Raw genomic sequence first — 115,343 nt, forward strand, 5'->3', positions numbered from 1 at the left:
CATAAATAACCTGGATTTTAACTTGTGCATAGCAAGTCGAGAAATAAAAAGAATCATCTGAAAATTAGTTGGGTATTTATCTGGACGCTCGTTAACCAATAAAGGTTGATTATATGTATCTAAGTTTGTAATATACGACCATCCTTTTTTGTATAAATCAAAGAGCCTTCTCAAAACAATATCTTTAACTTTCCAATACAAAAGATTGCGATTAAAAAATAAAGACTCAACATTCAGTGGAGACATCGTTCTATAAATAATCTTGTGATTTTCAGGCTTACTCGCTAAAATTTGCAGCCTAGTTTCTAGCGGTATCTTCCTGCTAGCCATCTCCCAAAAGGCTTCTACTCCTTTTCCATTAAAGCAGTACGACCATATTCCATATCTTGCAATATTTATAATCTCACCATGAAATGTACCAAATCCTAACTTTATAATAACATCTAACTGCTCACCTCTAATTACATCTAAATCTGAATCAGAAAACTCATTATGTAACCCTTGTTTTTTAGGATATATGGTTAAAATTCTGCAGCCATATTCAGATAACAAAGATTCCATCTGAACCGGTTTCAATGCATTATGTTTAACGTATTTACTATAATAATTATAGTCCCACTTTAAATAGTTAGAATACAATGACGTCTTCTTTACGCTCTGCTGAAAAACATTTTGCTTCTCTGCCCTTTCATTGCCGTTGATAAGCACTATAGAGAGCTCTAAAAATTCAGTATGAACAATATCATAAATCATTTTCTCAATCCAACTACTAACAACAAGTGAATCTAACATGATACCAATTTTTAAACGATGCTGTCTGTTTACATTTAACATATCATATTCCCCTACCTCTCAGTAGTTAATTTTTAAGTATAATCCACCGCACTAGTTCGTTTGTAATCATAAAAGTTACAAATCCCACTCTAGCAACTGACATACTAGACAGTCTTATTTTTGATATACTGTTTGCCTAAAACTTCATAGATTTTTATGTTTGAAAACAAAAAAACAGCTCAATTTGTTTATTGAACTGTTTCCGTTCAAGAATTTTATATATTTAGTCGATTCATTAAAAAACAATATTTTGTCAAACAAATTATTTCAAGTAAATAGATTTATGTTAATACCACATTATCTATCAACATCGTACTTTTCGTTATATCAGTCGAAACATTATTGAATATACATTTTGCTATTACCATTGTTTTTTCTTTAGTTAACCAATGTAAAGCAATTGAGGTGTTTTCAAGATATGAAAGGGTAATGAACGAAGTATTTTCATTATCTACTTTTCTAATAATAGAGTTCAAAAATGTACTTCGAGTGTTTAGCACATTTCCATCAAAATTCAAGACAACATTTTGAAATATACAATTATCTATATTTACCTTTCTCTTATAATTTACATCATTAGAACCTAGAGCTATATCTCCACCTATTCTTGAAGTTTTTATTTTCATAAATTTACCATTACTTATATTACAGCACTCTAGTTGTGCAGGACCTTCTATTACAGTTATCCCTTCCACTACATTAGGTCTACCTACATAGTTTTCAGGTACTCCAATTGTCAAACCATAATTTTTGACTGTAAGGTTTTTAATAACTCCTCCTGTTAATGTAATATCGACACCACCATATACTGTACTATCACTCCATTCTTTTTCAATCGTAATATCAGAAATATAACATCTACCATAATCATATCTACTAATATTAAATCCTGATATACCCACATCAGTTATAGCTACTGGAGTTCCATTCAATATTTCAGACACTTGAAAACTTGTTGCTGTTACATTTATCGTGTAATAAAGCTTATCCACACTAATTCCGGTAGGAACTTTACCAACCCACTGCTCAAAACAAATTTTAGCACCATTCCCCATTCCGTGCGGCTTACTAAAAGTAAATGTACTAGTTGTAACATCTATTGCAGGTGTTCCAAAATAGCCTAAAGAACTATAACCATAAAATACGCCATTCTTTATTTGACAATTTTGAATCACTGCACCTTGAACATCCGTTAATTTTATACTACCGTTATTACAGACAACTCCGTTAACAAAATTATCTCCTTTAACAACAAATTCACACCCGATGAATGTATTATTCAGGTATTTTACATACCAGTTATTTTGATACGAACTAACACCTCCAACATTCGGACCTTCAAACGTGTTATTTTCTACAATCACATTTATACCATCAACATTTACAAAATGCCCTCTAGTGTTATCATATATATAATTGTTAAAAATATATATTCTAGTATTCAATTCTAATCCTGACTTATTTAACTCCGGCCGCCACGTTGGTATATTAGTTTCCGACCACATAGATTCAATATCAATACCGAACATCGGAGCAGTACCATCTACTGTAACGTCATCATCAGCTTTTCCAATATGGTGTATTTTATTATTTGAAATATAAATATCATTTGAGCCAGTGAGAGAAATTCCTTGTCTCCTACAATGGTGAAGATTGCAACTATGAATATAAATATACGATCCCATATCTTCTTGGATATAATCAGACGAACTAAGCTTATATTCTAGCCAAGCTGTAGCAATGGCATCACCAGTACAATCCCTTATTTCTACATTATTTATTACAATGTTATGTGAGCCGTTTATTTGTATGCCTTGTCCCCACTCATGAGTCCAATTCTGATTATCAACTTTCGCATTAATTTGTGCAATTTGAGTATCACTTAATGGTGAGGACGTTATATCAATTACAAAAATCATTTTATTAGCATCTTTTATAGGCGCGAACCAACCTCGACCAGTTGGACTCGTTGGAGCAAATCCACCATTATTCCTAACCCCAACTAACGTACTATTAGAAATAATATCTTTATACTGGTAAAAGCTATACGCTGTAGCAACTACACCAAGGATAGACCACAAACGAAAATTTTGTAAAAGGCCAGGATTTTCATATCTATCCACTATTTCACTACGAATAAAATTAGGATTACTATTTAATGAACCATCGCCGTTTATCCCTCCCCTTACAAACTTCACTCCTAATTCATACTTATGTGTCTTTTTATCTCCAACTATTTTCCCACCAGAAATCTTAGCATTTTTAACACCTTTCACTCCAAATATACTATACCAAGGAGATGAATTAGCCTCTAATTCTAATATGCATCCATCCATCATTTCAAAATGCATATCACTTTGCAGAACAATACACGTGAATGTTATCGGATCAATCTTCAGCTTATATGTGCCACTTGACAATACTACGTGATTATACCCTTGAGATTTAGCCCAAACTAACGCATCATTTATCCCTTTTGTAGTTTCATATGAATCAGTTCCATTACTTTTAATATTCCATCTATCTAATTCCAATACGTAGGAGCTTGAAACACTTTCTGTCATTGGAAATGAGAGCGCTTTGGGAATCCATTTCGATTTTGTACTATCATAAACTAACACATCATTATGAGTAGGGAACTTAGTTGTCAAATCTAAATCATCAAGATCATCAAGATTAACTCTTATAGACATTTTCAATTTACACCCCTTTATTACTTTTATATATATTATGTAATAAGGGATGAAATAGATTTGATTTCTTTATAGATAAATTCTTCATTTTTTATCTCTCTTATTAAGTTTGAATAGTACATATACTAAATTATAGAAATTTTAGACATAAAATTTATAAAAGATTTTTTTATCCTCTTCTTTCTATACATTTGCTCACCTAATTCATATAAATATTTTATATTTTTATTTTTTATAGCATTTAAATATTCTTCTGAGAAATATTTTAAAGAACCTTCGTTATTTAGACATTCTATGACGTTATCATTAGAAACATATAATTGTATTTGTTGCATAATCTCAGATGCATTCAAATTACTACTAAACAAATTGTATAAACAAGTTTTAAAAGTATTTAGTAGCATAATACTAATACCGTTATATTCTATTTGCTTCGTATCTACATAAAATTCATCAATAACTTCCTTTTGAATTTGATAGCCATTGACCATATCATTAAATAAATGAGGCATATATTTACTAGTAAATCCACCGTGTCTATAATAATATAAGGGTTTATCAATAATTTTTACCCTGTTCGCTTTTATGAACATTTCTAAATTATAAAAGAGGTCCTCACCTAAAAAACAAATTCTATCTAGATACTTTCCACTATTTTCAATTAACTCTTTTTTATATAACTTTGCACATAATGATGGCGGAAAAGGATGTCCCCAAAAGTATGCCACTACTATGTCTCTTTTTATTTCGCTCTTATCATAAATCTTATTCCCACTGAAATATCTACTTTTATTTTTCTTCTTAATTAACATGCTATTCCCTAAGACTTTATACATGTTACATACAGTGACATCTGCGTTACTCTCCACAGATTGATGATATAGCTCTTCAACCATCTTCTTATCAATCCAGTCGTCTGCATCAACAAACATTATATAGTTAGAATTCGACGCTTCTATTCCTTTTCTTCTAGTCGCGATACTCCCCTCATTTTTCTTGTCTATTACAACTATTCTATTATCTTGTTTTTCATATTTCCTACATATATTTAAACTATTATCTGAAGAACCATCATTTACTAAAATCAATTCATAATCTTTAAATGTCTGCTTAATAATAGATTTTATACATTTATCAAGTTTTTTCTCAGCATTATAAATAGGTACTATTATACTCAGCTGACTCATAAACTTCTCCTTTCTCTTTACTTAAAACATTTCTTATTTGCGTCTCCCCCATAATTAAACTTAAAAGAACTAATTTAGGTTTTATAGTGTATTATTAAAATCTGTTATATTATAAATGTGATTTTTTACAATAATTTCAAAAGCCGTTATGCTATTTTTTATACATAACAGCTTTTCTCTTTTATATAATAATTATTTTTAACATATTTACTCATAATACACCTTCTCCTTATTCTAGATGGAGCTCAAAATCTATATCTCCTATATTTAAGCGCAACTTTTATTGATTAAATTTACTCAATATATATCTAACCTTTTTCAAATTTTATAAATTACTGTCCACTGATAAACTTTTCGAATAATCTAATATTTTCTTCGTAAATAAAGAACTCTCTTCGTTCCTTACTTTTCATTTTATAATATTCCATCAATTCCGGATCTGATAACATATTTTTTAGTCCCTCGTAAATCCCATTCTCGCTATTTTCGACTAACAATCCATATTTCCCATTATCCACCATTTCAGCGGGTCCATTACAATATGTGCTTAGAATTGGTAGTTCTAAAATAATCGCCTCAGCAACAGATAAAGGAAACCCCTCGGTTAACGAGGAGGAGACATACAGGCTACACCTATTCATGTATTTATATGGATTGTCTTTAAATCCTAAAATAGCTATTTTTTCACTTAGCATAGGGGTTTTCAAAATCATTTTATTTAATTCTACCTTTTCGGGACCGTCTCCTAGGATTATTAAATTAAAGTCATAGCCTTCGCTTAATAACCTCTTACAAGAATGTATTAATCTATCGACACCTTTTTCAACACTTAATCTACAAGAACAAACAATGTTTATATTATTCTTAAAATCATAATCGAATACTGCTTCATTAGATAATTTAGTTATTTCATTAGTATTAATAGGATTAAATAATACATAGCATCTTTCTTTCAGATCATATTTGTTACCAAACCTTTTTCTGGCACCATTCGTTAACATAATTATTTTATCAAATTTGCTGTAAGTACGTTTTTGAATCCATCTTTTAAATTTAATAAATATGGTCGATTTTTCAGTTTCAAGATGCTCCAATCCTCCATGAATCCACATAACCTTATGACATTTGTTAACTCTAATTGGATAAGTAAAAATATCTTTTGTAGTAACAACGATGTCATAATTTTCTTTCACGATGAGCTTATTCATGAGTGTAGAAGGGAAAAACATAAATAAGTAGTACAATATTCTTTGATAAATACCTTTAACAGATTTATGAAATAAATATCGTATTCTAACTTTCTCGGGAATTTTATTTACATTATTCTTTTCTCCCTCTGTTTTATACATGATAAAAAGAGTTACATCAAATTTAGAGTAGTCCAAACCATTTAAAGTATTTACAATAACTTTTTCAACTCCACCTATTGCCATTACATCAGTAACTATTAAAAGCTTCTTTTTCATAAACAACCTCCTTTCAGAAAAATGGTCTAGATAGGACTTCTTCACAATAAGAAGTTGTCCTATTAATCTAAAAGTTTTAGCTTTCTATCTTATAAGTATTTTTTTTCTTCAATTTTACTTTTATTAACAATGTCCTAGTTAGATTGTTAATAATTCCTGATAAATATTTAAATTCATCTGTTTTGCAAAAAACAAATACATAAATTAAATTTGGAATTACCAAACAAATAATACCTCTTAATAGCAATGTTAAGAAATTATCTGACGATATAAAGTTACATATAAAACTAGTTAGTAGATAGGATCCTATACCTACAGCTATATAATAAATATATTTTAAAAAGTAACCCCTAACAGGTTTATGAAATACATTTTTATATACTAGATAAGGCGTAATCCAAAACGGAACAGCTAGTGCACTTACAAAAGTCCCAATGAACACACCTGCTATACCAATATATTGAACCAAAACAATAGAAATAATAAGATTCATGGCAGCTTGACATAAAGGAGCATATCTATCTTCATGAAAGATTCCGGATGTTGTTTTCACTGTCGTTATCGAATTTCTCATACCTCTTTCATAAAAAATAATCATCAATATCAGTAGTACACCTTTACTCATTAAAAACTCTGAACCTAACCATAAAGTAATAAAAGGTTCTATCATAATATATAGGGCTATGGTAAAAAATGAGTATAGCCAAAAATTTAGAAGCATGTAAACTTTATATACGCTGTAAACTTTATCTATACTTTCGTTCGCTACTAAATTTCCTACACTATGATAGATATTATTAAAAATTTGATTAATAAAAGTCCTACAAATTTCAATTAACATAGTGTAATTAGAATACAAGCCAACTGCTGCAACACTTATAAATGAAGATATCATAATATTATCCGTCCCAAATATTAGATAATTACCTATATTTTGTAATACAATAGCTTTTACATTTTGAACAATTTTTCTTTTTGTTTCACTATCTAATCTACTTGATGCTTTATTCTTCAAAAATGGATACATTTTGTTCACTAAAGTAACTAAGAAAATAGAGGTGATAATCGTTATGATACTGTCCATTACCAAATATAAAATATAATTTTTTGTGAAATGCAGTATTCCTATTTTAAAACAAGTAGATGCAATTGATGATATCGAATAGATTCCTATCACAATGTATCCCTTCTGACAAACATTTAAAAAAGTGCTTTTATGAACATACAAATATGGCAAAACTGTATTAAGCAAAAAAATCCCATAAATCAAATAAATATCTTTCACGTTCGAATCTTTAATAAAATATTGAAGAAACGGCATAATAGATAATCCCAATAACAATACAACTAAAGCTATTATCATATAGGCTTTTCGATAAAAATTCATCAGCACATTAATTTTTGTTTGATCGTTATCCGCTATTGGTTTATAAAGGCTATACATGATACTAGCCCCTATTCCTGCCTCCGCCAATGTTAGCATGGACAATATATTAGTGAGCAGTCCATTGATTCCTAAATACGTAATACCTAGACTATTAATGAATACGGTTCTTGAAATAAAACCTAACATTGTAATAATAATTTGGTTTCCTAGGCCAGCCACTATATTAAAAATAGAATTTTGTACTCTCATATTTTCTCCAGGTTTTTTCATATTTTTTACCTTAGTCTAGAAAAATACAGTTCGGGGCAATTAAGGAACCTTTAATGATGTTACAATTCTTTTTATCCTGTATAATCACCTATTTTATATTTATATGAATTTATCATTCTAATACAAAAACCTTGGGTGAAAGGCAGAATATTAAATAACAAAGAATACACACCTATATCCTTTGTATCCCCTTGAGAAAAATCAACTACTCCGTTTCTTCTTGTTACCTTCATTAAATAACTTATCGCTTTACCTGCGCTTTCTAAACATTCGTTCGAAATCCCCTCTATTTTTGATGCACTTAACATAAACCACCCTAAAGTAGCTGTAGCGGAAGAGTCTGACCTGCATTCGCTCCTAGTTACAGTCCAATTCCAACTTCCATTCTCTTGTTGGAAATTTACAATAGATTTTACGAACATTTTGATATATCCTTCTAATACAACCTTATACTTGTTATCCTCTGGTAACTCAATCCAAGCATCTATGAGGCCAAGTGCAAACCACCCCAGCCCCCTTCCCCATCCATATAAGCCAACAGGTATTTTATTATCTAACTTATAGGCATGACTTGGAATATGGTGTATATCTAATATTCCATATTGTTTATACTCCGTAATTTGCTTTACAGCTAGGTCTATACATTCATTTTTATTATACCTAGTACCATAAGCAACCAAAAAAGGACATATGAAACCTATAGTATCTACATATCTGTAGCTTGGCATAGACTTCCTGTATTCGACTGTACCATCTTCACCTATATGATCTTTTATCATTTCCCATGTATCATCAAATGCATTTCTATATTTATCTGTATCTATAAATTCTAATTTCATAACAGCATAAGCAAGTATTGCTCCATCTACATGCTGAGGCTTAGTTTTCCATTGGCCATTGTGATTAAATTTCGAATTCAAAAGTTTTATAGCTTCATTTTCAACTCTTTTATCATCATTATAGTTCAAATATTCAGATAAACCTAAGACTAGTGCCGCTTCTTGCCAATGCTGTATAACGTTTTTCGTATAATTCCCCCTTAACATATCTATTACAACTAACCTTGTATTATCAGTTACTTTGATCTTGGGCGTTTTATTGAGCCACTGCACACCTTTACTGGTTATTGCTGTATTCCATTTATTCTTATCTGTAAATCTTCCTATTTTTATCCGGTCCAACCAATCCTTCCATATAGGAATTAAATCAATCAATATAATCACTGTTATAATGCCAAGTAATACAAAGCTTACTATCTGCATAACCATAGTATTACCCCTCTCTATACTATTCAAATAGTGTATATAATTTCTCTATCTCCGACTCGGTTCCTAGATTTTCTTTCGATAAATTACTGGTTAATTTAATTCTTAATTCCTCATTGTCTATTAATTTCTTAATTCCTTCTGATATTGCATGAGGATCCATTTCTACAATAATTCCGTTTTCTTTATTTTTGATTTGATCTTTTGCTGTGCTGAAATTTGTTATTACTATCGGTTTATGTAAAATTTTCGCTTCGTCTATTGCGATAGATTTCCCTTCAAATCTCGATGGTTGGACATAGATGTTAGCTTCCCTTATATACGGATATGGGTTCTCTTTAATCCCTAGTAGAATAAATTTCCCTTTAAGGTCATTTTCTTCTATCATTTTTTCTAAATTAACTCTTTCTTCTCCTTCTCCAACGACATACCATGTTATTTTATACCCATCCCCCTCCAATTCTTTACATGCCGCTATCGCCATTTCAAACCCTTTTTGATAGTTCAATCTTCCTACTGAAACTATCTTTATTCCTTTATCCTTCATATCTATCTTCTCTAATGACATTTTATTTATCATATTCGAGGATACTATATTATGCATAACTTTGACTTTTTTCTTATACATGGGAAATCTTTCTTTTAGGACATTTGCACATTCTCTTGATACAGTTACTATGTTATCTAATTTAGCAAAATACCCACTATCAATCTTTGGGTCCATGCCTAACTCATCGTAATCATTGTGTATAAATCCAATTTTCTTTTTTGCTTTTACCTTGTCTACGCAAAAATACACAGGATTCTTTTCAAGATACCCTATCGCTACATCATAGTTTTTATCTATTCCTCTCAAAGATTTTGATATACATTTCCAAATCATCTGCTCACATCTCACTCTATCCTGTTCACTTTTAAATATATACCCTGCACATAGTCTTGCTAAAGCTATATCTATTCTTCCTTTTTTGATGCAGTCTATAATAGCTTTTTTTATGGGCATATCAAAATATTGATACTCATAAGGCTCTTCTAACAAATTCACTTGTCGAGGTATTTTCCTAAAAAATAATCCTTCATGTTTAAATAAAAACAAATCTACATTATACATTGAGTAATTTATCGTTTCTAATAAAGAAATTAGTGCCTTTTCTGCTCCCCCACAGTTTAAATTATTTATTACAAATAATATATTTTTTTTCATACGCCTCACCAGTTATAAAATTTTATATAGCTTATATATTTCTTCTTCAGTTCCTAAGTTCTCTTTAGATAAGTTACTTACTAAACTACGTTTCAGTTTTGTATTCTTTATAAGCTTTTCAATTCCATTTACAATAGCTTCTGGTTTCATATCTACAATTAGACCATTTACTTCATTTTCAATTTGATCTTTTGCAGTACTAAAATTGGTAACAACTATAGACTTATTCAATATTTTAGCTTCATCAATTGCTATGGATTTCCCTTCATACCTAGATGGTTGAACATATATATCAGCTTTTTTTATAAACGGATATGGATTTTCTTTAAGTCCCAATAATTTAAAATTTTCTTTCAACCCATTACTCTCTATTAAGCTTTCTAATGTTTTCTTTTCTGTTCCCTCGCCCAAAACATACCACCTTACTTTATAACCCTTGTTCACTAATAGTCTACAAGACTTTATTGCAATATCTATACCTTTTTCATGACTTAACCTAGCCAAAGTAATAATATTTGTGTAATGGTTATCACATATAAAACCTTCTAATTTTCCGCTATTGGATAACTTATTAATAATCTTAGGAGACACGATATTATATATGACTTTAACTTTTTGTTTTAAATGCACAAAATTATTTTCTAAAGATTTTGCACATTCTTCCGAAACAGTAATTATATTATCTAATCGTTCAAAATATGAATAATCAAAATGACCATCCATACCTGAGTTCGCGTAGTTTGTGTGTATCCATCCAATCCTCTTTTTCGCTTTTACTTTATCAACTACAAAATATATAGGAGATTTCTCAAGATATCCTATCGCTACATCATACTCTTTCTCCAAAACCTCAAATGACTTACTTACGTATTTCCACGTATACTGTTCTGAAATCGTAGAATTATTTATAATTCTATTCTTAATAAAGAACATAAATCTAGAATATGCTAAGCTGACTTGTCCAGTTTTAAGAAAGCTTACTATCGAGCTAGTTAATCTACTTGTAAATACTTCATAATTTTTTGGGAAATGTAGTATATTTACTTCTTTCGGTATTGAGTTTAAAAATACTCCCGTTTTACTAAATAAAAATAAATCCACATTGTATAATTTATAGTCTATTTGTGATAATAAATTCACTAAGCTTTTTTGTCCACCACCGGCAGATAAGCTCGGCATAACAAATAACAAGTTTTTCTTCATAATATACCTCAGATTACTTAACTAGGTCATATAAATATTCAACTGCTTTATATGACCTTTTTTTTATAGTCGGTATCGATTGCTGTAGTTTTTGCTTTATTTCTGCTTCTTCCTCTACCATTTCATTAAATACAGCTTTTAGCGTTTCACTATTAGAAATTTCTTCTATACCCAACACTAATTTTTCTTCTCCAAAAAGATCTTTTGCTATTCCTTTAGACTTCACGCTATATCCTAATACTATGGTTGGGATATAATTTGAATAAGCAGCTATCGTCGCATGAGTTCTCGCTCCTATAAAGAATCTCATTCTTGCTATATACCCCTTATATTGTATGGCATTTAAGTTATCTGGTAATATAATCACTCTACCCGTATTTTTAAATTCCTCATAATATTTATAGAGTACCTCATAATCATTGTTTCCATCATCTATAACATGCGGTGTAAAAGCAATTGTCATGTTAGTAGAGTTTAATATATGATTTATAAGATCGCTTACTGCTACCTGAGATTTCTTATTTCTATTCCACACAATTGGGCTAAAGTTAAGACCTACTGTATTTCCCTCTTGCCACCCTTCGGGTAACTCCAATTCTTCTTTTTCCATAGTAAATGCGGGATCTGCACATAGCTCAACATTATTTAACCCCTTATTTTTCAACATATTATAAGTAAGAGTTTCACGAGCTAATATTAAATCGAATAATTCCAAATCTTCAAACTTTCTTTCGGACATATCTTCTTCTCCTATAGAACACCCCCATAACACTAACTTCTTTCCTTGCGCTTTCACCCTTCTATCTATCTCATACCATCCAGGCTGCTCTCCATAACAATAATTGTCTCCTCCTATAGATAAGCATATATCTACGTTCTTTATATGCTTTATAATATTGTTATAAATCTTTCCCAAGGCATAAGACTCATCATTAAAAAATTTCACCTGAAGGGAGGAAAGAAACCAATCGTATGAATACTTCTTTATATTGCAGCTAGAGCCATCGTATATGTCATCTAACTTAGTTATTATTTGATCTGTTTCAGGCCTTCCCGATACCAAATAAACCTTTGTTTCCTTCAATCTTTCTTTTATTATATTAGTAGATGAACGGACTATAGCCTCACATCCTCTATTTAGGCTGCCATCATGAGCAAACATCAAAATCTTCATACTGAACTCCCCCACTATTATTGATTTCTGAATCTACTGTAAGCAGTAACACAATAAAGTCCAATAATTGATTTTATTTTCACCAAATCTACAACAAACTTCTCATACTTCCCTAATGTGCCATACGTTTCCCTACAATATATAGGTAATGCCTCCCTCACATATTTATTTCGCACCATATTTCTTACGTATTCATACCTCTTATTGAAACTTACATTTTCACATGGTGTAAAATAAATATGTATATAGGACATTACACTATTTATAAATTTTATTGATTTTAGTTGGTTCATCCTTACATTGTCAATTTTATCAGTATATATATTGGGTAGTTCCATTGTATACACTTCCACTGCTCTCTTAAAATAGTCTTTTTCTGATATGTTTTTAGTTGCACTGCCCACTACTTCCCTATAATGATATCCTGTGTAATCTATATATTTCGCGCTTGTTGCATTGCTAAAAAATTGAATATTAAACATTCCATCTTCTCCTAATACAACCTTCTCTGGAAACTTCACACTTTCTTCTTTTATTAGGTCATTCCTATATATTTTATTACAAACAGTATTTAAATTATCTTCCTTAAGGAAGTACGGTAGTAAGTCTTGCTCTATATAATCTGTTTGTAAAACAATATCTACTGGAAATGAATATTTTGTAATTATTTTATGCCCTTCTATCTCCCACTTAAAATTTGATATAACTACATCACAATTACTTTGTTTTGCTGAATTATATAATATTTCATACATATCTGGTTCTATATAATCATCAGCATCAACAAATCCAATATATTCTCCGATAGCAATCTGTAAACCTTTATTTCTTGCAATACTCACTCCTTGATTTTTTTGATTTACAAGTTTTATTCTATTATCTAATTTTTGATACCTCTCAAGAATTTGCCGACTAGTATCCTTTGAACCATCATTTACAAAGATAAACTCACATTCTTGAAGTGTCTGACTTAAAAGTGATTCTATACATTGAGTAATATATTTTTCTGCATTGTAAACAGGGATTATAACGCTTACTTTTTTAATCATATCTATATTACTCCTTTACTAACGAATTCCTAAATTTTAGTTATAATTTTTGTCTCTTTCATGAACACCTAGATTAATTCTTTTTTTAGTGTTCTATCACCTCATACAACTTATCCAATTCATAACTGTTGGAATAATCTGTTTCACTACAATTATTAGTTAATTCTTTTCTCATAAAAGAATCCTTATACAGTTTTTCAATTCCATTTGCTATTCCGTCAATAGACAATTCTATAATATATCCATCAAACCCATTTCTCACCTGACTTTTTGCTGTTGTATAATTCGTTATCATAACTGGCTTTGAGAGTATCTGAGCTTCTCCTACTGTAACAGCTTTCCCTTCGTACCTAGACGGTTGTACATATAAATCAGCTTCTTTCATATATGGATATGGATTCGTTTGTTTTCCTAATAATATAAAATCAGCTTCCAGTTTCAAATTTTTTATTAAGTCTTTGATCATCACTTCATCTCCACCATATCCAACTACATACCAAGCAATATCATCATATCCTTTATCTTTTAACATTTTTAAAGCACTGACAGCATTGTCAATTCCTTTTGCATGAGACAATCTGGCTACTGTGATAATTTTAAATCTGTTATCCTTAGTCATTGGATTTTCTATATCTTCATTAGCCATTTTTCTAATAAACTCTGGGGAAGTAATATTTTCTATTACAACAACCTTATTTTCTAATTCACTATATTTTTTTAAAAATGAATTTTTGCATGCTTCTGATACAGCAACAATATGATCAAATTTTTTCCACATTTTAAAATCCATATGTAAATCTGGCTCTATTGTGGAATAATCTGTATGAATCCATGCTATTTTCTTTTTAGCCCTAATTTTATCGGCTATAAAATAATGCGGCCACAAATAACTAATGGCCACGTCATATTCCTTATCTACTTTCGGAAGAAATGGTAAAGCATACTGCCACATTAATTGCATCTGATAATACCCTGGTTCTGTTATTCTTTTTGTTCTTCCTGTAAAATCAGCATTTATTTTAGATACAATTCTTGTTAATCCGATACTGTATTGTTTATCTTTAAAGATTTCACCTATTGATTTTCTAAAAGTTGTATACTGCGAAATTTCGTCTAATAAGTTTACTTTATTAGTAACTAAATCCATAAAATCACCTTTGTGCCTATATAACATCAAATCAACACCATAGTTTTTGTAATCAAAGTTATCAAGCATACTTATTAAGCTTCTTTCTACTCCTCCAACTTCCATGTCAAAAGAGGCTATTAATACATTTTTCATTTTCGCCTCCTAAATTCTTGAAACTATTTTTCTAATTCTAGCTATATTTTCTCCACCTATAACTTTAGATACTATTATCTTTATGTTACTTTTAAATCTCGCTTTAGGTGGTAACCAACTCTTATAAAAATGATGTATAGCATATGTGTTTTTAGTTATAAATTTTCTACAATTGATATAATCATATGGTGAAAAATATGTTTGCGGATAAAAGGCACCTATACCTTCTATTTCCTGATATTCTCCATTTATTTTTAAACCTATGTCTTTTAATATCTCTGTTATCATAGCTACATTGGTCAAATCATCATAGCTTCCATCTTCATTTATAAAATTTTTCTCTTTATATAAATCTAAAAACATTTTTATAAGTTGATTTTCTTTAGCGGCCCCTATTGTACTCGTAGCTATATAATTTTCTTGTTCAAACCCCCAAAAAGAATCATGATACAATAAAACATCGAAAGATTTGAATACTTCAACATCTGTGTCTAAGTAAATTCCACCGAAGTTATATAATGCATGTACTCGCACATAATCACTAACAAACGCAAACTTTCCTGATTTATAAGCCTCTTGCACATATGGATTATTATTTATATCAAAATTTTTTTCATTCCATTCTATTAGTTCATATTCCGATAAATTCTTTTTCCAGCTATCTATACACTTTTTGACTATGTCAGGTTTTTCTTTTCCACCGAACCAACAGTAATGTATTATACGTGGTATTTTCATAACATTTGTCAACATTATTCACCTTCATTAATTATTTATAGGTTAAAAAAATTACTCTTATAAATAATTCCAAGAGTAATTACATGTTCATAAATAAAATAAATAAAATAAAACACCAATATCAAATAATAGATAATTTTCCGATCTTTTTCAGTAAAAAGCTTTACAACCCACGAAATTAATATTAGTTGATAGAGTCCAAAATAAATCGAAAACCTTGCGAAAATCCAATTCTGCGTTGAAATGAGCATAAAAACAGAACCTAACAAGGCCATATTTACAATATAATCACTCTTCGGAAAAATCTCTCTTAATTTTTCTCTACCACGGTAAGCAAGTATAAGTGGGATAGAGTCCACTACAACCCTAAGTATATTAGCACCCCCTTCATGAAAATTCTTATATTCACCATATTGTGTATCTTCTATAGCCGCAAAGAATAACGTTGAAAATTGATTAAATCCAATTACAATTATTACAGCAAAAACAAGAAGGATACATGTCATTGCTGACCAAGATTTCCTTCGAACTAAAAAATATATTGGAATTAGAACAAGCGCACTTTGATGAAATGCTGATGCAAAAAGTATTATTAAAACGTATTTTTTCCAACTACCATCAAAAATATATTTTATAGCAGCAAAGCTAATAGCTGCAGCTAAATACTGCCTTATTCCATTCATGGAGACTAAATACATGCCAGATGTTATATATACATAAAGACTTATCTCAATTAATCTTGAATATTTATATAAGGTGAATACAATTAATAAATTTGTTATTAGGGCTGTAATAAAAACCATAGCCTGAGGATCATCCGTGTATCCCTTTAAAATCATTTGAAAAATATTGAATCCCATGTCTTTATTATTTTGGATGTATTCCCAATTAAATTCAGTAACATTATATGCATGCATATAAAAATAAGTATCCCCAATATTATTTCGAAGCCCCGCCACCAACACAAGAGATAAAGCCGCCATTAAAACCAACATCCTATTTGGCTTTATCAATATAAGACTATTAGTCACTGGTATAGCAAAATACCTTGCAAAAAATGCGAGTATGAATACGATAAAAAGATTCATCCAAAGTATAGTCATTATTATGTCCTCTCATTTACTTACTAAGTAAATCCCTATATATTTACTTCCATTCTTGTTTTCATTGTAATGTAACTATAAAGAATAATCCCCAATGGTAATGCGCAAATCGTCAGACCTTTGCATGGCGACTCTTGTATAAATCTTTTATTTCTCGCTATGAAGCTGCTGGATACATAATGTACAGCTTGCCTATACTTGAATACTCGATTAGTAAATGGTAATTTCATAAGTTCCTTACGATAAAAAGCAAAACCTCTTGGGTTTTTACGATATTGATTTAGCATATTCATTGATGAACCGTCAGGCATGTATTCAACATAGCAAAGTGCTTCGTTCATTAGTAACATCTCATATTGTTGATCTAACATATAGTATTTATATGCTAATCCTACATATTTTTCATTTTTAAAAATTGGGTATGGATATTTCTTAGTCAATTCTGTGCGATAGACCAATTTTTTATCACCTGTAACACCATGTTTGTTGTAAAGATCAAAAAGCGTGGAGTATTTAAGGTCCTCTGGTAACTTTGAGCCAATTATTTGCCCATTTATATACAAGTCCAGTCCAATTATTCCACTAACTTCATCATTCCCATAACTATTCCAAAAAGAAAGGATTTTTTCTACAGCATCATCTGGCATGTAATCATCAGAATCAATACAAACGTTTAACTCCGTATCAATCATTTCATAGGCTGTATTATGAGCACCATGCATCCCTTGATTTTGTTGCCAATGATACATAATTTTGATATGTTTTTCAGCAATCCAGCTATCCACCAATTCTTTTGTGTTATCACTAGATCCATCATCTATTATTAACCATACAAAACCCTTACATGTTTGACGTTTTAAACTCTCATAACAATTTTGAAGACAATACGCTCTATTATAAGTAGGGGTGAAAATCGTTAAATTCTCCAAATTACTCACCTCGAAAGTACGGAATAAAAATCTTGGGTTAATTCTGCCGTATGCTTAATATCGTATCCTTTTTCTAATAATAATTGAGCTGATATATTCCTCGAGAAATTACTAGTTTCTAATTTTTTCATTTTTTCTATCCAAGCCACTTTATCCGTTAGAGGCAAATGTTCAATTAAATTCATTCCCAAATCCACTTCTTTCGTAATAGTATCCGATATGATACAAGGTAAACCAACCCCTTGCGCTTCTACAAGTGTGACTGGTAATCCCTCATGAATAGATGGAAAAACAAATGCATCAAATGCTTGAAGTATACGTTCTATATCACCTCGTACCCCAAGAAATCTTATATTCTTCTCTATATTCAAATCTTTTACTTTTTTTTCAATTTCCATGCGAAGCGGCCCTTCACCAGCTAATAACAGTATTGAATTTGGCCGAAATTGAGTTAACTGAGCAAATAAATCTATAAGATAGGTATGATTTTTTTGATAAGCGAATCTTCCGACATGACCTATAACAAAAGCTTCCTGTTCAATTTGTAATTCCTTTCTTACTTGTTTTCTTATTTCAGGACGGAACAAAAATCTATCACAATCAATTCCATTTTTTAAGATTTTGGCTGTATCAGCTTTATCTGCAAATAACCATCTCGCAGCAGCATTTGAACATGCTAACAAATGTGTTGCACATGTAGATATAGATTTTCCTGCATGCCATTTATAGATTTTTGCCGCAATTCCTCCCTCACTACTAGTATTATGACTGTGAGCAATCCTAACCGATATTCCCGCCTTCTTAGCAGAACGAAGTACAAATCCGCTCATTTTATCCATGTGTGAATGTACAATTCTATATTCTTGATGAGAGGTAAAGAAAGTATCCAGTGCTTTTATATATCCTCTATGTCCAACGTTTGTGATATATGGAATTCTATGAATTGCCCCGCCTAACTTTACTATTTCTTCATCAAACACTCCTTCTTTACATGTTAAAAAATCAAATTGAACTTTGGAACGATCTATATTGCGATATAAATTCATAATTAGCGTTTCGGCGCCGCCTCTATTCATATTTACGACTACGTGTAATACTCTTAATGGAGTACCCACCTTAACTCCTCCATTTCACCCATGAATGTTGTATAAATTTCTTGTTTCTCTTTTAACACTTCATTGACTGAATATTGATTTTTAATACTAGTACATCCATACTGCCCCATCTGAGCTAATACTTTAGGATTTATAGAAATACCCTTTATCCTGTCAGCCATGGCTTTTATATCATCACGATCTACAATCCAACCATTTTTATTATTAATAATCAATTCCCTATGTCCCCGGTTATCAGTAGCTACAACCGGAAGTCCACAAGCCATGGCCTCCATAATATTAACTGGCAAACCCTCCCTGTAACTGGATGCAACCGCAAGATCACACATCTGTAGTAAGGAAGCTATATCATTTCTGTAACCGAGAAAATGAACCATGTTAGTCACTCCTAGTTGAGTAGCTATTTTTTTACACTCTTCTATTAACGGACCTTCTCCAGCCAGCAAAAGCTTCGCATGTGGCATTTCATTTTTCAATTGTGCTAATACACGGATTAAAAAGCTTTGATTTTTATTCTTATTAAATTCAGCAGCATAAAACATTAAAAAATCTTGTGATTTATAGCCACATTGTAGCTTTAATTCTCGTTTCTCAATTTCAGTTACAGAAGTAAACCGTTGTACATCTATTCCTACACCGTGAACTAGCTTAATATCTTTCACTGGAAAGCGATGTTTAACTGCTAAATCATAATCTTCTTGGTTAATTGTTATTAAGCAATCCGTATGAGAAGCTAGAATTCTTTCAATCGGATAATAGAGTAACCAATTCATATACGGTGACCCTTTACAAAAGTGAAATCCATGTGCTGTATATACGACTTTCGTTCCTTGCTTCCTTGATTTCCGAGCAGCTAAACGCGCAATTACTCCTCCCATGGGCGTATGACAATGAATAATGTTATATTTATTTTTATCAATAATCGACATTAACTTTTTGTATGCATGAAAATTTTGTAATCTAATAGGTGATCTTTGAAAAGGGATATTGTATTTTTGATTGACATATGGAAGTTCCATGTTGCCATTCGCTGCAACATGCACTTCCCATCCCTGCTCTGCGAACCATTTCATATACGGTAAATGAAACGCCTTAAAATGATAATCCACAGTTGCACAAAACAGAACTTTTTTAGACATCATTCCCACGCACCCGTCTTATTTTATTCTTATTAAACTCACACACTATTATCCTGATACTGGAATTAACATTTTCAAAGGTTTGCGATGATTAACTAAATATAATAATCTATCTCGTAATTCTGTTTCATTCAAATTTATATATATAGAAACAAATTCTTCTATCTCTTCTATACGAACATTCATTTCTTGTCCTACGTAAATCCTCGGATGAATTTGCTTTTCATTCATTTCATCTTCTTTTAGTAATTCTTCAAAAAGTTTCTCCCCTGGACGTATACCAGTAAATTCTATTCCTATTTCATCTACAGAATTTCCTGATAATCGAATAAGATTTTTGGCAAGGTCGACAATTTTCACTGGTTCTCCCATGTCTAAAACAAAAATCTCTCCACCTTTAGCTAAAGCACCAGCTTGCACTACGAGTCTTGATGCTTCCGGGATTGTCATAAAATACCGAACCATATCAGGATGAGTAACTGTAACTGGTCCACCATTTTGAATTTGCTTCTTAAATAAAGGTATAACACTCCCTCTACTTCCTAAGACATTCCCAAAGCGTACAGTAACAAATTTTGTATGACTTAATTTATCTTTATTTTGAATAACCATCTCCGCCAATTTTTTCGTTGCTCCCATAACACTCGTCGGATTCACTGCTTTATCCGAAGAAATCATGACAAATGTTCCCACTCCATGCGCTCTCGCTGCCTCTGCTATATTCATAGTCCCAATCAAATTATTTTTAACAGCCTCTTCAGGATTATTCTCCATTAGTGGTACATGTTTATGTGCAGCTGCATGATATACAACATTCGGAAGATGTTTGCTCATAATTAATTGCATCTTCTTTTCATCTTGTATATCTGCGATTTCAGGAATAAACGTGCCTTTCATATCTCCATATTTTCTGTTTAATTCCATTTCTATAGAATAAATACTGTTCTCCCCATGCCCTAGTAAAATCAACTTTTTTGGCCTGAATTTTGCAATTTGTCTACAAATTTCCGAACCAATCGAACCTCCTGCACCAGTAACTAAAATGACTTTGTCAGTTATATAATCTGAAATAACATCCACATCAAGTTCTACAGGATCGCGCCCTAATAAATCTTCTACTTGAACATCCCTGAATTCATTCACCGAAACTTTACCCGTTACTAAGTCTTCTAACATCGGAAGAATTTGAGTTTTCACTTCTGTTTTTAAACATCTTTTCAAAATAACATTTTGCTCTCTTTTGTTTAATGAAGGAATTGCTAAAATTATTATTTCAATATTCAGTTTTTTAACAACGTACTCAATTTGATTAATACCACCAATTACTGGAATACCCCAAATATCAAGGTTATGTTTTTTTACATTATCATCCATAAATGCGACTGGTATTAATTCGGCAGCACTATTCTTTAACAACTGTCTTGCAACCATTGTCCCAGCTGAACCAGCACCAACAATTAAAGTTCTTTTTTTGTCACCATTTTTCACATAATAAGTATCTCTATACATTCTCCATATAAAACGCGAACCACCAATTAATAAAATATGAATCATCCAAGTTACAACTAACAATCGAAAATACATTTTTTGCATGATTAGTTGTTGCACAACCGCTGTAGTGATAATAGAAAATGTAACAACTTTGCATATAATGAGTAGTTCACCTATACTTGCGTATTCCCAAGCTTTTTTGTATAACTTATAAACAAAAGCAAACAAATGATGACTTAATAATAAAGTGATAGAACTAATAACTGATGATAAAGTGATAACACTGAAGCTAGCATTTACAAAGAAATAACTAAAAAAAATTGCACCTAATACAATCAGTGAATCCATTAAAAGCAATAGCGATATCCTCCGTCGATACGTCATATTACTTCCCCCTTTAATCAATTCCTTACATAACTCTTCCCAATTTATTTCAAAAATAAAGTTTGTAGCTATATTCTCTTTACTAAAAACACATAGCTACAAACTTTAATAAAAATGGGCATCTAACCCTCCCTCACATTACGCTCTTGATGACTCGCATCTAAGGTTGTTTTCACACCCCACAGCATAATCGAGTGCCTCCATTGATAGCGGTAAGGAGACATCACCACATCGTAGTCCTTTTTTAAAAAAATTCTTTATAAAGAACATCTTTATATACAAATTTTGAATTTTTTCCCTAAAGTACATTTATATTATTCATACTTTTCCATTCAAAATCGCACCTAACATCCTACTTTTCGTAAAACTTAACGCCCTTTTCGTTTCAAGCGCATCTTCGTTCACAGTATGATTATAACGTATCACCAATAATACACCTTCACATTTATCAGCCAATACACTTGTATCCGTTACCTCTAATACAGGAGAAGAATCAAATAATATGATATCATACCGTTCCATTGCCTTTTGAACTAACATATCCATTGCACTCGAACTAAGCACTTCAGATGGATTAAATGGTACTGGTCCGCTAGTTAATACATCCAGCCTTCCCAGCTCTGTTTTTTTCACTGCCCCCTCTAAAGTTATTTTTCCGTTCAGTATATCAGTTAATCCAATTGTATTTTCCACTCCAAACATTTCATGAATAATCGGCGTTCGTAAATTTGCATCGACCACCAATACTTTCTCACCTTTTTGTGCCATCGAAGCTGCTAAATTAACTGTAATAGTTGATTTCCCTTCACCATACCTTGGAGAAGTAATAACTATAGTTCTATTTTTATGAATAGACGCGGATAATTGGAGATTTGTTCGAATCGAACGATACTGCTCTGAAATTTTCGATCTTGGAGCGGTATGTACAATTATACTTTCTCCTTTAACTTTATTTGTTTTTCGTCTATTTTTGTAACCCACTCCGTTTCCTCCTTCAATGACAACGTATTCTTTTCACTATATTTGTCTTTCTTATTTTTCTTACTCATTTTAGAAATTCCACCTAAAACCGGGATATCTAATAATTGCTCAATGCGTCTTTCCGTTTTGATTGTCTCATCGAGAGAGTCCAATAAAAAAATAAAACCGATACTTAGCACCATACCTATCAGGAATGTAATTGCAATCGTCTTAGTGTGATTTACATTGATAGGCATTGAATGTTTTTGAACCGGATCTTCTGGTAATATACTCACATTATTAAAATTCAATATATTAGCTACTTCTTTCTTATAAACAGTTGCAGTAGTATTTGCAATTTTATGCGCAAGCAGAGGATCCGTATCTACCACATTAATCCTTATTATTTGGGAACCTTGTACACTTTCTGTACTTATTTGTCCACTTAATGCACCTACGGATCTATTAATATTCAATTCAGCGGCTACTTTTTCTAATATTACAGGCTCATTTACCATTGCTTTCAGTGTATTCATAGTTTCAGCGTTAGCTTGGACAATAAGTCTTGCCGAGGAGGCATATAATGGCGTTTTTACATACATACTATAAATCGCTCCTCCTAATGTTGTAAAAGTTGTAAATAATAGAATTATCCAAATTTTCTTCCGTATAATAGTAAATAGATTTTTCAAATTTATTTCCTTATCCATAACTTTCCCCCTCATTTAAAACCAATGAGCTTCAACTTGAAATTGGCATCTAAAACTTAAGAAAAAATAATATCTTCATTCTTTTAAATATACAAACATTTCTAGTTAATGCCATTTTAGTTCTTTATACAGAACGCGTCAACACAAATTATTTTCACTAAATTACTTCCTGATGACACTAAAAACATTACGACAACATTCGTGTTTTTTCACTGTAGATAAATGACGAAAAAGCCCTAATACCGTAGTATTAGGGCTTTTTTCTATCTTAGTATAGAGACATATATTGATCGCGTTCCCATTGGTGAACTTGCGTGCGGAAAATGTCCCACTCAATCTCTTTCGCTTCGATGAAGTGCTCAAGTAAATGATCTCCTAGTGCACCGCATACTACTTCATTAGATTGTAATGTAACTAATGCTTGCGCTAATGTTGCTGGTAAGTCAACAATACCCGCTTCTTCGCGCTCTTCTTTTGTCATTACATAAATGTTACGGTCTACTGCAGCTGGTGGAGTTAATTTGTTTTTAATTCCGTCAAGACCTGCTGCTAATAATGTAGCCATTACTAAATATGGGTTTGCAGCTGGGTCAACACTACGTACTTCTACGCGTGTACTAATTCCACGAGATGCAGGGATACGTACTAATGGGCTACGGTTTTGTGCAGACCATGCTACGTAACAAGGAGCTTCGTATCCAGGTACTAAACGTTTGTAAGAGTTTACAGTTGGGTTTGCTACCGCTGTAAATGCTGGTGCATGTTTTAAAATACCCGCGATGAAGTGACGAGCATCATCACTTAATTGTAAGTCTCCGTTTTGATCGAAGAATACGTTCTCACCATTTTTAAATAATGATAAGTTACAGTGCATACCTGAACCGTTCACACCGTATAATGGTTTCGGCATAAATGTTGCATGTAAGCCATGTTTACGAGCAATTGTTTTTACAACAAGTTTGAATGTTTGAATGTCATCACATGAGCGAATTGCATTTGCATATTTAAAGTCAATTTCGTGTTGACCTGGTGCAACCTCATGGTGAGACGCTTCAATTTCAAAGCCCATTTCTTCAAGTTCAAGAACGATATCACGACGACAGTTTTCCCCTAAATCCATCGGCGCAAGGTCGAAGTATCCACCGTTATCGTTTAATTCTAATGTTGGATTTCCTTTTTCATCAACTTTAAATAGGAAGAATTCTGGCTCTGGTCCAAGATTGAAATCTGAGAATCCTAATGCTTCCATTTCTTTTAACACACGCTTTAAGTTGTTACGTGGGTCGCCATCAAATGGATCACCAGCTGCAGTGTAAATATCACAGATCAAACGAGCTACTTTACCTTTTTCAGCTGTCCAAGGGAAAATTACCCAAGTATCTAAATCTGGATATAAATACATATCAGATTCTTCAATACGTACGAAACCTTCGATAGAAGATCCATCAAACATCATTTTGTTATCAAGAGCTTTTGTTAATTGGCTCACTGGAATTTCTACGTTTTTAATTACTCCTAAAAGGTCCGTAAATTGTAAACGGATATACTTTACATTCTCTTCTTTCGCCAAACGGAAAATATCTTCTCTTGTGTACCTAGCCATTATAAATTCCTCCTTAGTCCCTCTAAACACCTTCAGAATCAGTTATCTTTAGTGAAAAAATCTTGAAATATCACCTTGTCGCAATGAAGTTCGATTAAATCTACCTGTATGCTGTAGTTCATCTCGAAGTATTTTGCGAAGCTCAGTTTTCGAAATTTCTTTCGTTTCTTCTTTTACTTTCACTGCTTCTGTTTGATTTTCTTTCATTTGCAATACTTGTTTAATTCCGGCCATATTTAAGCCTTGATCTAACAAATCTTTAATTTCCAACAATTTATCTACATCGTTAAATGAAAATAATCTACGATTCCCTTTTGTACGGGTTGGAAAAATAAGATTATGCTCTTCATAGTAGCGAATTTGACGTGCAGATAATTGTGTTAAATCCATTACTATACCAATAGGAAACAGCGGGGCAGAACGTCTATCTTCTTTCATTGTTTCAGTTCCTCCTTCGCCTTAACTGCTTCTCATTTTATACCACGTTATGTTTAGTGTCAATAGATGTTAGCTTTTCTTACATGGTTTTTTTATAATTTTTTTCATTCTTTTTTCTAATGGCACAAATCATTACTTTCACACGAAAAAAAGCTGTCGAAATCGACAGCTTCCCTTTAAGAAATTGTTAATAGATTTTTTTCAATTAACGCATCAATTGCAGAACAAATCGCAATTTTCACATGAGAATACGTCAATCCACCTTGTACGTATGCAACATATGGAGGACGAATCGGACCATCCGCAGATAATTCGATACTTGCGCCTTGAATAAATGTCCCAGCAGCCATAATTACATCATCTTCATATCCCGGCATATAGTTTGCATACGGAGTGAAATGAGAATTAATTGGAGATGCATATTGAATCGCTTGACAGAATGCAATCATACGATCTTTATCGTCAAATTGAACAGATTGAATTAAATCCGTTCTTGGTGCATTCCATGCCGGTGATGTATTCATCCCTAATTTCTCTAAAAATGCCGCCGTAAAAATAGCACCTTTCAGCGCTTGACCCGCAACATGCGGCGCTAAGAAGAAACCTTGATACATTTCTTGCAGACTGTATAAAGATGCCCCTGCTTCCGCACCAATCCCTGGAGATGTTAGACGATATGCACACGCTTCAACATACTGTTCTTTACCGACAATGTAACCACCCGTTTTAACAATTCCCCCGCCAGGATTCTTAATAAGAGAACCTGCCATTAAGTCCGCACCAACATGACATGGCTCGTTTTCTTCAATAAATTCGCCATAGCAGTTATCTACAAATACAATAACATCAGGTTTAATCTCTTTAACAAACGCAATCATCTCTTTAATTTGTGAAACTGTAAACGACGGACGAGTAGCATATCCTTTTGAACGTTGAATACCAATCATCTTCGTGTTACTACGGATCGCAGCTGCAACAGCTTCAAAGTCCACAAATCCCTCTTCAGTTAACGGAACTGCGTTATAACCAATATTATATTCTTTAAATGAGCCTACACCTTTTCCGCGCACACCAACGATTTCTTCTAACGTATCATACGGTTTCCCCGTTATGTATAGTAACTCATCTCCCGGACGTAAAATACCAAATAAAGCTGTTGAAATTGCATGAGTACCCGAAATAATTTGAGGACGAACAAGACCCGCTTCCGCTCCAAATACATCCGCATACACTTTCTCTAACGTGTCACGACCAATATCATCATACCCATAACCTGTCGTCGGAATAAAATGCGAATCACTAATTTTATGTTTACGAAAACTTTCTAGCACACGAAATTGATTACTCTCAATTACTTCATCCACACGTTTATGCACTTCTATAATTTGACTTTCTACTTCTTTTACGATTGGAGCAATTTTTTCTCCATTTTTCAAACGATCAAACATTATTATTTTCTCCTTCTTCCACTAAAAATCTCTTTAATTGCCCATTAAGCGATGAATGAGCAAATATATATCCTGTACAATCATATACAAATTTATCTTCTAGAAACTCCATTTTAGTTAATAACGTTTCCGTCTTTAAAAGCGTTAACAACCTACCTTCACTCGGAGGAATTTCCACTTGATAATCATCCATTTCTTCCTTCATCTTCATTTCTATCGCTTCTTTTATACGCAGTAAATCACTTTCTTCAAAAGCACTAGTCATTAAGAAATCACTTTTCGGAAATGGAATGAAGTTTTGATGCAATTTATCTTTTTTATTATATAACGTAATAATAGGAATATGATTAATTTCAAGGTCTGACAATAATTGTTTTACTGTCTGCTCATGCCCTACATAATTAGGATCTGCTGAATCAACAACATGTAAAATAACATCCGCTTCCCCAGCTTCTTCTAATGTAGATCGAAAAGCAGCGATTAGTGACGTAGGTAAATCTTGTATAAAACCAACCGTATCAGTCAAAAGCACTGTATAACCAGAAGGTAACGGCATTTTCCTTGTTGTCGGATCTAGCGTTGCAAACAATAAGTTTTCTTCAAACGTATCAGCTTCCGTTAATCTATTAAACAACGTAGATTTCCCTGCATTTGTATACCCAATTAACGAAATTTGAAATACTTTATTATCTTTCCTTCTCTCACGATATCTTTTCCGATGTTCTACAACAACCGCAAGTTGCTTCTTTATTTCATCAATACGTGATCGAATATGACGACGGTCCGTTTCGAGCTTCGTCTCTCCCGGCCCTCTCGTACCAATTCCACCACCAAGACGTGATAAAGACAAACCTTGCCCCATAAGGCGCGGCATTGTATATTGCAACTGAGCTAACTCTACTTGAAGCTTACCCTCTCTCGATTTCGCACGTTGCGCAAAAATATCTAGTATTAACTGCGTTCGATCAATCACTCTCGCATCTAATACTGAAGATAAATTCCGAATTTGACTTGGTGTTAACTCATTATTAAAAACAATAACAGCCGGCTCTAACTCTTCCGTCATCGCAGCAAGCTCTTCTAGTTTACCTTTTCCTATATAAGTTGCAGGATGAAACTTCGGACGCTTTTGCGTCGTTGATACTAACACTTCCGCTCGCGCAGTCTTTGCTAGCGATGCCAGTTCTTTCATGGAATGCATAAATTTTTCATCATCATCTTGCGACAATTGACAGCCAACTAATATGACTTTTTCTTTTTCTCCCATCAAATATGTTCACTCATCCTTTTCGAAATTTAAACCTTCTAATATAATAGCAGAGGAAGCATATTTCATCTAGTTAGCGGGGGAGAAAATTCATGGCATGGGAGATTTTTAGCATCATAGGCACAATCGCCTTCGCACTAAGCGGAGCCATTGTTGCAATGGAAGAAGATTATGATATTTTCGGGGTATATATTTTAGGAATGGCAACCGCATTTGGGGGAGGTGCCCTTCGTAATTTATTAATCGGTTATCCAATCGTCGCATTTTGGCAACAAGACATGTTATTCCAAATCGCACTATTATCAATGACGATTATTTTTCTTTTTCCAAATAAATTAATTAGACATTGGAAAAAGTGGGAAAACATCACGGACGCCATCGGTTTATCAGCATTCGCTGTACAAGGAGCACTATATGCTCAAAAACTAGATTTACCAATCAGCGCTACAATCGTAGCTGCTGTTTTAACAGGCATCGGCGGCGGTATTATTCGCGACCTTTTAGCTCGCAGAAAACCTCTTGTCCTTCGAGCTGACGTATATGCGTTTTGGACGATTTTAGCAGGGTTCTTAATTGGCGCTAAAATTATCGTTAGCGATTGGGCTCTATACACCTTATTCATTTTAATTGTTTGCTTCCGCATGATTTCTATTCATTACAAATGGCATTTACCGCATAGACGTATTGATACAAAGGAACGTTCAATGCATAAATAGCGCTCTAACCTCTTTACATATCGTAAAGAGGTTTTTCTTTTCTAACGAGTTTTTCTTTACATAATGTTCATACTAACTTTTAAAGCGAGGTGAATACAAATGACAAACCATGTTAATAAAGGTGCTCAAAAAAGCTCAGTAGACCAAATTACACACGATCCTAATTCAGCACACGAAAAAAGCGCTAAAATGGAACGCTTCCATAAATCTTACCAAGAAAAAGCGAAAAAAGAGTAACGTACTTATACATCAAAAAACAGACGCACAGTTTACGTACTGTGCGTCTCCTCTTCAAGCATCAAATCCATACTTGATATCCCAATTAAATCATATTTATCATACGTATCCTCTTGTAACAATCGCATAGCTTGTGTTCGAATTGATTTTTCAACAATATTCCGTACGTATCGCCCATTACTAAACGATGTAATTTGTGACGAATACTTTACCGCGTGTAAATGGTCTCTAAATTTCCACTCTGCTTCTTTCGACAACTGATATTCACGTTCTTCATACATTCTCTTTCCAATTTCCAACAACTGATTTACCGAGTAATCCGCAAATTCAATAATAAACGGAAAACGAGATTGTAATCCTGGGTTTAATGAAAGAAAATGATTCATCTCTCTTGAATATCCAGCTAAAATTAATACAAAACCGTGCTGCTTATCTTCCATATGCTTCACAAGTGTATCAATAGCTTCCTTCCCAAAATCCTTCTCTCCACCCCGCGCTAATGAATACGCCTCATCAATAAATAAAATCCCTCCCATAGCCTTCTTTATTAAATCCCTTGTCTTTTGTGCTGTATGTCCGATATACTCACCTACAAGATCAGCACGTTCAGCTTCAACTAAATGCCCCTTCGATAAAATATTCATCTCAAACAACAATTTCCCTATCATTCTAGCAACGGTTGTCTTCCCAGTACCCGGATTCCCCCTAAATAACATGTGAAGCACTTGCTTCTCAGACTTCAATCCCACCTCTTGCCTTTTTTTATTTACATAAATCCAAGCATAAATTTCTTTTATTATCTTTTTTATATCATCCATCCCAACAAGTTTTCCCATCTCTTCTTCAATTCTCTGCAACATCTCATGTTTAGTAGTGGTTTCACTTGAAATTACCGTTTTATTTTCTGATGCCGGTAACGAAATTTTCTTTCGATGGTTTAATACAATATTAATTTGATTGTTATTTTTCTTACGCATCGATTGTTCCATACAATCACCTCATTTTATCCACTCACCAAATATTATTATTCCAGTCCCTCTTGCAAATGCCTATTTTCAGAAAAGTTTGCTATAATATAAGAAATAATCAAGGTGGTGGGACTATGGAAACAACGGAATTCCATGATACAATACAAGCCTTTTCTATTTTTTTATTGAATAAAGGCCGAAAGTCTTCAACCATTAAACGTTATGTTTATGACATTGAAGATTTTGGACATTGGTTAGAAAAAAACAAAAAGCTCCCTTCCAGTAATATATGGGCAACACTTTGTACAAAAGACTATGAAGATTACTTTTCAGACTTAAAAAAGAATCGACACTACTCTGAGAAAACAATGCATCGTGTATTTATTGTATTAAATAGAATGCATCATTTTCTTAACATTCCAAATCCATTAAAGAATATGGAAATTACTATTCAACCAAACCGCGCATTGCGTAATGAAGATTTCATTTCATCCGATGAAGAAAAAAGATTAAAGCATATAGTCACTTCATTAGAAGGACTTTCAGAAAAACAACGTCCTGTTCGTCCGTTATTAATGGATCGTAATATTGCCATTTTAAGTCTATTAATCGACTACGGACTATCCTTACAAGAACTTACAGCATTAACTATGCATCACGTTCATTTTGAAACTAATACACTTTCTATTCCAGCAACCGCAGGAGTAGAAAGAACAATCCCCTTAGCAACCGAAGACAAAAAACAACTGTACACATATTATAAAAGTATTCCAGAACCAGTTCGTCCTAAATACCATAGTAATGACCCGTTGTTTGTTGCATTCGATTTTAACCGCGGAACATACAGATGGGTATATGAAAACGACGCACCAAAAGCACTAACAGAAATCGCTATTCAAAAAATGATCCGACTTGAAGTAGCAAGAGCGAATTTACGTAAAGGCATTTCTGGACAGCATTTCCGGAACACGTTTATTTTACGCCTAATAAAAAAACAAACCCCAGAGCCAGAGATCATAAAATTAGTTGGCTTCAAATCAAAAATTTCACTAAAACGGTATTATCAATATGCTGAAAATAAAAAAAACGCCCTATAATAAGGCGTTTTTTTATTTTTTTCTCGAAACAATACATTTCACTATGACCATTTAACTACTCCCTGCATCTACTATGATGAGTTTCGTTCACATTCTTATTAGAAAGGAGAGATTTAATGTCTCGCTTTAACGACAATCAAAATAAATACTCCAATCCATGCTTTCCAACTAGCGCTGGACGCATTCCAACTACCCCAACGATTCCAATTACTAAAGCGCAAATTAGAACATTCCGCGCAATCATTAACGATTTAATAAAAATAATCCCTAAACTTTTCGCCAATCCATCTCCCAAAAACATAGAGGATCTAATAGATACATTGCACCTACTAAGCAAATTCATTTGTTCACTAGACACTACTTCCGCTCTGAAAGCGCAAGGATTAGCCATCATTAAAAACTTAATAACTATATTAAAAAATCCAACATTTGTAGCAAGCGCTGTATTTATTGAACTTCAAAACCTAATTAATTATATACTATACATTACAAAGCTATTCCGAATTGACCCTTGTACACTCCAAGAACTCCTTAAATTAATTGCAGAGTTACAAACTACTCTAGTTAATTCAGCTTCGTTCGGCAGAGGACCTACTGGACCTACTGGACCTACTGGACCTCAAGGTAATACGGGCGCTACTGGTTCCACTGGTCCTCAAGGTGTTCAAGGTAACACGGGTGCTACTGGACCTCAAGGCGTTCAAGGTAACACAGGTGCTACTGGTTCCACTGGTCCTAGAGGTAACACAGGCGCTACTGGTTCCACTGGTCCTAGAGGTAACACAGGCGCTACTGGTTCCACTGGTCCTAGAGGTAACACAGGCGCTACTGGTTCCACTGGTCCTCAAGGCGTTCAAGGTAACACAGGTGCTACTGGTTCCACTGGTCCTCAAGGTGCGCAAGGTAACACAGGTGCTACTGGTTCCACTGGTCCTAGAGGTAACACAGGCGCTACTGGTTCCACTGGTCCTAGAGGTAACACGGGCGCTACTGGTTCCACTGGACCTCAAGGTGTTCAAGGTAACACAGGTGCTACTGGTTCCACTGGTCCTCAAGGTGTTCAAGGTAACACAGGTGCTACTGGTTCCACTGGCCCTCAAGGTGTTCAAGGTAACACGGGCGCTACTGGTTCCACTGGTCCTCAAGGTGCTCAAGGTAACACGGGTGCTACTGGTTCCACTGGTCCTCAAGGTGTTCAAGGTAACACGGGTGCTACTGGACCTCAAGGTGTTCAAGGTAACACGGGTGCTACTGGACCTCAAGGTGTTCAAGGTAACACGGGTGCTACTGGACCTCAAGGTGCTCAAGGTAACACGGGTGCTACCGGACCTCAAGGTGCTCAAGGTAACACAGGTGCTACTGGTTCCACTGGTCCTCAAGGTGTTCAAGGTAACACGGGTGCCACTGGTTCCACTGGTCCTCAAGGTGTTCAAGGTAACACGGGTGCCACTGGTTCCACTGGTCCTCAAGGTGTTCAAGGTAACACAGGTGCTACTGGTTCCACTGGACCTCAAGGTGTTCAAGGTAACACGGGTGCCACTGGTTCCACTGGACCTCAAGGTGCTCAAGGTAACACGGGTGCTACCGGACCTCAAGGTGCTCAAGGTAACACGGGTGCTACTGGACCTCAAGGTGTTCAAGGACCAACGGGTGCTACTGGTATAGGAGTTACCGGACCTACTGGACCTAGCTTCCCAGTAGCGACAATCGTTGTAACAAACAACATCCAACAAACTGTACTCCAATTTAACAACTTCATTTTTCATACAGTATTTAACGCAAACAATATTATCTTCAACGGCACAGATACAGTTACTGTTATCAACGCTGGTATTTATGTAATTAGCGTATCCATCTCTACAACTGCACCAGGATGTGCTCCGCTCGGAGTAGGAATTTCAATAAATGGAGCAGTCGCAATTGACAACTTCTCTTCAAATCTAATAGGCGACTCACTTTCATTTACTACAATTGAAACGTTAGCAGCTAGCACAAATATTTCTGTCAAATCTACCCTTAGCGAAATTACAATTCCCGAAACAGGCAACACTAACATCCGACTTACTGTATTTAGAATCGCTTAAATTTCACTATTTATTGTTTATGACAAATAAAAAAAAGAGCGAGAAACTCGCTCTTTTTTTGTTATGTACAATAATTCATTACTACTCTAATTCAATCGAAACATTTTTTTGTGGTACAAATGTAGAAATTGCATGTTTATAAATAAGCTGTTGCTTACCTTCTGTTTCCAGCAGGACTGTAAAATTATCAAATCCTTTAATTAATCCACGAAGCTGGAAACCATTTAATAAGTACAGCGTAACGAACGTATTCTCTTTACGGAGTTGATTTAAAAACTGATCTTGAATATTGATTGATTGCTTCATGTCGAATCCTCCTCTTTTTCTCTACTTACTATTATTCGACTTTAGTTGTAGCTTTCCTTCTATGTATCGTAAAATTTCTGACGTTTTTTCACCATCAGTAACATCGAACCACGCGACATCCATCTTATTACGGAACCACGTTAATTGACGTTTTGCATAACGGCGTGAATTCGTCTTTAATTGTGATACCGCTTCTTCTAAAGATACACGATTCTCAAAATAATCATATATCTCTTTATAACCAATCGCTTGAATAGATTGACAATCTCGCACTCCTCTTTCATGTAGACCTTTTACTTCTTCTAATAAACCTTGTTCAATCATTAGGTTAACACGTAAGTTAATGCGATCGTATAGCATTTCTCGATCCATTGTCAAGCCAACTAATGAAACATCGTACAGTAACTCACTTTCTTGTTTTTCGAGCTGGTTACTCATTTTTTCACCCGTCGTGTGAAAAATTTCTAACGCCCGAATAACACGCCTTACATTATTGGCATGAATACGCTCCGCACTTTCTGGATCTACTTCTTGCAACTTTTTATGTATATATTCCACACCGCGTTCTAATGCTAATTTTCCCATCTGTTCTCGGTATGTAGCGTCCCCAGCCTCATCTGTAAACTGGTAATCGAATAGAACAGATTGTATATAGAGACCGGTTCCACCAACAATAATTGGTAATTTCCCGCGCTCAGTAATTTCTCGAATGCACTTACGGACACGTTCTTGAAATTCCGCCACAGAAAATGAATCTTCCGGATCTTTTATATCAATCATATAATGCGGAATTCCGTCCATCTCATCTGTCGTCACCTTTGCAGTCCCGATATCCATCGTACGATAAATTTGCATGGAATCACCACTAATAATCTCACCATTCAACGCTTTTGCAAGATCGATACTTAATTTCGTCTTCCCGACAGCAGTTGGCCCAATGATGACAGCAACTTTTTCACGTTGCACTTCTCCCATATCATTCAACTCTCTTTATGTAATATACTCCATCTATTGATTATACCCAATCTTACCAATTTTAACGGCATGATTGCAAGTTCTTTGAATCTAGTACATGAAATTATACATAAAAAAAGAGCATAGCTTGTCCAATTCTGCATATACATGATAAAAAATAGCTCGGGAGAGGGTGCAGTGACTATGAAACAAGCGACTATCGATTTTCCATTATTAATAAAAGACCTTATTTTAGCTACCGCTACAAAAGAACAAAATTGTTCACAAGAAGAATTATATTTCGCACTAAATTGTTTACTACGTTCCTTTCATTCTACTCTTCAAGAAACAGCGTTACATCCAGAAAATAAAAATACAGAGTATATGCAAACTCAATTTTGCACCGCGTATAAAATTATTACAGGTAAAACAATTTACCCTTTTCAATAATTCTTATATAAAAAAAGCGGCCGCTTAGACATTTTCAAGCAGCCGTTTTTTATTTTAATAAATTATTTTATAACTTTCACTTTAACGGATTTACGACCCCAACTATCAGCAGTGCCATCTGACCCAACTAAAACGTCAATACGGTTTCCTTTAATCGCGCCACCAGTATCTCCAGCAATTGCTTCTCCATATCCCTCCACCCACACTTTTGATCCAAGAGGAATTACTTTCGGATCAACAGCAATAACCTTCATATTTGGATTCGCTGTTAAATCATGCCCCATCGCAGTTAACACACGACCACCATATGTGCCATTTTCACTCGGATTGGCTGTGTAAGCTGTCGCTTCTACTGTTATTTCACGGCCACCAGCAGGTGCACTTGTTTCAGTAGATTTCGCCACTGGCTTAGCTGCTGGCTTAGCTTGTGCTACTGGTTTACTTGATGCTCCACTTTTAACAGATTCTTTTCCGTTAACTGCCGTATCATTTTTAGCCGGAGTTTTCTCCTTAACTGATGTATCATTTTTAACCGCCGTTTTCTCCTTAGTTGGCGCTTCATCTTGAGCTGGAACTTCTTTTCTTTCAATAACAGGTGCTGTACCTGTTAAAAATGGTACGTGAACATACGCCGCTTTCCCACCATATTCGAATTGTAACCATTCGTTTTGTACTTGATTTGTCGTTTCAATCAAGTCATCTTTTTTAAGCGTGCCAAGAATTTCTGAATCAGTATTCGCTCCAGCACGAACGTTTAATACGTTTGCTGTTACATAATAAGAACTTTTCGTAAACTCAGCACTTACAAACGCTTCTTTGCCATCTAATTTAATTTTGGACCATCCGTTTTCTGTATTTATAACATCTAATTTATTTCCACTTAACATTTTACCTACAAGATTTGATTCTACAGTTGGGTTTTCTCTAACGTTTAATACATCTGTCGTTACAATCGTTTCCGCTTTAGCAGAACCTGCAAAAATCCCAAGACCAAAAACTGCTGCTGTTGCTATACCTAATAATTTTTTCATGAATAGCCTCCATTTGCTTTGTTTTCGTGTTCTCATTATAGCAACAGTTTTTTGTAGAATTTCGAAAATCACACAATTACAAAGCATTCGTAATAAACGATTAATGATTTGTAACATAAATTTCCATATTAAAGAATTGTATTTCCACCAAAATTAGCAATAGTTTTCATATATTTCTCACACATTAGTATAAGAATTTTTTTCCAGAAAAAATTACAGTATTACTTTTTTGTTACAAAAAAATCACTTTTCATTACATCTTTTACCAAAATCCATCATAATCCAATTATTTAATTACTTTTTGTAACGAAAAAGGAACAACTCCTATTAGCTGTCCCTTTTTATCTTTTATTTAACTTTCTTCTTCCAAACACCTATCATAATAGCTGAAACAATCGTCCCAATTAATATAGAGAAAATATATAGCAACGGTTTATTCACTAATGCAATAACAAACAATCCACCATGCGGTGCCGGCAATGTAATTTGGAATAACATAGATAAGGCACCCGCGATACTTGAACCAACAACACAACTTACAATTACACGTACCGGATCAGCAGCGGCAAATGGAATAGCACCTTCTGTAATAAACGACGCTCCCATAATATAATTTGTTAAACCAGATTTACGTTCCGCTTCTGTAAATTTTGTTTTAAAGAATGTAGTTGCTAATGCAATCGCAAGTGGCGGTACCATACCACCAGCCATAACAGCAGAGTGCACTCCAAAATTCTTTGCTTCTATTGCAGCAATACCAAATGTAAATGCAGCTTTATTAATTGGACCCCCCATATCAATTGCCATCATACCACCTAGAATAAGGCCTAATAATATAGCATTCGTACCACTCAAACCATTTAACCATCCTGTTAACATTTCATTTAATGCTACTACAGGCGGATTTACTACTTTTTGCATAACAACTCCTGTAATCAACAATCCAAAGACTGGATATAACAACACAGGTTTAATTCCTTCTAACTGTACTGGTAATCCTGAAAATAATCTTTTCAATCCTAAAACAACATATCCAGCTAAGAAACCAGCAATTAATCCACCTAAAAATCCCGCATTCGCTTGTGCTGCTAAAAACCCACCTACAACACCAGGCATAAAACCAGGTCGATCAGCAATAGAACTCGCGATAAATCCAGCTAAAATTGGTACAAGGAATAAAAACGCACCTGTTTTTCCTCCTCCAATAGACATGAACAATTCAGCTAAAGGTCCTTCTGCCTTAATACCACCAACCGAAAACGCTAGCGCAATTAAAATTCCACCACCAACAACGAACGGCAGCATATTACTTACACCGCTCATTAAATGCTTATAAATTCCCAGCCCTTTTTCTTTCTCTACACTTTCTGCCTCCCCATCCTTTTTTACACCCTTAAAGATTGGTGCATCTTGTTTTACAGCTCGATTAAGAAGGATTTCAGTTTTTCTAATGCCATCAGCAACCGGCACTTGAATGACATGTTTTCCAGCAAAACGGTTCATTTCTACTTGTTTATCTGCCGCAACAATAATCGCTGTTGCGCGTTCAATGTCCTCTTTCGTTAAACCGTTCTTTATACCTGTTGATCCGTTCGTTTCAACTTTAATGGCTATACCTAACTCTGCTGCTTTTGCTTTTAAACTATCCGCAGCCATATATGTGTGAGCGATACCAGTTGGGCAAGCTGTAACAGCTAATACGTATGGTTCATTCCCTTCTGGCTTTGCTACTTCAACTTCTTCTTTTTCATTCTCTTTTTCATCAAATAAACGAAGAAGTTCCTCTTCATCCTTTGCTTCTAATAATTGTTTACGAAAACCTTCATCCATTAATAATGTAGATAGACGCGACAACGTTTCTAAATGAGTATTATTCGCCCCTTCACTTGCAGCAATCATAAAGAATAAATGTGCAGGCTGTCCATCAAGCGACTCATAGTTGATACCGCTTACACTTCTACCAAAACAAATCGATGGTTGTTTAACGGCATTCGTCTTCGCATGAGGTATAGCAATACCTTCACCAATTCCTGTTGTACTTTGTGACTCTCGCTTTAAAATAGCTTCTTTAAATTCAGCTTTATTATTTAAACGATTAGCACCATTTAATTTTTCAACTAATTCATCTATGACAGCTTCTTTATTTGAAGCTGTCATATTCATAATGACTGTATCCCTTTTTAATAGTTCTGTAATTTTCATATGTTGCTTCCCCCTATCGCTTAACTACAACTACTTGCGACAACAATTCTTCTACTTTTTCCTTTGTACATAAATCTGCTGAAAATGCTGTTGCACTCCCCGTTGCAACACCATATTGAAATGCTTTTTCAATATCTTTTGTCTGTTCATATTTACCTACAAATCCTGCAACAAGAGAATCTCCTGCCCCAACTGAATTAATTACAACACCTTTTGGAACAGTTGCTTCATATATACCTTCTGCCGTAAATAATAAAGCTCCATCTCCTGCCATTGATACGATAACGTGCTCTACACCTTGTTCGATTAATTTTCTTCCATACGGCAAAATGGCTTCTACTGTTGAAAGCTCCACTCCGAATAACTCACCAAGTTCATGATGATTTGGCTTTATTAAAAATGGCTTATTTTTAGTTACATACTGCAGTGCACTTCCACTTGCATCTACTACTACACGAATACCTTTTTCGGCTCCAAACGCTGCGATTGATTCATAAAAGGTAGTTGGAATAGAAGAAGGTACACTTCCAGCTAGTACAACACAATCTCCAGATTGCATACTTTCGATTTTTTTCATCAATTGTTCAAATTGCTCATTTGTCACAATAGGACCTTGTCCATTTAACTCTGTTTCTTCTTGCCCTTTTATTTTCACATTAATTCGAGAATCTCCATCTACTTGGACGAAGTTCGTTGTTACACCTTCACCATGCAATACATCTTTAATAAATTGACCAGTAAATCCACCCGTAAATCCAAGCGCTACATTTTCAACACCTAAACGATGAAGAACACGAGAAACATTAATCCCTTTTCCTCCAGGAAACTTCATATCTTTCTCTGCTCGGTTTACTGTTCCTAAATCGAAAGAATTAACTTGTACTACATAATCAATAGATGGGTTTAAAGTAACTGTATAGATCATTGTTTATCAGCCTCAATTACATTGGTTTGTCTTTTATATTTTTCTAAATCAATTTCTAAATGGTTTGTAATAATGCTTGCATCTTCAACATTTGCAATTTTCGCAAACGCAACTTCTGAAAATTTACTTTCATCAATTAAGAAATACCCTTCGTTCGCTAATGTTAATGCCATTTGTTTCAAGAGTGCTTCTTCTGGATCTGGCGTTGTATACCCTAACTGTTCATGTACACCATTAGCTCCTAAAAAACATTTATCAAAACGATACTTCTGCATACTTTCCTGTGCCATAGCACCAATTAAAGCTTTCGTCCTACTCTTCATCATCCCGCCTAATAAATACGCACAAATATTATTTTCAACTAAAGCTTCAATATGCATAAGTCCATTCGTTACGACAGTAACATCTTTGTTTATTAAAAATGGAATCATTTCAAATGTTGTACTTCCTGCATCTAAATAAACGCAATCCCCTTGTTCAACAATACTAGCCGCATACTTGGCAATTTGTTGTTTTATTTGAATGTTTTTGGATGATTTTTCAATCATCGTGGGCTCCTGTCCTTTTCCTGTTAAAACAGATGCACCACCATGAACTCTTTTTAATAACCTTTGTTTTTCCAATTGTGCTAAATCACGACGAATTGTCGACTCAGAGCTTTCTGTTCTTTCCACTAATTGCTGTAATTTAACCACTTTTTGTTCTTTTACAAGTTGTAGTATCATTTGATGACGTTCAGGAGTTAACATCTTCTTCACCTCTTCTTTGATTACAGTATAATGAAAACGATCACAAAAATCAACCACAAACAACCAAAAATAATCATTAACAATCACAATCGGTTATAAACAACAAAAAAGAAACCTATTTGATACAACAATCAAATAGGTTTCTTCTCTCGCTTCACTTATAAAGAAGCTTTATAAATTGCAAGAACATCATCTTTATTTAATTTTTTAAAGTTACCGAATTCACCATAAGCCATCGCTTTATCCGCCATTAAGTCAATTTCACTTTCTCTAATAGCGTAATCAGCTAATGTTACTGGCGCTTCAATCGAAGTCCAAAATTGACGTAATGCCTCAATTCCCTCTAATGCAATCTCTTTATCGGTCTTCCCATCTGTTTCTACATCGAATACACGAATAGCGAACTGTTTAAAACGACTTATATTTTCATCTACAACATGCTTCATCCAGTTCGGGAATAAAATCGCAAGGCCACCCCCGTGTGGTATATCATGAACAGCAGAAACTGCATGCTCAATATTATGAGTTGCCCAGTCTCCTTTTACTCCCATTGCTAAAATCCCATTTAACGCCATCGTTCCGCAATATAAAATTGTTTCCCTATGCTCATAATTTTCTAGATCATTTAACAGCTTAGGAGCTGTTTCAATTACTGTTCTTAAAGCAGACTCACAATAACGATCTTGTAGTTCTGTATTTGTTCCATGGTGGAAATATTGTTCTAATACGTGCGACATAATATCTACCATACCGTAAATTGTTTGATCTTTCGGTACAGATGCAGTATGAACTGGATCTAAGATCGAAAACTGCGGGAAAGTAACAGGGCTACCCCATCCGTACTTTTCATTTGTTTCCCAGTTTGTAATTACTGATCCTGCATTCATTTCAGAGCCCGTCGCGGCAAGAGTAAGCACAGTACCAAATGGTAACGCCTCACTAGCAAATGCTTTCTTCGTTACAATGTCCCATACATCTCCATCGTACTTACTACCAGCTGCAATTGCTTTCGTACAGTCGATTACACTTCCTCCTCCAACCGCTAAAATAAATTCAACATCATTATCTTTACAAATTTGAATCCCTTTCTTTACAGTTGATACACGAGGATTCGGTTCAACACCTGTCAATTCAAATACTTCCGCATTTATATCTTTTAAAATAGAAATTACATTATCATAAATACCGTTTCTTTTAATACTTCCTCCTCCGTATACGAGAAGAACTTTTTTACCAAACTGTGGAATTTCGGTTTTCAACTGTTCTAACTGTCCTTTACCGAAAATAAGTTTCGTTGGATTACGAAATACAAAATTTTGCATATACCTTTACCATCCCTTCCTTATGAAAAGCAACTATACTTTTATATACCATATTTTTTTCATATCACAAAAATATTTGCTTAACAAAAAAGTCCCAGCCTAAAGTGAAGTGCACCCCAATTGTTAGACACGGTCTAACAATTGGAGGTGCATTTTTTATGGCTAAATTTTCTTCAAAAGAAAAAATCCAAGCGGTGAAACGATATTTAGATGGTTCAGAGAGTGGAAAAACAATTGCTAAATCTATAGGAGTTACTCCTGTTTTAATTCGTGAGTGGATTAGACGATATGAATCTTCAGGTGAAAGGGCCTTTGACAAGTGCTATACATTATACTCAGCTCAGTATAAACTAGATGTACTTTATTATATGAATGAACACGGGACATCTATCAGAGAAACAGCGGCGCTTTTCAATATTCCGTCTTATGAAACACTTCGGAAATGGAAAATAGCCTATGAAACAGGAGGATTGGATGCCCTACAATCAAAGAAAAAGGGGCGTCCAACCATGAAAGATAAAAAAATAAAACCAGTAGTAGAAGGTTCAATAGAAGCACTACAAGCCGAAAATGAGCGTTTACGGATGGAAAATGCATATTTAAAAAAGTTGAATGCCTTAGTTCAAAACAAGGAAAAATCACCAAACAAGACAAAGCGCAAGTAATCTATGAGTTAAGGCATGAATTTCCTGTCAAGGAGTTACTTCAACTCGCAAACATTCCACGTAGTACGTACTATTACTGGATGAAACAGTTCAATCGTCCTGATCCAAATGCAGAAGTAAAAGAACTGATTCAAGCTATTTATAATGAACACGATGGGTGTTATGGGTATCGTCGTATTCGTGATGAACTTATGAATCGTGGACACAAAGTAAATCATAAAAAAGTGTATCGCCTTATGAAAGAATTAGGGTTAAAATGTCTTGTTCGTATGAAAAAATATCGCTCTTACAAAGGGACAGTTGGGAAAATTGCGCCAAATATTTTAAATCGCAACTTCCAAGCTGTAAAACCAAATGAAAAGTGGGTTACAGATATTACGGAGTTTAAGTTATTTGGGGAGAAGTTATACTTATCACCAATGTTGGATTTGTTTAATAGTGAAATTATTACCTATACAATTGGTTCAAGACCGACCTATTCCCTTGTTTCAACGATGTTAGATCAAGCTTTTGAACGTATAACAGATCAGGATAAACTCCTCATTCATTCTGATCAAGGTTGGCACTATCAAATGAAACAATACCGTCATTCTCTTAAGAACTGTGGCATTACTCAAAGTATGTCTCGCAAAGGAAACTGTTATGACAATGCCGTTATTGAAAATTTCTTTGGTATCATGAAATCAGAATTTCTGTATCGAAAAGAATTTGAAAGTATAACACATTTCAAACAAGAATTAGCAAAGTATATAGAATACTATAATCATAAAAGAATTAAGGCAAAATTAAAGGGTATGAGCCCGGTACAATACCGGGCTCATACCCTAGAAGCTGCCTAATGAAACGACCTGTCTAACTTTCGGGGGTCACTTCAAAGGCTGAGACTTTTTATTGGTAATAAGGTGAGATCATTAAGTAAACAATAACACCAGATAAGCTTACATATAACCAAATCGGCATCGTCCAACGTACAATTTTACGGTGACGTGTTAATTGGTTCGTAAAACCAAATACAAGTGCGAACAATGCAAGTGGTACAATAATTGCTGCAAGGAAAATATGTGTAATTAAAATGAAGAAATACACATATTTAATGAATCCTTCTCCACCGAAATGTGTTGCTGGCGCCAAATAATGATACGATAAATATGACACACAAAATAATAAAGTCGTTGTAAATGCTGCAAGAATAAAACCACGGTGCATTTTTACGTTCTTTTTAATAATAGAGAATAAAGCTGCTAATAAAAATACAAACGTAAAACTATTAAAAATTGCATTTAACATTGGTAAGATAGTTACATCAAAATGTAATTCTCCTTCATAGCCAACAGGTCCAAAGAACAAAAATAAAATAATCGCGTTTACAATTACAGAAAGCGTTATCACAATAGGAGCATAGCTTTTCTGATTTGTTGATTGATCCACCAAATTGGTCACTCCTCTTCTTTCAAATATGTATAATTAACCTCACTATTTTAACATATTATTCACGGTGTAAATGTGACAATAGTTTGACACAGTAAGACAGGGCAAAGAAAAAACCCTTCTTAACAATACTTCTTAAGAAGGATTTTATCGCTTTATTATTCAAATAGCAATGCGATTAGTTTTTGTTAAAAAACGTACTGCTATATGCTTGAAAAATTTCAGACACTTGATATCCCATTAATGTAATTGCTGTTAATGAAAAGAAACCAATCATAAGAAATCGAAACCACATGTAAATCTCCTCCTTGTATTTAGCTTAAAAAACGTTCGCTATATTACAAGTTGAGTGGCACTCTTCATCATCACTTTCCTTTTTCTTTACGATCGCTGTTATAAAACGAATCATAAAGAAGATAACAAAAGGAATTTGTTCATCATTTCTATTGGCATAGTTTAGCAACGGTTCACGTTGCAACTCGAACGGGGATGAGAAGGAATAGAACACACCTTGCTCTTCCACATATACGATTATAATTTTCATACAAAATACTATCCCAAGAAACGAAACAATATCTTGCCATTCTGTCGTATATAACAGGTTATACAGCTCTAATACGTACTCTTCCATCATCATCCCCCCTTCCTTTTTTACCATTCTGCTCTCCTTCATATAAAAAGTCAAGAAAAAAGTGTATTTCCACTATGCTAATAGTAATTACTTGTTTCTTTACTTATATATGAATCTTTTCTAGCAATGATTGGATATACCATTCTTCGAAAACAAGATATCATAGGAAGTTCGATAGCCGAATTCATGCTATAGGTAAAATAATATGTGACGTCAAGAACAAGGCGCTAAAACATCGGAACACGAATCTGTACGGTATGCTGATAGTACCTAGCTCACGAACCTATATGGTCTGTCGTGAGAGTGGTGATGGCACACCGCAATCTTGCACGTCAGCGATACCAGAAATGGACTTCTCCTTTGGTAACAAGAATCCCACTGACATTAGTCAACTTGCCCCTTTAAGGGTGGGAGTGTCAAATAACCTATTGTTGTTTTTTATTATGCAAATTACTTTGTCGTATTCACATCTAAAGTTTTAAGAGATTCTTTTCCATCTCTCAAATAACTATTTACGAGACTTAAAAGTAACTTCCCACCAACCAACATCGCACGTTCATCAAAATCAAATTGAGGATGATGATGTTGGTATATTGCTCCTATTTCTTCATTCCCCGCACCTGTAAAGAAAAATGCTCCTGGAACATGTTCTAAATAATATGCAAAATCTTCTCCACCCATAATCGGTGGTACTTCAATGACTCTGTCTCTTCCAAGATCACGTTTCGCAATCTCCATAAAATGACTCGTTTCATCTAAATGATTTATTAATATTGGATAACCCCGTTTATATTGAATATTAACTTCAGCATGAAGAGACTGACAAATCCCCTCAACAACTCGTTTAAATTCCTTCTCCATAAATTCTCTAACTTCAGGATTTAACGTCCGAATTGTCCCTGTAAATGTAGCAGTATCCGCAATAATATTATCGGCTTGCCCGGCATGGAATGTACCAACTGTTAAAACTGCTGATTGAAGTGGATCGACTTTTCTACTCACTAAAAGTTGCAACTGATTAATAACTTGTGTTGCAACGATAATAGCATCTACAGTATGATGTGGCATACCACCGTGACCGCCTCGCCCTTGAATCTTCACTTCAAAAGTATCAGCTGCCGCCATCATTGCTCCAGCTTTCGTTCCAACAATTCCTAAAGGCATCTGAGAAGATAAATGTGTACCAAAAACAACATCTACTCCTTCTAAACAACCATCCTCAATCATGGCAATTGCTCCGCCAGGCTCTTTCTCTTCTGCATGTTGATGAATAAGGACTATTTTTCCTGAAAGTTGGTCTCTGTTATCACTTAATATTTTTGCAACTCCTAAAAGTGTTGCTGTATGTCCATCATGGCCACAAGCGTGCATTACACCAGGAACCTTTGATTTATATGAAACTTTCTTTTCATCTTGAATAGGTAGTGCATCAAAATCAGCACGTAGCGCCATCGTCTTCCCAGGTATTCCACCTTCAATTACGCCGATTACCCCTCTTCCCCCGACATCTGTTTTCACATCAATATGAAAACTTTTTAAAATTTCAGCTATTTTTTTCGGTGTTTCTATTTCTTGAAACGATAGCTCTGGGTATTGATGAAAATCTCTTCGCCACGAAACCATTTGATTATATAAACTTTCCAATTCTTTATGCCATGTTTCTATCATAGAAATTCCCCTTTCTTTTTAACAGTTTAAATAAAAAATACATAATATTCTGTATTTAATCAATAAAAAAAGAGAACTTTCTTTAAAAGTACTCTTAATTCTTCAAAATATTAAACGTTCTACTTCAGTCACTACTTTGCTTCAATACAAATAGTGAAAGTTCCGGTACACTCAAAAATCTAACAGGCATTCGGGTTGTCCCAATACCACGATTTACGTATAAATGTAACAGCTTACTCTTCCCTTCTAATTCATACATACCTTCAACATGACTCTCAGCTAGTTTTGTAGTAATTAAAGGACCTACAAAAGGAATTTGAACTTGTCCTCCGTGACTATGTCCTGACATTTGAAAATCGACTGGATAACGAGATACTTTATCTACAACATCCGGCTCATGTATTAATAGCATATTGAAATCTTGTTGTCTTAAGTTTTTTAAAGTCGAGTCTATTTGTGGCTTCCCTAATAAAAAATCATCCAAACCTGATATTGTAATATACTTGCCGTTTTCCGCTTTAATTTTCTGCACTTCATTTACTAACACAGAAAAACCAGCTTCCTCCATATACTTTTTGTAAAATAAACTACCGCCCCCACCTCTATCATGATTCCCAAACACAGCATATTTTCCTAGGGGAGCTGTAATTTTCTGCAAAATAACCTTTGCTTCTTCTCTTTCCGCACTATAGGATCCAAACTTATCTATTAAATCTCCTGTAAAAACTACTATATCTGGATGTAATTCATTCATCTTCTCCACCAAATTTTCTAGTTGTTTCAATGTAAAATCTGGTCCTAAATGTACATCTGAGAACTGCAATATTTTTTTATTATTAAACTCTTTAGGAATTGTAGGAGCTTCTATTTCATTCCACGTAACTGTTACTAGTCTTCTTTCTATTTCAGTCGCATAGAAATACAAACTTACTGGTATCATTAATATACTTATGAAACTAATAATAAATATCTTTACGATTGATTTTTTTCGTTCTTTTTTTACATGATGCGTATTCATGTTTTCACCTCTAAAATCACTTTAAATCCTTATTGTTACATTAATGTGACAACATGAACAATGTTCGTTATATCCAATTTCATCCCCATTCACTTTGACAAATTTATACAGAAGTCATATCATATTTTTATCATACATAGATTCTTTAAAATGTTCCTTCTATTCATTCTATCATTTTATTGAGGAGAGATTATTCATGTCTGTATTTACACCAGAAGAAATTACGGAACTTGCTGCTAATTCTGGAAGAAAAAAAGCTCATTTATCATTGCTCCCTATGCTAATTCTCGGTTTTTTTGGTGGTGCTTTCATAGCATTAGGATATTTACTTGATATCCATGTTATCGGAACAATGCCAAAATCTTGGGGATCATTTACTAGCTTTTTAGGTGCTGCCGTATTCCCTATCGGTCTTATACTCGTTATCCTTGCAGGCGGTGAATTAGTAACTGGCAACATGATGACCGTTTCAATGGCATGGCTTCACAAAAAAATCGACTTATTTCACTTCATACGAAATTTAGTTATTGTTACGTTTAGCAACTTCATAGGTGCTATATTCGTCGCTTATTTTTTTGGTCATATCGTCGGCTTAACGGAGGGAGCTTTTTTAGCAAAAACAGTTTCTATTGCACAAGCTAAACTACAAGATACACCACTGCAAGCCTTCATTTCTGCAATCGGGTGTAATTGGCTCGTTTGTTTAGCTGTTTGGCTCAGTATGGGAAGTAAAGAATTTATCGGAAAGATTGTCGGTATTTGGTTCCCTGTTATGACTTTTGTTGCGATTGGATTTCAACACGTTGTAGCCAATATGTTTGTCATCCCAGCTGCAATTTTTTCTGGTCATTTAACTTGGGTTGAATATTTTCCAAACTTCATTTTTGTTTTCTTCGGAAACTTAGTAGGGGGTATGTTATTTGTAGCATTACCTTATTTCATATCTTATAATAAGAAACTACCTTCCAATAAAGAGCAAACTGCATTAAAGAAAAAATCTGTATCCGCTTAAATTGAATGTCTATAAATTGGTCCTAAAAAATATTACAAATTTCATTTTTTTTGCGAATATATGTACGTACACTTGTTCTCGAATGTTTTATACGTTATAATAACAACTTAAATAGCATTATTTACATATGAGGTGAAAAACATGAATAAGACAGAATTAATTAAAAACGTAGCACAAAACGCTGAGATTTCTCAAAAAGAAGCTACTGTAGTTTTACAAACTGTAGTAGAATCAATCACTAACTCTTTAGCTGCTGGCGAAAAAGTACAACTTATCGGATTCGGTACATTCGAAGTTCGTGAAAGAGCTGCTCGTACAGGCCGTAACCCACAAACGGGTGAAGAAATGCAAATCGCAGCTTCTAAAGTACCTGCTTTTAAAGCTGGTAAAGAACTAAAAGAAGCTGTAAAATAATGAAAAATAGCCTTCTCATTTATGAGAAGGCTATTTTTTTCATGACATAATTAATAAAAATCTGACCATTATGCTGCTTATTTTGTTCCTTTATGCAAATAAAACCTTTGCTTTCAAAGAAAGGTTTTGCTGTAATACTCGCCTCTGTATATATATCCCTATGCTGCAAGTTCACTGCTTCTTTTTCTAACTTCTGTAGTATGTATGATGCTATCCTTTGTCCTTGATAATCTTTATGCGTAAATAAGCGATCTACATAATGATCATCATTATAATCCCCAAATCCCACTATCACACCTTTATAATCAGCAACGTAACAAATATTCTTTTCTAAAGACTGTAGCCATCTCTCTCTATCTAGTCGCTCTGGGGCCCACGCCTGTAGCTGTAACTCGTTATAATCTTTTGCATTCACCGTATGAACCGTTTCATAGAACAATTGTAATACTTGCTCTAAATCCTCTTTCTGGAATATTCTAATTTTAATATCTTTAAACATATGTAAAACTCCTTATCAAACTAACTCTTTTATTTCGGTTATCCGGATAATTATTTCGTGTTTATTTTCGAAGCAGTTTCTTCCACTATATATGATTCTACTTCTGCTCTTTCTATATTATATCGACTTTTCCTTCTAAACGAACAATAAACAATACTTATACAAAGTATTGTTTATTGTAAAAAAGCATATTAAATTCGCTTTATAGCTGAAAGTGTTTAAGATTTCAATTTAACTCTTTGTAATCTTAATGCATTTAATACGACTGATACAGAGCTAAATGCCATTGCTGCACCTGCAACCCAAGGTGCTAAGAAACCGAGCGCCGCAATTGGAATTCCTAGGCCGTTATAAGCTAACGCCCAGAATAGATTTTGCTTAATATTTCTAATCGTCATTTTACTCATAAAAATTGCATCAGCAATACTATTTAAATCACCACGGATTAACGTAATATCTGCCGCTTCCATCGCTACATCCGTTCCGGTTCCAATTGCCATACCGATATCCGCCGTAGCCAGTGCAGGAGCATCATTTATTCCATCTCCAACCATTGCTACTTTCTTACCTTGCGCTTGCAGTTTTTTCACTTCTTCTGCTTTTCCTTCTGGTAATACTTCTGCAATTACGTGATCAATACCAACTTGCTTAGCGATTGCCTGAGCAGTTTGTGTATTATCTCCTGTAATCATAACAACGTCTAGACCCATTTTCTTAAGTCTTGCGATAGCTGCTTTTGAAGTATCTTTTACAGTATCCGCAACAGCCACTATACCAGCATATTCTTTATTAATCGCAATAAGCATTGCTGTTTTTCCTTCTCGTTCTAGCGCTTCCATCGATTTAGAAACTTCTTCAATATCAATATCGAATTTCTTCATTAATCGACGTGTACCAATTAATAATTGTTTCCCTTCTACAACTGATTCGATGCCGAATCCAGGAATCGCTTCAAATGTTTCTGAACTTGGGATAACAATTTTCTTTTCTTTAATTCCTTCTACAATCGCTTCTGCAAGTGGGTGTTCAGAATTTTTTTCTGCCGCACCTACTAAACGTAGTATTTCTTCTTCATGGAATCCATCTGCTACAATTACATCTGTTAACACCGGCTTCCCATTTGTCACAGTACCTGTTTTATCTAGAATAACTGTATCTAATCGGTGGGTTGCTTCTAAATGCTCCCCGCCTTTAAATAAAATGCCATACTCAGCCGATCTTCCTGATCCAGCCATAATAGATGTAGGTGTCGCAAGACCTAATGCACACGGACAAGCGATAACAAGTACTGCTATCATTTTCTCAAGTGCTCCGCCAAAATCACCAGGTGTAACAAATAGCATCCACACTGCAAATGTGATAATAGCAATTACAACTACAACTGGTACGAAAATACCAGAAATTTGATCAGCTACCCTTTGAATAGGAGCTTTTGAACCTTGAGCCTCTTCTACTACTTTAATAATTTGAGCTAATGCAGTATCTCTTCCTACCTTAGTTGCTTTAACTTTTAAAAATCCATTTTTATTCATTGTAGAGCCAATTACTACATCCCCAATTGTTTTATCAACTGGAATACTCTCGCCTGTTAACATCGATTCATCTATCGCTGATTTTCCTTCTACAATTTCTCCATCTACTGGGATTTTTTCACCAGGTTTAACATAGACAACATCACCAGCTACCACTTCTTCGATTAAAATTTTCATTTCTGTGCCGTCTCGCACAACTGTGGCAGTTTTCGCTTGTAATCCCATCAACTTTTTAATAGCTTCTGATGAACGCCCTTTTGCTTTCGCCTCAAATAATTTACCTAAAATAATTAAAGTAATAAGTACCGCGCTCGTTTCAAAATATAAATCTGTCATATGTTCTGAAGAACCAATTGATTGAATACTTAAATAAACACTATAGAAATAAGCAGCGGACGTTCCAAGTGCCACAAGAACATCCATGTTTGCACTTTTATTGCGTAACGCTTTATAAGCACCAATATAAAACTGGCCTCCAATTATAAACTGTACTGGAGTTGCAAGAGCCAGCTGCACCCATGGATTCATAAGCATATCAGGTAAATAAATAAAAGATGTAAATGAAAAATGACTCACCATTGCCCACAATAACGGAAATGATAAAATAAACGAAAACATAAACTTCTTCTTTTGTCGCTCAATTTCTTTTAAGCGGTGATCTGTTGATGAATCTTGCTCATCCGATTTCACTTCTAATTTATATCCTAATTTTGTGATTGTACTCTTCATCTCATTTACACTGATTTCATTAGGGTTAAAGTCTACTGTAGCTGATTCTAAAGCGAAATTTACTGTCGCCTTGTTCACACCATCTAGTTTATTTAAACGCTTTTCCACTTTATTCGCACACGCTGCGCATGTCATTCCCGAAACGGTAAACTCCGCTTTATCACTTACAATGCCATATCCTAACGATTCAACTTTTTCTTTAAATTCTTTCGGATTTGTTTTAGTTGGATCGTACAAAATTTTCGTTTTTTCAAGTGCAAAATTCACATTTGCATCCTGCACACCTTCTACTTTTTTAAGACCTTTTTCAATTCTATTTGCACATGCTGCACATGTCATGCCTGATATTTGGAGATTGGCCTCTTTTTGTTCATTCATGTCTCTCACCTCTATATACCCTTATAAGGTATAATTTTTAGCAAAATAAATCGTACTCCATATAAAGTACGATTTATTTCCATATTAAAAATTATTATTGAACGTCATAGCCTTGATCTTCAATTACAACAACGATATCTTTTAACGTTACAACTGATGAGTCGATAGTAACTTCAACAGTTCCTTCTGCTAATTGAACTTTTACTTGCTCAACGCCGTTTAATTCTTTCACATTACTTTCAATAGAATTTACACAATGCCCACAAGACATACCCTCAACTTTTAATGTTAACTGTTCCATTTAAAATCCTCCTCTTGTTTCTTCATTGTTTGTTAATCACAACTACATCTTACCATACCCCCCTAAGGTAATCAATGGTTTTATATAATGATTTAAAAATTTTTCTAAAACCTTTATTTTCTCTTTATTCCACGCATCAATTTTTATACCATCTGTCCATACCCCATATATGTATAAAGAAAAACCAAGCCAGTCAAATACTAGCTTGGTTTTTACGCTTTTGAAAAACGTTCAAAAACGGTCATTAATTCTTCAATTGCTTCGTCACCATTCCCGTTTTTAATAGCTCCTGAAACACAATGATTTGTATGATTCTTTAAGACGCCCATTCCTACTTTTTTCATCGCTGCATTGATCGCTGAAATTTGCACTAGAATATCAACACAATAACGATCATTTTCAATCATATTTTGAATTCCACGAACTTGCCCTTCAATTCTCTTCAATCTATTTATAATTTGCTCTTTTTCTTTTTCTGATCTATGCATAGCCGTTGTTTCCTGCTCTTTATGATCCATATTATCACCTTCTTAAAGTTTCTCTTCATCCAATAAAAACAAATACTTTTTACGAGTATACCAATTATAGCATTAAATATCTATGTAATGATACCCTATATGAGTATCTTATCTTTATATGATTATTCTTAACAAATACTTAGCTTCTCAATCCCAATTATCATTATACCCTTTCCCTTTTTCAAAAAAATAATGAAATCTCCCACTAAAACTCAATAAAAAAAGTCTCAATCATCACAAATTTGAATTGAGACTTTTTTTATTTCTATTATATATACATCTATTGTTGATCACATAATTTTGTGTCATTAACTACAGAAGTTCCTTCAACGGTAACTGTATGAAAACAATCATTTACACGAACTGTAACAACATTATCTTGTCGATCAATAATATGATATTCATTAAATTCTTTATTTAGAGCACTACGAATTTGTTCTCCTTCATAAATTGGAATACCGTGTGATAAAACCCAAATAAGCCCAGCGATAGCAAGAATAGTTTTCATACGACCTACCTCCTTGAGAATAAAGTGAACTTTTAATCAGCGGTGTTTTCAGCCCTACTGATTATTAGTTGAATCAATTGGGCTATTATGCGGGATAAGTTCATTTCGTTTATAGTATGTTTATGCTATTTGTGACGGAATTGTGACAACTTTTTGTCTCTTTAGACGAAAAGTTGAAACAAAACTTTCAAAAAGGACAATTCTACTTACGTGAACAAAAAGGCTATGGAGAATTTCCTCCATAGCCTTTTTGTTGAATTTTATTAAACGACCATTTCACTATGCTTAATCTTAAGCGTTTCGATTTGAATTGTAGCATGTTCAATATGGAACTCCTGTTTTAACATAGTAATAATATTTTGAAGCACTTCTTGATCGTCCTGTTTTTTATCGATCATTACATGGACACTTAATGCATCTAATCCTGATGTAATTGTCCAAATGTGGAGATCGTGTATATCACGTACACCCTCTACTTCTTTAATAGCTTGCTTAACTTGTTCTATCTCAATTGAAACAGGTGTACCCTCCATAAGTATATGAATGGAATGTTTTGTTACTCCCCATGCACTCTTTAAAATTAATAGCGCTACAACCACTGAAATAATTGGATCTGCAATATACCATGAAAATAACGACATAAGTGCACCAGCTACTAACGCACCAACTGAACCTAAAGCATCTCCAAGAACATGTAAATATGCGCTACGTAAATTGACGTTATTTTTCACATCACCTTGTCTCATAAGAGCCCATGCACTAATTAAATTTGCTAGTAAACCAATTGATGCGATTAACATCATCGGACCACTTGCTACAGTTGGTGGTTCAAAAAACCTTCCAATCGCTTCCCACACGATAAGTCCAGCTACAACAAATAATGTAATACCATTAATTAATGCCGCCAATATTTCAAAACGATAATATCCATACGTTTTTGTAGAAGTAACAGTTCTAGCTGCTAATCCAATAGCGATTAAACTTAATAATAACGAACTCGTGTCACTTAACATATGTCCTGAATCAGATAATAAGGCTAAACTATTTGTAACTAGTCCTCCAAAAAATTCAAGAAACATAATAATTGCCGTAATTACTAATGCCGTAATTAAACCTTTCTTATTCCCTTCTCTACTCTCTTCAAAATGATGATGTCCGTGGGAATGCCCGTGAGTATGCCCATGATGTTGGTGACCGTGATGATGTCCCATATAAATTCCTCCTTTTAATCTTGTTTTATCTTTAATAATTCTTCTATTGAATTTTCACTTTATTTATAAACGGCTCTTTTCTTACTTGAATTGAACTTGTTGGACAGCCGTCACTAGCTGCCAACATTGCTTTCAAGAAAATTTTTGGGATTCCCATTATTCCTTCATTGTTATCTAATACACCAAATGATTTTCCTTTTCCATCTAATTGATATATATCAGGAGCTACGGAAGCACATAATCCACATGACCCACAATTTTTTTTATTTACGACAGTATAATGTAACAATATAAATCACCTCCGATATCCACATACAATACATAGGTAGGGTATATTAAACCGTTTGTTTTATACCCATTTTCATTCTTAAATAATAATGACATATCGGTTTTAAATCGTTATCAAATTCATAAACTAATGGTGTTCCTGTTGGAATGTTTACATATTCTATATCTTCATCTGAAATTTGATCTAAATATTTTACTAAAGCTCTTATTGTATTTCCATGCGCTGCAATAATCACTTTTTTTCCATCTTTTAAATTAGGGACTATTTCTTCATCCCAATATGAAACAACTCGTTTTTCTGTATCTTCTAGATTTTCTGTAAGGGGAAACTTATTATCTTTTAAATCTCTATACTTCGGATGTGCCGCTTCATATCTCTCATCATCTTTTGTAAGAGCTGGTGGGCGTACATTTGTTGAACGTCTCCATAAAGTTACTCTCTCATCACCATATTTTCTCGCTGTTTCTTCTTTATTCAATCCTTGAAGTGCACCGTAATGTCTCTCATTTAATTTCCATGTTTTATGAATAGGTATCCACATCAAATCCATTTCCTCAAGAGTAATCCACAAAGTACGCATCGCCCTTTTTAAAACAGATGTATATGCTATATCGAATGAGAATCCATTGGCTTTCAAAACCTCTCCAGCTTCTCTTGCTTCTCGAAGACCAGCATTTGATAAGTCTATATCTGTCCAGCCTGTAAACCGATTTTCAACATTCCATTCACTTTGTCCGTGTCTTATTAAAACGAGCTTAATCATACTTATTATCTCCTCTCCTTTTAAAATTGCATTTTCATAAAGAAATTTCTTTATGAAAATGCCTTACTACATATCGAATTCTTTATTTTTCATTTCACTACTATGACTAAACGCTAATTCAATTAATCCATTTACATGAGAATCATCTAATGAATAAAAAACAAGTTTTCCTTCTTTACGCTTTTTTGCTAATCCTATTGTTTGTAACAGTCTTAAATGATGCGAAGCCGTTGCAATACTACTATGAATAATACTGGCGACATCACGTACACAAAGTTCCTTTTCCGTATACAGTGCATACGCAATTTTTAATCGTGTTTCATCCGCGAGTGCCTTGAACATTTTCGCTACACTACTTATATTTTCTTTCTCCAACATATCACTTGCATGTTTTACTTTTTGCTCATCGTGATAACAAAGTTCACAATGTTCTTCTTTCATAAGTAACACCTCTTATTCAAATATATATTTGATTATGTATGTAGTATACCTTATTAATCAAAAACATTCAAATATTTATTTGAATGTTTTTGATTAATACCTTAAATATGTTTATATAGCAAAGAGAATCCCACATAAAACATAGGATTCTTTTTATATTATTATTGATTTCTCCAAAATAAATTCCCTCTACAAATGACTAATATACCTTAATCCCTTACTTAAAGAAGTCGGCACAACAGATGCATGATTCTCTCCTTCAGCTTCATAAAACTTAAATCTTAACTTCTCATGTTTTAATTGGAGTAGACGCTCTGATAATTCATTTGCATCTACAACCATATGCTCTCGTTCTAAGGAACCAACTGTAAGGAATACTCCCGTTTCAACCTTAGCATTGTTTAATTGATTTATAAGGTTCTCTTCTTTTTCAAGTACAGATTGGTTATTCCACCAAATAGACGGACTACTAATAAAATAATTTTGAAAGGCATTTACATTTGTAAATAGTATATGTAATGCAAATAATCCGCCTAGAGAATGTCCAAATAACGTTTGCTTCTCTTTATCAATTTCAAAATTATTTTCAATTTGTGGTTTCAATTCTTCTTCAATAAACGTAAAGAAGTTATGTGCCCCTCCTGTTTTAGGCCACGGTTTGCCATCCGGTTTTAAAGGAGCATCTTTTGAAATTACGGCAGGTGTAAAATCATAGCATCTTTCCTCTCCTGAAAATGCCCCTTCAATCGGATATCCAATACCAACTATAATAGCTGGTGAAACACCTGTTTTTTCTGCTCTAACTGATTGTATTTTAACCGCTTCATGGAATGTTTGAAAAAAGGCATTGCCATCTAATACGTATATGACAGGATATCCTGACTCTGGTGCTGGCTGCCTCGGCTTTGAAATATGAATTTGATATTCCTTACCTTCTAATTTTGAATATATTTTCCACTGTTCTGTATTAGATGTAATAATCTGCTGTTTTTCAATAGTAGTATTCATCTTATATCCCCCCTTTTAACTCGTTACATATATTTCTACTTTTTCTTCTTGAGATACAACGCTATCGTATCCGAAACAAACAGGAGACCCATTATACGGATCAATCATGACACGCGCATCAATATGAAATACTTCTTTTAATACTTCATTTGTAATGATTTCTTCTGGGCTACCAGTTGTAACAATTTCCCCTTCCTTCATTGCAATAATCTCATCTGAAAATCTAGCTGCATGGTTAATATCATGTAATACCATTACGACCGTACAATTATGTTCTTTATTTAATTTCTCCACGATTTGCAGTACATCTAATTGATGAGACATATCAAGGTATGTAGTTGGTTCATCTAGTAATAAGACTTCTGTCTGTTGTGCTAACGCCATTGCTAGCCAAACCTTTTGTCTTTGTCCACCTGATAAATTTGCAATTTGTCTCGTACGAAATGCTGACGTTTTAGTTACGTCTAATGCCCAATCAATCATTTCTTTATCTTTTGCCGTTAACTTATTCACGTTATTGCGATGTGGATAACGCCCATAAGAAATTAATTCTTCAACTTTAAGCTCTCCTGGAGCGATTGGATTTTGCGGAAGTAACGCTAATTGCTTTGCAATTTCTTTCGTTGGAATTGTATTTAAATCTTGTCCTTGTAAATACACTTTTCCGCTTTTTTGCTTTAAAATTCTTCCCATTGTTTTTAATAATGTCGATTTCCCACAACCATTTGGACCTATAATTGTCGTTACTTTTCCTTCTTGTATTTCCACATTTAAATCGCGGAATACGGTAAGCTTTTCATAACTTGTTTCTAAACTTTTTGCACTTAAAATACTCACTTTCATTCCCCCTCTTACGCTTTCGTCTTATAAAGTAAATATAAGAAATACGGTACACCGACAATTGAAATAACAATTCCAACCGGTAACTCTACAGGTGTGAATACTGTTTTTGCAATAAAGTCTGAAGCAATTACAAGAAACATTCCAATTACTCCGCACGTAGGAATTACATGCTTATGTTGTATACCGACAAGTCTTTTCGCTATATGCGGTGCCATTAGTCCAATAAAACCAATACTTCCTGAAACAGCAACGCATGCACTCACAAGCCCAATACTACTTAATAGTAAAATAGATTTCTCTCTTTCTACTGAAACACCTAGACTTGTAATACTCGTTTCTTCCAATTGAAATAAATCTAATAAATAAGCTTTCTTTTGTATAAGAGGAATTAATATAATAAGCCATGGCAACATAGCAACAATATACTTCCAGTTTGCACTATATATGCTTCCAGACACCCAAACTGCAGCCATTTCGAAATCCGTTGACTTCATTTTGAGTGATAAATACATAGAAAAGGCTCCAAATCCTGATCCAATTGCAATCCCTGTTAATAAAAGGCGCTGCGGGTCTAACTTACCGTTTTTCCAAGAAAACAGATAAATTATTATAGTGGCTCCTAGCCCGCCGACTAAACCAAACATTGGCATCATCATAATAGAAATCCAGTCTGTGCTCTTTAATTGCCCTTGAAAGAAGAACATGAAAATTACGATGGCTGTACCTGCTCCGGCATTCACTCCTAAAATACCTGGATCCGCCAGGCCATTTCTCGTAATCCCCTGAATAACGGCCCCTGCAACACCAAGGCCTAATCCTACTAATCCAGCAATTACAATGCGCGGAAGACGAAACTCAAAAATAACTAAATCATGGTCTGGTACTGGGTCTATTCTAAAAAGTGTTTTAAATACATCTATAATCGTAATATCAAACGTACCATTCGTTAAACTAATATAAATAGCACCTAAAATTAAAAATACAATAATCCCTATAGTCATTACAAAACGCTGACTTGAACTTTTAAGCACGTCTCTCTCCTCCTCTTGTACGGATTAAATAAAGGAAGAAAGGAATTCCAATTAAAGATGTAACAACTCCAATTGGCGTTTCAAATGGATAATTTACAAACCTACTTAAAACATCACATAATGCTAAGAAAACTCCACCAATAACGCCTGCGCATGGCAAAATCCACTTATAATCTACCCCAATTATAAAACGAGTAATGTGTGGAATAATTAAGCCTACAAAACCTACTTTCCCCACTAAAGCGACTGCCGTTCCTGTTAAAAAAATTACTGATAAAATGGCCATCGCTTTAACTAATTTTGTACGCTGCCCTAGATTAATAGAAACCTCTTCTCCTAAAGAAAGAATGGTAATAGATTTTGATATTAACAGCGCTAAAACTATCCCAATTATCCCAAAAGGTATCGTGATTTTAATTATATTAGGGTCCACTTGGTCTAACTTTGCATTAAACCAAAAACTAACATTTTGGGAAATTTGGAAATATGAAGCCATCGCAGCCGATAAACTGCTTAAAAATGTTCCAATAACTGTTCCTATAATCGCTAACCTAACTGGTGATAAGCCATTTTGAAGGAGCGAACCAAAACCAAACACGATACCGGCTCCTAGTGCAGAACCAATCATTGAACATAAAACCATACCAATTGATGACATTCCCGGAAGAAAAATCATACAAAGTGTAATAACAAAAGCTGCACCATCCGTCACACCCATAATAGAAGGGGATGCAAGATAGTTTCTTGTCATCCCCTGCATAAGTGCTCCTGATATGGCTAGAAATGCTCCGACTAAAAGAGCTGCAACTACCCTTGGTAAACGTGAAGTAATAATAATATTATGATTCACATTACTTGAATCAAAATGAAATAATGCGTTCCATACTGTTTCAGCATCAATACTTTTCGCCCCATACAAAATAGAAAGTATAACTGTAAATAAGATTAGTATGGGTGCTATACATAATATGGTTACTGGTACTGCATTTGTTTTCTGCATATCATTCAACGCACCTTACTTATTGTATTATTTAGATAAATTTTTCACTGCTTCTTTTAAGAATGCTGTTTTACTCCAAGCTGTACCACCTTGCGCCATTGGATCTACAACGTTTACAAATACTTTCTTTTCTTTCGCAGCATTCATACTTTGCCAAATTGGATTGCTTTCAATTTCTTCTAGCACTTTCGGATTTTTATTTTCACTTGCCTCATATTGTAAGAAAATATAATCTGGGTTAAGTTCAGCAAGTTTTTCAAATGAAATTTTCTCTTGTGCTTTTACAGCTTTAAGTTGTTCTGGAGCAGTCAGTCCAAGATCTTTATAAATTACAGGGTTGAAGTATACTCCTTCTGGATATAGGAATAATTCGTTTGCTCTTAGTCTAATTACAAGTACTTTTTTGTCTTTTAACTTATCTCCTAATTTTGCTTTTGCTTTTTCAGCGTCCGCATTGTAATCTTTAATAATTTTTTCTGCTTTATCTTTTTTACCAGTTAATTCTCCCATTAACTTTAAGTTATCTTCCCAATCTGTTGAAACGTGTGATACCGGGAACGTCGGAGCTACTTTCGTAAACTTTTCAGCTGTTTCTGCTGGGAATTTCGTACTAGATGTAATAACATCCGGTTTTAATTGAAGTAATGTTTCAAAATTAGGTTGCATTTTTTCACCCACAGATTTTGCACCCTCTAATTCTTTTTCAAGATACTTTGGTAATTTACCACCTACAGTAATTGCACCGACTGGTTTAATTCCAAGTACTGCTGCATCTTCCATTGACTCTAAACTTGCTGTCGCAATTTTATCTACTTTTGCTGGTACTGTATATTCTTTACCTAAATATGTAATTTTTCGCGTTTCATCTTTTTTCGTTTCAGTAGCTTTTGTTTGTTGCTTTTGTTCCCCAGAAGTTTTGTCTGCACTATTACATGCTGCTAAACCTACACTTAAAACTGTAACCATCCCTAATGTAAATAATTTCTTGTTCATCTTTATATATCTCCTCTCGAAATCTTTGAATATATTATTTCAACAATGAAACTTAATTATATGAAACATAATCCTCATCTATATTTCACATCGTTAATAAATCTACGTAAAATGGAGAGCCATTCTCGTTCACTTCCCCTAGTCTTAAATTCTTTACCACCCTCACTCCGCGATAACCATTATCAATGATAATGATTATCGTTATTAAGTATATATTTAATATTAGCTTATTTCAAGAATGATTTGAAAAATTTTAAAAAACTGAACAAAAAAGAAGTATCTCCTTTTTTCAGGAAGATACTTCTTTTTTAGAAATCTATATGTAATTCAACTGGACAATGGTCTGATCCCATCACTTCACTATTAATTTTCGCATCGGTAATTTTATGTTTTAGCCTTTCAGAAGTTACAAAATAATCTAAGCGCCATCCGATATTTTTCGCTCTTGCTCCCATACGGTATGACCACCATGAATATGCTCCTTCTTGATCAGGATATAAAAAGCGATATGTATCAACAAAGCCTTCTTCTAAAATATTTGTAAATTTCTCTCTTTCTTCATCCGAAAAACCAGGATTTTTTCGATTACTTTTCGGATTTTTTAAATCTATTTCTTTATGAGCAACATTTAAATCTCCACAAAAAATAACTGGTTTCTTTTCATCTAATCGCTTAATATAGGCCCTGAAATCATCTTCCCATTCCATTCTGTAATCTAAACGCTCTAATCCTCGTTTTGAGTTTGGCGTATATAACGTTATTATGTAAAAATCTTCGAATTCTAAAGTAATAACTCTTCCTTCTTGATCATGCTCTTCAATACCTAAACCATATGTAACAGCAATCGGTTCTTTTCTCGTAAAAATAGCAGTTCCTGAATACCCCTTTTTCACAGCATAATTCCAATACGTATAATATCCCTCGGGATTTAAATCAATTTGTCCACTTTGTAATTTAATTTCTTGTAGACAAAATATATCTGTATTGGATTCTTCTAGATATTCTAGAAATCCACCTTTTGCAATAACTGCCCGCAAACCATTTACATTCCATGAAATTAACTTCACTTATAGTCCTCCTCTTGATGTTCACTTTCAAAGTTCATGCTATCACAAAATAGAAAAACAATCATACTTTCACCTTTGTAATCTTGCTCTTACATCCGTAATTACGTACATATGTGCTTTATTCAGGTTATACTAATTTCAGAGGTGATGTTCTTTGCAAAATGAAGGATTTACATTGACGAGTGAGTATTGGCAAGCAATTATTCATAATGATTCTTCATACGATAACAGATTCTTTTATGCTGTAAAATCAACCGGGATTTTTTGCCGACCATCGTGCAAATCGAGAATACCGAATAAAAACAACGTACGAATTTTTCTAAATGCAGAGCAAGCACTGCATGAACACTTTCGTCCGTGCAAACGCTGTAAACCAAACGGGATAACTTTACCTAATAAAGAGTGGGTAGAACAAATTAAAGACTGTATCGAAAAGCATTTTGATGAAGTATTAACTCTCGACATACTTGCGGAAATGTGCCACGGTAGCCCATTTCATTTACAACGCACGTTCAAAAGAATGACAGGTATAAGTCCAATAGAATATATACAGCAATTCAGAATTACAAAAGCGACAGAATACCTATCACATACAAATCAATCCATTATGGAAATTAGCACTGCTGTTGGGATAGAAAACCCGGAGTATTTCGCGACTTTATTTAAAAAGAAGACAGGATTTACCCCTACTGAATATCGAAAAAAGTACGGAACAAAAGAGGAATGAAATAATGAAACCATATGAAAATAAAACTATATATTGGACATTGCTTATTCATAAACATTGGCGTATGCATATTGCCGCCACTTCAAATGGATTATGCTTCATCGGATCACAAAATAAAACTATTGAGGAACTAAATACGTGGGCTAAAAAGAAACTTCCACAGCATACATTCATCCAAAATCCAGATTATTTGCAAACATATACAAAAGAACTTGTCGAGTATTTGGAAAACAAACTAGAAACCTTTACAATTCCTATCGATGTTTACGGAACTGCATTTCAATTATCTGTTTGGAGTACGGTACGTGAAATTCCTTATGGAAAGACATATTCTTATTCAGAGATTGCAGAAAGAATTCAAAATCCTAAAGCTGTACGTGCTGTTGGAGCTGCTATTGGAGCTAATCCTCTTCTAATTACAATTCCTTGTCACCGTGTTATAGGAAAAGATGGAAAGCTAACTGGTTTTAGAGGGGGATTAGAAATGAAGAATGAATTGCTCAAATTAGAAGCGCTTCGGGAGGAATAAATATGACAGAAGGTTGTAATGAAATATTATCTTTAGTCGTTCCAAAAGAATTTAGTTTTCAAGAAAACTTACGCTATCTATCACGTTCTAAAAATGAATGTATGTTTCATGTTGAAAACAATAAAATCTATAAAGTCATTCCTATTCAAGAAGTAAATCCTTTCGTTGAAATTTGTTTGAATGCCGATGATAATATTCAAATACGTTTTTTAGGAGAATCATATATCTCTGAAAAACGAGTCCGCGATGCTGTAGCTGACTATGTAAAAGAGTGGTTTGATTTAACTACTGATTTAGCTCCCTTTTATAAATTAGCAAAACATGATCGGCTCCTTCAAAAACCCCTTGAAAAGTATTATGGGCTTCGCACTTTAGGTATTCCAGATTTATTTGAAGCACTGTGCTGGGGGATTCTCGGTCAACAAATCAACCTCACCTATGCCTATACTCTAAAAAGAAGATTAGTCGAAAACTTTGGCAATTATGTAGAATGGAACGATAGAAAACATTGGATATTCCCCTCACCTGAAGTAATAGCAAATCTAAGTATAGAAGATCTCGCAATATTAAAAATGACTACAAGAAAATGTGAATACTTAATTGACATCGCACAGCTCATTACAGAAGGTAAATTATCAAAAGAATCTCTATTACAAATACAAGATGTGAAGCAAGCTGAAGAACAATTAACTAGCATTCGCGGTATAGGGCCATGGACGGCTCACTATGTTTTAATGCGCTGCTTACGATTCCCTTCAGCCTTTCCAATTGATGATGTCGGCCTGCATAATGCTATCAAATTTATTACAGGTGCCGAAAAGAAACCGACTAAAAACGAAATAAAAGAATTTGCAGCAAATTGGACAAGTTGGGAGTCTTACGCGACTTTCTATTTGTGGCGAGTGCTATATTAAAATTTCCTAATAAAAAATAGATAGGCAAACCTATCTATTTTTTCACATGTAAAAACTTCACACATACTGGTTCTGGAACATTTACACCCGCCTGTACAAGCATTAACTTACCTGTCAATTCATTCCTAGTAAATAAAGTCAATGTATTAGATTTTTCATTCGCAGCAATTAAAAATCTTTCGGTCGGATCTAAAGAAAAGTCCCGTGGCCAATCCCCTTCTGTCGATACTGTTTCAATAAGAGTTAGCTCTCCATTATGCCCATTTACTCGGAAAACTGCGATACTATTATGCCCTCTATTTGCTGCGTAAACGAATTTGCCATCAGAAGAAATATAAATTGCACTTCCATAACTCTCTTCACTATACTCTTCAGGTAATGCCGAGATGTATTGTTTTTCTTTAAAACTGCCACTCTGTGCATCATATTGCAGTACAATAATTTCTGAACTTAATTCTGTCATAACATATGCATACTGCACACTTGGATGAAATATAAGATGCCTTGGACCACTACCATGTTTTACAGATAAACGGGTAACTTCTATTAGGTCTCCATCACTTTCTTTATATGTAATCAACTTATCTATTCCTAAATCAACTGCTACTACATATTTTTCATCAGGAGTAAAATCCATATAATGAGCATGTGCCTTTTCTTGTCTTTCTTTATTTAGTCCTGACCCTTTATGTTCTACAATTTCCTTAGCAACATTTAAACTTCCATTATCCTTTTTCACTAAATAGGACTCTACTGTTCCTTTATGATAATTCGCTGCTACTACTATACTATTCTCCCGATTCACACTTACATAGCACGGCGATGCCCCTTCGAAAACTTGCATATTAATCGAATTTAGATTACCGGATTTATTATGAATGGAAAAACTAGCAATTCCACCTAATCCATTATCTTTCGCAACAGAATAAAGGTACTCGTTGTTATGACTAATCGTTACATATGTCGGACTTCCTATATGTGCTGCTAATTCAATCCCTTTAATTTCTCCAATGTTCGTATCAAGTATAAATTTATAAATCCCCTTACTATCCACCTTTGTATATGTCCCTATATAACCATGATACTGATTTTCACTCATAACATTTCCCCCTTTTACACATGTCTTGTAAACAAGTTTCACCTTGTATTTTTTACTATAGAAAAGAACCAAGTAGTACTTCATGACTACTTGGTTCTCTTTTTAAGCTTGCTCTTCAAATCGTCTTGCGATTTCTACAATAACTTGAACAGCTTTTTCCATAGTATCTACCGAAACATATTCAAATTTACCATGGTAGTTTTCACCGCCAGTAAAAATGTTTGGTGTTGGTAATCCCATATATGATAATTGAGATCCATCTGTCCCGCCGCGAATCGGATGAATATTCGGTTCAATATTTAAACTTTTCATTGCCTCATACGCAATATCAACAATTTCTCTCACCGGCTCAATTTTTTCAAGCATATTATAATACTGATCATTCATCTCTAAAACGATTGCATCTTCGCCGTACTTCTCTTGCATGTTTTTCACAATATCTTGGATGTTATTTTTACGCGCTTCAAAATGATTACGATCAAAATCTCGAATAATATAGTAAGCTTTACTCTGCTCAACATCACCATTTAAAGAAAGTAAATGATAAAACCCTTCATACCCTTCAGTATATTCTGGCGCTTCTTCTACTGGCAAGTATCTATCAAATTCCATAGCGAGTTTACTTGCATTACGCATTTTATTTTTCGCTGTTCCAGGATGTGTATTTGTCCCTTTAAAAGTTAACTTAGCGCTTGCAGCATTAAAACTTTCATATTCTAAACCACCTAATGGCCCTCCGTCCATCGTATAAGCAAATGATGCACCAAATGCTTCTACATCAAAATGAGATGGTCCACGGCCAATCTCTTCATCTGGTGTGAATGCTACTCTTATTTTCCCATGCTTAATTTGCGGATTATGTATTAAATAATTCATTGCCACCATGATTTCTGTAAGACCAGCTTTATCATCTGCTCCAAGAAGTGTTGTACCATCAGTTGTAATAATTGTATGTCCTTTATATGATGGTAATTCTGGGAACTGTTCAGGTGTTAATACAACATTTAACTCCTTATTTAACGTAATCGCATTACCATCAAAATCTTCATGAATTTGTGGTTTTACGTTTTTCCCCGTAAAGTCTGTTGCTGTATCTAAATGTGCTAAAAAACCGATTACAGGAACATCTTTATCTGTATTTGCAGGAAGTGTTGCCATTACATAACCATTATCATCCATCGTCACTTCCGATAATCCAATCTCTTTTAACTCTTCTACTAATAACTTACCAAATTCAATCTGTCCTGGTGTTGTTGGCACTGTATGACTTTCTTCATTTGATTGTGTATCAATCTTCACATATCTCGTAAATCTTTCAATAAGTTCTTGTTTCAAATTCGTTCACTCCTTTTTCTATTTCTTTCTCTATTATAATCCTTATAACGAAATATTTTAACTTTTTCGACTGCGAAAGTGTATATTTTATTTACATTGTTAATAATTTTACACAAATCCTAAAAAGACATAATATTTGATACGGTTGCTTTCTCTTCAAAAAAAGAGTGTGTTTTAAAACACACTCCATATACCCCATTTCATTCTTCTCTCCATAATCTCTCTACATTTATTAATTGCTGTTCTTTAAATTCTAGCTTATACACGTCCGGTTTTGATGTACTCATTAAAAATTCAAGCCCATATTGATTATCAAAATAGTTCATCATTAGTGTCATTACAAGCCCATGTGTACCAATTACAATTTTATGTCCTTGAAAATTCATTAATATTTCTTTTAATACTCTCACTACTCTTCTCTGACAATCCGCATACGATTCTCCTTCAGTTAGTGCAAAAGTAAGATTAGAGAACATTTTCTTTACGAGTGGATATACCTCTTTATCTGATATAATCTTATCCTCACTTGAAAACCTACACTCTTTAAGATTTTCATATACTAATATTTCTTTTTCATAGAAATTAGCTGACTCTTCTATCGTTAACATAGCCCGATTATACGGACTTGAAATGAAAGTATTAATCTCCTCTGTTTTTAATATCTTAGTTACTCTATGAGCATCCAAATTTCCCTTCTCAGTTAATCCACGTGTTCTTTCATCTCCTTCTAATTTTGGTGATTCACCATGCCTAACCATATAGATATATGTATTCATAAGTCCTCCTTGAAAATATTTATAAGTTAATTACTTATTTTAATCTCTGCCGTTTCAAAACTTGAGTACAATCAAAATATTAATTAATTCTTCTTTTAAACTATTTTATGAACTTTGCTAAACTGTTCGTCTAATCCATTCCCAAACTAAACTCTCAAATAGATCAGGCTGTTCAATTTGCAAATTATGTCCCGCCATATCTAACACCGCTAATGTTGCTCTTGGGTAATCTTCAATAATTCGTACAATATCTTGATAACCTACTGATATATCTTGTCTCCCAGCTAACAATAGAACTGGTTTCTCATATTTCTTACGATGAAAGTCTAAAGTAAAAGAATAATTCTTTTGTAATCTTTCAATAAATTCATTATTAGCAACATCTAGACCCGGCTTAATCTCTTCTTTGAATCGCTTATATGTATATTCATTCGCTACCACTGCTAATTCGCAAAATTCTTCCCTTTCGGTTGAAGTGAGCGTTTTTAAAAATTCCTCATCTCTTACAATTACCTGTTTATCTGGTAGAAGTCTTTTTCCTGGTTGTGCTACAACAACAGGACATACTAATAATAATCCATTAACCCTCTCAAACATCTTTGAAAGTATCCCTCTAGCTAAATATCCCCCGTATGATTCTCCTACCAATAAAAATTCTTCAGCAGAAATGATTTCCTCAATAAATGTGATAAGCACTTCTACTATACGATCTGAACTATTTATCCAATCTGGAGCAGTCGATTTCCCCATGCCAGGTAAATCAATATAAATTCTTTGATAATCTTCATATTTCTGAAATACTGATTCCATACACCTCTTCATTAACCTATGGTCAGGAGCACAACCATGTATGATAATGACTGGTTTACCTTCTCCCTCAATTTCATAGTATATTTCTGCGTCCTTAATCCGGCATATCATAAAAAAGACCTCCCTAGTTTTATATTTATCTTTAAAGACAACTGTCTCAAACCAATAGGAATATACGTTCTTATTCTATATCTTTTCATAACATTTTTTCAAATTTTAATTTTCAGACTTAAAAACCAAAAAGCTTCCTCCTAGTTTTATTTCTTAGAAGGAAGCCAATATATTTTTACCTTATCGAAATTCGAAACCTTATTCTTATTTGTTTCATTACCCTTTATTCTTCCATTTTCATTAACACAATTCTCCAACCATCCGGATCCTCTATCGTTATCCCCTTATCTTTCCAATATGGATTTTCTGGTTCTACTTCATCGTATCCCATTGCATGCAGCCTTTTACTCACTTTTTTCATTTCACTATCCTCACGCATGTAAAATACAAGTAAATTGTCTTTTGTTGGAGCCGGACAAGGGCTTCCATCTATATGTCTTGTAAATTCTAAATGATACTCTTCATCTGGTAGACCGAACATGATCCCATCATAGCCATCATGATCGTAGAATTCACCTATACGTTTTAAACCTAATCCTTTTTCATAGAATGCTATAACCTCTTCAAATTTATCAGTTGGACGTGCTATTCTAAACTTCACCCATTTCATCATGATTTTTCCTCCATATTAAAAATTAATTACTGTATTACATATTATTGTATATAATCAACACGTTTCTTTAATCCCTCATTAGTATGAGAATAGCTACATACAAAGGTCTTACTTAATACTCTATAATAACGAAAAATTCACCTCATCTAGAGAGAAGTTCCCATCATTTTATCCCGCTATTTGCGGGCAGTAAGACTACCACCTCAAAATTCGGCGAACGCGAGGGAGTTATGTGGGAGTCGGGCTGCCCGTAAAAGCCCGATTGATGAGGGCTAAAAATCAGTGGGGATGGACAAAACCCCACCTGATTAAAGTTTCACTTTATATGCAATTTTACATCTCCGCTTGCAAATCACTAAAAAACCTTTAAAATCTAAAGGATGACTAAATATACAAATTCTATCTGCATTCCTTATAAATTAAAAATTATTGAACTCAATACTTTTTCAATTTTAAGAAGTATTACATTCTTCATTTTTTTCTTATAAGCATGCTTTTTATAAGGAAATCTGATACAATCCTTAAGTAATATTAATATGTATAGATATTACGAATATAGTACATACTTAAAGAAGGTGATTTTATTGAAAATAAATAAAAATTTACAACTATGTATATTAATTACAACGCTAATATGCTATTCAATCTATTTTATGTTTTTCTTTCTGTTCCCTACTCATTTTTCAAATTTCAATGTACGCTTCGCTTCACTCATCGTTGAAGTCATTACATTTATATCGCTAATTTACTCTATATATTCTAAAAAAGTTAGTTCAAATCCTTTTTGGATATGTATTACAATTGCAATTGGTAGTTTTTTATTAGGAAAAGTAGTATATACGTATCAAGATACCTTTTTCGAACTTCCAATACATCATTTTACTGTTTCTGATGTATTTTACATGTTTTTTCTATTCTTCTGTCTTATCGCTTTCTGCTATAAGATCTTAAAAGAATGCAATAAATGGGAAAAAGCTTTCTTTATTTGTGATATATGTATAGTACTTACTTCCATATTCACATTAGAATGGTATTTATTTAATCAGCCAAATTTAAATATATTCTCACTTTCACTCGGAGATATTTTCCTTTCATTTCTATATCCAATTGCAGATCTATTATTTCTTCTACTAGGTGTTAGTCTCTTTTTCCGCCCAACAATTTTTAAGTCCAAGCGGAAAATTTATATCTTTATTTTTGTATTAATTAGTTCTGCAACTTTTAACTATATTTATTTTTACTTAAATACCCATTTATCAACTGACACTATAACATTTTTACGTCTTCTATATAGAATACCTATATTGCTTATCGCAATAGCTGGGTCTATTTCAGAAGATGATAATAGCCATAAAAATTATTTCATTGTAAACCCTATACTAGGAAAGAAAGTTTTAGTCGTATTTCCCTATCTTGCTGTTGCAATACTAATCGGGTTTACGTTAAAAGAACAAACATCATCTTCAACTCTCATTACAGGGAATTGTATCGCTTTTGTTTTCGTACTTATTCGCCATTCTATTGTGCGTATGCAAAACGACACCCTAACAAAACGTTTACAAGTATTTAATGCTCAACTAGAAGAAAAAGTTACTTTAAGAACTTCTGATTTAGTCCATAAATCAGAGGCCCTATCTCAGAAACAACAAAAATTCAAATCATTATATGAATATCATCCTGACCCTATTTTTACAATTGATTTAAATGGAGTATTCTTAAATGTAAATAAGGCAGGAAGCGTCCTACTCGGAGCACCAACAAACGAGTTACTTGGTGAGACATGTTTTTCTATCATTTTAGATGCAGATAAACATAAACTGATATCTGCATTAGAAAAAGTTAAACAACAAGAATCCGCATCTTTACAACTTAGTTCTCAATATAAAGATGGCTTTACTTATTTTTTATACGTTACCATCGTTCCTATTATGATAGATGGACAAATTTCAGGAAGCTATATTATGGTAAAGGATATTACCGCACTAAAAAAACAACAAGAAGAAATAAAATATTTAGCATTCCACGATACTGTAACGAAAATTGGGAACCGATCCTTTTTCCATAGGAAGTTAAGAAAATTTATAAAAAATGCTCAAACAACACAAAGTGAGTTTGCATTATTATATTTAGATTTAGATCGCTTTAAAGTAATTAACGATACACTTGGACATTCGTCAGGTGATTACATATTAGAAGAAGTAGCAAAACGTTTCCAATCATGTCTTCCATCACATACTCATCTGTCAAGAATCGGTGGCGATGAATTTACAATTTTAATCGAAAACTATACGGACCATGATTCCTTATTCAAGTTATGTAACCAATTATTTGAAGGCATGAAAAAACCGTTTGTCCTACATGAGCATAAATTAACTTTATCACTTAGTATCGGCATCGCTATATATCCATGTGGTGGAATTGATACCGCTACACTCTTAAAAAACGCTAATGTTGCAATGTATGATGCTAAGGAAAAAGAGCTTAACTCTGTCTCTATTTATGACGATGTAATCGCTAAAAAAATCGAAAGACGATTACGATTAGAGAAAGATTTACCAAACGCAATTCAAAATGAAGAATTGTTCCTTTTATATCAACCTCAAGTTGATAGCAAATCAAATAAAATTATCGGTGCCGAAGCTTTAATCAGATGGAGCCATCCCGAATTAGGTGTTATTTCTCCGTATGAATTTATCCCTATCGCCGAAGAAACACTACAAATTATTCCAATAGGAAAATGGACATTACAGCAAGCCTGTCAGGAAATGAAACGTTGGCATACACTCGGATATTCTCATTTAAAAATAGGAGTAAATTTATCTGCTAAAGAATTTGAACAAGAAGACTTTGTAAAATCTATTTCTTCTACTTTAGCAACTACAGGCTTACCAGCAAGTTCCCTTGATCTAGAATTAACAGAACGAATTGCAATGATGGATGAGAGAGAAACATTGATAAAACTGCGTACACTAAAAAGTTTAGGGATTCACATTTCAATCGACGACTTTGGTACAGGCTATTCTTCCCTAGCCTACTTACCTTTATATCCAATCGATACGTTAAAAATCCCAAGAGAATTTATTACAATGTCTGAAACGTGTGAAGATGGAATGGAAATCATTAAAACGATCATCACATTAGCACATACATTAGGAATGTCTGTCATTGCTGAAGGTGTAGAAACGAAAGAACACGTAAATTTCCTTCAAAAAAATAAATGTCAGTTTATTCAAGGTTATTATTACAGTAAACCTATTTATACAAATGAATTTACTAAGCTGTTAGAAAACGGTATTCGTCCATAGTATATAGCTCTATACAGAATATAATCGGCATAAGTAACAATGAATTTGAACAACTATAGTAAAAAGGAAAGAAGATACCTTCTTTCCTTTTGTTTTTCTATTTAAATTTCTATTACTTCACCACTTCATTTATTATATCTATTAATTGATGAATTCCCTCATCATTTGTTTTCTTAAATCCATTCATGTTTTGAATATATCTCTCCTTATTGGCATACAACTTATTTACCGCATCTGTAAATGTACTGGCGCTTATTCTATCTTGAAGTAATACTTCCGCGTACCCTTGTCGTGCAAAATAGTCAGCATTTAAAACTTGATCCCCTCTACTGGAACCATTAGTTAACGGAATAAGCAACATCGGTTTCTTCAAAAATAACAATTCAGAAATAGCAGTAGAACCCGCTCTGGAAACTACAACACTTGCCATATTCAGTATATGCGGCAACTCTTCGCCTATATATTCAAATTGCATATAACCTTCCATTCCAATAGATGGATCCACCTTCCCTTTACCACACATATGAACAATATTAAAACTTAATAATAATGTATCTAAACTTTTCCTTACCATATCATTTATCCATTGTGCACCTTGACTCCCACCCATTATTAACAGTACCGGTTTATCTTGCCTAAATTTACAATAGCTTCTTCCTCGTAATACGTTACCGCTCTCAATTTCTTCCCTTACAATTGGTCCTACATAAACCTTTTTTTCATTACTTACATTCTCCCCTGTATGAGGGAATGTTGTGCATAGTTTTGTAGCAAAAGGTAATGCTATTTTATTTGCTAACCCTAACGTACTATCTGGCTCACGTATTACGATAGGTACATGATTTAACCATGCCCCTATAACTACAGGAACTGAAACAAACCCCCCTGCCGAAAAGATAACGTCAGGCTTCATTTTCTTAATTAATTTATAACTTTGTAAACAACCGTTTATAATTTTAAAAGGATCTTTAAAGTTCTCCCAATCCCAATATCTCCTAAGCTTCCCTGTTGAAATACTATTATACTTAACATTTTGAACTAATAATTTTTCAATTCCATTTTGAGATCCAATATACTCAACTCCCCATCCTTTTTCCATAAATTTAGGAATCAATACCATATTAATCATTACGTGTCCGGCTGTACCGCCCCCAGTAAAGAGAATCTTTTTATTCATAACTTATATCCACCTTTATCATTAAAAATCTAGCTTTATATTAATCTTTAACTCAAGTCCTATATCTTGTAAGAGATCTTTGATGAGTTCATAAAAATCATTTCCATACTCACTACACTCATACTGAGCAAAAACTTGAATCACATGCCTAGTTCTAGTCTCTAGTGCTGGCTTTATTCGATCAACCTTTTTTTCTTCCACATACGCTCGATATTGATTTATTGCCTCATAGAGGTGCAACACATGTGCTTCTTCATCTTTCCAATCCAGCGTATCAACAATCGAAAGAAATAGCGTACTTTGATTATCTATTGCTTCATAACTATTCATATACTTCTTACACCCTTTTTTATTTTTCATTGAATGCAGATGTCACTGTGCTTCGCATACTCAAGTACATCTTTCAATGATTGATGAAATTGGATTTTCGGGACCCAACCTAACTTTTTTATATCCTCTAACACTAAACTTTTATTTGAGTCACTCTCAAAATTATCTGTTTCTTTTATAGTAAAGTTCAGCTGTGTTAATCCTTTATATTGTTCTAGTACATCTAATAAAGATCGTTTTACTCCTGATCCAATATTATATTCTTTTCCATTTATACCATCACGTAATAACACATGATACGCTTTAACTACATCACGTACATCTAGAAAGTCCCTACTATCTTTCAAACTGTTTACTTCAATAATTGGTTCACTTTTACCCGACTCTATATCTATCATTTTTTTTGCCAGAATAGAACAAATACCATTCGATACTCCTGGACCAATTAAGTTCGAGGGCTTTGCAATGATAATATTTGAATCCATTAACCCACCCCAAGCCTCTGCGACGATTACTTGCATAGTTTTACTTAAACTATATGGATTTGAAAATTTTATGTTGTTCATACTATCTACTTGCAATGCAGATCCTATAACTAATGTTCTACAATGGGGTGCTTCTTGCTTAATTGCTTCTAATAAATATAACGTCCCTATCACATTAATCTCCATGTATTCAAGAGCAGCTGTCCAAGACTCTATGACCGAATTTCTTCCTGCTAAATGCAATACATAGTCTGGCTTTATTTGTTTAATTACCTTCATTACTTCGCCCTTATTAGTTAAATTACAAGTAATTCCATTCCTGCATTTTTCTCTATGTGAACGATTTTGAAACATAGGAATTACATGAAAGCCCTTGTCTAAAAAATATTGGCAAGCATGGCGCCCTGTGAAGCCATTTGCACCAGTTATTAAAAGGCTCACATTTTTTTTCATAGTAAAAATCCTCCTTTTTCTAACATTTGTTTCACCTCATGTTTTGCAAGTAAGTCTTGTTGAGAACTAAAACTCTTCACATCCACAAGCGGATAACTAGCATAATATTCTTGAAGTCCTTCTATAGGAATAGTCGGTAGTACCACAAAATAATTTTGATCAAAACTAATACTTGTTTTACTCTCTACCTCAGATAAAAGCATTTCACTTAATTTTTCACCAGGTCTTATCCCTACCTCTTTTATCTTCACGTTTTCTTTTTTTGAATCTTCAATCAATACTTTTGCTAAATCCGTTATTTTACATGCTGGCATTTTCATAACAAAGATTTCCCCTCCTCTTCCTTCAGATGCTGCTTTAAATAACAATCCAACAGCATCTTCAATTGTTAAGAAAAATCTAGTCATATTTTCATCAGTAATCCCTACCTGTGAAGACTTTTTAATTTGCTTTTTAAAGAGCGGTACCACACTTCCACTCGTCCCTAAAACATTTCCACCACGAACACAAATGAATTTTGTTTTCTTCGTTTGCACATTCGCATGAACCATTAACTTTTCACCAATTGCTTTTGTCATCCCATACGTATTTGATGGGTCGGCCGCTTTATCAGTTGAAACATATATAACTTTCTCAACTTGCTTCTGGATTGATGCTTCAATTACATTTTGCGTACCATGTATATTTGTTTTTATAGCTTCATAAGGATAATACTCACATACTGGAACATGTTTTAAAGCTGCAAGATGGAATACATAATGTACACCTTGGCAAGCATATACGAGTTGGTCTTTATCACGAATATCTCCAATAATAAATTTCAATCTATCTTCATTTATAAACTGTTGCTGCATTTCAAACTGAACTGTTTCATTTCTTGAAAAAACTCTAATTTCTTTCGGTGATTTTTCTAATAGTTGTTTTATAAGTTCATGCCCCCACGAACCTGTACCACCAGTAATTAAAATTATTTTATTAAGCATTCCTTTTCCTCCTACCGGACATTTCATTAAAAATTGTATTTATTAACGCGATTGAATTATTTTCAATTGATTCAAATCATAATCGTCGTTTGTTACATTTAATTGACAAAATAAAAAAACAGAAACTATTAAACATAGTTTCTGTTTTTTTATTTCACTTCTTAACAGTAAGATTTTTTCATACTGTTTGCATGATAACTATATTACTTGTAGAAAAACACCGTTCATTTATTTCTTATACTCGTAATAAAATAAATAGAATGGTCCATAGCCAATGCCATGTTTACATTCATGAAAAAAGGGAGGTAATGGAATGTACCAAAGCAATTCAAACAACTCAAATAATATATATAATGATCCTTCCAAAGCACTTCCTCTCTCCCTATTCGATGTAAAAAATGAGTTAAAACAAAAAAGCAAACTCATTCATTCTGGCACCATGTATACATTAACGAAAGAAGAGCAACTCATCATCGACAAAATAAAAGTACAGACAAAACAACTAAATAAAAATAACGTCACAAGAACACGTGCATACTATCAATTTTACATTCAATATCCCGAAATACATTGGGCACTACTTGGACATATGGTATCACGTAACGGTGGTTGGAATATGACTGATTTAAAGGGAGACTTATATACGAGGATTTTATCAGAGAAGGATCAAATTACATTTTTTTCTTTTTTAGAAAGAGGAAATTGGCTCATTTTTCAAGATGTATATCCTCAATTTTTGCTATATGAACAAAGTGTTAAAAAATCACAAAAGCTATTTCATCTTCTTCCTCACCTAAATGTTTCTACATTTATGGAAACGATGTGGAACGATTTTTGGAAAACAGGTAACAAAAAAACATTGGCGATCGCAACTATTATTAATGAACAAAACTACTTAGAAAAAAGGGTTATTCAAAATGTACACTTTCAAAAGACTGTACTAAATAGTATTGGATTTAAACTCTTTGATTTCTTTCAGTTTAATCATATCCTTTTCCCATTCTACGAAAATGATAAGAAACAAAAAGTATTACTATTTGGTGATACAATGAAACATTTTACGTCCTTGCATGAACGAATCTTAATTGGAAAAAGGTTGTATTCACTATTATTTCGGGATACACATATTTTATCTCAAATAATAAGTTGGGCCGAGCATCATCCACACACAGGCTCAAGGAAAGATTACTGGCCTCATTTATTTTCAAGTGTAAATGAATCTTTTTCCCGTGAGTTTTATAAACGCCGAATAAAGAAATGCCAGTTGCGTAGTGGTGCATATCGTATATACAGCCCTGCACTCATCTATGCATGGCGCGATATGAAACATGAAGAAGATAAAAGTAAAGATTGGTTTACTGATTGGCAAGTTGTAAATTACTTAGTTGATAAGGAGGAAAGTATAAGTGGACAAATTTCAGAAGACTACTGCAAAACACTCGAAAAAATTGAACTCGCCATTCTCGCAAAGAAAAATGTCCTCCTCCGAGAGGAAGAATGACTTTCTAGCTATAATAATTACAGTTTTTTTCTCTGCTATTATTGGAACTTGTTTAGATTCTTTCTTTGTTAATAAACAAATATATTCTTTTCCGGTTAGACCCTTCTCATCCATATTTTCAGTTAACATAGCTTTTACGTTGTTCGTACTGCCGATTTTAACAGCCTCTTTTATACAAATTTCAAAAACATTATCTACAGTTTCTAGAACTCTATTTATTATTTCAATAGGCGTTTGCGCTAGCATTTTTGAGCAAGTTGCTGAGAGGCTAGGTTTATTTGTACATAATGAGCATTGGCATCATACTTATTCTTTGTTTGGGTATATGATTTTTCTTGCTTTTATTTGGAAAGTATATCGTTGGCTACCAAAATAAAGAGACCGTTTGTATAACGGCCTCTCCTCTTAAGCATAATCTTCAATTCTTACTACTGAACGACTTTGAAGACTTTTTGATCGCAAACGATATGCAACTACTTTCTTCTTATATTGCTTTATTACATCAACGTGTTCCTCGTAGCTATATAAAGAAAACTTAATCGTTTTCTTTCCTATCTTCGTCTCAATAACTAATGGTGTTCCATTCCCTTGCGGCGGAAAATAATGCTTATCCAAAAATAAAGCCTCATTAAATTCATGAATAACTTGAAGTTTCATTTCTCCTTCTATACTTTCCCCATCTACAGTTACAGTAGTATTTTCCTCATCCAATTTTTGATGTAACTCAAATCTACTAATAATTGATTCTACGACAGAAGTTGGCATACTAGAAACTAGTACTTTAAGAGCACCAAAAATAAATAATGTAACTATAAACCATGTTGTCATTTTAATCATCTCCATTACACTCTAAAATGAGTAGTGTTATGCTCCTTATTACGATTCATTAATTTTCAAAATAAAAATTTCATTCCATAAGGTACTAATATACTAATAAGTATCCCTGTTACAATCATCGTTACCGAACCGATAGTTGCTTCTTTCTCTCCCTCTTTCACTAGACGACTCACACCAATGATATGTGATGCGCAGCCCATCCCAACTCCTTTTCCAATTGTACTTGTTATACGGAAAAGTTTAAGTACTGTCGGTCCTATGATAGCACCTGTTATTCCCGCAACAACTACAAAACTAGCGGTCATAGATGGAATACCCCCAATTTGTTCGGCTAATGAAATTGCAATAGGCATCGTCGCTAATTGCGGGATAGTTGTTAATATAAGTTCCTTATCTATATTCAACATTTCCCCAATCACTACATTCAAACTTATTAAAGCCACTATACCGATTACTACCCCAACAAGTATCGATAAGAAGTTTTTCATAAGTATTTTTCGTTCCTTAAATAGCGGTATTGCTAAAGCTACAATCGCAGGGCTCAAGAAACTGGAAAGAATATCTCCCCCATTTTCCTTATAATCTTGATGAGAGATCCCGAAAATAAGGAATATGCAAATCATAATTGCCGTAACTGTTAACACCGGTAAAGTAAATGGAAACGTAAATTTTTTATATAGCTTTGTCGCCAATAAATAAATCACTACAGTAATAAAAATTAAAACCATTTGAATAGCGCACCTTATCAATTTTATTTTTTAGATGTTATTAATAATTGACTTACATAACCTGAAATAATCAATGTTACTAAAGTACTTACAACAACTAGAAAGAACATAATACTACCCTTACTTAAAAGAAAAGAACCGTATTCCATTAACCCAGTCGTCGAAGGAATTAAAAATAAAGGTAAAAATACTATTAACTTTTCTGCACCTACCTCAAACCACTTTAATGGCAAAATACGAGTAGAAAGGAGTAGGAACAATATTAACATCCCTATTAAACTTCCTGGCATCGACAGATGGAATACTCCCTGAATCCACGTACCAGCTAAGCTAAACACATATAGCACGCCTACTTGAAGTAAAAGCGTCACGTACTTCATTTCTTTCCCTCATTTCAATATTACGCATCACTATTATGAAATCTCGTTTAACGTTTCCGCAAACCTTGTAATTCCAAGCTGAATTTGTTCGACATTCGCTCTGCCAAAAGTAAATCGTATATATTCACTTTTCGAACCTAGGACGCTTCCTGGGACAAATGCTACACCATTGCGTATAGATTCACCTAGTAAATGGTATTCATCAAACGTTCCTTGCACTTTACACCATAAATGTATTCCGCCCTCTGGAACAAAAAATTCAACCTGGTCCCCTAATATTTCTTCAAGCTTTCTAATTAACTCATCTCTTCTTTGCTTCAGTTGTCCACGAAGCATCGTAATATGCGTATGAAAATCCTCAGATTCTAAAAATTGGTTCGCTACCCACTGTGTAAATACACTATGACCGAAATCAACTTGCTGCTTCGCATCTGCCAATCGCTCAATTACGCGCGTGGGGCCAATTACCCAACCAATACGTAATCCTGATGCAACAATTTTTGATAATGAGCTTACATAAAGAACATTCCCATTTTGATCCATCGATTTCAATGTTGGATTCACTTCTCCATTAAAAGAAGTCAAGCTATACGGATCATCTTCTACAATCGGTATACCAAATTCAGAAGATAGTTCTAAAACCTTTTTACGTCTTGCCAACGAAAGTACCGTTCCAGTTGGATTTTGATAATCTGGATTTAAAAACACCATACGAATGCGATGCTTTTTGTGCAAATCGATTAAGTCATCGGGATTCATTCCATGCTCATCAACTGGTAAACGGAATATGTTTAAACCTGCTGATTTAAACATCGGAAGTGAATAACAATAGGAAGGGTCCTCAATTGCAATCGCATCGCCAGGCTTTAACAAACATTGAACGATAAGATTAAGTGCCTGCTGAGCTCCAGATGTAATAAGAATAGAACTTGCATCTGCTTCTATTTGTTTATATTGCTCGACATGTGCCGCAATTGTTTTTCGCAACATTTCATTTCCAAGTGGATGGTCATAACCGAGATTTTCCATAAATGTTTTCTCCGACAAAATTGTTCGAAATCTATCACTCGGAATTAATTCTGGTGACAATTCACCACTCGCTAAATTGATTAAATCATCTTTTTGTGTTTCCGTTCGAATTTGTTGAACAAGTGGTACATTAGGCAAGAACGATCCATCCTCAACGTACCTACCCCAGTTCGGTATTCGTTTATGTGACACACCCCATATGTCTGTATTCACCCGGGTGCCGCTTCCTTTTTGCCGTTCTACTACCCCAAGTGATTTTAATTCCTCATAAGCAGCTACTACCGTACTCCGGTTCACTTGTAACTCCTGTGCTAACATACGCTCAGAAGGTAATTTTCTATCAGAAGGGAATTCACCGGTAGAAATGCCTCTTTCAATGTAATCAGCAATTTGTTTATAAACTGGTATCTTATTTTCACGATTCGGTTGCCATTCCATTTAGTTCCCTCCTCTCCAAGCAGGTGTCCTGAATTCATTAATAATAGTATTCACTGTGAAAATGGTATTAATCAAGCGCATGATTTAAAAATGTCTCAACCGTCACATTAAAACTAGTAGGCTGTTCTAAATAAGGCAAGTGCCCACTATTTTTCAACTCAACGAAAGTCACGTTTCTCAGGTATTTTTCAAATTCTCTCACATACTTTTCCGGAACAAAATAATCATTCTCTCCTCGTATTATTAATGCAGGACATGCAATGTTAGAGAGGTATGGTCTTTGATCGTAATCAACTAATTCAGCGAATAGCCTTTGAATATGCATCGGATTAATAGTTTGTAGGGATTGATGAAATCCTCGGACAATTGCATCATTATCTTCTACTCCCCTTGCTCTCAATAACGTACCCGCCCAAGTTTTCCCTTTATCATGCAAGCTAAGTAAATCATATACTTCAAGTCGTTCTTTACGATCTGCCGGTTCTAAATAGGGAAATGCATTTACAACAATTAATCTAGAAACAAAACCTGGATATTGAATAGCAAAATCGATACCAACTCTAGCTCCCTTTGAAAGACCGCAAATGACTACTTTTTGTAGCTTTAAATAATTGCATAACTCATACAAAACATTTGAGTATTCTTGAAAACTAATTTCCAGTCCTTCAGATTTCCCATGTCCAGGTAAATCAAGTGAAATCACTGTCCAATTTCCCTTGAAATATTGTCTTTGATATAACCAATTGTTTGAGTTTCCTCCAAGACCGTGTAAAAACAATATGACAGGACCCGATCCTTCTATATTGTAATAAACCTTTTGATTTTTATATATAAAATACATATAAATCCCCTTCAGTTATAGCACTACATTTTCTTATTCTTTAATGGATATATCCAAAACGGCTCTCTTTCTAACCACTCAACTGTTTCTAAAACACCGTCTTCATACTCTCTTTCCAGCTCATCCACTTTAGTTGCAAATTGTGATGCATGTGCTCGTAATGCCTCTAATTTTTTCGGAACATATTCCGTCACTTCATTTTTAAAATCCGGAGGGCCTATTTCGTCTTCATGATTTTTCGAAAAAGCTACAGCATAAAAGACCGGTCGTTTACTTTCCGAAATATTAGCTAATGCCTCTACTACCGCTTCCCCTGTTGCATCGTGATCTGGATGAACTGCATACCCAGGATAGAAAGAAATAACTATAGAAGGATTCAATTCTTCAATACAGTTTTGAATCAGACTTCTTAATTGTCCAGGCTCTTCAAATTCAAGAGTTTTATCACGATATCCCATCATACGTAAATCTTCAATCCCTAAAATATTTGTAGCTCGCTTTAATTCTTTCTCTCTAATAGCATATAAAGACTCCCGTGTTGCAAAAGGTGAATTCCCCATTGCTCTCTCCATTTCACCAAGTGTTAAGCAAACATAAGTAAGAGGGACTTTCTGCTCAGTATAGGCCAAAATTGTGCCAGCCACGCAATATGACTCATCATCTGGATGCGGGAAAACAACTAAAACGTGGCGCTCATTTTTCATCAATATATTAACTCCTTCATCATATATAAACTCTATAAAATAACGACCGCATACCAAGTAACTCCTACAAGAAGCACTAAAAGAAGAATGATATAGATAGCTGATAAGTTTTTCACATTCCTCTTTGTAGACTTACCGTAATTCTCCTCCACATTTCGTGCAACTAGTACGGTCCCAAACAGTGATACAACTACAATAATAACAACTAGTGAAATCGCAAAACTCATTGTCTTTTCACCTCTCTAAAACCAGTCTATTTAAACAAAGGAGATACATATAAAATGTCCTTCTTAAGGTATCAATAAAATACTACCTTTCTTCTCTTATCATAATAGAAGTTTGCGAAAAACGGACCAACCACTTTTAGGTTTTTTTGCTCATCCACTTCAAAATAAAAAGCAACTGATCTCCTAGAATCAGTTGCTTTTTTACAAGGCTAATTATATTCATTTTCACTTGAAATTAATCCGATTTAAAAGTTTGGTCTTTTCATAATGAAACATCGATTGAGATAACTCAAAAATGGTTCCATTTACAAGATGAACTGTATTTTCAATAAGAAGTGCCGGATCACCTTCATTTATTTCTAAAAGCTGTGCATTTTCTTTATTTACTTTTTCACAACTAATAACTTTATCGGCAAAGCCAATATTTAATCGTAAATCTTCAATGAAATAACTGTATACAGAGCTTAATGCTATTTCTTCATTCAAATAAGGAATGATATCCTTTTTGAAATAACTTACTTCAATAGAGAATGGTTTCCCATCTACAATTCTTAAGCGCTTCAAAAAATATAACCTAGTTCCAACTTCACATTGCATCCGCTTTGCTATCTCTTCGTCCGCATCTATTACTTCAAGCTCTAACACTTTCGTTTCAATATTTTGTGAAACGAGGTTTTTCGTTAATCCACGCAAACTGCCTAGATTAATGTAATCTGTTACAGAAGTTTCACGTAAAAACATGCCACTACCTTGCACTTGAAAAATATAGCCTCTATTAACAAGCTGGCTAATCACTTTACGTATCGTATTACGACTTACTTCAAATCGGTTCATCAACGCTTCTTCTGTAGGTAGTTTTTTCGTTTCATTAAAAAGTCCTTCTCGAATGTCTTGCTCTAACACATCTGCAATTTGTTTATACTTTGCACTCATACACTTTCTCCTAAAATACTCTTTTATCTGTTATAACTCTTCTCCTCTCGTTTCGATCACATGCTTATACCAATGAAACGAAAGTTTCTTCTTACGTTTTAAGTTATCATTATGATCGACAAAAATAAAGCCATATTGCTTTTTATATCCATTTAGCCAACTTAATAAATCGATAACAGACCATGCATAATACCCTTTTAAATTAATTCCCTCTTGAATTGCACGCTTCATTACTTTTAAATGCTCTTCAATGAATTTAATTCTCGGAACATCTACAATTTCTCCGTCAATGATTGGATCTTCATCACCAAGTCCATTTTCCGTTACATACATCTTTATGTCACCGTAGCGTGCTTTCAACATATGCAATCCATCTAAGAAACCTTCGGGAGATATTTCCCATCCCCATTTTGTATATGTTTTATCATCCATTTTAACAGTTCGATAAAAACCATCAAAAGAAGGATTACCCGGAGCAAGTGTTGAGTTTTCTCGAGAATGTTCCTCATTCTTTATATCCATATCATATCTTTCCACTCGTATCGGTTGATAATAATTCAAGCCAATAAAATCATTTTTTTCGGCATTTTGTTTAATGATTTCAAATTCTTCAACCGTCCAATTAGGAGTCCATCCTTTTTCCTTTAATTCCTGCACAACATAAGACGGATACTCACCTTTTAAAACTGGATCATAGTACCAATACATTTCATATTCATTCGCATGATTTGCTGCTAGTATATTTTCTTTTTGATCATCCACACTATAAGCAGGTAAGAATACATGCGTAATGCCAATCTCTCCATATTGTTTCAACTGCTTGTACACAGCAACTGTTTTTGCATGTGCATAAAATACATAATGAGTCGCTTGAAAATACTTTGGAACATCATTTTGTATTCCAGGTGGATGTGCACCTTTTAAGTACCCTAATCCACAAAACATCACTGTCTCATTAAAAGTAATCCAATGTTTCACTCTATCACCAAACGCCTTAAAACAAATCTCTGCGTATTTTACGAAAGCTTCTGCTGTACGTTTATTCGTCCACCCACCATCTTTTTCTAAAGTTAATGGTAAATCCCAATGATATAAAGTGACAAACGGTACAATCCCGTATTTTAAACATTCATCAATTAAGTTGTTATAAAATTCGATTCCTTTTTCATTTACCTCTCCATCTCCAGTCGGCAATATTCTCGCCCAAGAAATAGAAAAGCGATACGATTCTAATCCCATCTCAGCCATTAAGCGAACATCTTCCTTATATCGATGATAATGATCAACAGCTACATCACCATTTGTTCCATTGTATGTTTTGCCAGGAATTTTTGAAAACTCATCCCAATTCGTAACACCTTTCCCATCTTCATTCCATGCACCTTCTACTTGATAAGAAGCTGAAGCAGCCCCGAAAAAAAAATCATGTGGAAACTTCATAGTATATACCTCCGTTTCATTACAATAAATTAAATTTATCACTACATATAAAATTTATAGGTACAAATTTTATATGTGTAATTATATCGCAAGTTTCGATTTTTTCCTATCATGAAAGTACGATATGTAAAACTATACCTAATGTTAATTTTTAGAAAACAAAAAAGAAGCGATTTATTTTATCGCTTCTTACTATTACAATCTTCATTCTTTTATAAGTGACTTATTCGCTCTTATAACTTCTTGATAAAGTATTGGTGACCATTTTTCATTTATATAATCTTGAATTATCCAGCCTACTCTTGTAGGATTCTTTTGTTTCATATAGTTTGCAATTTCAGGATTTATATAAGAGGCATAATAATATGGACTATTCCATGCTGTACCGCCAGAAGACAAGCTTGTAAAATTAATATACAGATGATTGAAATCTTCACTATTGTTAATCGTTTCATTTATCGTATCTTTAATAGATTTTACTTTCTCATCATAACTCACTTTATATTTATCTTGTACCGTTACATTTACATTTTGATTTACAGTTGTCGTAAACGTCTCATTATCTGGCCAATAAAAATTATTATATCCCCCAGATTCATTACTACCACTATATCTTTTTAGTAGTACAATTTTCCCTCGAGCATCTCCAAGTTTTATATTCCCTTCTGTTTTTAAAAAGATAGGATCAAGAAAATAATTTTTTCCAAACGTACTACTAAATGAATCTTCTGCCCCTTTCATATCCTCATACTCTTTTTTTAAAGACATAATAATCGTTTCACTTGGATTGTCTTTTAAAAATTGCTTCGCTTCATTTATAAATTCGTACAATGTTACATAAAGATATAATGGCCCATGATGAAGAACTATCGTATTATCATCTGTTAAACGCCCTCTAATATCAAAAATTCTAGCTCCGTGATCCATTTGGTAACGAAAATCATATTCTTGCGTCATTCCCCATACTTGCTTTATCGGATTTTGCAACTTGAACGTTCCACTATCATGTGTTCCTGGAATTGAAATTCGTGTTAATGGTATGTCATCAGGTATAGGTTGCATCCATTTTGACCAATTTTCAAGCCCATTACCTGAGCTAGCAGCAACTGCTTGCTTATCATTGAAAGCAAATACAAACGTGCTAAGTATAGTACTACATATGAATAATTTCAAAATAAACTTCTTATTACTCATTTTTATTCCTCTCTTTTTCTGTTTTTACATCAAACTTATTGAATATAATATAAGCTACTTAATAAATAATATTTCATAAATATGAAATATTACATAGAAGTAAAATTTAAAAATCATTCACATATTCTCAATGCATTAGGAAAATTTAAAGTCCCTTTCTACTAGATAAATTATAGTAATCAACAACATGAACTTCAATGTGTTTTTATATGCAATATTTCATATTTGGGTCCTACATGATATAAATAAAAAACTTATGATGATTATTTATTTCACACGTGCTAATATACTTATATTAAAATATAAATACATACCTTTTATACTCTGAACTACATTACTCAACAGTTAAAACTTAATTTTTTATTGGGAGGATTTACAATGAAATTATTAAAAATAAAACATATAATTCCTTTATCTGCAGCAGCAATTACATTCGTATGTAATCAAGGTGTAGCTGAGGCTTCCACCATTCATACAGTAAAAAAGAATGATACACTTTGGGGTATCAGTAAACAATATGGAGTTTCAATACAATCTATTAAACAAGCAAATAATAAAGGAAACGATCAAACTTTTATTGGTGAACAGTTAAATATTCCAGGATCCATGAAATCAAATGAGGTCACTGTTCATCAAAACGACAAACCTAAGAACATCTCTGGACAAATTATTTATCAAGTACAGCCGGGAGATTCATTAGAAACTATAGCAAAGCGTTACAATGTTACCGTTCAATCTATAAAACAAATTAACAATACAGTCGGAAACAAGCTTTATACAGGACAACATTTAAAAATCAATTCAAGTATTTCAGAAAAAGAAAAAGACTTAATGGCACGCTTAGTTACTGCTGAGGCAGGTGGCGAATCATATAAAGGAAAAGTAGCGGTGGCGAAAGTTATCTTGAATCGTGTAAATGCAAATGGTTTTCCAAATACAATAACAGGTGTTATTTATGAACCTATTAAACGCGGATATGCATTTACTCCTGTTACCGATGGTAGAATTAATCAGCCTGCAAGCGCAGAAGCAAAAATGGCAGTAGAAGAGGCTATCTCTACAAATGGAATACATTCTGATTGGCTTTATTTTTACAATCCAAAGACTTCAACAAACAAATGGATTACGACACGTCAAACAGTAGCGGTAATCGGTAACCACGTCTTCGCTAAATAAAACTATAATTCTCTTCAAATTTATGCACTTAACAACTATTTCAAATGATTAGCAGACCTCTTCACTTAAAAGGTCTGTTTTTTATATGTAAGATTTTATTAATCATATGACATAGTGATCATTTAAAACTATTTCTTATTTCAAATAAAAACATTTGTATTTACTCCACCACTCGGAGAAATTAAAAAAGCATCAAGTTCAAAAACTCCCTCTTTATTAATAAAAGCTATTTCTTAACTTCATAAAAGTGTTATACACTAAGAAAATAAAAAACAAACTATTCGTTAGCAGGTGAAAGAATATGTATGATGTTACAATTATCGGAGCTGGAGTGAGTAGCATTTTTATGGCTTATTCACTAGCTAAAAGTAATAAAAAGGTTTTAATTCTTGATAAAGGTAAAGCGCTAGAAGATCGCCATTGTCCTTTAGACCAAGGAAAAGTGTGTAATTGTACTACATGTGATAAATATTTCGGGTTTGGTGGTTTAGGAAAATCTGAAGGGAAATTTAATTATACAAACGGATTTGGCGGAGAACTTGAACAAAAAGTCGGTAAAGAAGGCTTTTTACAACTTATGGCTGAAGTAGATGAGATTCTATGTCAGTTCGGAGGAAATTCTGTTTCAAAATATTCTACAGAAAATCCAACTCTTAATAAGAGAGCTGAAACGTGTGGTTTACAAATGCTAACAACAGAAGTAAGGCATCTTGGTACTACACTTTCAAGTGACATTTTTCAGCATCTCTATGAATTTTTACTTACGAAAATAAATATCCAATTTCATATAGATGTACACCATATTATGAAACAGAAAGATCACTTTACAATAGAGACAAATGAAGGAACAGTTCAATCTAAGCAACTAGTATTTGCAACTGGGCGTTCCGGAGCGGATTGGCTAAAAGAAATGTGCACTTCTCTAAATATTTCTCAAGAGCAAACCCGTGTAGATTTAGGTATTAGGATAGAGATGAAAGAACATCAATTACGTTCAATATTAAAAGATACATTTGAGACAAAACTTTCTTATCAGCATGAACATTTCACGGCTACTACTTACTGTATGAATCCAAAAGGACGCATTATTCGAAAGTACGAAGAAGGTTTAGTTATGCCTGACGGTCAAAATTTTCGAGAGCAAGGCGCTGGCACTCCTAACTTAAATTTCACTTTATTTATCCCGCGCTATTTTCCAACTCTCAAAGAAGCAAATGTATACGCAAGTTCAATTATTAAAAGCATTAACCAAGGACGAGATCGGATTGTTATACAGCGTTTAGAGGACTTAATAAAGAAACAACCTACAACGGAGAACAACATGAAACATAATCGTATACAGCCTACACTACATGGAGATTATGGAGATTTGAATAAGGAAATCCCTCAATTATATATTGAAGGACTCAAAAAATTTTTATTACGTTTAGAACAATTTATCCAAGAACCTATCGATAAAGATACTTTATTATATGGAATTGATGGAAAGTTCTATGCTCCTACAATAAAAATCAATAACCATTTTGAAACAAGTATGGATGGGCTATTTTTAATTGGAGATTGTTCAGGCGTCACTCATTCATTATCTCAAGCAGCTGCAAGTGGTCTGCATGTTGGAAAATATTTATCAGACATTTAATTACTCTAATCAAATGGAAAGGGAGCAACTAATTGCTATTGCTCCCTTTTCCCTATTACTTTTCTTATAACACATGATGCAATCTGCTATTAAAAAGAACATACATATTATACAGATGTAAACAAAAAACAACTCCAAAATCAACTTTTATTGTATATTTTGGAGTTACTTTACGTTTATTCTATAATTGTTTCTAAAGGTAAATCTGTATAGGAATTATCCTCACCTATATTCAAGATTACTTCACATTGACGTAATCTCAATTCAAAGAGCTTTATAGGATCATGATAAACTTCAGGGTTTGATTTCATTTTATGCAGCTTATCTTGTTTTTCTTTTATTTCTAAATGAGTATTTTCTACAGCTTGTTCCAACGCGCCAAATGGATTTCTAAAGAACATATTAATATCCCGCTCTTGTGTGTTTTCAAACAGCTCAAACTGCAAGAAAAATTTCTTCATAATAGAAGCCGTTACATCGGTATAATCTTCATTTTCTAAATACTGTTTGTATTTGTTATATAGCATAGCTTTATTTTTAGGAAGAACTCCAAATAATTTACCGGCACTTTTCAGTAAAAATTGTGCTGGTGTAAATCGGCGTAAAATATTTACTTCTTCCATTTGTATTCTAGTTGTCATTCTATCAGTATCTCTGCGCCAGTCATCAATTACTTTAAAGTCACATTCTAACTGTATTCGATTTTCTCCAAATAAAGAATTAAGTCCTTCACTGGTTTCTTCTAAGTACAATTGACTTTGAAGGAGCTCGTTATTAGAAGTCGCAATCCAATTTTGCATAGAGCGAGCAAGATTAGGTAATACAGTTTGTTCTAGATATTGTTGCACTCTTTCATTCATCGCTGTGTTTAGTTCAATATCAATGTGACCAAAATCGCTTTCTTCACTAATTAAATCGGAACAACTCTGCAATAGTTTCGGAATATGTTCTGTAAGATCATTAGTAATTTCATTTTTCATTGTACGATATGATTCTGTAATTAAATGAATTTTTTCCTTCTCAAAAGCAGTAAGGTTATTAATACAACCATTTAGTTTAACTAACATATCTTCATTCCAATTAATAGAATCCACTAGATTATTTTCCCTCTCAACGCGTTTATCCAAAAGATATGTAATTGTTTTTCGAATGAAAAATAATAGCTTTTCAGTACGTTCTGCATCGATATTTTTATGGTTAAAGTTAAAATGAATAAACTCAGTTAAATCGTTTAGTTGTTTACTATTTGTATATAACGAAGAATAAGGGAAAATTCTTGCATTAGGGAAATATGTGTTTATTCTCACTTGCGTATCTTGTATAACTCTTTTTGCTTCTGCTTCATTGTAAATGTTATCGATTTTATTCAATAAGAAATGAACTTGTAGATTTGGTGTATGTTCTTGAATACTTAATAGAATGTCACGTTCTTTGTCAGTAAAAGGTGAATCCGTATTCAATACGAATAATAATTCATCTACAGAGTTTAAATATTCAAACACCTCATCTCTCGCGTCATTGTTCCTATTAAAGCTAGGTGTAACAACGAATGTAAGTTTGTTTTTACTTAAAAATCTGCATGGTAATTTAAATTCAATACATGCTCTATCTCTATATGTTTGACGGTGCACTGCCATCATGTTATGGAAATCAGAGAAATTCTCAGTTGTTGTAATTTCCGAATCTGTTATAGCGTTAATTTCTGTATAAGCGTCATTTTTAAAAACAACTACATTTGAGATTGAGTTTTCTAATATATTTTCTCCTAAAATAGAGTTAATAAATGACGCTTTTCCGTTTCCTGAAGTTCCAGTTACTAATACGCGATTTGTTTTTAAATCTGCAAGCTCGCCTACTAACCAGCTAAATCGGTGACCCATTTCTAAATCATGTTCTTGTGCCCACCCTGTAATAGATTCAAAAAGATGTAAACTATACTCTAAGCCATTCACATGATTAATAGAATATGACAGTAGGTTTTCCGCATATTTTATATCCGCTGAATCTATTTTGGAAGGAAAAATCTCATCCCATGCCAATACTGCTGCAGATGGAAATACAGCATGAGAGGGATTGACTACCTTTAACCAATTTGTTAACAGATTTGGAATAATATCGTGTAATTGTCTAAGCATATATTGACCTTGAATTAATTCAAAGTATGTTTCTTCGTAAAGAGAAGAAATTTCGTCCCATATATCGGACGAATGCATTTCGATATGTATGAAAAATTCATTTATTGTGTTAAGCCATAATAAGTAATTTTGTTCATCTTTATAGCTGTGCCAAAGTGATGAAACCATTTGTGTAAATTGCACTTGATCTACATTATTTAATGTAACTAATACTGTATAAAAATAATCTGGTGAAATATTTTTAGTAAATCCTTTATCGATATATTCTTTTAGAACCTCAAACCACGGATAAGATTCTGTTCGAATTAACTCGTTCACAGCAAGCTCTACTGCACTATCAAAATCTTGCTGTTCTTCATAAAAGGAACGTGCAATTGTTGTGACGCTTGGATAATCGGGATTTAAAGAAACCGCTTCTTTTATAACAGCGAAAGCTGAATCAAAATTATTTTGCTCGATGTAAAGAGACAGTAATTGCAGTACAATTTCGGTCATAAGTATTTTGTTATCAGTAGTAATGGAAGTATACACATTTTCAGCAACTGGTAATTGGTTAAGTTCGAAGTAAGCATCCGCAATATTTTTTTGTGCCCATGGCGCTAATTCATTACTAACTTTCTCCCATTTAAAAATAGCTGCTTCAAAATCTTGATGGTGATAATAAAATTCACCTTGTGCAAAACGAATATAAGATCCATCAGAAATCTCATTTTTTTCTTCGTTTACATAAGCTTCTCCAAGTACTTGAAGAGGTGGGTGTGTTTCATTCTCCATTAAGAATGTTTCATAATACATCTTTTTTATTAATTGTTTTTCTAATCTCATCTTTTCCCCCACTATATCTCGAAAATACATTTTTCGAGATATGTCAATACTTTTTTGTATGTATGCTTTTTATCTTAACAAAGAATTCCTTTTGGAAAATTTCATTTTCCTTTCATTTTTCAAGTAAGATTGAATTTTTATGAGAAAAGTTTCAGTTCTTTTTCAATTCCCTTTCAGTTGTGAAACAATATTAAATGTTCCTAATAGCTTAATACGAGTATAATATCCACATTAAATTATTAGGAATATAACATATAGAATACATTATAAAAACAATCTATATTGAATATATATGCGACGTTTCCTTCGTTGATAAATAAAATAACCTACCAAATAATGGTTTTTAGATGGACCGAGATGCCACATCCCTTTAAAATATTTCAGTATCTATGTAATTAAATTCCATTAATATTTATAAATAACTAGTCCAAAAAAATATATATGCATATCATGTTATAGTAAAGAACTTAGGAAATCCTAAAAAGGAGGCATTCTCATGTTTGAAGATAAATCTAAAATAAATTACCCATATGAATTTACCGAAACTACAACAATCCCCATAAAAAACCCAGTTTATAAACAATACAAAAATGGTACAGGTACACATAATTTTCCAATAACAAAACATTACAAAGAAAAAGTTCTATATACTGAAAAAATTAATAATAACAAAAATAAATAATTCTATAGAGCATCATTGTGACCATGCACAGTTACGTTTTAAGTAGTGTCTAAATCTTGATTTTTCAGCTCACACACCCTTTAAAAAGGAGAGTTTACTAGAAAACTTTCCTTTTTAAAAGTGCTGATATAGCACGCTTTTTTCATTCTTAGTAGGATTTGATAACAGGATAAAGTAACCATAGTCAAGAAATTAATTCCTTCAAAAATGAATAAATACTAAAAACAAAATACCTTTATAACCTCTTAAATACTCTTTCCAATTCTTATTTCAAAACTAAACTGCTTCACACTCATTGAACAATAACAAATCTACATAAAAAAAGAGAGCAACTAATTACTGTTGCTCCCTTTGCAATCTAACTTTATCTTTATTAAATCCAAAACATTTTAGAAGAAAACAACTTCCCCTACATAACCCTCTTAAACATCTTCTCCAATTCATAAGTAGAATGATGCACCAGAATCGGTCTTCCATGCGGACATGTATACGGGTTTGTCGTCGTACGAAGTTCTTCAAGTAAAGCAAATATTTGATCGTTCGTTAAATATTGATTTGCTTTTATGGAAGCTTTACAGCTCATCATGATGGCTGCTTCTTCTCGTAGTTTTTTAATATCTACTTTTTTTAGTTTGACAACTTGCTCCATCATTTCATCGATAATTTCTGTTTCTTGTCCTTTCGGGAACCACGTTGGGTGCGAACGGACGATAAAGGATTGATGGCCGAATTGCTCCAAAAATAGTCCAACTTTTTTTAGTTCTTCTAACTGCTCTTCGACACGTAAAAATTCGGTAAGAGATAAATCAATACGATACGGTACAAGTAATTCTTGTACTTCTTGCGTAACTCGTCCCACTTTATCACGGAAATATTCATAATTGATGCGTTCCTGCGCTGCGTGCTGGTCGATCATATATAACCCTTTATCATTTTGAGCAAAAATATATGTTCCGTGCATTTGGCCAATTGGATAAAGCGGTGGTAAGTCATTACCGTTCATTTCAATCTCTTTTATTTCTCCAACTTCTTCTTCCAATTCCTCTAATTCAAAATCCTCTTCATTACTGTTCCATGATTTTTCTTCCCTGATCGGTTCTTCGATTATCGGTTTAGTAGTAGTTGGTTGCCAGCCTTCTTCTTCTCTTACCAGCGACTGTGGTGGCTGCCATTCTTGCTTCGGCGGTTGCCAAAGTTGCGCTGGCTGTTTTACAGTCGTTGTTTCTTCTTGTTTCTCATCCATTCCAGTCGGTAAAACGATGTTGGGCATTGGCGGTTCTTTCGGTTTTGTATGCTCAAACTGGAACTGCCCTTGCACACTTTCGTCTTTTTCTTTTTTCTTCGTTGTTACTCCTGCATCTGGAATGAGCTGTATTTTTTTGAATGTATCTTGCAATGTTTCTTCGATAAGTTTTAGCAATTCTTGTTCTTTACTAAAGCGAACTTCTAATTTTGCTGGATGTACGTTGACATCAACAAGCATTGGATCCATTTCAATTGATAAGAAGCCGATTGGGTATCGTCCGATTGGCAGTAACGTATGATATCCTTGCTGAATTGCTTTCATTAATACGAAATTTCGAACGTAACGGCCATTTACAATCGTTGACATATAGTTACGAGACGCTCTCGTTACTTCAGGCAATGTTACATAACCTTTAATGGTAAAGTCTAGAGACTCAGCTTCAATCGGAATCAGCTTCTTCGCAACTTGAATGCTGTAAATCGATGCAAGTACTTGTCTTACATCACCGTTTCCTGATGTGTGAAGCAATTTCTTTTCATTATGAAACAGTTTTAACGATACTTCTGGATGAGACATTGCAATACGATACACGATATCTGTAATGTTCCCAAGCTCTGTATGAATAGTTTTCATATATTTAAGGCGCGCTGGTGTATTAAAGAATAAGTTTTGTACTGTAATATCTGTTCCTTTTCGGCTCGCCGTTTTCTCTTGTCTTATAATGTCTCCACCTTTAATAATAAGGTGTGTACCAGGCGCATCACCTGTGCTTGTGATTAATTCTAATTCACTTACAGAAGCAATACTCGGCAGGGCCTCTCCGCGGAAACCGAGCGTTCTTATACGAAATAAATCATTTTCATCTTTAATTTTGCTCGTTGCGTGGCGTTCAAATGCAACGATACAATCTTCTTCTGCAATGCCATCTCCATTATCAATGATGCGAATTTTCGATAATCCAGCTTCTTCTAAGTGGATTTCAATAGATGTACTATTCGCATCGATGGAATTTTCCACGAGTTCTTTTACGACTGAGGCAGGGCGCTCTACTACTTCCCCTGCCGCAATTAAGTTAGAGAGTTGGTCATCGAGTTTGCGAATTTTCCCCATCTACTTACTCATCCTTTCTTTAACTTTTTTTGTAGGCGATACAGTTCGTTCATCGCTTCTAAAGGTGTCATATCGAGTAAATCAATCTTTTTAATTTGTGCAAGTACTGCCGTTTCTTTTTGATCGAGCACAGGCTTGTCTTGTTTTTTCGAAGACTGTTCTCCTCCAAAGAAAGATAGTTGTGATTCTTCTTCTTTCTCTTCTTGTATTTTTGCCGGTTCTTCTTTTACAACAACTGGTTCTGGAGCAACTTCTTGCACTTTCACTTTCACTTCTACTCGTTTCGGAATAATAATTTCTTCTTGTCCCTCTAGTTGCGCTAACACTTCTTTCGCGCGAGCGATTAAGCTATCTGGAAGCTCGGCAAGTTGAGCAACGTGAATTCCGTAACTTTTATCAGCCGCTCCATCTTGAATTTTATGAAGGAAAACTACTTTTCCATTCTCTTCAATTGCTGAAACATGTACATTCTTTAGTTGGTCTAAACTTTCTTCTAACACTGTTAATTCATGATAATGTGTAGAGAATAATGTTTTCGCACCAATTTGGTCATGAATATGTTCAATGATTGCTTGTGCAAGTGCCATACCATCGTACGTAGATGTACCGCGTCCTATTTCATCGAATAAAATTAAACTTCTTTCTGATGCATTTGCAATTGCATTTTTCGCTTCTAACATTTCAACCATAAATGTACTTTGACCTGAGATTAAATCATCTGCTGCACCAATTCTCGTAAAGATTTGATCGAAGACAGGTAATACTGCTTCGGTCGCTGGTACAAAGCAACCAATTTGTGACATAACAGTAACAAGTGCTAATTGTCTCATATACGTACTTTTACCAGACATGTTCGGTCCTGTAATTAAAAAGACATCCATCTTCTCCGGCATAATACAATCATTCGGTACATACAATTTCCCGTTCAATACTTTTTCAACGACAGGATGACGACCATCTTTAATAAAGATTTCGCGCTTAGTTGTTAAAACAGGTTTTACAAACTGCTCTTCTTCACTAACTGTCGCAAAGCTTTGCAGTACGTCTAGTTCACTAATTACTTTCGCTAAGTGTTGCAATTTCGGTATGAATACTTTTACTTCTTCGCGAAGTGCTGTAAATAAATCGTATTCTAATTGTACAATTTTCTCTTCTGCTTCTAAGATTAATGTTTCTTTTTCTTTTAGTTCATCTGTTATGAAACGTTCTGCATTTGCAAGTGTTTGTTTACGCTCATAGCGCCCTTCTGGAAGTGCTGCAAGATTCGCCTTCGTCACTTCAATGTAGTAGCCGAAAATACGGTTGTACCCAATTTTTAATGATTTAACCCCTGTAATATCACGCTCTCGTTTTTCAAGCTCAGCAATCCACGTTTTTCCGTTTTTACTAACGTAACGATATTGATCAAGCTTGTCATTATAACCGTCTTTAATAATATCTCCATCTTTAATAGAAAGCGGTGGGTTTTCTTGAATACTTCTTCCTAGTAATTCAGTTAAGCTCTCACACGGATCCGCACCTTGAATTAACCTTGCTGCATAAGCATTATCTAAAAGACTAATCGCTTCTAAAATAGCTGGTACTTGCAGTAAAGAACGTCTTAACTGTAATAAGTCCCGTGCATTTACATTACCAAATGCAACTTTCCCTGCTAAACGCTCTAAATCATATACTTCTTTTAACTTTTCTTTTAAATCTTCACGTAAAAAGTAATCATTTACAAACGTTTCAACCATTTCTAAACGCTCTTCAACTTTTTCTTTCTGGATAAGTGGACGTTCCATCCACTGTTTTAACATACGCCCACCCATAGCCGTTTTTGTTTTGTCTAATAGCCATAATAATGAGCCTGTCTTTTCCTTCGTGCGAAGAGTCTCTGTTAACTCTAAATTGCGTTTTGAATGCACATCAATTTTCATAAATTGATTCGTGTAATAAATTTCTACTGGTTGCAAGTGATCTAACGAACGTTTTTGTGTTCTTATCACATAGTTAAATAAGCGTCCAATTGCTTTAATTAATTTTGCTTGGGAAACATTTTTCACAAGATGTTCTAATCCTTCTGGAATAGTTGTTGCATCTTCATACGAAATCGTCATTTTTAATGTTTCAGTTAATTTATTTAATTCATCTTTTGAAAATGTAGAATCTACAACAATTTCTTTTGAACCAGTTGCATACACTTCTAATAAAATATCTTCTACTGAACCTGTTAACAACGTCACTGTATTTTGTCCAGTCGTTAAGTCATTGCAAGCTAGCGCATAAGATCCATCTTCGAAATGTGTTAATGCTGCTAAGAAGTTATTCTCTTTCTCGTCTATTGTACGCCCTTCCATCATCGTTCCTGGCGTAATTAGTTGTACTACTTCACGGCGCACTACACCTTTAGCTGTTTTTGGATCTTCCACTTGCTCACAAACAGCTACTTTATATCCTTTTTCAACAAGTTGTTCAATATAATTTTTAGCTGCATGATGCGGTACACCGCACATCGGTATACGATCACTACTACCACCATCTCGGCTCGTTAATGTAATTTCAAGTTCATGAGCTGCTTTAACCGCATCCTCAAAGAACATTTCATAAAAATCACCTAATCGGAAAAATAAAAAGGCATCTTGATAGTCTGCCTTAACCTTTAAGTATTGCTGTATCATAGGCGTATATTGCGTCATGTCTTTCCTCCATAATTCTTACATAATAATCTATATTCATATATGTCACACTTCACGGACACCCATATCTCCTATTCCAGGAGTCTTTCCTCATTATAGCACATTTCATAAGGAATCATGGTCATTCAGCACCACTTATGTACTGTAAAAAGCTAGGAAGAACTTCTCCCTAGCTTTCTCTTACTCTTCTTCTGCGTCAACGATAAAGTTCGGATCTAATTCTTCAAACTCATCATCATCGACTTGGAAATCCTCGTCTGATTCTACGCAACCTTCAGGATTTACACTTACACAAATTTTCGTTTCCCCAACTACTTCTGTTACAAATTCACGTTCTACCGTCACAACAATTTTATTACCATTTGGCGATACAAGAGCTTCTAAACAATTTGGCGGCTGAATTACACGAGCGATAATTTCTAAATCGTCACCAGAAAAGTTTTTGTCACGATAACCAATGCTTACTTCATCATTGTAGTTAACACGTTCTGTTACAACTTCAGTCTTTGTGTTTCCATCAAATGAATACCAAGTGTTTACATCATAGAAACCTTCAATTTCCACATGTTTCCCATTCTTTCTCGCTTCGTACGAATGGTTAATTACCCAGCACCCTAAAATACTTGTTGGCTCATTATTCGATTCACATGTATGCGTTGACTTTGTATACTTACGTCCTTTTCCAACCACTGCTTTTGTAATAATCTCTCTAAATTCGGACATTCGTAACCCTCCTCAATCACTATTCACTTAATCATATGCGTGACAATAGCGGAATGTGTCATTCTTTTTTTTGAGAAGAATTTACAATATAACTCACTAAAAAAAGAGATGTCAATAAGACATCTCTTTAACAACCACAATTTCCTTTTTTACTTTCTACCGCTGCACCAGTTTCACCCTTCAATACATCGCCACCAGTTGAAACTAATATTTCATCTGTTACATTGTTAGAAATGGTACTAGCAACTAACTGTAGTAAGTCATTTACATATGTTTGTGAAGATTTAAACTCCTGTACAACTGGGATATTATCCAACTTATCTTGAAGCGCATCAATTTCAGCTTCTACTTTTTTCAAAGCTTCCCATTTCCCATAATGTTGCAAGTTTACTGCTTGTTTTTGCAAAGCTTTTATTTCTTCAATTGCTCGCTTTACATTTTCATTTTTATGAATTTGTGCTTCTGCTCGCTTAAAGAAATCGACTTCTTCTGTTTCAGAGATCATTTTTGCTAATTCTTTCGCTTGCTCAACAATTTCATCTTTCGTATATACTTTCATCTATTATTTCACCTCAATCGGTTCCTTAACCAATTCCCCGTTAAGAGACCAAGTTTTTGCTTCCGTTACTTTTACTTTCACAAGCTGACCAATTAAAGATTTTGAAGCAACAAAGTTTACAAGTTTATTCGTACGTGTGTATCCTGCAAGTACTTCAGGGTTATTCTTACTTTCTCCATCAACTAATACTTCTACAATTTGTCCTATATAGCGCTTATTCTTATTAACTGCATATTCATTCACTAGTGTATTTAAGCGTTGTAATCGCTCTTTCTTCACTTCCATCGGCACATTATCCTGCATTTTTGCAGCTGGTGTACCTTCACGCGGGGAATAAATAAATGTAAATGCCGTATCAAATCCTACTTCACGATATAACGACATCGTCTCTTCAAACTGCTCATCCGTTTCATTTGGGAAACCAACGATAATATCAGTCGTTAGTACTGCATTCGGAATGGTTTCTTTAATTTTTCGTACAAGCTCTAAATAGTGTTCTCGCGAATATTTACGCGCCATAATTTTAAGCATATCTGTACTACCAGATTGAACTGGTAAGTGGATATGTTCTACTAGGTTACCACCTTTTCCAAGAACATCAATTAAATGATCATCAAAATCACGTGGATGACTTGTTGTAAAACGAATACGTGCGATATCGATTTTACGAAGTTCATCCATTAAATCGCCAAGACCATATTGTATATCTTCAAAGTCTTTACCGTATGCGTTTACGTTTTGTCCAAGTAACGTAATTTCTCTATAACCGTTCGCAGCTAAATGGCGAATTTCTTTAATAATATCTTCTGGACGTCTGCTACGCTCTTTTCCGCGTGTATACGGTACAATACAATATGTACAGAACTTATCACAGCCATACATAATATTTACCCAAGCTTTAATATCACCACGACGTACTTTCGGAAGGTTTTCAATTACATCCCCTTCTTTTGACCAAACTTCAACTACCGTCTCTTTTGAGAACATTGCGTCCTTTAAGATATACGGTAATCTATGAATATTATGTGTACCAAACACCATATCTACATGCTGATTTTTTTGCATAATTTTATTTACAACAGATTCTTCTTGAGACATACAACCACATACACCAATTAAAAGATCCGGGTTTCTTCGCTTTAATGATTTTAAATGACCAAGTTCACCGAACACTTTATTTTCAGCATTTTCACGAATTGCACAAGTATTTAATAAAATCACATCTGCCTCTTCAGTTGAAAAAGTTGGCTCATATCCAAGTGTTGTAAAAATCCCAGCCATTACTTCTGTATCATGTTCATTCATTTGACAGCCATATGTACGAATGTAAAACTTTCTTCCTGCGCCAAAATTGCGGAACTCTTCAGGTAAGCCAAAATCTCGTTCAATTTTAACTTCTTCTTTCCCACGCTTTTTCGCCAATTTCAAGGAAGGTGGTTGGTATACACTTTCAAAGTATTTACTATAATCTTTCTCTTCTTTTTTCGTAGAGGAATTTGCTTGTCGACTTGCTAATCGTTGTTGCTCGTTCATCGGTAATCTCCTTTCACCCTTAACTATACACACTCTGTAGTCCATTTTAATGCGCTTAGACCCATCTCAATGATGTTAGATAGCTTGAGAGATAACTTGCCCTTTGAAACTTGAGTAATCGATCTAATCATCCGTAAGAATGAAGTCTTCCCCACACAAATAGACATTCCCTTTTATCCCGCTATTTGCGGGCAGTAGACTCCCACCTCAAAATTCGGCGAATACGAGGAAGTTAGGTGGGAGATAACTGCCCGTAACTGCCCGTAACTGCCCGATTGGTTCAACTAATAATTAGTGGGGGATAAACCTCCCCACTAATTAAAGTTTCACTTTATCATTTCATCTTGTCCTATTGAAAAGCATATTGCTTTATCCCTATACACATTATCATAGTATAGAGCCTTTAGCCAACTTTAACGAAGAAGAAGCCTTATCCTATATTACATTTCACAGTTAATGAACATGCTATTTTTATACAACGATTTATATATTATTTTATCATTCTGAATTTTCTAAGTAAACAAATCTATTAATTATTTTTATTCACTCAAAAAGAAGGTTGCCAAGTGGCAACCTTCTCTCCGATCATTACATAAATTCAGCAACAAGCTCATCAAACATTTTCTGATCCATATTTAAATCAGCTTGCACTAAAGGCTTTTCACTATAGTCTTTTACAAGCTCTTGGTAAGAAGGCTGCTTTGTATTTTGATAAATTAAACCTGTTACTAACCCGTTCTTTTCCATTAATGTTTGCATAGCCATCATGCGGTTAGATGGATCATATCCTTCTACTGTACTTAGTTTCGTTAAATTCTCTTTAAACCAATCATAAGTATTTACTTTATTGTAAGTAACACATGGACTAAATACATTAATTAATGAAAAGCCTTTATGGTTAATACCAGCTTCAATAATTTGCGTCAATTCTTTTAAATCACTTGAAAAGCTTTGCGCCACAAATGTCGCACCAGCTGTTAAAGCCATTTCCATAACATTTAGTGATGGTTCAATTGAACCTTGTGGTGTACTTTTCGTTTTAAATCCAGCTTCACTACGTGGTGAAGTTTGACCTTTTGTTAATCCGTAAATTTGGTTATCCATTACGATGTACGTAATATCAATGTTACGACGAATAGAATGGATCGTATGTCCCATACCAATCGCAAAACCATCACCGTCACCACCGGATGCAATAACTGTTAAATCACGATTTGCCATTTTCACACCTTGTGCAATCGGAAGAGCACGTCCGTGAATACTATGCAAACCATATGAATTAATATACCCTGAAATACGACCTGAACAGCCGATACCAGAAATAACAGCTAGCTCATCTGGATTTAAACCAACGTTAGCTGCCGCACGCTGAATCGCAGCCTGCACCGAGAAGTCTCCGCAACCTGGGCACCAGTTTGGTTTTACACTGTTACGAAAGTCCTTAAATGTTGCCATTTAATACAACCCCTTTTTTACATTCGTTGTAAATCTCTTTCGGCAAGAATGGATTTCCATCGTATTTTAAAAGACTAGAAATTTTCTCACCATTGCCAAGATTCATTTTCATAATGTTAGCAAGCTGACCAGTTGCATTGTTTTCTACTACTACAACACGCTTCGCTTTTTTCACAAGTGGATCGATTTCAGCTGTTGGGAACGGATGAATTAAACGTACATGGGCATGGTTTACTTTCATTCCTTCTTGTTCCAAACGCTGCATTGCCTCTTCGATCGCACCACGAGTTGAGTTAAAGCCAACTAACAATACGTCTGCGTCATCATGCTTAGCATTTTTGTAAATAGGGGTATTAAACTGCAAGTTCGCCATTTTACGGAAACGTTTGTCCATTTGATCTTTACGATTTAACGCTGATTCAGATGGTTTACCCGTTTCATCATGTTCTACACCTGTAACATGGTGAATACCATTTTTCATACCAGGTAAAACACGTGGTGAAACTCCATCTTCTGTTACTTCATAACGCTTGAAGTATGCTTTATTTTCACGTTCTGGTAATTCTATTTCTAAATCAAGCTTACCGCGACGAATTTCAACTTTATCTAACTTAAGTGGTTCTACTGTTTGCTTTCCTAAAGAAAGCTGTAGATCTGTTAAGAAGATAACAGGCACTTGATATTCTTCTGCTAAGTTAAACGCTTCTACAATATCATAGAAAGCTTCTTCAACTGTACTTGGCGCCATTACGATTTTTGGAATTTCACCATGCGTTCCGTAAATCATAGCCATTAAGTCAGACTGCTCTTGTTTTGTTGGTAAGCCCGTACTTGGACCACCACGTTGTGTATCAATGATAACTAGTGGTGTTTCAGTAATACCTGCTAAACCAATTGCTTCCATCATTAATGAAAGACCAGGACCAGCAGATGCTGTTAATGTACGAACACCAGCGTAGTTTGCACCGATCGCCATTGTACAAGCTGCGATTTCATCCTCAGTTTGGATTACTGTTCCGCCGACTTTCGGTAACTTTTTAATTAAATATTCCATAATTTCAGATGCAGGTGTGATTGGGTATGCGGACATAAAGCGAGCACCACCAGCTACCGCACCAAATGCGATTGCATCGTTTCCAATCATAAACATGCGTTTCTTACCATCAGCTTTTTCAAGCTGCATCATGTTTACTTTCTCACCAAGCAATTCTTTCATATATTGAGAGCCGCGTTTAATTGCTTCCATATTCTTTTGAACGACTTGCTCCCCTTTACGACCAAAGATTTCTTCAACAACCTCTAAATAAGCTGTTTCGTCTAACCCTAATACCGAACTAGATGCCCCAACAGCAACCATATTTTTCATTAATGATGTGCCTAACTCTGAAGCAATATCTGTAAACGGTATCACATATAGATTTACATCTGTATTATCAGGTATTGTTGGATTAAATTTCGCATCCGCAACTACAATTCCGCCCGGACGTAGTTCGTGGAAGTTAAAATCAATTGTTTCTTGATCAAAAGCAATTAAAATATCTAAATCATCTGAGATCGCGCGTACTTCTGTTGTACTTACACGAATTTTATTATTTGTATGGCCGCCTTTAATACGTGATGAGAAGTGGCGGTAACCGTATAGGTAATATCCTAATCGGTTTAATGCAATACAGAAGATTTCCCCTGTACTTTCAATTCCTTCACCTTGTTGGCCTCCAACTTTCCATGAAAGTTGACTAATCATCTCCTACACCCCTTTTGGCTGCATTCATTGTAGTGTATTTTTTTACAGTATTAGTTTAGCATTTTTTATGCAAATAAACTACAATGGACGCAAATTATGCCTCTTCTGATTTCCCTTAATCTTTAGTATAATGCTATTTCGTTCACCATTCTAGTATTAGGTCTTAAAAAAATCAATAAATTACCGCGAGTAAAATTTTTTTCTGATTTTTTAGAAATTAATAATCAGAAAGTAATACGGTCAATAAAATTTTTATACAAAAAATGCTCTACCATTGATTCACTATACTTTTTACAAAGTTGGTTAATTATATTTTCATAATCCCTATATACTTCTACACCTACAACAGTTTCTAAAATCCCATCAAAATCAGAACCAAACCCTATATTTTTCTCTCCACCTAATGAACAAATATATTCCACATGCCTTAATATATCTGCTATATTCGCTTGTCTTTCATTCGTTAAAAACTGTGGTACGAAAGTAATACCAATAATGCTATTTTTCTTTATAAGAGCTCTTATTTGTTCATCGGTTAAATTGCGTGGATGCCCACAAAGTTGATAACAGTTTGAGTGAGATGCAATTGGGTTTTCAGCAATGTCTATAACATCCCAAAAGCTTCTTTCATTTAAGTGAGACACATCCGTCCATAAATATAACGTATTAAGTTCTTGTACAACCTGTCTACCAAATGTAGTTAAACCTGCCCCACGTGCCTCTAGCGCTCCATCAGCTAGCAGATTGGCATAGTTCCATGTCAATCCAAAGGAACGTACACCTAAGCGATAAAACAAACGTAATTTCATCGCTTCTTTTCCAATTGCTTCGCATCCTTCTAATGTTAATAATGCTCCAATCTCGTCCTGTTTTAGCATGTTAATATCGTTTTTTGTCTGAATAAACTTCATTCCTGGTAGCGATAAAATTTCATTATGAAAAATATCTATCATTTGCAGCGCAACTTCAAAACGATTTTCATACGCTACTGTTTCTGGTACATATATAGCAAAGCATTGTATACTTCCTTTTCTTTTCTTTAATTGTTCAAATGTAATATGTAATTGTGAATCGTTTTGAAAGTCTTTTTTCCCCTTTGCACTCCATAACTGAAAGAGTACATCGCAATGCGCATCAAAAATTTTCATTTTCATTCCTCCATTACAAAAACAACCTGTTTGCATACATGCAAACAGGTTGTTTCAACTTAACGAGGTTCTACAATTAATTTTATTGCTGTACGCTCTTCACCATCAATCATAATATCTGTAAACGCTGGGATACAAATCAAGTCCAAACCGCTAGGCGCTACAAATCCTCTTGCAATTGCTACTGCCTTTACCGCTTGGTTCAATGCACCTGCACCAATAGCTTGAATTTCTGCTGTTCCGCGTTCGCGAATAACACCTGCAAGTGCACCAGCTACAGAATTAGGGACCGACGTTGCTTTAACTTTTAATATTTCCATTCCGCGTTTCCTCCTCGTTTCTATAAAAAGTAATAGCAATTATTTCACTTTAACTTATATTCACGAGGAATGACACGTATTCCTGCTAAATTCCTGTAATTTTTCTAAAAAATTAAAATATAAAAAACTCTCTAACTTTTCATTAAAAATCAATCAAAAAACGGCTGGTCATCATTAATTAAAATACGCTCAATTTTCTTCGCTTTCCCTGTATTAGGATCCACATCAATTAACACTGCACTTAATTGCGTTCTACCATTCGTCACTTCAAAACGTACTGGTAAGTTCGTTAAAAACTTCTTCAATACCGCTTCGCGATCCATACCTAAAATCCCATCATATGGGCCTGTCATACCAACATCTGTAATATAAGCTGTTCCGCTTGGTAAAATACGATTATCAGCTGTAGGAACGTGTGTATGTGTACCAACTACCGCTGTAGCACGACCGTCTACGTACCAACCTAACGCCTGCTTCTCACTTGTTGTTTCAGCATGAAAATCAACAAAGATAATGTTTGTACGTTTTTTTGCAATGCTGATTAACTCATCCACTTTACGGAATGGACAATCGATTGGAGGAAGGAAAGTACGTCCTTGTAAGTTAATAACTGCAACTTCTGTTCCATTACAATTTACAAAGATAAGCCCTTTTCCCGGCGTCCCTTCTGGGAAGTTAGCTGGTCTTGCAAGATATTTTGCATCATCAATAAACTCAAATACTTCACGATTATCCCAAGCATGGTTTCCAAGCGTAACCGCTTGTGCCCCGCACTCTAAAAAGTTTCGATATATTTTTTCCGTAATTCCACGTCCACCCGCAGCATTTTCTCCATTAATAATTGTTACTGTAGGTGTATATTTTTTCTTTAAAGCCGGTACGTACTGTTGAATCATGTCTCTACCAGGAGATCCTACTACATCCCCAACAAATAATATTCTCATATGTCTTACCCTTTCTATGTACTACATTTTTTATTACCATACTATAACTTGAAGCTATTTCCTTACAACAGTTACAATTTATCTATTATAAGTTTCTTTCACTTACATACTGCTCATAAAGTGAAACTATAATCAGTGGGGGGTGTTCATCCCCACTGATTATTAGCCTTCACCAATCGGACGTTAGCGCTGGATAAATAGTTTTCTTTATTTTACCCAATTCCAACACAAAAAAATAAAGTGGTGTTTCACCACTTTATTTTGCGTATTCCACTGCACGTGTTTCACGAATAACAGTTACTTTAATATGTCCTGGATAATCCAGTTCATTTTCAATACGTTTTCGAATATCACGAGCTAAACGATGAGCTTCTAAATCATCAATTGTATCTGGTTTTACCAGAATACGAACTTCACGTCCTGCTTGAATTGCGAAAGATTTTTCTACACCTTCATAAGACTCTGAAATCTCTTCCAACTTTTCAAGACGACGAATGTAGTTCTCAAGCGTTTCACTACGAGCTCCCGGTCTTGCAGCTGATAATGCATCTGCTGCAGCAACTAGAACTGCAATGATAGAAGTTGGTTCTGTGTCACCATGGTGAGATGCAATACTGTTTATTACAACAGGATGCTCTTTATATTTCGTTGCGAGTTCAACACCAATTTCAACGTGACTACCTTCTACTTCATGATCGATTGCTTTTCCAATATCATGTAACAGACCAGCACGTCTTGCTAGTTTTTCATCCTCACCAAGCTCCGCTGCCATAAGTCCAGTTAAGTATGCAACTTCCATAGAGTGTTTTAAGACGTTTTGTCCATAACTTGTACGGTATTTTAAACGACCTAAAATTTTAATTAAATCTGGATGTAAGCCATGAACACCCACTTCAAACGTTGTTTGCTCTCCGACTTCACGAATATACTCGTCCACTTCACGTCTTGATTTTTCGACCATCTCTTCAATACGCGCTGGGTGAATACGTCCGTCCTGTACTAGTTTATCAAGAGCGATACGAGCTGTTTCACGACGAATCGGGTCAAATCCAGATAGAATTACCGCTTCTGGTGTATCATCGATAATAAGGTCAATACCTGTTAACGTTTCTAACGTACGAATATTACGACCTTCACGTCCGATAATACGTCCCTTCATTTCGTCATTTGGAAGATTTACAACCGAAACGGTTGTTTCAGCAACATGATCAGCTGCACATCTTTGCATTGCAAGAGATAAAATCTCTTTTGCCTTCTTATCCGCTTCTTCTTTCGCGCGAACTTCACTTTCTTTTACCATAACGGCAATTTCATGAGAAACTTCACTTTCCACTTTACCAAGAATAATTGCTTTCGCTTGTTCGCGGGTCAGATTGGAAATGCGCTCTAATTCTGTTTGTTGCTTTTGAACTAACTCTCCCACTTTGCTTTCCAACTCTTCAATCTGTTGTTGTTTCGCTACAAGAGATTCCTCTTTCTTTTCTAACTGTTGCTCGCGCTTATCGAGCGTTTCGTCTTTACGATCAAGGTTCTCTTCTTTTTGCATTAAACGATTTTCTTGTTTTTGTAATTCGCTTCTACGGTCACGAATTTCTAATTCAGCTTCTGTACGAAGTGTATGAATTTCATCCTTTGCTTCTAAAAGCGCTTCTTTTTTAAGTGCTTCAGCATCACGATTCGCTTCGTCTAGAATACGTTTTGCTTCATTAGCTGCACCATTAATCTTCGCTTCAGCAATAGACTTTCGAACAAAAAAGCCAACAACTGCACCGACTGTTGCAAGCAAAATGGAGATGAGTATCCAAACTGTACTACTCATGATTTCACCTCCCCTTGCTATGAATGAAAAAAGACTGTCGGCATGTACATTGAATTACAACGTACAGCAAAGACCGTCGTCCCGCTTTTTTAAGGGACTTTCTTCATTTCACAATTAAAATGTCATATTATTATTTCGGCAAGATTTAAGTCTTACTCCGAATATTACTTCTCTTCTTGAGAAGAGTGTATCGTATATAAGAAAAAATATACATTCTCATTGTATCTATCGCAATTTTCATTGTCAAGCGTTGTCTACTTTTACTTTCTTTACCTTCAGCCCTGAATCTTATATGGATTAAAAAAACAGACGGCATATTATCCTGGAAAACCTTAGAAAATCCCAATTCATTCACTTAAAATATATAAATATTCCCCTTTACACATAGCCTTTTGGATAGAATAAATATTTTATCTCCAGCTATATACAACGCTTTCATAGTGGATTAAAAAATAAAAGACACGGTCCCGTGTCTTTTATTTTTTAATCTTGACGAGTTGAATCTTCCGTGTCTTCAACACCAGAGTTTTCACCAATTCCGTGATGTTCACGAACAAAGAAGGCAATTTCTTCTCTTAAATCCGTATTCTCTTTTAAGAATTGCTTCGAATTTTCACGACCTTGTCCTAAGCGTTCTTCATTATAAGAGTACCAAGCACCGCTCTTTTGAACGATATCAAGTTCAGAAGCCATATCTAAGATTTCACCTTCTCTTGAAATACCTTCTCCGTACATAATATCAACTTCAGCAACACGGAATGGCGGTGCAACTTTATTTTTAACTACTTTTACTTTCGTTTTATTACCAACGATGTCATTACCTTGCTTTAATTGCTCAGCACGACGTACTTCAAGACGGACAGTTGAATAGAATTTCAACGCACGACCACCTGGAGTTGTTTCTGGGTTCCCGAACATAACCCCAACTTTTTCACGAATTTGGTTGATAAAGATTGCGATTGTTTTTGATTTGTTGATTGCACCTGAAAGTTTACGAAGTGCTTGTGACATTAAACGTGCTTGTAAACCAACGTGAGAGTCACCCATGTCCCCTTCGATTTCGGCTTTCGGTACAAGAGCTGCTACAGAGTCAATTACGATAATATCAACCGCGCCACTTCGTACAAGTGCTTCTGCGATTTCTAGTCCTTGCTCCCCTGTATCAGGCTGTGATAATAGTAATTCATCGATGTTAACACCTAATTTTTGTGCATATACAGGATCCATCGCATGCTCCGCATCGATGAACGCCGCTTGTCCACCTTGACGCTGCACTTCCGCGATTGCGTGTAATGAAACTGTTGTTTTACCTGAACTTTCAGGTCCATAAATTTCAATAACACGGCCACGTGGGTATCCGCCTACCCCTAGTGCCACATCAAGTGCTAAAGAACCACTTGAAATTGTAGAAATTCTACGCTCCGCTTGTTCTCCTAATTTCATAATTGAACCTTTACCGAATTGCTTCTCTATTTGTTTTAACGCCATATCTAATGCCGCTTGACGATCGCTCATTCAAAATTCCTCCTTAACTAAATTGCTAATCTCATTATACCTATTTTCAATTCAATTTGCCAACAAAAATCGAACATTTATTCGATTTTTTTATTTTATATCTAATAAAACTAGATTTTCCCACAAAAAAAGCTAGAAGAAATTTATATCTCTTCTAGCTTTTTAAATAAATGATAAAATCCATATTTTGTAGAGCGTTCTCTAATTTGTTGACGACTTCCACTTAAATTAAGCGAGAAGACTACAGCTGGTTCCTCTTTAATCGCCAATCCAACAAATACTGTTCCTGGCTCTTTATGCTCTGAAGCATCCGGTCCTGCCACCCCAGTGAAACTAATCCCGATATCTGCTTTTAACAGTTTCTTTACATTTTCAGCAAGATAACGAGCACACTGCTTACTAACCGCGCCGTCAGTTCGTAACACTTCTTCAGGTACATGTAAAATTTGTTGCTTCACATCATTTTGATAACAAATGACACCGCCTTTAAATACAGACGAGACACCAGCATTTTCTGTTACTTGATTTCCAAAAAGACCACCTGTTAAACTTTCTGCACATGCTAAAGTTAACCCTTTTTCCTTCAATAGCCTTATTGCCTTGTAATGAAGGAAATCTTGGTCATATCCGTAGAAAAATTCTCCTACTCTTTCTAAAATCAAATCTTCCACATGCTGAATCAGTTTCTCCGCCTCAGCAGCATCATGATGTTTGGCAGTTAAACGTAATGTCACTTCTCCATCATTTGCAAGTGGTGCAATGGTTGGATTCGTTTGTCCATCAATTAAATCTTGAACTTTCACCTCTAATTGAGATTCCCCAATACCGAAAAAACGAAGAACACGAGAATAAATATTTTCCCCCGTTGTAAACTTACATAAAAAAGGCTCTACGTAACTTATATACATCGGCTTCATTTCTTTTGGTGGTCCTGGTAATAAAATATAAACTTTTCCGTTCTTATTTAACCCCATACCAGGCGCCATACCGTGATCATTCGCAAATACAGTCGATCCATTTAAAACGAGCGCCTGCTTTTTATTATTCTCCGTAAATTCACGGCCTGTACGCTTAAAATAATCGCTTATCGATGTTAATGCCTTTTCATCATACACAAGCTCTTCATCTAAACTAGACGCTATTGTTTCTTTCGTTAAATCATCTTTTGTCGGTCCTAATCCACCTGTAAAAATGAGCATATCAGCTCGTTCTTCAGCCAATTCAATTGCCTTCTGTAATCGCTTGTTATTATCCCCAACAACAGTATGGTAGTACACGTTAATTCCGATTGAAGCTAACTTTTCAGATAAAAACTGGGCATTTGTATTTGCAATTTGTCCAAGTAATAATTCCGTTCCAACCGCAATAATTTCAGCATTCATCCCAATTCCCCCATAAACTTCTATTTTGAGTTTACAAAAGCATCTTTATTTTTCCAGAAATAATCCCATCCTGAAATAACGGTAAAGAATAATGCAATCCATATGAAAATATCTGCAACTGGAATATGAAGTAAATTTAACGGTACATCATGTAATAAGTATGCTGCAATCGCAATAATTTGTGTCCATGTCTTAATTTTCCCTAGCTGATTTGCTGCAACTACTTCCCCTGTCCCAGCAAGTACAAGGCGTAAACCTGTTACTGCAAACTCACGGCTTATAATTACAATAACGATCCAAGCAGGTACATATTGCATCTCTACCAACGTGATAAGTGCTGCAGAAACAAGTAATTTATCTGCTAACGGGTCAAGGAATTTCCCTAAATTCGTTACAAGATTATATTTTCTTGCATAATATCCATCAATCCAATCTGTAGCTGAAGCAATTATAAAAATTAGTGCTCCTGCTAAATGTTGAATTGGTAAATTGACATCACCAATTGTATATGAGCCCCAGTTAAAGGGCGCTAGCATAATTACCATAAAAACTGGAATTAAGCAGATTCTAGATATTGTAATTTTATTTGGTAAATTCACAGCTATTCCTCCATCATGTCAAAAACATTTGTTCATTGAAAAAAGTCATCGAAGCGATGACTGTTATTGCAGAGCTTGCCCTATCCCTTGGTTTTTTATCACCAATCTTTGGTGATATTCTTTTGCTGGATCTAATGGGAAAGTAACCACTTGGCCATTCAGTTTAATTTCAACATTCGGTGCATTTCCAATATTAAGTCGCACTTCTTTTACTGTTGATAAATCACGTTTTTCTGTTTGACCACTTTGTACGGTAGTGTTTAGAATTTCGTTATCCGCATCATCTTTAACATCTACATAGCTTGCACCCTTGCCTGAGATTTCCAGTTCTAATGTTTTATTATTATGAATTTCAAAAGTAGACACCTTACCACTCGTTCCAACTAACTTCACTTCTTGTTGTCCAGTTGGTTGCGCTGGTTGCTCCTCTTTCTTTGGTTCTTCTTTCTTTGGCTCTTCTTTTTTAGGTTCTTCCGCTTTCACTTCATCTTTCTTCGTATCTAGCGGAGAATCTTTTGCTTTTTGAACCTCAATCTTCTCACTTTGAGCATTCGGAACTTGCCTATCATCTTTTCCAGTTAACGCTTGAATAACAAACCAGACTACCACTCCAAATGCGATTACTAACAACACAATCAAAATTTTTGGCATATGATCTGCAATTGGCCATGATGAAGATTTTTGCATTGTTTCTTGTGTTTTTTGTCCAGTTGATACTTGTGGAACTTCACGATTTTCAGATTGTGGTATCGTACTCTGATATTCTACAAGCAGTTCCTCTCCATTTAATCCAACAGCATCTGCATATTGTTTAATGAATGCACGCGCATAAAAAGCTCCTGGCAACACACCATAATTGCCTTCTTCAATCGCTACTAAATGGCGTTTTTGAATTTTTGTAATCTCATGCAGCTGATCAATAGATAAGCCTTTCGCTTCTCTTGCTTCTGTCAGCTTTTGTCCTAATTCCGTCACTACTAACACCTCAATATTTCTTTAAAAGTCGAACATAGAGAAATTATTTTGCGTACCTTGCTCAATTTCATCTACTAAATTATATTGAATTTCTTCATCATAATCATTACGCAATTCGATAATATAATCAAAATCATCCAATGTGTATTCTGACTGACTCACAAACACATCCGGATGTTCCACAACTTTCGTTGCAGGCAATCTCATGATTTCACGAACGAGCTGCCAGTGTCTTTCATTGGCACGCTTTGTCGACACAATTCCATCTAGTATGAAAATATTATCGTCGCTATACTCATCTTCAATCAATTGGCTACGAACAGTTTGCTTAATGAGAGTAGATGATACGAATAACCATCTCTTATTTGCACAAACACTTGCGGCAACAATAGATTCTGTTTTTCCGACACGAGGCATTCCTCGTATCCCAATTAATTTATGACCTTCTTTTTTCATTATCTCCGCCATAAAGTCTACAAGTAATCCTAGTTCATCACGCACAAATCGAAATGTTTTCTTATCATCTGCATCTCGTTGTATGTACCTACCATGTCTAACTGCTAGCTTATCTCTAAGCTTTGGCGGACGATATTTCGTTACCGTTATATTATCCATCGTATTTAAAATTGATTCAAGTCTAGAGATTTGTTCTTGATTATCACACATAAGCAAAAGTCCGCGTCGTGCATTATCTACACCATTAATTGTGACAATATTGATGCCAAGCATACCGATTAACGAAGAAACGTCACCAAGTAAGCCAGGTCGGTTTTTATGTATTTCATATTCAAAATACCATTCAATCATCCAAGATCACTCCCCCACGCTTACTTTACACCTACGTACTATATTATATGATTTCACCTTAATAGGGAAGCTAAATGTATAATCTATTCCTCCTAATTATTATACAAAAAAAGTAGAGAGGAGCTTCTCCTCTCTACTTTTACTTATGTTGTACAAACTTCACCATTAAATTTGCGATTGTATGTTGCTCTTGTTCATCAGCAACTTTCCAAAGCTCAGACAATAATTTTTCTTGATCGTTGCGCGCTTCTACTTCATTTGCTAAATAATCACCAACACGAAATGCCATATCTGATACGGCACCACCATCAAGCCCTTTCCCCCCCGCTTGTTCTAAACGTTCTCCTAAAAAGCTCTTCCACTGATCAAAATTATCTAACACTGACATGTTTAAGCACCTCACTATTGAGTAATAGAATCATGCTTAATTTGTGCATTTTTTTATTTTTTATGTAAGAAATTTTTAGCAATGCCAACCGCCATTGACTCCAATAATTTGCCCCGTAATATAAGAAGCTCCTGGCGAAACAAGGAAAGAGATTGTTTTTGCTACCTCTTCGGGTAGTCCTATTCTACCTAATGGAATATCTTCAGCAATTTCATTTTTATCATCTTCTGAAAATACATTTAACATTTCTGTTTCGATCGCACCTGGCGCTACCGCATTAACGCGCAATCCACTTAAAGAAACTTCTTTCGCTAAAGCCTTCACATATGAATTTTGTGCACCTTTCACCATTGAGTACAGCACCTCACAAGACGCTCCTATTTGCCCCCAAATAGATGAAATAATGACAACATTACCACTTCTCCGCCCGATCATTGGTGGAAGCGCCATCGATAGAAGTCTATATAAACTCTTTACTTGAAGCTCCACCATATAATCTAATTCTTCATTAGTAACATCTGTTACTAATCCAAAGATACTCTTTCCAGCTGCGTATACAATAACATCAATAGGATGTTCGATTTGTCCCCACAATTTCTCCGCTCCATCGATAGAAGCTAAATTTGCTTGCACAGGAATCACTACATCAAATTCCTTTTGTAACTCCTTTACCTTCTCTTCGCTTTTATTATAATGAATATAGACTGTGTAACCATCCTCAATTAACTGCTTCGAAATAGCAGAGCCAATCCCTCCGCTTCCTCCAGTTACTAATGCATACTTTTTCATAAATTCCCTCTCTTATCTTTTATGTATAAATAAATAATACCCTCATCTTACCATTTGGCAATAACCAAACGTTAGATGAGGGATATAGATACTGCGTTTTTCATTCACATATTACTTCACTTTTTTGGCAACACTTGGCAGACACTCATTTTCTCTTCAATTAATAATGTTTTTGCTGCTTGTTGTAGGTCTTGAACAGTTAATCCTTCTAACACTGTAAGAGCATCAAATAAACTAGATTCATTAAACGCATATCGTGTAAACTGATTTGCAATATATTCAGGTGAATTCAACGATCGTAAAAATCCGCCAATTTTCTTTTTCTTCACCCGTTCCAGCGCAGTCTCATCTAACTGATCATAATTCGTTTGTAGTAAAATACCTTTTAATTGTTCTGCCAATTCATCAGGTTGCTTCGTATCTCCACCAACCATTGCAAAACCGAAGTTATTTTCTTCTGTATAGTCATACGAGAACGAATCATCAATAAGACCTTCATTATATAAAGATTCGTAATGAACTGACCCTTTTCCAAATAAATAATCTAAAAGTAATGTAAGCGCAATTTCTTGTTTTAAAAGGGCTTGCCCTTTTTCTTTTAAATTCGTTGCCTTAATACCAACTAAACATTTTGGAGTTTGGACAGGCATTGAAATAATCTTTTTCTTTTCATTTACTTCTTCTGGTTCCTCTTCAAAAGAGCGAACGATTTCCGGTTGATTTTCGTAATCTTTTTTCGCTTGATTTTCACGAACTAAATCCATTGTTTTTTCAGGATCAATCGCTCCAACAACAAATAATAACATGTTGCTCGGATGGTAAAAAGTCTCATAACATTCATACAGTAGGTCTTTTGTAATTTTACTAATAGACTCAATCGTCCCTGCAATATCAATTTTAATTGGATGTTTCACAAACAAACTATCGATTAACCCAAAGTATAAACGCCAGTCTGGGTTATCTTGGTACATTTGAATTTCTTGACCGATAATACCTTTTTCTTTTTCAACCGTTTTTTCAGAGAAATACGGTTCTTGTACAAAGTCTAACAACGTATTTAAATTGCTTTCTACATTTGATGTACAGGAAAAGAGATAAGCGGTTCTTGTAAAAGATGTAAAAGCGTTCGCTGAAGCACCTTGTTTACTAAACAATTGAAACGCGTCATGGTCCTCTTTTTCAAACAATTTATGCTCAAGGAAATGAGCAATTCCATCTGGTACACGAGTCATGTCTTCTTTTCCAAGCGGAACAAATGTATTATCAACAGAGCCGTACTTCGTCGTAAATGTTGCAAATGTTTTGTTGAAGCCTTGTTTCGGTAAGATATATACGTCTAATCCATTCGGAAGTTTTTCATAATATAGCGTCTCTTTTAATTGCTCATACACAATTTTCTCCATTTATTCTCCCTCCGTTCCATGTAAAAAGTAAATTGTATCTAGTTCAATATTATTAGCAACTTTCACAATCTCTTCTTTCGTCACGCTTTCTATGCCCGTTAGCCATTCTTCAACTGGACGCGTACGCTCTGAGATTACCCCGTGATAAAGCATTTCAACAAAACCACGTGGTGTATCAATTGCCTCTAAGATTTGATTTTGAATTACACTTTTCGTTTGCTGAATCTCTTCCTCTGAAAAATCACCGCTTTGCATTGCTTTCATCTGTTCTTTAATAATTTCAACAGCTTTTTCAAAGTTCTTCGCTTCAATCCCAGACATAACGAATAGCAAACCTTTATGACTTTCAAATCTCGATGCTGCATAGTACGCTAAACTATTTTTTTCACGGACATTTACGAATAACTTCGAATGAGAAAACCCTCCAAATAATCCGTTAAACAATTGTAATGCAAAATAATCTTCATCTTTATACGTAATGAATGTGCGATAGCCGATATTTAATTTACTTTGCTTTAGTTCT

At 34.3% G+C, this 115,343-nt stretch carries 107 protein-coding genes (2 of these 107 only partly in view); 17 read left to right on the top strand and 90 right to left on the bottom strand.

What is annotated here, in order from left to right:
* The 23 genes from EXW56_RS17445 to hflX form a co-directional block, all read right to left on the bottom strand.
* Positions 1–834: the 5' portion of a glucosamine inositolphosphorylceramide transferase family protein gene (locus EXW56_RS17445; RefSeq protein ID WP_215557341.1), read on the bottom strand. The gene continues 801 nt to the left of window position 1, outside the view; 834 of the gene's 1,635 nt are visible here — the first part of the coding sequence; the start codon lies at positions 832–834; the stop codon falls past the left edge of the window.
* A gap of 281 nt (positions 835–1,115) precedes the next feature.
* Positions 1,116–3,527 carry a right-handed parallel beta-helix repeat-containing protein gene (locus EXW56_RS17450; protein WP_215596817.1) on the bottom strand — a complete coding sequence of 804 codons (2,412 nt, stop codon included), beginning with the start codon at positions 3,525–3,527 and terminating at the stop codon, positions 1,116–1,118.
* Between the two features lie 125 nt (positions 3,528–3,652).
* Entirely contained in the window at positions 3,653–4,714 is a 1,062-nt protein-coding gene (locus tag EXW56_RS17455; protein ID WP_215557343.1) for a glycosyltransferase family 2 protein, read from the bottom strand.
* A gap of 332 nt (positions 4,715–5,046) precedes the next feature.
* Complete coding sequence (locus tag EXW56_RS17460; protein WP_215557344.1) at positions 5,047–6,180, bottom strand: glycosyltransferase; 1,134 nt, start codon at positions 6,178–6,180, stop codon at positions 5,047–5,049.
* A gap of 76 nt (positions 6,181–6,256) precedes the next feature.
* Positions 6,257–7,816, bottom strand: coding sequence for a lipopolysaccharide biosynthesis protein (locus EXW56_RS17465; RefSeq protein WP_002160849.1), 1,560 nt, complete (start codon positions 7,814–7,816; stop codon positions 6,257–6,259).
* A gap of 92 nt (positions 7,817–7,908) precedes the next feature.
* On the bottom strand, positions 7,909–9,105 hold the full coding sequence (locus EXW56_RS17470) for a glycoside hydrolase family 88 protein (RefSeq protein ID WP_215557345.1): 1,197 nt from the start codon (positions 9,103–9,105) through the stop codon (positions 7,909–7,911).
* A gap of 19 nt (positions 9,106–9,124) precedes the next feature.
* The gene (locus tag EXW56_RS17475) at positions 9,125–10,306 is read right to left on the bottom strand and encodes a glycosyltransferase (protein WP_215557346.1); all 1,182 of its coding nucleotides are present in this window, start codon (positions 10,304–10,306) and stop codon (positions 9,125–9,127) included.
* 12 nt (positions 10,307–10,318) lie between these two features.
* Positions 10,319–11,509 carry a glycosyltransferase gene (locus EXW56_RS17480; protein ID WP_002160846.1) on the bottom strand — a complete coding sequence of 397 codons (1,191 nt, stop codon included), beginning with the start codon at positions 11,507–11,509 and terminating at the stop codon, positions 10,319–10,321.
* A gap of 13 nt (positions 11,510–11,522) precedes the next feature.
* A complete protein-coding gene (locus tag EXW56_RS17485) occupies positions 11,523–12,683 on the bottom strand; it encodes a polysaccharide pyruvyl transferase family protein (RefSeq protein WP_215557347.1) in 1,161 nt (386 codons plus the stop codon).
* 17 nt (positions 12,684–12,700) lie between these two features.
* Positions 12,701–13,732 (bottom strand): glycosyltransferase, encoded by a 1,032-nt coding sequence (locus EXW56_RS17490; protein WP_016100234.1) that lies wholly within the window; start codon positions 13,730–13,732, stop codon positions 12,701–12,703.
* Between the two features lie 85 nt (positions 13,733–13,817).
* A complete protein-coding gene (locus EXW56_RS17495) occupies positions 13,818–15,014 on the bottom strand; it encodes a glycosyltransferase (protein ID WP_215557348.1) in 1,197 nt (398 codons plus the stop codon).
* Positions 15,015–15,023: 9 nt separating this feature from the next.
* Positions 15,024–15,767 (bottom strand): glycosyltransferase family 32 protein, encoded by a 744-nt coding sequence (locus EXW56_RS17500; protein ID WP_002160842.1) that lies wholly within the window; start codon positions 15,765–15,767, stop codon positions 15,024–15,026.
* 20 nt (positions 15,768–15,787) lie between these two features.
* Positions 15,788–16,855, bottom strand: a complete 1,068-nt coding sequence (locus tag EXW56_RS17505; RefSeq protein ID WP_215557350.1) for an EpsG family protein — start codon at positions 16,853–16,855, stop codon at positions 15,788–15,790.
* Positions 16,856–16,890: 35 nt separating this feature from the next.
* Positions 16,891–17,784 carry a glycosyltransferase family 2 protein gene (locus EXW56_RS17510; protein WP_002111245.1) on the bottom strand — a complete coding sequence of 298 codons (894 nt, stop codon included), beginning with the start codon at positions 17,782–17,784 and terminating at the stop codon, positions 16,891–16,893.
* Between the two features lie 5 nt (positions 17,785–17,789).
* Positions 17,790–18,899 (bottom strand): glycosyltransferase family 1 protein, encoded by a 1,110-nt coding sequence (locus EXW56_RS17515; protein WP_215596818.1) that lies wholly within the window; start codon positions 18,897–18,899, stop codon positions 17,790–17,792.
* Positions 18,884–20,041, bottom strand: coding sequence for a glycosyltransferase family 4 protein (locus tag EXW56_RS17520; RefSeq protein ID WP_215596819.1), 1,158 nt, complete (start codon positions 20,039–20,041; stop codon positions 18,884–18,886). Before EXW56_RS17520 ends, EXW56_RS17515 begins: the two co-directional genes overlap by 16 nt.
* Before the next feature lie 45 nt (positions 20,042–20,086).
* Complete coding sequence (locus tag EXW56_RS17525; protein ID WP_215596820.1) at positions 20,087–21,913, bottom strand: polysaccharide biosynthesis protein; 1,827 nt, start codon at positions 21,911–21,913, stop codon at positions 20,087–20,089.
* 318 nt (positions 21,914–22,231) lie between these two features.
* On the bottom strand, positions 22,232–22,894 hold the full coding sequence (locus EXW56_RS17530; RefSeq protein ID WP_098988339.1) for a CpsD/CapB family tyrosine-protein kinase: 663 nt from the start codon (positions 22,892–22,894) through the stop codon (positions 22,232–22,234).
* The gene (locus tag EXW56_RS17535) at positions 22,843–23,583 is read right to left on the bottom strand and encodes a YveK family protein (RefSeq protein ID WP_002199607.1); all 741 of its coding nucleotides are present in this window, start codon (positions 23,581–23,583) and stop codon (positions 22,843–22,845) included. Before EXW56_RS17535 ends, EXW56_RS17530 begins: the two co-directional genes overlap by 52 nt.
* A 268-nt stretch (positions 23,584–23,851) precedes the next feature.
* Positions 23,852–25,186 carry a type I glutamate--ammonia ligase gene (gene glnA / locus EXW56_RS17540; protein ID WP_002111253.1) on the bottom strand — a complete coding sequence of 445 codons (1,335 nt, stop codon included), beginning with the start codon at positions 25,184–25,186 and terminating at the stop codon, positions 23,852–23,854.
* A 48-nt stretch (positions 25,187–25,234) separates the two neighbouring features.
* Positions 25,235–25,624 carry a transcriptional repressor GlnR gene (gene glnR / locus EXW56_RS17545; protein WP_002111254.1) on the bottom strand — a complete coding sequence of 130 codons (390 nt, stop codon included), beginning with the start codon at positions 25,622–25,624 and terminating at the stop codon, positions 25,235–25,237.
* Positions 25,625–25,800: 176 nt separating this feature from the next.
* On the bottom strand, positions 25,801–27,072 hold the full coding sequence (locus EXW56_RS17550; protein ID WP_002111255.1) for a methionine gamma-lyase family protein: 1,272 nt from the start codon (positions 27,070–27,072) through the stop codon (positions 25,801–25,803).
* Positions 27,065–28,339: a GTPase HflX gene (gene hflX, locus EXW56_RS17555; RefSeq protein ID WP_141558692.1), complete on the bottom strand. Its 1,275-nt coding sequence runs from the start codon at positions 28,337–28,339 to the stop codon at positions 27,065–27,067. The genes EXW56_RS17550 and hflX overlap by 8 nt, the downstream gene beginning before the upstream one ends.
* 92 nt (positions 28,340–28,431) lie before the next feature.
* Between hflX and EXW56_RS17560 the strand changes: the two genes are divergently transcribed.
* Both EXW56_RS17560 and EXW56_RS17565 read left to right on the top strand, forming a co-directional pair.
* Positions 28,432–29,055 carry a trimeric intracellular cation channel family protein gene (locus EXW56_RS17560; RefSeq protein WP_002111257.1) on the top strand — a complete coding sequence of 208 codons (624 nt, stop codon included), beginning with the start codon at positions 28,432–28,434 and terminating at the stop codon, positions 29,053–29,055.
* A 99-nt stretch (positions 29,056–29,154) separates the two neighbouring features.
* Complete coding sequence (locus tag EXW56_RS17565; RefSeq protein WP_002111258.1) at positions 29,155–29,292, top strand: hypothetical protein; 138 nt, start codon at positions 29,155–29,157, stop codon at positions 29,290–29,292.
* Positions 29,293–29,324: 32 nt separating this feature from the next.
* Here the strand turns inward: EXW56_RS17565 and spoVK are convergent, their stop codons facing one another.
* Positions 29,325–30,281, bottom strand: a complete 957-nt coding sequence (gene spoVK / locus EXW56_RS17570) for a stage V sporulation protein K (RefSeq protein WP_002111259.1) — start codon at positions 30,279–30,281, stop codon at positions 29,325–29,327.
* A gap of 113 nt (positions 30,282–30,394) precedes the next feature.
* Here spoVK and EXW56_RS17575 point away from each other — a divergent pair, with 113 nt between their 5' ends.
* Together EXW56_RS17575 and EXW56_RS17580 are read left to right on the top strand one after the other, a co-directional pair.
* On the top strand, positions 30,395–31,357 hold the full coding sequence (locus tag EXW56_RS17575) for a tyrosine-type recombinase/integrase (RefSeq protein ID WP_002111260.1): 963 nt from the start codon (positions 30,395–30,397) through the stop codon (positions 31,355–31,357).
* Between the two features lie 116 nt (positions 31,358–31,473).
* Complete coding sequence (locus tag EXW56_RS17580) at positions 31,474–33,441, top strand: Gly-Xaa-Xaa repeat protein (protein WP_215596821.1); 1,968 nt, start codon at positions 31,474–31,476, stop codon at positions 33,439–33,441.
* A gap of 81 nt (positions 33,442–33,522) precedes the next feature.
* Here the strand turns inward: EXW56_RS17580 and hfq are convergent, their stop codons facing one another.
* Together hfq and miaA are read right to left on the bottom strand one after the other, a co-directional pair.
* The gene (gene hfq, locus EXW56_RS17585; RefSeq protein WP_000813896.1) at positions 33,523–33,747 is read right to left on the bottom strand and encodes an RNA chaperone Hfq; all 225 of its coding nucleotides are present in this window, start codon (positions 33,745–33,747) and stop codon (positions 33,523–33,525) included.
* Positions 33,748–33,768: 21 nt separating this feature from the next.
* On the bottom strand, positions 33,769–34,722 hold the full coding sequence (gene miaA / locus EXW56_RS17590) for a tRNA (adenosine(37)-N6)-dimethylallyltransferase MiaA (RefSeq protein WP_098988348.1): 954 nt from the start codon (positions 34,720–34,722) through the stop codon (positions 33,769–33,771).
* A gap of 183 nt (positions 34,723–34,905) precedes the next feature.
* On the opposite strand from miaA, the gene EXW56_RS17595 reads away from it, so the two are divergent.
* Positions 34,906–35,151, top strand: a complete 246-nt coding sequence (locus tag EXW56_RS17595) for a hypothetical protein (RefSeq protein WP_002199601.1) — start codon at positions 34,906–34,908, stop codon at positions 35,149–35,151.
* 62 nt (positions 35,152–35,213) lie between these two features.
* On the opposite strand, the gene entD is transcribed toward EXW56_RS17595, so the two are convergent.
* The 5 genes from entD to EXW56_RS17620 form a co-directional block, all read right to left on the bottom strand.
* The gene (gene entD / locus EXW56_RS17600; RefSeq protein ID WP_199692794.1) at positions 35,214–36,182 is read right to left on the bottom strand and encodes a cell wall-binding protein EntD; all 969 of its coding nucleotides are present in this window, start codon (positions 36,180–36,182) and stop codon (positions 35,214–35,216) included.
* 348 nt (positions 36,183–36,530) lie between these two features.
* Positions 36,531–38,384: a PTS fructose transporter subunit IIABC gene (locus EXW56_RS17605; protein ID WP_002111267.1), complete on the bottom strand. Its 1,854-nt coding sequence runs from the start codon at positions 38,382–38,384 to the stop codon at positions 36,531–36,533.
* Positions 38,385–38,397: 13 nt separating this feature from the next.
* The gene (pfkB, locus tag EXW56_RS17610) at positions 38,398–39,309 is read right to left on the bottom strand and encodes a 1-phosphofructokinase (protein ID WP_002160825.1); all 912 of its coding nucleotides are present in this window, start codon (positions 39,307–39,309) and stop codon (positions 38,398–38,400) included.
* Complete coding sequence (locus tag EXW56_RS17615) at positions 39,306–40,058, bottom strand: DeoR/GlpR family DNA-binding transcription regulator (protein ID WP_002111269.1); 753 nt, start codon at positions 40,056–40,058, stop codon at positions 39,306–39,308. The genes pfkB and EXW56_RS17615 overlap by 4 nt, the downstream gene beginning before the upstream one ends.
* 158 nt (positions 40,059–40,216) lie before the next feature.
* Positions 40,217–41,380 carry an iron-containing alcohol dehydrogenase gene (locus EXW56_RS17620; RefSeq protein WP_002199599.1) on the bottom strand — a complete coding sequence of 388 codons (1,164 nt, stop codon included), beginning with the start codon at positions 41,378–41,380 and terminating at the stop codon, positions 40,217–40,219.
* A gap of 158 nt (positions 41,381–41,538) precedes the next feature.
* On the opposite strand from EXW56_RS17620, the gene EXW56_RS17625 reads away from it, so the two are divergent.
* Positions 41,539–42,884, top strand: a protein-coding gene (locus EXW56_RS17625) for an IS3 family transposase (RefSeq protein WP_215596794.1) whose coding sequence is annotated in 2 segments (ribosomal slippage) — positions 41,539–41,980 and positions 41,980–42,884 — 1,347 coding nt in all. Because the reading frame shifts where the segments join, the coding sequence is not laid out codon by codon here.
* Between the two features lie 49 nt (positions 42,885–42,933).
* On the opposite strand, the gene EXW56_RS17630 is transcribed toward EXW56_RS17625, so the two are convergent.
* The 4 genes from EXW56_RS17630 to EXW56_RS17645 form a co-directional block, all read right to left on the bottom strand.
* The gene (locus EXW56_RS17630) at positions 42,934–43,476 is read right to left on the bottom strand and encodes a DUF420 domain-containing protein (RefSeq protein WP_000228313.1); all 543 of its coding nucleotides are present in this window, start codon (positions 43,474–43,476) and stop codon (positions 42,934–42,936) included.
* 316 nt (positions 43,477–43,792) lie between these two features.
* Positions 43,793–44,131 (bottom strand): hypothetical protein, encoded by a 339-nt coding sequence (locus tag EXW56_RS17635; protein ID WP_002199598.1) that lies wholly within the window; start codon positions 44,129–44,131, stop codon positions 43,793–43,795.
* A gap of 423 nt (positions 44,132–44,554) precedes the next feature.
* Positions 44,555–45,772 carry a M20 metallopeptidase family protein gene (locus EXW56_RS17640; RefSeq protein WP_215596822.1) on the bottom strand — a complete coding sequence of 406 codons (1,218 nt, stop codon included), beginning with the start codon at positions 45,770–45,772 and terminating at the stop codon, positions 44,555–44,557.
* A 124-nt stretch (positions 45,773–45,896) separates the two neighbouring features.
* On the bottom strand, positions 45,897–46,790 hold the full coding sequence (locus EXW56_RS17645; protein WP_002167779.1) for a metallophosphoesterase: 894 nt from the start codon (positions 46,788–46,790) through the stop codon (positions 45,897–45,899).
* A gap of 196 nt (positions 46,791–46,986) precedes the next feature.
* Between EXW56_RS17645 and EXW56_RS17650 the strand changes: the two genes are divergently transcribed.
* Both EXW56_RS17650 and EXW56_RS17655 read left to right on the top strand, forming a co-directional pair.
* Positions 46,987–47,802 carry a formate/nitrite transporter family protein gene (locus tag EXW56_RS17650; protein ID WP_002014675.1) on the top strand — a complete coding sequence of 272 codons (816 nt, stop codon included), beginning with the start codon at positions 46,987–46,989 and terminating at the stop codon, positions 47,800–47,802.
* Positions 47,803–47,943: 141 nt separating this feature from the next.
* A complete protein-coding gene (locus tag EXW56_RS17655) occupies positions 47,944–48,216 on the top strand; it encodes an HU family DNA-binding protein (protein WP_002033657.1) in 273 nt (90 codons plus the stop codon).
* A 19-nt stretch (positions 48,217–48,235) separates the two neighbouring features.
* Here EXW56_RS17655 and EXW56_RS17660 read toward each other — a convergent pair whose 3' ends face one another.
* The 15 genes from EXW56_RS17660 to EXW56_RS17730 all read right to left on the bottom strand — a co-directional run bounded on the left by EXW56_RS17660 (position 48,236) and on the right by EXW56_RS17730 (position 61,327).
* The gene (locus EXW56_RS17660) at positions 48,236–48,715 is read right to left on the bottom strand and encodes a GNAT family N-acetyltransferase (RefSeq protein ID WP_215596823.1); all 480 of its coding nucleotides are present in this window, start codon (positions 48,713–48,715) and stop codon (positions 48,236–48,238) included.
* 218 nt (positions 48,716–48,933) lie between these two features.
* Positions 48,934–51,354, bottom strand: a complete 2,421-nt coding sequence (locus tag EXW56_RS17665; RefSeq protein WP_215596824.1) for a heavy metal translocating P-type ATPase — start codon at positions 51,352–51,354, stop codon at positions 48,934–48,936.
* Positions 51,355–51,448: 94 nt separating this feature from the next.
* Complete coding sequence (gene copZ, locus EXW56_RS17670) at positions 51,449–51,655, bottom strand: copper chaperone CopZ (RefSeq protein ID WP_002111278.1); 207 nt, start codon at positions 51,653–51,655, stop codon at positions 51,449–51,451.
* A 212-nt stretch (positions 51,656–51,867) separates the two neighbouring features.
* Positions 51,868–52,173, bottom strand: a complete 306-nt coding sequence (locus EXW56_RS17675; protein ID WP_002160817.1) for a metal-sensing transcriptional repressor — start codon at positions 52,171–52,173, stop codon at positions 51,868–51,870.
* A gap of 280 nt (positions 52,174–52,453) precedes the next feature.
* Positions 52,454–52,681, bottom strand: coding sequence for a hypothetical protein (locus EXW56_RS17680; protein WP_002160816.1), 228 nt, complete (start codon positions 52,679–52,681; stop codon positions 52,454–52,456).
* A gap of 263 nt (positions 52,682–52,944) precedes the next feature.
* Positions 52,945–53,892: a cation diffusion facilitator family transporter gene (locus tag EXW56_RS17685; RefSeq protein ID WP_002111281.1), complete on the bottom strand. Its 948-nt coding sequence runs from the start codon at positions 53,890–53,892 to the stop codon at positions 52,945–52,947.
* 43 nt (positions 53,893–53,935) lie between these two features.
* Positions 53,936–54,181, bottom strand: coding sequence for a ferredoxin (locus tag EXW56_RS17690; RefSeq protein ID WP_002160814.1), 246 nt, complete (start codon positions 54,179–54,181; stop codon positions 53,936–53,938).
* Between the two features lie 46 nt (positions 54,182–54,227).
* The gene (gene gpmA / locus EXW56_RS17695) at positions 54,228–54,944 is read right to left on the bottom strand and encodes a 2,3-diphosphoglycerate-dependent phosphoglycerate mutase (protein WP_002199593.1); all 717 of its coding nucleotides are present in this window, start codon (positions 54,942–54,944) and stop codon (positions 54,228–54,230) included.
* 66 nt (positions 54,945–55,010) lie between these two features.
* Entirely contained in the window at positions 55,011–55,385 is a 375-nt protein-coding gene (locus EXW56_RS17700) for an ArsR/SmtB family transcription factor (protein WP_002111285.1), read from the bottom strand.
* A gap of 189 nt (positions 55,386–55,574) precedes the next feature.
* Positions 55,575–56,393 (bottom strand): alpha/beta hydrolase, encoded by an 819-nt coding sequence (locus EXW56_RS17705; protein WP_002199592.1) that lies wholly within the window; start codon positions 56,391–56,393, stop codon positions 55,575–55,577.
* Between the two features lie 15 nt (positions 56,394–56,408).
* Positions 56,409–57,230, bottom strand: coding sequence for an ABC transporter ATP-binding protein (locus EXW56_RS17710; protein WP_002111287.1), 822 nt, complete (start codon positions 57,228–57,230; stop codon positions 56,409–56,411).
* Positions 57,231–57,244: 14 nt separating this feature from the next.
* Entirely contained in the window at positions 57,245–58,267 is a 1,023-nt protein-coding gene (locus tag EXW56_RS17715; RefSeq protein WP_002199591.1) for a FecCD family ABC transporter permease, read from the bottom strand.
* Positions 58,260–59,267, bottom strand: a complete 1,008-nt coding sequence (locus EXW56_RS17720; protein WP_002199590.1) for a FecCD family ABC transporter permease — start codon at positions 59,265–59,267, stop codon at positions 58,260–58,262. The genes EXW56_RS17715 and EXW56_RS17720 overlap by 8 nt, the downstream gene beginning before the upstream one ends.
* 27 nt (positions 59,268–59,294) lie before the next feature.
* Entirely contained in the window at positions 59,295–60,260 is a 966-nt protein-coding gene (locus tag EXW56_RS17725; RefSeq protein ID WP_002199589.1) for an iron-hydroxamate ABC transporter substrate-binding protein, read from the bottom strand.
* A 308-nt stretch (positions 60,261–60,568) separates the two neighbouring features.
* Positions 60,569–61,327 carry an exodeoxyribonuclease III gene (locus tag EXW56_RS17730; RefSeq protein WP_002199588.1) on the bottom strand — a complete coding sequence of 253 codons (759 nt, stop codon included), beginning with the start codon at positions 61,325–61,327 and terminating at the stop codon, positions 60,569–60,571.
* A gap of 154 nt (positions 61,328–61,481) precedes the next feature.
* On the opposite strand from EXW56_RS17730, the gene EXW56_RS17735 reads away from it, so the two are divergent.
* From EXW56_RS17735 to EXW56_RS17745, 3 genes are read left to right on the top strand one after another with little or no spacing between them, the layout of a single operon-like run.
* Positions 61,482–62,054 carry a bifunctional transcriptional activator/DNA repair enzyme AdaA gene (locus EXW56_RS17735; RefSeq protein ID WP_002199587.1) on the top strand — a complete coding sequence of 191 codons (573 nt, stop codon included), beginning with the start codon at positions 61,482–61,484 and terminating at the stop codon, positions 62,052–62,054.
* Between the two features lie 4 nt (positions 62,055–62,058).
* Positions 62,059–62,583: a methylated-DNA--[protein]-cysteine S-methyltransferase gene (locus EXW56_RS17740; protein ID WP_002160804.1), complete on the top strand. Its 525-nt coding sequence runs from the start codon at positions 62,059–62,061 to the stop codon at positions 62,581–62,583.
* A gap of 2 nt (positions 62,584–62,585) precedes the next feature.
* Complete coding sequence (locus tag EXW56_RS17745; protein WP_002199586.1) at positions 62,586–63,497, top strand: DNA-3-methyladenine glycosylase 2; 912 nt, start codon at positions 62,586–62,588, stop codon at positions 63,495–63,497.
* Between the two features lie 34 nt (positions 63,498–63,531).
* Here the strand turns inward: EXW56_RS17745 and EXW56_RS17750 are convergent, their stop codons facing one another.
* The 5 genes from EXW56_RS17750 to EXW56_RS17770 all read right to left on the bottom strand — a co-directional run bounded on the left by EXW56_RS17750 (position 63,532) and on the right by EXW56_RS17770 (position 68,241).
* On the bottom strand, positions 63,532–64,596 hold the full coding sequence (locus EXW56_RS17750; protein ID WP_002199585.1) for a lactonase family protein: 1,065 nt from the start codon (positions 64,594–64,596) through the stop codon (positions 63,532–63,534).
* A gap of 102 nt (positions 64,597–64,698) precedes the next feature.
* Positions 64,699–65,931, bottom strand: a complete 1,233-nt coding sequence (pepT, locus tag EXW56_RS17755) for a peptidase T (RefSeq protein WP_002199584.1) — start codon at positions 65,929–65,931, stop codon at positions 64,699–64,701.
* Positions 65,932–66,131: 200 nt separating this feature from the next.
* Positions 66,132–66,707, bottom strand: coding sequence for a histidine phosphatase family protein (locus tag EXW56_RS17760; protein ID WP_098988351.1), 576 nt, complete (start codon positions 66,705–66,707; stop codon positions 66,132–66,134).
* A 117-nt stretch (positions 66,708–66,824) separates the two neighbouring features.
* Positions 66,825–67,628, bottom strand: coding sequence for an alpha/beta fold hydrolase (locus EXW56_RS17765; protein ID WP_098988352.1), 804 nt, complete (start codon positions 67,626–67,628; stop codon positions 66,825–66,827).
* Positions 67,629–67,851: 223 nt separating this feature from the next.
* Complete coding sequence (locus EXW56_RS17770; protein ID WP_002199581.1) at positions 67,852–68,241, bottom strand: VOC family protein; 390 nt, start codon at positions 68,239–68,241, stop codon at positions 67,852–67,854.
* A 584-nt stretch (positions 68,242–68,825) separates the two neighbouring features.
* Between EXW56_RS17770 and EXW56_RS17775 the strand changes: the two genes are divergently transcribed.
* The gene (locus tag EXW56_RS17775; protein ID WP_215596825.1) at positions 68,826–71,546 is read left to right on the top strand and encodes a GGDEF domain-containing phosphodiesterase; all 2,721 of its coding nucleotides are present in this window, start codon (positions 68,826–68,828) and stop codon (positions 71,544–71,546) included.
* Positions 71,547–71,658: 112 nt separating this feature from the next.
* Here EXW56_RS17775 and EXW56_RS17780 read toward each other — a convergent pair whose 3' ends face one another.
* The 4 genes from EXW56_RS17780 to EXW56_RS17795 are packed head-to-tail and all read right to left on the bottom strand — an operon-like array spanning position 71,659 to position 74,974.
* The gene (locus tag EXW56_RS17780) at positions 71,659–72,723 is read right to left on the bottom strand and encodes an undecaprenyldiphospho-muramoylpentapeptide beta-N-acetylglucosaminyltransferase (protein WP_002199579.1); all 1,065 of its coding nucleotides are present in this window, start codon (positions 72,721–72,723) and stop codon (positions 71,659–71,661) included.
* A 21-nt stretch (positions 72,724–72,744) separates the two neighbouring features.
* On the bottom strand, positions 72,745–73,083 hold the full coding sequence (locus EXW56_RS17785) for a DUF6572 domain-containing protein (RefSeq protein ID WP_002111306.1): 339 nt from the start codon (positions 73,081–73,083) through the stop codon (positions 72,745–72,747).
* On the bottom strand, positions 73,080–73,991 hold the full coding sequence (locus EXW56_RS17790) for an SDR family oxidoreductase (protein WP_002111307.1): 912 nt from the start codon (positions 73,989–73,991) through the stop codon (positions 73,080–73,082). Before EXW56_RS17790 ends, EXW56_RS17785 begins: the two co-directional genes overlap by 4 nt.
* Positions 73,988–74,974 (bottom strand): UDP-N-acetylglucosamine 4,6-dehydratase family protein, encoded by a 987-nt coding sequence (locus EXW56_RS17795; RefSeq protein ID WP_002111308.1) that lies wholly within the window; start codon positions 74,972–74,974, stop codon positions 73,988–73,990. Before EXW56_RS17795 ends, EXW56_RS17790 begins: the two co-directional genes overlap by 4 nt.
* Positions 74,975–75,287: 313 nt before the next feature.
* Here EXW56_RS17795 and EXW56_RS17800 point away from each other — a divergent pair, with 313 nt between their 5' ends.
* Entirely contained in the window at positions 75,288–76,475 is a 1,188-nt protein-coding gene (locus tag EXW56_RS17800; RefSeq protein WP_215596826.1) for a DUF2515 domain-containing protein, read from the top strand.
* Complete coding sequence (locus EXW56_RS27735; RefSeq protein WP_098988354.1) at positions 76,450–76,851, top strand: CBO0543 family protein; 402 nt, start codon at positions 76,450–76,452, stop codon at positions 76,849–76,851. Before EXW56_RS17800 ends, EXW56_RS27735 begins: the two co-directional genes overlap by 26 nt.
* Positions 76,852–76,880: 29 nt before the next feature.
* On the opposite strand, the gene EXW56_RS17805 is transcribed toward EXW56_RS27735, so the two are convergent.
* The 10 genes from EXW56_RS17805 to EXW56_RS17850 form a co-directional block, all read right to left on the bottom strand.
* Positions 76,881–77,303: a YfmQ family protein gene (locus tag EXW56_RS17805; protein WP_098988355.1), complete on the bottom strand. Its 423-nt coding sequence runs from the start codon at positions 77,301–77,303 to the stop codon at positions 76,881–76,883.
* A gap of 65 nt (positions 77,304–77,368) precedes the next feature.
* On the bottom strand, positions 77,369–78,040 hold the full coding sequence (locus EXW56_RS17810; protein WP_098988356.1) for an LrgB family protein: 672 nt from the start codon (positions 78,038–78,040) through the stop codon (positions 77,369–77,371).
* A 23-nt stretch (positions 78,041–78,063) separates the two neighbouring features.
* Positions 78,064–78,420 carry a CidA/LrgA family holin-like protein gene (locus tag EXW56_RS17815; RefSeq protein ID WP_098988357.1) on the bottom strand — a complete coding sequence of 119 codons (357 nt, stop codon included), beginning with the start codon at positions 78,418–78,420 and terminating at the stop codon, positions 78,064–78,066.
* A 33-nt stretch (positions 78,421–78,453) separates the two neighbouring features.
* Positions 78,454–79,887 carry a MocR-like pyridoxine biosynthesis transcription factor PdxR gene (locus tag EXW56_RS17820; protein WP_098988358.1) on the bottom strand — a complete coding sequence of 478 codons (1,434 nt, stop codon included), beginning with the start codon at positions 79,885–79,887 and terminating at the stop codon, positions 78,454–78,456.
* 67 nt (positions 79,888–79,954) lie between these two features.
* Positions 79,955–80,728 carry an alpha/beta fold hydrolase gene (locus EXW56_RS17825; protein ID WP_098988359.1) on the bottom strand — a complete coding sequence of 258 codons (774 nt, stop codon included), beginning with the start codon at positions 80,726–80,728 and terminating at the stop codon, positions 79,955–79,957.
* 23 nt (positions 80,729–80,751) lie between these two features.
* Positions 80,752–81,432: a bacillithiol biosynthesis deacetylase BshB2 gene (gene bshB2 / locus EXW56_RS17830; RefSeq protein WP_215597584.1), complete on the bottom strand. Its 681-nt coding sequence runs from the start codon at positions 81,430–81,432 to the stop codon at positions 80,752–80,754.
* 32 nt (positions 81,433–81,464) lie between these two features.
* Entirely contained in the window at positions 81,465–81,659 is a 195-nt protein-coding gene (locus EXW56_RS17835) for a hypothetical protein (protein ID WP_002066705.1), read from the bottom strand.
* 225 nt (positions 81,660–81,884) lie between these two features.
* Positions 81,885–82,592: a GntR family transcriptional regulator gene (locus tag EXW56_RS17840; protein WP_002199565.1), complete on the bottom strand. Its 708-nt coding sequence runs from the start codon at positions 82,590–82,592 to the stop codon at positions 81,885–81,887.
* Between the two features lie 30 nt (positions 82,593–82,622).
* Positions 82,623–84,032 carry a glycoside hydrolase family 1 protein gene (locus EXW56_RS17845; RefSeq protein WP_215596827.1) on the bottom strand — a complete coding sequence of 470 codons (1,410 nt, stop codon included), beginning with the start codon at positions 84,030–84,032 and terminating at the stop codon, positions 82,623–82,625.
* Between the two features lie 204 nt (positions 84,033–84,236).
* A complete protein-coding gene (locus EXW56_RS17850; protein ID WP_098988362.1) occupies positions 84,237–85,226 on the bottom strand; it encodes a phosphatidylinositol-specific phospholipase C in 990 nt (329 codons plus the stop codon).
* A gap of 378 nt (positions 85,227–85,604) precedes the next feature.
* Between EXW56_RS17850 and EXW56_RS17855 the strand changes: the two genes are divergently transcribed.
* Positions 85,605–86,402: a cell wall hydrolase gene (locus tag EXW56_RS17855; protein ID WP_098988363.1), complete on the top strand. Its 798-nt coding sequence runs from the start codon at positions 85,605–85,607 to the stop codon at positions 86,400–86,402.
* Between the two features lie 301 nt (positions 86,403–86,703).
* The gene (locus EXW56_RS17860) at positions 86,704–88,041 is read left to right on the top strand and encodes an NAD(P)/FAD-dependent oxidoreductase (protein ID WP_098988364.1); all 1,338 of its coding nucleotides are present in this window, start codon (positions 86,704–86,706) and stop codon (positions 88,039–88,041) included.
* 176 nt (positions 88,042–88,217) lie between these two features.
* Here the strand turns inward: EXW56_RS17860 and EXW56_RS17865 are convergent, their stop codons facing one another.
* Complete coding sequence (locus EXW56_RS17865; protein ID WP_098988365.1) at positions 88,218–91,001, bottom strand: dynamin family protein; 2,784 nt, start codon at positions 90,999–91,001, stop codon at positions 88,218–88,220.
* 496 nt (positions 91,002–91,497) lie between these two features.
* On the opposite strand from EXW56_RS17865, the gene EXW56_RS17870 reads away from it, so the two are divergent.
* Positions 91,498–91,683: a hypothetical protein gene (locus tag EXW56_RS17870; RefSeq protein WP_002111324.1), complete on the top strand. Its 186-nt coding sequence runs from the start codon at positions 91,498–91,500 to the stop codon at positions 91,681–91,683.
* A 409-nt stretch (positions 91,684–92,092) separates the two neighbouring features.
* On the opposite strand, the gene mutL is transcribed toward EXW56_RS17870, so the two are convergent.
* The 20 genes from mutL to yfmF form a co-directional block, all read right to left on the bottom strand.
* Complete coding sequence (gene mutL, locus EXW56_RS17875; RefSeq protein WP_002111325.1) at positions 92,093–94,039, bottom strand: DNA mismatch repair endonuclease MutL; 1,947 nt, start codon at positions 94,037–94,039, stop codon at positions 92,093–92,095.
* 8 nt (positions 94,040–94,047) lie between these two features.
* Complete coding sequence (gene mutS, locus EXW56_RS17880) at positions 94,048–96,717, bottom strand: DNA mismatch repair protein MutS (RefSeq protein WP_098988366.1); 2,670 nt, start codon at positions 96,715–96,717, stop codon at positions 94,048–94,050.
* Positions 96,718–96,897: 180 nt separating this feature from the next.
* Positions 96,898–97,440, bottom strand: a complete 543-nt coding sequence (cotE, locus tag EXW56_RS17885) for an outer spore coat protein CotE (RefSeq protein WP_002014610.1) — start codon at positions 97,438–97,440, stop codon at positions 96,898–96,900.
* A gap of 127 nt (positions 97,441–97,567) precedes the next feature.
* Entirely contained in the window at positions 97,568–97,999 is a 432-nt protein-coding gene (locus EXW56_RS17890; RefSeq protein WP_002199557.1) for a YlbF/YmcA family competence regulator, read from the bottom strand.
* 3 nt (positions 98,000–98,002) lie between these two features.
* Positions 98,003–99,532, bottom strand: a complete 1,530-nt coding sequence (miaB, locus tag EXW56_RS17895; protein ID WP_002146135.1) for a tRNA (N6-isopentenyl adenosine(37)-C2)-methylthiotransferase MiaB — start codon at positions 99,530–99,532, stop codon at positions 98,003–98,005.
* Between the two features lie 588 nt (positions 99,533–100,120).
* Positions 100,121–100,987: a 2-oxoacid:ferredoxin oxidoreductase subunit beta gene (locus EXW56_RS17900; protein ID WP_002088040.1), complete on the bottom strand. Its 867-nt coding sequence runs from the start codon at positions 100,985–100,987 to the stop codon at positions 100,121–100,123.
* Positions 100,974–102,731: a 2-oxoacid:acceptor oxidoreductase subunit alpha gene (locus EXW56_RS17905; RefSeq protein WP_002111328.1), complete on the bottom strand. Its 1,758-nt coding sequence runs from the start codon at positions 102,729–102,731 to the stop codon at positions 100,974–100,976. Before EXW56_RS17905 ends, EXW56_RS17900 begins: the two co-directional genes overlap by 14 nt.
* A 224-nt stretch (positions 102,732–102,955) precedes the next feature.
* Entirely contained in the window at positions 102,956–103,879 is a 924-nt protein-coding gene (locus tag EXW56_RS17910) for a dipeptidase (RefSeq protein ID WP_215596828.1), read from the bottom strand.
* A gap of 59 nt (positions 103,880–103,938) precedes the next feature.
* Positions 103,939–104,199 (bottom strand): stage V sporulation protein SpoVS, encoded by a 261-nt coding sequence (gene spoVS, locus EXW56_RS17915; protein ID WP_000404341.1) that lies wholly within the window; start codon positions 104,197–104,199, stop codon positions 103,939–103,941.
* Positions 104,200–104,348: 149 nt separating this feature from the next.
* Positions 104,349–105,143 carry a TIGR00282 family metallophosphoesterase gene (locus EXW56_RS17920; RefSeq protein WP_002014601.1) on the bottom strand — a complete coding sequence of 265 codons (795 nt, stop codon included), beginning with the start codon at positions 105,141–105,143 and terminating at the stop codon, positions 104,349–104,351.
* A gap of 256 nt (positions 105,144–105,399) precedes the next feature.
* Entirely contained in the window at positions 105,400–106,962 is a 1,563-nt protein-coding gene (rny, locus tag EXW56_RS17925; protein WP_002111330.1) for a ribonuclease Y, read from the bottom strand.
* Between the two features lie 483 nt (positions 106,963–107,445).
* Positions 107,446–108,477: a recombinase RecA gene (gene recA / locus EXW56_RS17930; RefSeq protein WP_002014599.1), complete on the bottom strand. Its 1,032-nt coding sequence runs from the start codon at positions 108,475–108,477 to the stop codon at positions 107,446–107,448.
* A gap of 143 nt (positions 108,478–108,620) precedes the next feature.
* Positions 108,621–109,859, bottom strand: a complete 1,239-nt coding sequence (locus tag EXW56_RS17935) for a competence/damage-inducible protein A (protein WP_002199555.1) — start codon at positions 109,857–109,859, stop codon at positions 108,621–108,623.
* A gap of 20 nt (positions 109,860–109,879) precedes the next feature.
* Positions 109,880–110,458 carry a CDP-diacylglycerol--glycerol-3-phosphate 3-phosphatidyltransferase gene (pgsA, locus tag EXW56_RS17940; protein ID WP_002199554.1) on the bottom strand — a complete coding sequence of 193 codons (579 nt, stop codon included), beginning with the start codon at positions 110,456–110,458 and terminating at the stop codon, positions 109,880–109,882.
* Between the two features lie 63 nt (positions 110,459–110,521).
* Positions 110,522–111,433, bottom strand: a complete 912-nt coding sequence (locus EXW56_RS17945; protein ID WP_215596829.1) for a helix-turn-helix domain-containing protein — start codon at positions 111,431–111,433, stop codon at positions 110,522–110,524.
* 21 nt (positions 111,434–111,454) lie between these two features.
* Positions 111,455–112,240: a DUF3388 domain-containing protein gene (locus tag EXW56_RS17950; protein WP_000574107.1), complete on the bottom strand. Its 786-nt coding sequence runs from the start codon at positions 112,238–112,240 to the stop codon at positions 111,455–111,457.
* 139 nt (positions 112,241–112,379) lie between these two features.
* Complete coding sequence (locus EXW56_RS17955; RefSeq protein ID WP_000114449.1) at positions 112,380–112,628, bottom strand: DUF3243 domain-containing protein; 249 nt, start codon at positions 112,626–112,628, stop codon at positions 112,380–112,382.
* A gap of 75 nt (positions 112,629–112,703) precedes the next feature.
* Positions 112,704–113,417, bottom strand: coding sequence for an elongation factor P 5-aminopentanone reductase (gene ymfI, locus EXW56_RS17960; protein ID WP_002111338.1), 714 nt, complete (start codon positions 113,415–113,417; stop codon positions 112,704–112,706).
* A 116-nt stretch (positions 113,418–113,533) separates the two neighbouring features.
* Positions 113,534–114,820: an EF-P 5-aminopentanol modification-associated protein YfmH gene (yfmH, locus tag EXW56_RS17965; protein ID WP_002111339.1), complete on the bottom strand. Its 1,287-nt coding sequence runs from the start codon at positions 114,818–114,820 to the stop codon at positions 113,534–113,536.
* On the bottom strand, positions 114,821–115,343 hold the 3' portion of the coding sequence (gene yfmF, locus EXW56_RS17970; RefSeq protein ID WP_098988368.1) for an EF-P 5-aminopentanol modification-associated protein YfmF. 752 nt of this gene lie beyond the right edge of the window; only the last 523 of its 1,275 coding nucleotides appear in the window; its start codon lies off the right edge, out of view; it ends in the stop codon at positions 114,821–114,823.

Source organism: Bacillus mycoides, assembly GCF_018742245.1.
Lineage (GTDB): Bacteria > Bacillota > Bacilli > Bacillales > Bacillaceae_G > Bacillus_A > Bacillus_A cereus_U.

What these genes read in the sequence shown, in the direction of transcription:
- EXW56_RS17805 (WP_098988355.1), bottom strand. Translation starts at nt 77,303, where the DNA reads ATGACAACATGGTTTATAGTTACATTATTTATTTTTGGTGCTCTTAAA.
- EXW56_RS17740 (WP_002160804.1), top strand. Translation starts at nt 62,059, where the DNA reads ATGAAACCATATGAAAATAAAACTATATATTGGACATTGCTTATTCAT.
- EXW56_RS17525 (WP_215596820.1), bottom strand. Translation starts at nt 21,913, where the DNA reads ATGACGTATCGACGGAGGATATCGCTATTGCTTTTAATGGATTCACTG.
- EXW56_RS17495 (WP_215557348.1), bottom strand. Translation starts at nt 15,014, where the DNA reads ATGAAAAATGTATTAATAGCCTCTTTTGACATGGAAGTTGGAGGAGTA.
- cotE (WP_002014610.1), bottom strand. Translation starts at nt 97,440, where the DNA reads ATGTCCGAATTTAGAGAGATTATTACAAAAGCAGTGGTTGGAAAAGGA.
- EXW56_RS17860 (WP_098988364.1), top strand. Translation starts at nt 86,704, where the DNA reads ATGTATGATGTTACAATTATCGGAGCTGGAGTGAGTAGCATTTTTATG.
- EXW56_RS17635 (WP_002199598.1), bottom strand. Translation starts at nt 44,131, where the DNA reads ATGGTAAAAAAGGAAGGGGGGATGATGATGGAAGAGTACGTATTAGAG.
- pfkB (WP_002160825.1), bottom strand. Translation starts at nt 39,309, where the DNA reads ATGATCTATACAGTTACTTTAAACCCATCTATTGATTATGTAGTACAA.
- EXW56_RS17660 (WP_215596823.1), bottom strand. Translation starts at nt 48,715, where the DNA reads ATGTTTAAAGATATTAAAATTAGAATATTCCAGAAAGAGGATTTAGAG.
- EXW56_RS17765 (WP_098988352.1), bottom strand. Translation starts at nt 67,628, where the DNA reads ATGATATGCCGGATTAAGGACGCAGAAATATACTATGAAATTGAGGGA.
- EXW56_RS17665 (WP_215596824.1), bottom strand. Translation starts at nt 51,354, where the DNA reads ATGAATGAACAAAAAGAGGCCAATCTCCAAATATCAGGCATGACATGT.
- hflX (WP_141558692.1), bottom strand. Translation starts at nt 28,339, where the DNA reads ATGGGAGAAAAAGAAAAAGTCATATTAGTTGGCTGTCAATTGTCGCAA.
- EXW56_RS17870 (WP_002111324.1), top strand. Translation starts at nt 91,498, where the DNA reads ATGTTTGAAGATAAATCTAAAATAAATTACCCATATGAATTTACCGAA.
- glnA (WP_002111253.1), bottom strand. Translation starts at nt 25,186, where the DNA reads ATGGCTAGGTACACAAGAGAAGATATTTTCCGTTTGGCGAAAGAAGAG.
- EXW56_RS17845 (WP_215596827.1), bottom strand. Translation starts at nt 84,032, where the DNA reads ATGAAGTTTCCACATGATTTTTTTTTCGGGGCTGCTTCAGCTTCTTAT.
- yfmH (WP_002111339.1), bottom strand. Translation starts at nt 114,820, where the DNA reads ATGGAGAAAATTGTGTATGAGCAATTAAAAGAGACGCTATATTATGAA.
- EXW56_RS17480 (WP_002160846.1), bottom strand. Translation starts at nt 11,509, where the DNA reads ATGAAGAAAAACTTGTTATTTGTTATGCCGAGCTTATCTGCCGGTGGT.
- ymfI (WP_002111338.1), bottom strand. Translation starts at nt 113,417, where the DNA reads ATGAAAAAGTATGCATTAGTAACTGGAGGAAGCGGAGGGATTGGCTCT.
- EXW56_RS17560 (WP_002111257.1), top strand. Translation starts at nt 28,432, where the DNA reads ATGGCATGGGAGATTTTTAGCATCATAGGCACAATCGCCTTCGCACTA.
- copZ (WP_002111278.1), bottom strand. Translation starts at nt 51,655, where the DNA reads ATGGAACAGTTAACATTAAAAGTTGAGGGTATGTCTTGTGGGCATTGT.
- recA (WP_002014599.1), bottom strand. Translation starts at nt 108,477, where the DNA reads ATGAGCGATCGTCAAGCGGCATTAGATATGGCGTTAAAACAAATAGAG.
- EXW56_RS17455 (WP_215557343.1), bottom strand. Translation starts at nt 4,714, where the DNA reads ATGAGTCAGCTGAGTATAATAGTACCTATTTATAATGCTGAGAAAAAA.
- hfq (WP_000813896.1), bottom strand. Translation starts at nt 33,747, where the DNA reads ATGAAGCAATCAATCAATATTCAAGATCAGTTTTTAAATCAACTCCGT.
- EXW56_RS17865 (WP_098988365.1), bottom strand. Translation starts at nt 91,001, where the DNA reads ATGAGATTAGAAAAACAATTAATAAAAAAGATGTATTATGAAACATTC.
- EXW56_RS17475 (WP_215557346.1), bottom strand. Translation starts at nt 10,306, where the DNA reads ATGAAAAAAAATATATTATTTGTAATAAATAATTTAAACTGTGGGGGA.
- EXW56_RS17720 (WP_002199590.1), bottom strand. Translation starts at nt 59,267, where the DNA reads ATGCAGAAAACAAATGCAGTACCAGTAACCATATTATGTATAGCACCC.
- EXW56_RS17700 (WP_002111285.1), bottom strand. Translation starts at nt 55,385, where the DNA reads ATGAAAGAAGAACATTGTGAACTTTGTTATCACGATGAGCAAAAAGTA.
- EXW56_RS17795 (WP_002111308.1), bottom strand. Translation starts at nt 74,974, where the DNA reads ATGCTTAATAAAATAATTTTAATTACTGGTGGTACAGGTTCGTGGGGG.
- EXW56_RS17815 (WP_098988357.1), bottom strand. Translation starts at nt 78,420, where the DNA reads ATGAAGTACGTGACGCTTTTACTTCAAGTAGGCGTGCTATATGTGTTT.
- EXW56_RS17835 (WP_002066705.1), bottom strand. Translation starts at nt 81,659, where the DNA reads ATGAGTTTTGCGATTTCACTAGTTGTTATTATTGTAGTTGTATCACTG.
- EXW56_RS27735 (WP_098988354.1), top strand. Translation starts at nt 76,450, where the DNA reads ATGTCCTCCTCCGAGAGGAAGAATGACTTTCTAGCTATAATAATTACA.
- EXW56_RS17685 (WP_002111281.1), bottom strand. Translation starts at nt 53,892, where the DNA reads ATGGGACATCATCACGGTCACCAACATCATGGGCATACTCACGGGCAT.
- EXW56_RS17615 (WP_002111269.1), bottom strand. Translation starts at nt 40,058, where the DNA reads ATGTTAACTCCTGAACGTCATCAAATGATACTACAACTTGTAAAAGAA.
- EXW56_RS17825 (WP_098988359.1), bottom strand. Translation starts at nt 80,728, where the DNA reads ATGTATTTTATATATAAAAATCAAAAGGTTTATTACAATATAGAAGGA.
- EXW56_RS17550 (WP_002111255.1), bottom strand. Translation starts at nt 27,072, where the DNA reads ATGTTTGATCGTTTGAAAAATGGAGAAAAAATTGCTCCAATCGTAAAA.
- EXW56_RS17770 (WP_002199581.1), bottom strand. Translation starts at nt 68,241, where the DNA reads ATGATGAAATGGGTGAAGTTTAGAATAGCACGTCCAACTGATAAATTT.
- EXW56_RS17565 (WP_002111258.1), top strand. Translation starts at nt 29,155, where the DNA reads ATGACAAACCATGTTAATAAAGGTGCTCAAAAAAGCTCAGTAGACCAA.
- mutS (WP_098988366.1), bottom strand. Translation starts at nt 96,717, where the DNA reads ATGACGCAATATACGCCTATGATACAGCAATACTTAAAGGTTAAGGCA.
- EXW56_RS17595 (WP_002199601.1), top strand. Translation starts at nt 34,906, where the DNA reads ATGAAACAAGCGACTATCGATTTTCCATTATTAATAAAAGACCTTATT.
- EXW56_RS17935 (WP_002199555.1), bottom strand. Translation starts at nt 109,859, where the DNA reads ATGAATGCTGAAATTATTGCGGTTGGAACGGAATTATTACTTGGACAA.
- EXW56_RS17745 (WP_002199586.1), top strand. Translation starts at nt 62,586, where the DNA reads ATGACAGAAGGTTGTAATGAAATATTATCTTTAGTCGTTCCAAAAGAA.
- EXW56_RS17800 (WP_215596826.1), top strand. Translation starts at nt 75,288, where the DNA reads ATGTACCAAAGCAATTCAAACAACTCAAATAATATATATAATGATCCT.
- EXW56_RS17655 (WP_002033657.1), top strand. Translation starts at nt 47,944, where the DNA reads ATGAATAAGACAGAATTAATTAAAAACGTAGCACAAAACGCTGAGATT.
- EXW56_RS17790 (WP_002111307.1), bottom strand. Translation starts at nt 73,991, where the DNA reads ATGAAAAAAAATGTGAGCCTTTTAATAACTGGTGCAAATGGCTTCACA.
- EXW56_RS17680 (WP_002160816.1), bottom strand. Translation starts at nt 52,681, where the DNA reads ATGAAAACTATTCTTGCTATCGCTGGGCTTATTTGGGTTTTATCACAC.
- EXW56_RS17460 (WP_215557344.1), bottom strand. Translation starts at nt 6,180, where the DNA reads ATGAAAAAGAAGCTTTTAATAGTTACTGATGTAATGGCAATAGGTGGA.
- EXW56_RS17605 (WP_002111267.1), bottom strand. Translation starts at nt 38,384, where the DNA reads ATGAAAATTACAGAACTATTAAAAAGGGATACAGTCATTATGAATATG.
- EXW56_RS17955 (WP_000114449.1), bottom strand. Translation starts at nt 112,628, where the DNA reads ATGTCAGTGTTAGATAATTTTGATCAGTGGAAGAGCTTTTTAGGAGAA.
- EXW56_RS17580 (WP_215596821.1), top strand. Translation starts at nt 31,474, where the DNA reads ATGTCTCGCTTTAACGACAATCAAAATAAATACTCCAATCCATGCTTT.
- EXW56_RS17780 (WP_002199579.1), bottom strand. Translation starts at nt 72,723, where the DNA reads ATGAATAAAAAGATTCTCTTTACTGGGGGCGGTACAGCCGGACACGTA.
- entD (WP_199692794.1), bottom strand. Translation starts at nt 36,182, where the DNA reads ATGAAAAAATTATTAGGTATAGCAACAGCAGCAGTTTTTGGTCTTGGG.
- EXW56_RS17620 (WP_002199599.1), bottom strand. Translation starts at nt 41,380, where the DNA reads ATGCAAAATTTTGTATTTCGTAATCCAACGAAACTTATTTTCGGTAAA.
- EXW56_RS17950 (WP_000574107.1), bottom strand. Translation starts at nt 112,240, where the DNA reads ATGATTGAATGGTATTTTGAATATGAAATACATAAAAACCGACCTGGC.
- miaA (WP_098988348.1), bottom strand. Translation starts at nt 34,722, where the DNA reads ATGGGAGAAGTGCAACGTGAAAAAGTTGCTGTCATCATTGGGCCAACT.
- EXW56_RS17905 (WP_002111328.1), bottom strand. Translation starts at nt 102,731, where the DNA reads ATGATTAGTCAACTTTCATGGAAAGTTGGAGGCCAACAAGGTGAAGGA.
- EXW56_RS17760 (WP_098988351.1), bottom strand. Translation starts at nt 66,707, where the DNA reads ATGAATACATATATCTATATGGTTAGGCATGGTGAATCACCAAAATTA.
- EXW56_RS17705 (WP_002199592.1), bottom strand. Translation starts at nt 56,393, where the DNA reads ATGAATACTACTATTGAAAAACAGCAGATTATTACATCTAATACAGAA.
- EXW56_RS17810 (WP_098988356.1), bottom strand. Translation starts at nt 78,040, where the DNA reads ATGGTTTTAATTTTTATTACTGTAGTGATTTATTTATTGGCGACAAAG.
- EXW56_RS17650 (WP_002014675.1), top strand. Translation starts at nt 46,987, where the DNA reads ATGTCTGTATTTACACCAGAAGAAATTACGGAACTTGCTGCTAATTCT.
- EXW56_RS17575 (WP_002111260.1), top strand. Translation starts at nt 30,395, where the DNA reads ATGGAAACAACGGAATTCCATGATACAATACAAGCCTTTTCTATTTTT.
- mutL (WP_002111325.1), bottom strand. Translation starts at nt 94,039, where the DNA reads ATGGGGAAAATTCGCAAACTCGATGACCAACTCTCTAACTTAATTGCG.
- EXW56_RS17470 (WP_215557345.1), bottom strand. Translation starts at nt 9,105, where the DNA reads ATGGTTATGCAGATAGTAAGCTTTGTATTACTTGGCATTATAACAGTG.
- EXW56_RS17465 (WP_002160849.1), bottom strand. Translation starts at nt 7,816, where the DNA reads ATGAGAGTACAAAATTCTATTTTTAATATAGTGGCTGGCCTAGGAAAC.
- miaB (WP_002146135.1), bottom strand. Translation starts at nt 99,532, where the DNA reads ATGAACGAGCAACAACGATTAGCAAGTCGACAAGCAAATTCCTCTACG.
- EXW56_RS17640 (WP_215596822.1), bottom strand. Translation starts at nt 45,772, where the DNA reads ATGATAGAAACATGGCATAAAGAATTGGAAAGTTTATATAATCAAATG.
- spoVK (WP_002111259.1), bottom strand. Translation starts at nt 30,281, where the DNA reads ATGGAACAATCGATGCGTAAGAAAAATAACAATCAAATTAATATTGTA.
- EXW56_RS17535 (WP_002199607.1), bottom strand. Translation starts at nt 23,583, where the DNA reads ATGGATAAGGAAATAAATTTGAAAAATCTATTTACTATTATACGGAAG.
- EXW56_RS17505 (WP_215557350.1), bottom strand. Translation starts at nt 16,855, where the DNA reads ATGACTATACTTTGGATGAATCTTTTTATCGTATTCATACTCGCATTT.
- EXW56_RS17725 (WP_002199589.1), bottom strand. Translation starts at nt 60,260, where the DNA reads ATGAACAAGAAATTATTTACATTAGGGATGGTTACAGTTTTAAGTGTA.
- EXW56_RS17520 (WP_215596819.1), bottom strand. Translation starts at nt 20,041, where the DNA reads ATGATGTCTAAAAAAGTTCTGTTTTGTGCAACTGTGGATTATCATTTT.
- EXW56_RS17490 (WP_016100234.1), bottom strand. Translation starts at nt 13,732, where the DNA reads ATGATTAAAAAAGTAAGCGTTATAATCCCTGTTTACAATGCAGAAAAA.
- EXW56_RS17450 (WP_215596817.1), bottom strand. Translation starts at nt 3,527, where the DNA reads ATGTCTATAAGAGTTAATCTTGATGATCTTGATGATTTAGATTTGACA.
- spoVS (WP_000404341.1), bottom strand. Translation starts at nt 104,199, where the DNA reads ATGGAAATATTAAAAGTTAAAGCAACGTCGGTCCCTAATTCTGTAGCT.
- EXW56_RS17855 (WP_098988363.1), top strand. Translation starts at nt 85,605, where the DNA reads ATGAAATTATTAAAAATAAAACATATAATTCCTTTATCTGCAGCAGCA.
- EXW56_RS17840 (WP_002199565.1), bottom strand. Translation starts at nt 82,592, where the DNA reads ATGAGTGCAAAGTATAAACAAATTGCAGATGTGTTAGAGCAAGACATT.
- EXW56_RS17910 (WP_215596828.1), bottom strand. Translation starts at nt 103,879, where the DNA reads ATGAAAATTTTTGATGCGCATTGCGATGTACTCTTTCAGTTATGGAGT.
- bshB2 (WP_215597584.1), bottom strand. Translation starts at nt 81,432, where the DNA reads ATGAAAAATGAGCGCCACGTTTTAGTTGTTTTCCCGCATCCAGATGAT.
- EXW56_RS17675 (WP_002160817.1), bottom strand. Translation starts at nt 52,173, where the DNA reads ATGGATCATAAAGAGCAGGAAACAACGGCTATGCATAGATCAGAAAAA.
- rny (WP_002111330.1), bottom strand. Translation starts at nt 106,962, where the DNA reads ATGAGTAGTACAGTTTGGATACTCATCTCCATTTTGCTTGCAACAGTC.
- EXW56_RS17920 (WP_002014601.1), bottom strand. Translation starts at nt 105,143, where the DNA reads ATGAGAATATTATTTGTTGGGGATGTAGTAGGATCTCCTGGTAGAGAC.
- EXW56_RS17485 (WP_215557347.1), bottom strand. Translation starts at nt 12,683, where the DNA reads ATGAAGATTTTGATGTTTGCTCATGATGGCAGCCTAAATAGAGGATGT.
- EXW56_RS17785 (WP_002111306.1), bottom strand. Translation starts at nt 73,083, where the DNA reads ATGAAAAATAAAAAAGGGTGTAAGAAGTATATGAATAGTTATGAAGCA.
- EXW56_RS17750 (WP_002199585.1), bottom strand. Translation starts at nt 64,596, where the DNA reads ATGAGTGAAAATCAGTATCATGGTTATATAGGGACATATACAAAGGTG.
- EXW56_RS17890 (WP_002199557.1), bottom strand. Translation starts at nt 97,999, where the DNA reads ATGAAAGTATATACGAAAGATGAAATTGTTGAGCAAGCGAAAGAATTA.
- EXW56_RS17645 (WP_002167779.1), bottom strand. Translation starts at nt 46,790, where the DNA reads ATGAATACGCATCATGTAAAAAAAGAACGAAAAAAATCAATCGTAAAG.
- EXW56_RS17900 (WP_002088040.1), bottom strand. Translation starts at nt 100,987, where the DNA reads ATGGCAACATTTAAGGACTTTCGTAACAGTGTAAAACCAAACTGGTGC.
- EXW56_RS17820 (WP_098988358.1), bottom strand. Translation starts at nt 79,887, where the DNA reads ATGGAATGGCAACCGAATCGTGAAAATAAGATACCAGTTTATAAACAA.
- EXW56_RS17850 (WP_098988362.1), bottom strand. Translation starts at nt 85,226, where the DNA reads ATGAGTAATAAGAAGTTTATTTTGAAATTATTCATATGTAGTACTATA.
- gpmA (WP_002199593.1), bottom strand. Translation starts at nt 54,944, where the DNA reads ATGATTAAGCTCGTTTTAATAAGACACGGACAAAGTGAATGGAATGTT.
- EXW56_RS17500 (WP_002160842.1), bottom strand. Translation starts at nt 15,767, where the DNA reads ATGTTGACAAATGTTATGAAAATACCACGTATAATACATTACTGTTGG.
- glnR (WP_002111254.1), bottom strand. Translation starts at nt 25,624, where the DNA reads ATGAAAGAAGATAGACGTTCTGCCCCGCTGTTTCCTATTGGTATAGTA.